This is a genomic window from Paenibacillus sp. FSL K6-2859 (assembly GCF_038008265.1).
Lineage (GTDB): Bacteria > Bacillota > Bacilli > Paenibacillales > Paenibacillaceae > Paenibacillus_AQ > Paenibacillus_AQ nitricinens.
In genome coordinates this window covers 5,992,952-6,108,294 of record NZ_JBBOYU010000001.1, presented here as the reverse complement: position 1 = coordinate 6,108,294, position 115,343 = coordinate 5,992,952, and the positions used below count along the sequence as shown (strand labels likewise).

The 115,343-nt window shown below is 44.7% G+C and carries 108 protein-coding genes, 1 riboswitch and 1 other annotated feature (2 of these 110 running past the window's edge); of the genes, 90 read left to right on the top strand and 18 right to left on the bottom strand.

Features of this window, described 5'->3' with window-relative positions; translation table 11 throughout:
• The 11 genes from MHB64_RS27195 to arsC form a co-directional block, all read left to right on the top strand.
• A protein-coding gene (locus tag MHB64_RS27195) for an ATP-binding protein (protein WP_341135782.1) crosses the window boundary here: on the top strand, positions 1 to 2,048 show its 3' portion. It extends 340 nt beyond the left edge of the window; the window shows 2,048 of its 2,388 coding nt (coding positions 341–2,388); the start codon falls outside the window, past its left edge; the stop codon is at positions 2,046 to 2,048.
• The gene (locus tag MHB64_RS27190; protein ID WP_094876917.1) at positions 2,026 to 2,682 is read left to right on the top strand and encodes a response regulator transcription factor; all 657 of its coding nucleotides are present in this window, start codon (positions 2,026 to 2,028) and stop codon (positions 2,680 to 2,682) included. Before MHB64_RS27195 ends, MHB64_RS27190 begins: the two co-directional genes overlap by 23 nt.
• A 63-nt stretch (positions 2,683 to 2,745) precedes the next feature.
• A complete protein-coding gene (locus MHB64_RS27185) occupies positions 2,746 to 3,273 on the top strand; it encodes a DinB family protein (RefSeq protein WP_341135781.1) in 528 nt (175 codons plus the stop codon).
• Positions 3,274 to 3,289: 16 nt separating this feature from the next.
• Positions 3,290 to 3,433: a hypothetical protein gene (locus tag MHB64_RS27180; RefSeq protein WP_179283668.1), complete on the top strand. Its 144-nt coding sequence runs from the start codon at positions 3,290 to 3,292 to the stop codon at positions 3,431 to 3,433.
• A 164-nt stretch (positions 3,434 to 3,597) separates the two neighbouring features.
• Complete coding sequence (locus tag MHB64_RS27175) at positions 3,598 to 5,559, top strand: ABC transporter ATP-binding protein/permease (RefSeq protein ID WP_341135780.1); 1,962 nt, start codon at positions 3,598 to 3,600, stop codon at positions 5,557 to 5,559.
• Positions 5,560 to 5,586: 27 nt separating this feature from the next.
• Positions 5,587 to 6,255 carry a response regulator transcription factor gene (locus MHB64_RS27170; protein WP_094871063.1) on the top strand — a complete coding sequence of 223 codons (669 nt, stop codon included), beginning with the start codon at positions 5,587 to 5,589 and terminating at the stop codon, positions 6,253 to 6,255.
• Positions 6,256 to 7,581, top strand: coding sequence for a sensor histidine kinase (locus MHB64_RS27165; RefSeq protein ID WP_341135779.1), 1,326 nt, complete (start codon positions 6,256 to 6,258; stop codon positions 7,579 to 7,581).
• A gap of 49 nt (positions 7,582 to 7,630) precedes the next feature.
• Positions 7,631 to 8,185, top strand: a complete 555-nt coding sequence (locus MHB64_RS27160) for a GNAT family N-acetyltransferase (protein ID WP_306440468.1) — start codon at positions 7,631 to 7,633, stop codon at positions 8,183 to 8,185.
• A gap of 77 nt (positions 8,186 to 8,262) precedes the next feature.
• Positions 8,263 to 8,589, top strand: coding sequence for an ArsR/SmtB family transcription factor (locus MHB64_RS27155; RefSeq protein WP_094871057.1), 327 nt, complete (start codon positions 8,263 to 8,265; stop codon positions 8,587 to 8,589).
• 96 nt (positions 8,590 to 8,685) lie between these two features.
• Entirely contained in the window at positions 8,686 to 9,969 is a 1,284-nt protein-coding gene (locus tag MHB64_RS27150) for an arsenic transporter (RefSeq protein ID WP_179281633.1), read from the top strand.
• 21 nt (positions 9,970 to 9,990) lie between these two features.
• Positions 9,991 to 10,410, top strand: a complete 420-nt coding sequence (gene arsC, locus MHB64_RS27145) for an arsenate reductase (thioredoxin) (protein ID WP_094871053.1) — start codon at positions 9,991 to 9,993, stop codon at positions 10,408 to 10,410.
• Positions 10,411 to 10,470: 60 nt separating this feature from the next.
• On the opposite strand, the gene MHB64_RS27140 is transcribed toward arsC, so the two are convergent.
• On the bottom strand, positions 10,471 to 11,682 hold the full coding sequence (locus MHB64_RS27140; protein WP_341135778.1) for an oxalate decarboxylase family bicupin: 1,212 nt from the start codon (positions 11,680 to 11,682) through the stop codon (positions 10,471 to 10,473).
• A 169-nt stretch (positions 11,683 to 11,851) separates the two neighbouring features.
• On the opposite strand from MHB64_RS27140, the gene MHB64_RS27135 reads away from it, so the two are divergent.
• The 8 genes from MHB64_RS27135 to MHB64_RS27100 all read left to right on the top strand — a co-directional run bounded on the left by MHB64_RS27135 (position 11,852) and on the right by MHB64_RS27100 (position 21,631).
• On the top strand, positions 11,852 to 12,706 hold the full coding sequence (locus tag MHB64_RS27135) for a copper amine oxidase N-terminal domain-containing protein (protein ID WP_341135777.1): 855 nt from the start codon (positions 11,852 to 11,854) through the stop codon (positions 12,704 to 12,706).
• A 49-nt stretch (positions 12,707 to 12,755) separates the two neighbouring features.
• On the top strand, positions 12,756 to 14,312 hold the full coding sequence (locus MHB64_RS27130; RefSeq protein ID WP_341135776.1) for a tetratricopeptide repeat protein: 1,557 nt from the start codon (positions 12,756 to 12,758) through the stop codon (positions 14,310 to 14,312).
• A gap of 70 nt (positions 14,313 to 14,382) precedes the next feature.
• Positions 14,383 to 14,643, top strand: a binding site (T-box leader).
• Positions 14,644 to 14,724: 81 nt separating this feature from the next.
• Complete coding sequence (locus tag MHB64_RS27125) at positions 14,725 to 16,404, top strand: glutamine--tRNA ligase/YqeY domain fusion protein (RefSeq protein WP_341135775.1); 1,680 nt, start codon at positions 14,725 to 14,727, stop codon at positions 16,402 to 16,404.
• Between the two features lie 306 nt (positions 16,405 to 16,710).
• Positions 16,711 to 17,970 carry an Nramp family divalent metal transporter gene (locus tag MHB64_RS27120; protein ID WP_094871093.1) on the top strand — a complete coding sequence of 420 codons (1,260 nt, stop codon included), beginning with the start codon at positions 16,711 to 16,713 and terminating at the stop codon, positions 17,968 to 17,970.
• An 81-nt stretch (positions 17,971 to 18,051) separates the two neighbouring features.
• A complete protein-coding gene (locus MHB64_RS27115) occupies positions 18,052 to 18,687 on the top strand; it encodes a TrkA C-terminal domain-containing protein (RefSeq protein ID WP_280787943.1) in 636 nt (211 codons plus the stop codon).
• A 192-nt stretch (positions 18,688 to 18,879) separates the two neighbouring features.
• Entirely contained in the window at positions 18,880 to 20,019 is a 1,140-nt protein-coding gene (locus MHB64_RS27110; protein ID WP_094871044.1) for an ABC transporter ATP-binding protein, read from the top strand.
• Entirely contained in the window at positions 20,016 to 20,672 is a 657-nt protein-coding gene (locus tag MHB64_RS27105; protein ID WP_094871042.1) for an ABC transporter permease, read from the top strand. The genes MHB64_RS27110 and MHB64_RS27105 overlap by 4 nt, the downstream gene beginning before the upstream one ends.
• Positions 20,673 to 20,716: 44 nt before the next feature.
• A complete protein-coding gene (locus MHB64_RS27100) occupies positions 20,717 to 21,631 on the top strand; it encodes a glycine betaine ABC transporter substrate-binding protein (protein ID WP_341135774.1) in 915 nt (304 codons plus the stop codon).
• Positions 21,632 to 21,704: 73 nt separating this feature from the next.
• Here MHB64_RS27100 and MHB64_RS27095 read toward each other — a convergent pair whose 3' ends face one another.
• Entirely contained in the window at positions 21,705 to 22,856 is a 1,152-nt protein-coding gene (locus MHB64_RS27095; protein WP_094876910.1) for an N-acetylmuramoyl-L-alanine amidase, read from the bottom strand.
• A 157-nt stretch (positions 22,857 to 23,013) separates the two neighbouring features.
• Here MHB64_RS27095 and MHB64_RS27090 point away from each other — a divergent pair, with 157 nt between their 5' ends.
• Together MHB64_RS27090 and MHB64_RS27085 are read left to right on the top strand one after the other, a co-directional pair.
• Positions 23,014 to 24,021, top strand: coding sequence for a TIR domain-containing protein (locus tag MHB64_RS27090; protein ID WP_042191948.1), 1,008 nt, complete (start codon positions 23,014 to 23,016; stop codon positions 24,019 to 24,021).
• Complete coding sequence (locus MHB64_RS27085) at positions 24,018 to 24,254, top strand: hypothetical protein (protein WP_076285512.1); 237 nt, start codon at positions 24,018 to 24,020, stop codon at positions 24,252 to 24,254. Before MHB64_RS27090 ends, MHB64_RS27085 begins: the two co-directional genes overlap by 4 nt.
• A 605-nt stretch (positions 24,255 to 24,859) precedes the next feature.
• Here the strand turns inward: MHB64_RS27085 and MHB64_RS27080 are convergent.
• Positions 24,860 to 25,945 (bottom strand): LLM class flavin-dependent oxidoreductase, encoded by a 1,086-nt coding sequence (locus MHB64_RS27080; RefSeq protein WP_341135773.1) that lies wholly within the window; start codon positions 25,943 to 25,945, stop codon positions 24,860 to 24,862.
• 283 nt (positions 25,946 to 26,228) lie between these two features.
• Between MHB64_RS27080 and MHB64_RS27075 the strand changes: the two genes are divergently transcribed.
• The 10 genes from MHB64_RS27075 to MHB64_RS27030 all read left to right on the top strand — a co-directional run bounded on the left by MHB64_RS27075 (position 26,229) and on the right by MHB64_RS27030 (position 36,930).
• On the top strand, positions 26,229 to 27,566 hold the full coding sequence (locus MHB64_RS27075) for a PQQ-binding-like beta-propeller repeat protein (protein ID WP_341135772.1): 1,338 nt from the start codon (positions 26,229 to 26,231) through the stop codon (positions 27,564 to 27,566).
• 163 nt (positions 27,567 to 27,729) lie between these two features.
• On the top strand, positions 27,730 to 29,013 hold the full coding sequence (locus tag MHB64_RS27070) for an ArsB/NhaD family transporter (protein WP_094871030.1): 1,284 nt from the start codon (positions 27,730 to 27,732) through the stop codon (positions 29,011 to 29,013).
• Between the two features lie 180 nt (positions 29,014 to 29,193).
• Positions 29,194 to 29,970, top strand: a complete 777-nt coding sequence (locus MHB64_RS27065; RefSeq protein WP_094871028.1) for an ABC transporter ATP-binding protein — start codon at positions 29,194 to 29,196, stop codon at positions 29,968 to 29,970.
• 138 nt (positions 29,971 to 30,108) lie between these two features.
• Positions 30,109 to 30,912, top strand: coding sequence for an ABC transporter permease (locus MHB64_RS27060; protein ID WP_341135771.1), 804 nt, complete (start codon positions 30,109 to 30,111; stop codon positions 30,910 to 30,912).
• Between the two features lie 36 nt (positions 30,913 to 30,948).
• On the top strand, positions 30,949 to 31,836 hold the full coding sequence (locus MHB64_RS27055; protein ID WP_341135770.1) for an ABC transporter permease: 888 nt from the start codon (positions 30,949 to 30,951) through the stop codon (positions 31,834 to 31,836).
• Between the two features lie 23 nt (positions 31,837 to 31,859).
• The gene (locus MHB64_RS27050; protein WP_341135769.1) at positions 31,860 to 33,467 is read left to right on the top strand and encodes an FAD-binding protein; all 1,608 of its coding nucleotides are present in this window, start codon (positions 31,860 to 31,862) and stop codon (positions 33,465 to 33,467) included.
• On the top strand, positions 33,464 to 33,796 hold the full coding sequence (locus MHB64_RS27045) for a 4Fe-4S dicluster domain-containing protein (RefSeq protein ID WP_094871020.1): 333 nt from the start codon (positions 33,464 to 33,466) through the stop codon (positions 33,794 to 33,796). Before MHB64_RS27050 ends, MHB64_RS27045 begins: the two co-directional genes overlap by 4 nt.
• A gap of 48 nt (positions 33,797 to 33,844) precedes the next feature.
• Entirely contained in the window at positions 33,845 to 34,903 is a 1,059-nt protein-coding gene (locus MHB64_RS27040) for an ABC transporter substrate-binding protein (protein WP_341135768.1), read from the top strand.
• Between the two features lie 78 nt (positions 34,904 to 34,981).
• Entirely contained in the window at positions 34,982 to 36,592 is a 1,611-nt protein-coding gene (locus MHB64_RS27035; RefSeq protein ID WP_341135767.1) for an FAD-binding protein, read from the top strand.
• On the top strand, positions 36,589 to 36,930 hold the full coding sequence (locus MHB64_RS27030) for a 4Fe-4S binding protein (protein WP_280787932.1): 342 nt from the start codon (positions 36,589 to 36,591) through the stop codon (positions 36,928 to 36,930). Before MHB64_RS27035 ends, MHB64_RS27030 begins: the two co-directional genes overlap by 4 nt.
• Positions 36,931 to 36,994: 64 nt before the next feature.
• On the opposite strand, the gene MHB64_RS27025 is transcribed toward MHB64_RS27030, so the two are convergent.
• The gene (locus MHB64_RS27025; protein WP_341135766.1) at positions 36,995 to 37,540 is read right to left on the bottom strand and encodes a glutathione peroxidase; all 546 of its coding nucleotides are present in this window, start codon (positions 37,538 to 37,540) and stop codon (positions 36,995 to 36,997) included.
• A gap of 679 nt (positions 37,541 to 38,219) precedes the next feature.
• Between MHB64_RS27025 and MHB64_RS27020 the strand changes: the two genes are divergently transcribed.
• From MHB64_RS27020 to MHB64_RS26995, 6 genes are all read left to right on the top strand, one after another.
• Complete coding sequence (locus tag MHB64_RS27020) at positions 38,220 to 39,296, top strand: bifunctional 3-deoxy-7-phosphoheptulonate synthase/chorismate mutase (protein WP_094871014.1); 1,077 nt, start codon at positions 38,220 to 38,222, stop codon at positions 39,294 to 39,296.
• 193 nt (positions 39,297 to 39,489) lie between these two features.
• The gene (locus MHB64_RS27015; RefSeq protein ID WP_094871012.1) at positions 39,490 to 40,935 is read left to right on the top strand and encodes a SulP family inorganic anion transporter; all 1,446 of its coding nucleotides are present in this window, start codon (positions 39,490 to 39,492) and stop codon (positions 40,933 to 40,935) included.
• 217 nt (positions 40,936 to 41,152) lie between these two features.
• Complete coding sequence (locus MHB64_RS27010; protein WP_341135765.1) at positions 41,153 to 41,635, top strand: Rrf2 family transcriptional regulator; 483 nt, start codon at positions 41,153 to 41,155, stop codon at positions 41,633 to 41,635.
• A 21-nt stretch (positions 41,636 to 41,656) separates the two neighbouring features.
• Complete coding sequence (locus MHB64_RS27005) at positions 41,657 to 42,655, top strand: LLM class flavin-dependent oxidoreductase (RefSeq protein WP_341135764.1); 999 nt, start codon at positions 41,657 to 41,659, stop codon at positions 42,653 to 42,655.
• A 188-nt stretch (positions 42,656 to 42,843) separates the two neighbouring features.
• Entirely contained in the window at positions 42,844 to 43,617 is a 774-nt protein-coding gene (locus tag MHB64_RS27000) for a hypothetical protein (RefSeq protein ID WP_341135763.1), read from the top strand.
• A gap of 105 nt (positions 43,618 to 43,722) precedes the next feature.
• Complete coding sequence (locus tag MHB64_RS26995) at positions 43,723 to 44,556, top strand: prohibitin family protein (RefSeq protein WP_256989860.1); 834 nt, start codon at positions 43,723 to 43,725, stop codon at positions 44,554 to 44,556.
• Positions 44,557 to 44,622: 66 nt separating this feature from the next.
• Here the strand turns inward: MHB64_RS26995 and MHB64_RS26990 are convergent, their stop codons facing one another.
• Together MHB64_RS26990 and MHB64_RS26985 are read right to left on the bottom strand one after the other, a co-directional pair.
• Positions 44,623 to 45,615, bottom strand: a complete 993-nt coding sequence (locus tag MHB64_RS26990; RefSeq protein ID WP_256989859.1) for a ketoacyl-ACP synthase III — start codon at positions 45,613 to 45,615, stop codon at positions 44,623 to 44,625.
• A gap of 10 nt (positions 45,616 to 45,625) precedes the next feature.
• Positions 45,626 to 45,967: a hypothetical protein gene (locus MHB64_RS26985; protein WP_094871005.1), complete on the bottom strand. Its 342-nt coding sequence runs from the start codon at positions 45,965 to 45,967 to the stop codon at positions 45,626 to 45,628.
• Between the two features lie 321 nt (positions 45,968 to 46,288).
• Between MHB64_RS26985 and deoC the strand changes: the two genes are divergently transcribed.
• The 7 genes from deoC to MHB64_RS26950 all read left to right on the top strand — a co-directional run bounded on the left by deoC (position 46,289) and on the right by MHB64_RS26950 (position 54,300).
• On the top strand, positions 46,289 to 46,966 hold the full coding sequence (deoC, locus tag MHB64_RS26980) for a deoxyribose-phosphate aldolase (protein ID WP_283909115.1): 678 nt from the start codon (positions 46,289 to 46,291) through the stop codon (positions 46,964 to 46,966).
• A gap of 318 nt (positions 46,967 to 47,284) precedes the next feature.
• A complete protein-coding gene (locus tag MHB64_RS26975; protein ID WP_094871001.1) occupies positions 47,285 to 48,577 on the top strand; it encodes a homocysteine synthase in 1,293 nt (430 codons plus the stop codon).
• 211 nt (positions 48,578 to 48,788) lie between these two features.
• Positions 48,789 to 49,865: a hypothetical protein gene (locus MHB64_RS26970; RefSeq protein WP_341135762.1), complete on the top strand. Its 1,077-nt coding sequence runs from the start codon at positions 48,789 to 48,791 to the stop codon at positions 49,863 to 49,865.
• Between the two features lie 323 nt (positions 49,866 to 50,188).
• Complete coding sequence (locus MHB64_RS26965; RefSeq protein WP_341135761.1) at positions 50,189 to 50,494, top strand: hypothetical protein; 306 nt, start codon at positions 50,189 to 50,191, stop codon at positions 50,492 to 50,494.
• A gap of 441 nt (positions 50,495 to 50,935) precedes the next feature.
• On the top strand, positions 50,936 to 52,900 hold the full coding sequence (locus MHB64_RS26960) for a heavy metal translocating P-type ATPase (RefSeq protein WP_341135760.1): 1,965 nt from the start codon (positions 50,936 to 50,938) through the stop codon (positions 52,898 to 52,900).
• Between the two features lie 156 nt (positions 52,901 to 53,056).
• Positions 53,057 to 53,998 (top strand): thioredoxin-disulfide reductase, encoded by a 942-nt coding sequence (gene trxB, locus MHB64_RS26955; protein WP_042191901.1) that lies wholly within the window; start codon positions 53,057 to 53,059, stop codon positions 53,996 to 53,998.
• 68 nt (positions 53,999 to 54,066) lie between these two features.
• Positions 54,067 to 54,300 (top strand): glutaredoxin family protein, encoded by a 234-nt coding sequence (locus tag MHB64_RS26950; RefSeq protein WP_094870993.1) that lies wholly within the window; start codon positions 54,067 to 54,069, stop codon positions 54,298 to 54,300.
• 146 nt (positions 54,301 to 54,446) lie between these two features.
• Here the strand turns inward: MHB64_RS26950 and MHB64_RS26945 are convergent, their stop codons facing one another.
• Positions 54,447 to 54,647 carry a hypothetical protein gene (locus tag MHB64_RS26945; protein ID WP_094870992.1) on the bottom strand — a complete coding sequence of 67 codons (201 nt, stop codon included), beginning with the start codon at positions 54,645 to 54,647 and terminating at the stop codon, positions 54,447 to 54,449.
• A gap of 211 nt (positions 54,648 to 54,858) precedes the next feature.
• Positions 54,859 to 56,019: an ROK family transcriptional regulator gene (locus MHB64_RS26940; RefSeq protein WP_341135759.1), complete on the bottom strand. Its 1,161-nt coding sequence runs from the start codon at positions 56,017 to 56,019 to the stop codon at positions 54,859 to 54,861.
• Between the two features lie 375 nt (positions 56,020 to 56,394).
• Here MHB64_RS26940 and xylA point away from each other — a divergent pair, with 375 nt between their 5' ends.
• From xylA to MHB64_RS26895, 9 genes are all read left to right on the top strand, one after another.
• Positions 56,395 to 57,711: a xylose isomerase gene (gene xylA, locus MHB64_RS26935; protein ID WP_094870989.1), complete on the top strand. Its 1,317-nt coding sequence runs from the start codon at positions 56,395 to 56,397 to the stop codon at positions 57,709 to 57,711.
• A 401-nt stretch (positions 57,712 to 58,112) separates the two neighbouring features.
• Positions 58,113 to 59,609: a xylulokinase gene (xylB, locus tag MHB64_RS26930; RefSeq protein WP_280787926.1), complete on the top strand. Its 1,497-nt coding sequence runs from the start codon at positions 58,113 to 58,115 to the stop codon at positions 59,607 to 59,609.
• A gap of 182 nt (positions 59,610 to 59,791) precedes the next feature.
• Positions 59,792 to 61,579, top strand: a complete 1,788-nt coding sequence (locus tag MHB64_RS26925; RefSeq protein WP_094870985.1) for a sensor histidine kinase — start codon at positions 59,792 to 59,794, stop codon at positions 61,577 to 61,579.
• On the top strand, positions 61,576 to 63,117 hold the full coding sequence (locus MHB64_RS26920; protein WP_341135758.1) for a response regulator transcription factor: 1,542 nt from the start codon (positions 61,576 to 61,578) through the stop codon (positions 63,115 to 63,117). The genes MHB64_RS26925 and MHB64_RS26920 overlap by 4 nt, the downstream gene beginning before the upstream one ends.
• 601 nt (positions 63,118 to 63,718) lie before the next feature.
• Positions 63,719 to 64,654, top strand: coding sequence for an ABC transporter permease (locus tag MHB64_RS26915; RefSeq protein ID WP_256989940.1), 936 nt, complete (start codon positions 63,719 to 63,721; stop codon positions 64,652 to 64,654).
• Between the two features lie 64 nt (positions 64,655 to 64,718).
• Positions 64,719 to 65,624: a carbohydrate ABC transporter permease gene (locus MHB64_RS26910; RefSeq protein WP_094872458.1), complete on the top strand. Its 906-nt coding sequence runs from the start codon at positions 64,719 to 64,721 to the stop codon at positions 65,622 to 65,624.
• Positions 65,625 to 65,769: 145 nt separating this feature from the next.
• Positions 65,770 to 67,527 (top strand): ABC transporter substrate-binding protein, encoded by a 1,758-nt coding sequence (locus tag MHB64_RS26905; protein WP_341135757.1) that lies wholly within the window; start codon positions 65,770 to 65,772, stop codon positions 67,525 to 67,527.
• Positions 67,528 to 67,642: 115 nt separating this feature from the next.
• Positions 67,643 to 70,015, top strand: a complete 2,373-nt coding sequence (locus MHB64_RS26900; RefSeq protein ID WP_341135756.1) for a glycoside hydrolase family 95 protein — start codon at positions 67,643 to 67,645, stop codon at positions 70,013 to 70,015.
• A gap of 140 nt (positions 70,016 to 70,155) precedes the next feature.
• Entirely contained in the window at positions 70,156 to 71,295 is a 1,140-nt protein-coding gene (locus MHB64_RS26895) for a transglutaminase domain-containing protein (RefSeq protein ID WP_341135755.1), read from the top strand.
• 76 nt (positions 71,296 to 71,371) lie between these two features.
• Here MHB64_RS26895 and MHB64_RS26890 read toward each other — a convergent pair whose 3' ends face one another.
• Both MHB64_RS26890 and MHB64_RS26885 read right to left on the bottom strand, forming a co-directional pair.
• Positions 71,372 to 72,850 carry an amino acid permease gene (locus tag MHB64_RS26890; protein ID WP_373455899.1) on the bottom strand — a complete coding sequence of 493 codons (1,479 nt, stop codon included), beginning with the start codon at positions 72,848 to 72,850 and terminating at the stop codon, positions 71,372 to 71,374.
• A 180-nt stretch (positions 72,851 to 73,030) separates the two neighbouring features.
• A riboswitch (Lysine riboswitch) is annotated at positions 73,031 to 73,236 on the bottom strand.
• A gap of 103 nt (positions 73,237 to 73,339) precedes the next feature.
• Complete coding sequence (locus tag MHB64_RS26885) at positions 73,340 to 74,476, bottom strand: virulence factor (protein ID WP_094877867.1); 1,137 nt, start codon at positions 74,474 to 74,476, stop codon at positions 73,340 to 73,342.
• A 243-nt stretch (positions 74,477 to 74,719) separates the two neighbouring features.
• Between MHB64_RS26885 and MHB64_RS26880 the strand changes: the two genes are divergently transcribed.
• From MHB64_RS26880 to MHB64_RS26870, 3 genes are all read left to right on the top strand, one after another.
• Positions 74,720 to 75,685 carry an MBL fold metallo-hydrolase gene (locus MHB64_RS26880; protein ID WP_094877866.1) on the top strand — a complete coding sequence of 322 codons (966 nt, stop codon included), beginning with the start codon at positions 74,720 to 74,722 and terminating at the stop codon, positions 75,683 to 75,685.
• Between the two features lie 156 nt (positions 75,686 to 75,841).
• On the top strand, positions 75,842 to 77,467 hold the full coding sequence (locus MHB64_RS26875; RefSeq protein WP_094872450.1) for an ABC-F family ATP-binding cassette domain-containing protein: 1,626 nt from the start codon (positions 75,842 to 75,844) through the stop codon (positions 77,465 to 77,467).
• 118 nt (positions 77,468 to 77,585) lie between these two features.
• Positions 77,586 to 78,194 carry a histidine phosphatase family protein gene (locus MHB64_RS26870; RefSeq protein WP_341135754.1) on the top strand — a complete coding sequence of 203 codons (609 nt, stop codon included), beginning with the start codon at positions 77,586 to 77,588 and terminating at the stop codon, positions 78,192 to 78,194.
• Between the two features lie 82 nt (positions 78,195 to 78,276).
• On the opposite strand, the gene MHB64_RS26865 is transcribed toward MHB64_RS26870, so the two are convergent.
• On the bottom strand, positions 78,277 to 78,462 hold the full coding sequence (locus tag MHB64_RS26865) for a hypothetical protein (RefSeq protein ID WP_094872449.1): 186 nt from the start codon (positions 78,460 to 78,462) through the stop codon (positions 78,277 to 78,279).
• A gap of 124 nt (positions 78,463 to 78,586) precedes the next feature.
• Between MHB64_RS26865 and MHB64_RS26860 the strand changes: the two genes are divergently transcribed.
• The gene (locus MHB64_RS26860; protein WP_042191865.1) at positions 78,587 to 79,456 is read left to right on the top strand and encodes a cation diffusion facilitator family transporter; all 870 of its coding nucleotides are present in this window, start codon (positions 78,587 to 78,589) and stop codon (positions 79,454 to 79,456) included.
• Between the two features lie 200 nt (positions 79,457 to 79,656).
• Positions 79,657 to 80,733 (top strand): C40 family peptidase, encoded by a 1,077-nt coding sequence (locus MHB64_RS26855; RefSeq protein ID WP_341135753.1) that lies wholly within the window; start codon positions 79,657 to 79,659, stop codon positions 80,731 to 80,733.
• A gap of 236 nt (positions 80,734 to 80,969) precedes the next feature.
• Here the strand turns inward: MHB64_RS26855 and MHB64_RS26850 are convergent, their stop codons facing one another.
• Entirely contained in the window at positions 80,970 to 81,344 is a 375-nt protein-coding gene (locus MHB64_RS26850) for a hypothetical protein (protein ID WP_341135752.1), read from the bottom strand.
• A gap of 126 nt (positions 81,345 to 81,470) precedes the next feature.
• A complete protein-coding gene (locus MHB64_RS26845) occupies positions 81,471 to 81,638 on the bottom strand; it encodes a DUF1328 family protein (protein WP_042131050.1) in 168 nt (55 codons plus the stop codon).
• A gap of 188 nt (positions 81,639 to 81,826) precedes the next feature.
• On the opposite strand from MHB64_RS26845, the gene MHB64_RS26840 reads away from it, so the two are divergent.
• The 9 genes from MHB64_RS26840 (at position 81,827) to MHB64_RS26800 (ending at position 92,313) form a co-directional block, all read left to right on the top strand.
• Complete coding sequence (locus MHB64_RS26840) at positions 81,827 to 82,333, top strand: DUF948 domain-containing protein (RefSeq protein WP_094872444.1); 507 nt, start codon at positions 81,827 to 81,829, stop codon at positions 82,331 to 82,333.
• A gap of 60 nt (positions 82,334 to 82,393) precedes the next feature.
• On the top strand, positions 82,394 to 82,918 hold the full coding sequence (locus tag MHB64_RS26835; RefSeq protein ID WP_094872443.1) for a hypothetical protein: 525 nt from the start codon (positions 82,394 to 82,396) through the stop codon (positions 82,916 to 82,918).
• A 235-nt stretch (positions 82,919 to 83,153) separates the two neighbouring features.
• Positions 83,154 to 84,326, top strand: a complete 1,173-nt coding sequence (locus tag MHB64_RS26830; protein WP_094872441.1) for a SpoIIE family protein phosphatase — start codon at positions 83,154 to 83,156, stop codon at positions 84,324 to 84,326.
• On the top strand, positions 84,323 to 87,991 hold the full coding sequence (locus MHB64_RS26825) for a response regulator (RefSeq protein WP_094872440.1): 3,669 nt from the start codon (positions 84,323 to 84,325) through the stop codon (positions 87,989 to 87,991). The genes MHB64_RS26830 and MHB64_RS26825 overlap by 4 nt, the downstream gene beginning before the upstream one ends.
• A gap of 87 nt (positions 87,992 to 88,078) precedes the next feature.
• Positions 88,079 to 88,945 (top strand): CheR family methyltransferase, encoded by an 867-nt coding sequence (locus tag MHB64_RS26820; RefSeq protein ID WP_076300661.1) that lies wholly within the window; start codon positions 88,079 to 88,081, stop codon positions 88,943 to 88,945.
• A gap of 21 nt (positions 88,946 to 88,966) precedes the next feature.
• A complete protein-coding gene (locus MHB64_RS26815; RefSeq protein ID WP_341135751.1) occupies positions 88,967 to 90,637 on the top strand; it encodes a response regulator in 1,671 nt (556 codons plus the stop codon).
• Positions 90,638 to 90,736: 99 nt separating this feature from the next.
• Positions 90,737 to 91,075 carry an STAS domain-containing protein gene (locus MHB64_RS26810; RefSeq protein WP_341135750.1) on the top strand — a complete coding sequence of 113 codons (339 nt, stop codon included), beginning with the start codon at positions 90,737 to 90,739 and terminating at the stop codon, positions 91,073 to 91,075.
• Between the two features lie 18 nt (positions 91,076 to 91,093).
• Complete coding sequence (gene rsbW, locus MHB64_RS26805) at positions 91,094 to 91,546, top strand: anti-sigma B factor RsbW (protein ID WP_042191848.1); 453 nt, start codon at positions 91,094 to 91,096, stop codon at positions 91,544 to 91,546.
• Positions 91,543 to 92,313, top strand: coding sequence for a sigma-70 family RNA polymerase sigma factor (locus MHB64_RS26800; RefSeq protein WP_042131042.1), 771 nt, complete (start codon positions 91,543 to 91,545; stop codon positions 92,311 to 92,313). Before rsbW ends, MHB64_RS26800 begins: the two co-directional genes overlap by 4 nt.
• 208 nt (positions 92,314 to 92,521) lie before the next feature.
• On the opposite strand, the gene MHB64_RS26795 is transcribed toward MHB64_RS26800, so the two are convergent.
• On the bottom strand, positions 92,522 to 92,854 hold the full coding sequence (locus MHB64_RS26795) for a DUF5665 domain-containing protein (protein WP_094872436.1): 333 nt from the start codon (positions 92,852 to 92,854) through the stop codon (positions 92,522 to 92,524).
• A gap of 149 nt (positions 92,855 to 93,003) precedes the next feature.
• The gene (locus MHB64_RS26790) at positions 93,004 to 93,513 is read right to left on the bottom strand and encodes a YtxH domain-containing protein (protein ID WP_076285477.1); all 510 of its coding nucleotides are present in this window, start codon (positions 93,511 to 93,513) and stop codon (positions 93,004 to 93,006) included.
• A 440-nt stretch (positions 93,514 to 93,953) separates the two neighbouring features.
• Here MHB64_RS26790 and MHB64_RS26785 point away from each other — a divergent pair, with 440 nt between their 5' ends.
• Complete coding sequence (locus MHB64_RS26785; protein ID WP_341135749.1) at positions 93,954 to 94,958, top strand: asparaginase; 1,005 nt, start codon at positions 93,954 to 93,956, stop codon at positions 94,956 to 94,958.
• 77 nt (positions 94,959 to 95,035) lie between these two features.
• Here MHB64_RS26785 and MHB64_RS26780 read toward each other — a convergent pair whose 3' ends face one another.
• On the bottom strand, positions 95,036 to 95,260 hold the full coding sequence (locus tag MHB64_RS26780) for a DUF1128 domain-containing protein (RefSeq protein ID WP_042131036.1): 225 nt from the start codon (positions 95,258 to 95,260) through the stop codon (positions 95,036 to 95,038).
• Between the two features lie 144 nt (positions 95,261 to 95,404).
• Between MHB64_RS26780 and yyaC the strand changes: the two genes are divergently transcribed.
• The 6 genes from yyaC to MHB64_RS26750 all read left to right on the top strand — a co-directional run bounded on the left by yyaC (position 95,405) and on the right by MHB64_RS26750 (position 102,511).
• Positions 95,405 to 95,932 (top strand): spore protease YyaC, encoded by a 528-nt coding sequence (gene yyaC / locus MHB64_RS26775; RefSeq protein ID WP_341135748.1) that lies wholly within the window; start codon positions 95,405 to 95,407, stop codon positions 95,930 to 95,932.
• Between the two features lie 90 nt (positions 95,933 to 96,022).
• Positions 96,023 to 96,829, top strand: coding sequence for an alpha/beta fold hydrolase (locus MHB64_RS26770; RefSeq protein ID WP_094872433.1), 807 nt, complete (start codon positions 96,023 to 96,025; stop codon positions 96,827 to 96,829).
• A gap of 229 nt (positions 96,830 to 97,058) precedes the next feature.
• Positions 97,059 to 97,730 carry a DUF6483 family protein gene (locus MHB64_RS26765; RefSeq protein ID WP_094872432.1) on the top strand — a complete coding sequence of 224 codons (672 nt, stop codon included), beginning with the start codon at positions 97,059 to 97,061 and terminating at the stop codon, positions 97,728 to 97,730.
• A complete protein-coding gene (locus tag MHB64_RS26760; protein ID WP_341135747.1) occupies positions 97,730 to 98,536 on the top strand; it encodes a PhzF family phenazine biosynthesis protein in 807 nt (268 codons plus the stop codon). The genes MHB64_RS26765 and MHB64_RS26760 overlap by 1 nt, the downstream gene beginning before the upstream one ends.
• A gap of 85 nt (positions 98,537 to 98,621) precedes the next feature.
• Complete coding sequence (locus MHB64_RS26755) at positions 98,622 to 99,812, top strand: class I SAM-dependent methyltransferase (RefSeq protein WP_341136127.1); 1,191 nt, start codon at positions 98,622 to 98,624, stop codon at positions 99,810 to 99,812.
• A 347-nt stretch (positions 99,813 to 100,159) separates the two neighbouring features.
• Complete coding sequence (locus MHB64_RS26750) at positions 100,160 to 102,511, top strand: O-antigen ligase family protein (RefSeq protein ID WP_341135746.1); 2,352 nt, start codon at positions 100,160 to 100,162, stop codon at positions 102,509 to 102,511.
• On the opposite strand, the gene MHB64_RS26745 is transcribed toward MHB64_RS26750, so the two are convergent.
• Complete coding sequence (locus MHB64_RS26745) at positions 102,500 to 103,153, bottom strand: SdpI family protein (protein WP_094877855.1); 654 nt, start codon at positions 103,151 to 103,153, stop codon at positions 102,500 to 102,502. The two genes, MHB64_RS26750 and MHB64_RS26745, sit on opposite strands and share 12 nt — an antisense overlap.
• Positions 103,154 to 103,155: 2 nt before the next feature.
• Positions 103,156 to 103,494, bottom strand: coding sequence for an autorepressor SdpR family transcription factor (locus MHB64_RS26740; protein WP_094872426.1), 339 nt, complete (start codon positions 103,492 to 103,494; stop codon positions 103,156 to 103,158).
• A gap of 376 nt (positions 103,495 to 103,870) precedes the next feature.
• Here MHB64_RS26740 and MHB64_RS26735 point away from each other — a divergent pair, with 376 nt between their 5' ends.
• From MHB64_RS26735 to MHB64_RS26660, 16 genes are all read left to right on the top strand, one after another.
• Complete coding sequence (locus MHB64_RS26735) at positions 103,871 to 104,485, top strand: DedA family protein (RefSeq protein ID WP_094872424.1); 615 nt, start codon at positions 103,871 to 103,873, stop codon at positions 104,483 to 104,485.
• Complete coding sequence (locus tag MHB64_RS26730; protein ID WP_341135745.1) at positions 104,482 to 105,048, top strand: thioredoxin family protein; 567 nt, start codon at positions 104,482 to 104,484, stop codon at positions 105,046 to 105,048. The genes MHB64_RS26735 and MHB64_RS26730 overlap by 4 nt, the downstream gene beginning before the upstream one ends.
• Before the next feature lie 5 nt (positions 105,049 to 105,053).
• Entirely contained in the window at positions 105,054 to 105,683 is a 630-nt protein-coding gene (locus tag MHB64_RS26725; RefSeq protein WP_094872421.1) for an MBL fold metallo-hydrolase, read from the top strand.
• A 186-nt stretch (positions 105,684 to 105,869) separates the two neighbouring features.
• Positions 105,870 to 106,193 (top strand): hypothetical protein, encoded by a 324-nt coding sequence (locus tag MHB64_RS26720; protein WP_341135744.1) that lies wholly within the window; start codon positions 105,870 to 105,872, stop codon positions 106,191 to 106,193.
• Positions 106,194 to 106,268: 75 nt separating this feature from the next.
• Complete coding sequence (gene sigY, locus MHB64_RS26715; protein ID WP_094872418.1) at positions 106,269 to 106,814, top strand: RNA polymerase sigma factor SigY; 546 nt, start codon at positions 106,269 to 106,271, stop codon at positions 106,812 to 106,814.
• Positions 106,801 to 107,136, top strand: coding sequence for a YxlC family protein (locus MHB64_RS26710; protein ID WP_094872416.1), 336 nt, complete (start codon positions 106,801 to 106,803; stop codon positions 107,134 to 107,136). Before sigY ends, MHB64_RS26710 begins: the two co-directional genes overlap by 14 nt.
• Positions 107,133 to 107,345 carry a hypothetical protein gene (locus MHB64_RS26705; protein WP_094872414.1) on the top strand — a complete coding sequence of 71 codons (213 nt, stop codon included), beginning with the start codon at positions 107,133 to 107,135 and terminating at the stop codon, positions 107,343 to 107,345. The genes MHB64_RS26710 and MHB64_RS26705 overlap by 4 nt, the downstream gene beginning before the upstream one ends.
• A 52-nt stretch (positions 107,346 to 107,397) precedes the next feature.
• On the top strand, positions 107,398 to 107,589 hold the full coding sequence (locus MHB64_RS26700; RefSeq protein ID WP_094872413.1) for a PLD nuclease N-terminal domain-containing protein: 192 nt from the start codon (positions 107,398 to 107,400) through the stop codon (positions 107,587 to 107,589).
• On the top strand, positions 107,589 to 108,503 hold the full coding sequence (locus MHB64_RS26695; protein ID WP_094872411.1) for an ABC transporter ATP-binding protein: 915 nt from the start codon (positions 107,589 to 107,591) through the stop codon (positions 108,501 to 108,503). The genes MHB64_RS26700 and MHB64_RS26695 overlap by 1 nt, the downstream gene beginning before the upstream one ends.
• Positions 108,500 to 109,270 carry an ABC transporter permease subunit gene (locus MHB64_RS26690; protein ID WP_341135743.1) on the top strand — a complete coding sequence of 257 codons (771 nt, stop codon included), beginning with the start codon at positions 108,500 to 108,502 and terminating at the stop codon, positions 109,268 to 109,270. The genes MHB64_RS26695 and MHB64_RS26690 overlap by 4 nt, the downstream gene beginning before the upstream one ends.
• Positions 109,271 to 109,514: 244 nt before the next feature.
• Positions 109,515 to 109,898, top strand: coding sequence for an ATPase (locus MHB64_RS26685; protein WP_094872408.1), 384 nt, complete (start codon positions 109,515 to 109,517; stop codon positions 109,896 to 109,898).
• Positions 109,899 to 110,020: 122 nt separating this feature from the next.
• The gene (gatC, locus tag MHB64_RS26680; RefSeq protein ID WP_094878640.1) at positions 110,021 to 110,308 is read left to right on the top strand and encodes an Asp-tRNA(Asn)/Glu-tRNA(Gln) amidotransferase subunit GatC; all 288 of its coding nucleotides are present in this window, start codon (positions 110,021 to 110,023) and stop codon (positions 110,306 to 110,308) included.
• A gap of 27 nt (positions 110,309 to 110,335) precedes the next feature.
• Positions 110,336 to 111,793, top strand: a complete 1,458-nt coding sequence (gene gatA, locus MHB64_RS26675) for an Asp-tRNA(Asn)/Glu-tRNA(Gln) amidotransferase subunit GatA (protein ID WP_094872405.1) — start codon at positions 110,336 to 110,338, stop codon at positions 111,791 to 111,793.
• Between the two features lie 11 nt (positions 111,794 to 111,804).
• The gene (gatB, locus tag MHB64_RS26670) at positions 111,805 to 113,250 is read left to right on the top strand and encodes an Asp-tRNA(Asn)/Glu-tRNA(Gln) amidotransferase subunit GatB (RefSeq protein ID WP_094878638.1); all 1,446 of its coding nucleotides are present in this window, start codon (positions 111,805 to 111,807) and stop codon (positions 113,248 to 113,250) included.
• Positions 113,251 to 113,392: 142 nt separating this feature from the next.
• Positions 113,393 to 113,863: a GNAT family N-acetyltransferase gene (locus MHB64_RS26665; protein ID WP_094872402.1), complete on the top strand. Its 471-nt coding sequence runs from the start codon at positions 113,393 to 113,395 to the stop codon at positions 113,861 to 113,863.
• Between the two features lie 46 nt (positions 113,864 to 113,909).
• Positions 113,910 to 115,343: the 5' portion of a DUF4097 family beta strand repeat-containing protein gene (locus tag MHB64_RS26660; protein ID WP_341135742.1), read on the top strand. The gene runs 477 nt beyond the window's last position; 1,434 of the gene's 1,911 nt are visible here — the first part of the coding sequence; it begins with the start codon at positions 113,910 to 113,912; its stop codon lies beyond the right edge, outside the window.

The window sequence follows — 115,343 nt, the reverse complement described above, 5'->3', positions numbered from 1 at the left end:
ATAAATTGTCGGTATATCATACGTTCACACAGCTTGTAGTACCTGGAGCAACCTTTGTTTTTTTGATGGTGTTAAGTCTTCTTTTATACCGTAGAAAAAATGGAGAACGCGCAGCTGAACTGCTGATTTTGTTCTTTTTATTGGTGGGAGTGACTTACTTCGCCGGATATGCCTCAAGCAGATCAGATCTCATCGGTAGAATTACTATGAGTGGCTTACTACCTTTAATCCCGCTGGTGTTTATCCACTTTGTCCAAGTACATCTGAAAGGATTTAATGTTCTATTTCTTTCTAATTTTCTTATCAAGACATCCTACGGATTCGTCATTTTACTTGGTATGGTTTCAAGCTTTAGTTTAGTTATTTACTCCTGGGATAGAGCCTTATATTCCTTTATGCGTCTAATTATTATTGGTTTTTTTGTTGTAGGCATCCTATACAGCATATTTAAGCTGCTCTATGTATACATCAATTATCGGAGCACAGCACTTAAATCGATGCTTAAAATTATGCTAACCGGACAAATCCTTGCGTTTACACCATTTATTTTTCTTTCAGCTGTGCCGATAGCTTTTGGGATCGACTTGATTCCTTACGAAATCACTACGATTTTCTTGTTTTTAATGCCAGTTACCTATTTTTATCTGCTCACTGCTAAACAGCTATTTGATATTGATTTCGCTTTTAGTCGATTCAAATATGATCTGTTCATTGCTTTCATTCCGGCGCTAATCATTGTGGTAGTACTGGCGATCATTCAGAGTAGGCCGGAATATGATTGGATCAAATGGGTTCAGATGTTTTTGGTGGTGTATTTATCGATTACGACTTTCTTATTTTTTAAGGAGAAAATAGATCATTATTTCCGGCCTAAGCTGGTCCATGAACTTCATCATTATCAAGGGAGTTTGGAACGATTCTCTAAGCAAATCTCAAAGGTTATGAAGGTATCTGATTTGGAAGCTGCACTCAACAAGGAGATCAATGAGATTTTACCGGTTAATCGGTTGGCTTTTTTTGAGATAGATGAGGATGAGAATTTGCATAGTCTCGAGCCAATCGTGGATGATTCTGGCCAAGACATCTATATACAATTTGTATCACAATACCCTGTTCTTAAAGTAGGGGAGGTCATTCAACTTCAGCAAGGGATCATACTAGTGATAGGTCGCCATAAAAAGAGTGTTCATCTCCTATGGATCGATCATAAGAAGAATCATATCAAGACGAATAGGGATGAGCTAAATTGGTTAAACACCATCGCAAACTATGCAAGCATCGTCTATGAGAATTTATATCTGATTGAAGGTCTGATTGAAGACCTTGAAGTTGAAATGAAAAAAGAGCAACATGGGTCACCCTGGGTTCTGCGCCTGATTTTTAACTTGTCAGAGAATGAGCGAAGAAAGCTGGCGGCAGATTTACACGATTCTGCCCTTCAAGATCAACTTATTTGGCTTCGTAGGCTAGAAACGCTGATCTCCGATCACGACATTTCAAAAGAAATCTTACCGGAGCTGCTTCAGATCAAAGAGGGGCTGTTGGATGTTATCTATCAGATCCGGGAGACTTGCAATGAACTGCGTCCTCCGCTTCTTAGGGAAGCTGGGATTGTGAAGGCGCTGGAAATTTTATTTGAGTATGCTCAGCTGCAGTCCAATTATTTTATTAGCTTTACATCAAATCCGATAGGCGAGTTAAGTGATGAATTGGTGATAGCTCTTTATCGAATTGTGCAGGAACTTCTGAGAAATGCCGGGAAGCACGCCAAGGCAAATCAGATTGAGATTGAACTGGAACAGAAAGAGCAGCTCTATTTCCGTTACAAGGATGATGGAGTAGGAATGAATATCGGAGATATTAAAGAATCATTTCATCATATGGGCTTGTCCGGTATCAAAGAGCGTGTAGCGAGTTTAGAAGGAGAATGTAAGTTTTACTCGGAGAAGGGTAAAGGGTTGGAGGTTACTATTTATTTACCGACAATGACACTTGTAGAGGAGAAAAATAGAGGAGGCGATGACGATGATACGTATCTTGTTGGTTGACGATCATCCTTCAGTTGGAGAAGGAACCAAAAACATGATTGAGCAGGATGCTGATATGGAGGTAACCTTTGTTTTGTCAGCAATGGAAGCTTTCGATAGGCTGGAGCAGCAAGGATTTGATGTGATATTATGCGATCTTAATATGCCTACCATTAGCGGACTCGAATTCACCAAAAGAGCCGTTCAGCGTGATCCCGAATCTAAAGTAGTGATATATACCGGATATGAAATCAGTGCGCATTATAACCTGTTGATAGAGTCAGGGGTTACAGGATTTATCTCTAAGACAGCTTCCAGAGAACAGTTGTTAAATATCATTCGTTGTGCACTAAGAAATGAGGCTGTCATTCCAGTATCTTTACTAAAGCAGCTGCGCAGAAGTGATATCAAGATATCCAGTAACCGGGATAATCAGTTCATTGAAGAAGTATCTATTAATCAAAAAGAACAAGAGATACTCCAAGAAGTTGCCAGTGGAAAAAGCAACAAAGACATAGCCAGCAAACTTTTAATGTCACAAAGAACTGTGGAGTATAACTTGACGAGAATCTTTGAGAAGCTGAGTGTACACTCCAGATCCGAAGCTATCGTGGAGGGAAAACGGCTGGGACTTGTTAGAACGGAGCAATTTTGAACTGGACAAATACATAGTCTTGTTAAATTTACAATTTCGAAGATATGAAGGAGAGATCACACTATGATCGACATGGACAAAATATATCTGATTACAGATATCCCCGGTTATTCACCGCAAATTAGTCGTCTTTTATCCATGATGAACTATGCCAGACACACAACACTACAAGCCGTTGCCAGTCTAACAGTGGAACAACTGGACTACTTATTGGACTCAGAAAGCAACTCCATTGGAGCGTTATTATCACACTACGCTGCGGTAGAATATGCGTATCAAGTGGCAACGTTTGAGGGAAGAGATTTGTCTGAGGAAGAATTAACCATATGGGGGCCAGCGTTAAGCTTAGGTGACGAAGGGCGAGCAATGATTAAAGGGAATGATCTTAACTATTATTTAGACCGTTTAAATGAAGTAAGAGAAAGAACATATGCATTGTTCGCAAACGTTGATGATGACTGGTTATATACAGAAGAGGAATTCTGGCATAACAAACAGGCGAACTACTATTTCATGTGGTTTCATGTATTCGAAGATGAAATTAATCACAGAGGCCAAATTAGATTGTTACGAAAAAGAGCGCTAGCTTAAAGAAAGGGGAACATGAATGGAGTTCATAGAGAAGAGTATTAAGCCTTTATTTAACAAGTATCCGTTGTTCTCTAAATTTATCTTAGCAGTGCTAATCTTTGATATCGTTTATTACGCAGGTAAAGAAATTGGGCGAATTGCCTATTATATGACTCACTAATTTCTTATAGATCAGGACAAGACAACCTCAGTTATTGAAGGTTGTCTTTTTTCGCTGCAAATCATGAAAGTCTCCAGTTCATTATCAGTTCACATAAATTTGTTAGGATAGGCAACATCAAAGACAGAGAAAAAGAGCGTGACCCAGGAGAGGAAGAGATCGGAATGAACATATTAGAGGTTAAGAATGTTAAAAAATCGTATACTTTGTATGGTAAGGAAAAGGTTCCAGTACTCCATGATGTGAATTTAAGCTTTGAGACAGGTGAATTTGTTTCCATCCTCGGTGAGTCTGGTTGCGGAAAGTCCACACTAATGAATATCATTGGTGGAATGGACTCTGATTATGAAGGCGATGTCCTTGTTCGCGGGAAGAACCTAAGCAAGATGACCGAAAAGGAAATGGATGACTATCGCAAAAACAACATCGGCTTCGTATTTCAAAACTTTAATCTGATTCCACACTTATCCGTCTTGGAAAATGTTACGGTTGCGATGCAGATGACGAATACAAGCGAAAAGGAACGTAATAAGCGTGCTATAGAGATTTTGACGGAGGTAGGATTAAAGGATCATCTGAAAAAACGTCCGAATCAACTGTCCGGTGGACAGAAGCAACGGGTATCCATTGCACGCGCATTGTCGAACAATCCAGATATTATACTGGCAGATGAACCTACGGGTGCGCTGGATAAGGATACAGGGGATCAAATATTAGTCTTGTTGGACAGCATAGCGAAAAGAGGGATTTTGGTCATTACCGTGACCCACTCGCAGAAAGTAGCTGATTACGGTAGCCGTATCGTTAAGCTTGAAGAGGGATTGGTTAAAGACGATATTCATTTGAAGGAACGTTCCATGGCTACCTACAATGGTGGAGATGGTTCGGCTCGAAACCTCAGCTTAATGGCTTCTTTCAAAATGGCTCTTCAAAATATGAAGCTTAATGCCAAACGTAATGTATTGGTAGCATTGGGTGGTTCGATAGGTATTTTAAGTGTACTTTTGATGCTTTCCTTAGGAAATGGGATCACGAGCTATATTAATAATGAAATAAATTCAAATATGGACCCTTTGCTGGTGGATATCACTAAGCCAAATCCAGAAGCCAAGGACATGAAGGGCCCAGAAGCGATGATGTTACCCGGCGTTACGTTTACAAAGGCCGATGTTGAAACGATTCGTAACCTTCCAAATGTAGATCATGTAGAGTCCATAACAACCATTACAGGCAAATCTACTACGGTTTTTGGGGAACAAACGAGTAGTCTTACACAATTAACCACCTTAAACGATACGTTTGATAAAGCGACGATTAAAGCAGGGGCTTTACCGAAAGAAAATGAAGTATTATTACCAACGAAAATAGCGAGTCAATTAAGTGGAAATGACCAACCGAATGCTATGGTAGGGAAGTCTATTCATCTGTATATTAATGAAATGGATGCTAAACATAAACCGATCACATTGGAAAAAGAAATCACGGTCTCTGGTGTTTATGAAGCCACTGATCCAAGAGCGCAAATGTCACCAACAGGATATATTCCAACACAGACACTGGAGCAAATGTATATTGATAAAGGGATTACCATTGGCCCGATTCAGGTTAATGCTTTTGCAACGGATATGAAATATGTGAATGATATTAATAAAGCGGCTGTTGATGCGGGCTTCTCGGGCTCCCAAACGGCAAAAATCATGGAGCGTATCACAACTTATGTGGATATGGCTACGATCGTTCTATCTGGTATTGCGGGGATTTCGCTCATCGTATCAGGGATTATGATATTGGTTGTACTTTATATTAGTGTAGTGGAACGGACTAAAGAAATTGGGATCCTTCGTGCGATTGGGGCAAGAAAGAAAGATATCAAGCGAATATTCTTTTCCGAATCCGCATTATTGGGAATATTTAGCGGTGTCTTCGCCATAATCTTTGCAGCTATCATTAGCTTTGGCTTAAATATACTTCTGGAAAATGCATTTGGCGTAAAGCTTATTAACTTATCTGGATCTTATATCGTATTCGGATTAGTTGTAAGTACAGGGATTAGTATTATCGCTGGTTTGATGCCTTCATCGAAGGCTGCCAAGCTCGATCCGATGGAATCTCTACGATACGAATAAATACAATGTTGGAAAGGAAATTGATGTATGAGCACAATTCTAGTGGTTGATGATGATTCCCATATCCGCAAGCTAATCCGATTATATCTTGAAAAAAATCAGTTTTCCGTAGTGGAAGCGGAAGATGGTCAAATAGCATTAGACATTCTAGCTCATACAAAAATTGACTTAGTGATTGTGGATGTGATGATGCCGAATATCGATGGTATTGAACTGACAGAAGATATTCGATCTTATATCGATATGCCAATCCTGATGGTTACAGCCAAGGGAGAGTCTAAAGATAAAGTCAGGGGATTTAATGCCGGGTCAGACGATTATTTAGTAAAGCCGTTTGATCCCATAGAGTTGATTCTTCGTGTCAAATCATTATTGAAGAGATATCATGTAACACCTTCGAATGTTATTCAATTAGGGGAAGTAACGATTGATCTAGGGAATTTAATAGTCTCTAATGCCGATCAAATGGTTGAATTGAAAAAGAAAGAATGTGAATTGTTATTTGCTTTGGCGGGTTCGCCAAAGCAAATTTTCACACGGACTCAGCTTATAGAAAATGTATGGGGAATGGACTATGAAGGTGATGATCGTACGGTTGATGTGCATATTAAACGCTTAAGGGAACGTCTTGAGCCTATTCCTCAGGTCATTATTTCTACGGTAAGAGGACTTGGTTATCGACTGGAGCTAGCCTAGATGGTGAGAAAAAGTTTGCGTCTTCGAATCGTCGTTACGTTCATTGGTATTGTTTTAGTCAGTTTAATTATTTCCTTTTTTCTTTTTATGCAGTTTTCAGAAAAAAATAATACCCCAAACCATATGTTCATTAATATTGCTAAAGATATAGCTAAGGTGACAAATCTAATAGATGATCCGGAAAAAGTAAACGCATTTGCAGATCTGCTTAATCGATTTGGTATTGATATAGCAGTTGTTAATGAGCCAAGTGAATCTGTTTTTTCATTAGCCAAGGAGAAGGTTGCTACCTTATTCAAATCCAACACAACCGATGCGGTCTTTTTATCGGGTAGGGGCGGACTTGCTATCGTAGGGATTCCTAAGATAGATGATGGGAAAGGTGCTTTCATTATCAAGATTGATTTTTCATCGATTGTAAGAGGCTTGAGAATTACGCTTCTGTTTACACTATTAGCTGTACTAGTCATCGGAAGCTTGCTTATTTTGTTTATGTCCAGGTATATTGTGAAGCCTATTAAGAAGCTGACTGTTGCAGCTAAGGAAATGGCGTCAGGTAATTTATCTGTCCGATTGACCTATCGTAATAAGGATGAATTTGGTGAACTGATGGAGAGCTTTAATCGTATGGCAAGTGAGCTGCAGAAAATGGACTCAGTTCGTGATGATTTTGTCAGCAATGTTTCTCATGAAATGCAGTCACCACTTACATCGATTAGAGGATTTACAAGAGCGCTACAAGACGGTGTCATTCCATTAGAAGAGCAAAAAGAGCATCTGGATATTATCTATGAGGAAACCTTGCGATTATCTAGGCTTAGTGATAATCTGCTCCGATTAGCCTCACTCGATTCAGAACACCATCCGGTTAATCCCACCACATTCCAATTAGATGAACAATTAAGAAGAACGATCGTATTAGCGGAACCACAATGGGCACGGAAAGATATTATGATTGAATTGGATTTATTGCCTTGCGAGATCACGGTGGATAAAGATTTATTTGATCAGGTCTGGCAGAACTTAATAAACAATGCTATAAAATATACGGGGCAAGAAGGTACCATTCATGTTGAAATTGAGATGAACGCGCAATTTGTGAAGGTATATATTAAAGATTCTGGAAAAGGCATTCCTGAGGAAGCACTTCCGCTTATCTTTGATCGATTTTATATGGTGGAGAAGGCGCGTAGCAGCGCTCTTAAAGGGAATGGACTTGGACTTTCCATTGTAACGAAGATTCTGAAAATACATGATTGTAGAATTGAAGTGGAGAGTAAAGTTGGAGAAGGAACACAGTTTGTTGTAACGATTCCTAGAACCTAAACCACATGAATAGCTAATGGGATAAAGCTAAAGGGAAACTTTGAGGGGGATGATGATGCAAGATCTAAATCCAATCTATTTACGCGAATTGAAGCAAACGGACTGGAGAGATGTTCATGCGTATTGTTCACAGGATCGTGTGTGTCGTTTTCAAGCCTGGGGCCCAAATACTCCTGATCAAACCCTTTCCTTTGTGAGTCAGGCACTAGATGACTCTCGAAAAGTTCCCAGAACTAGGTTCGCACAAGCCATAGTTGCAGTAGGAACTGAAAATTTGATCGGCATGGTTGAACTAAATATAAGAAGCCATACGGACAGAAGCGGTGAAATCGGCTATATTGTCCATCCTGATGTCTGGGGACAGGGAGTCGCTACAGCAGCAGCCGGACTAATGTTGAAGTTTGGTTTTGAAGAGCTGCATCTACATCGAATATACGCGACCTGTGACCCTCGAAATAGTGGATCATCCAAGGTGCTCACCAAGATTGGCATGACCTATGAAGGCAGATTAAGAGATGCTTTACTCATAAAAGATGGCTGGCGTGATTCTTTGATGTTCAGTATGCTGGAGCACGAGTGGTGTAAGCAAGACAATTTAAAATAAATTCTTGCTTCTCAATGTCTAGTTCATTACAATATAAGTATTCGCTTATATATATATTGGAAGGAGGAGAAGTAGGGATGCAATCACTGACGGATATTGCAGATGATTTGAAGCTCTTAGGAGATAAGACGCGACTGGCCATGCTATCACTTTTGAAAGAACGGGAATGGTGCGTGTGTGAATTCCTTGATATTTTTGATATATCCCAGCCGGCGATTAGTCAGCATTTACGGAAATTGAAGAGTCGAGGGATCGTGAAAGAAAGCAAACGAGGACAGTGGGTGCATTATTCATTAAATGTCGAGGATAAACCGCATCTTAGGGCTGTTCTTCAACAAATGCCCAGTTCAGCCGCGATATTGGCTAGTTTGAATAAAGAAGTTAAAGCACCGTGCTGTGACTAAAATATAGTTGTAGTTTTTTTAGAGTGTATATAACTATATAGTTATATGGTGATATAGGATTCATTCGCAGATTATAGGAGTGTTGAGAAAGTGGTCATGCTAGCCATACTTATTTTTATAGTCACTTTAATTTTTGTAATCTGGCAGCCTCGAAATTTATCGATTGGATGGTCAGCCTGCGGCGGAGCGATCATTGCTTTACTAGCTGGGGTAGTTAGCTTTAATGATGTTCTGGATGTAACACAGATGGTATGGAATGCTACGTTGGCGTTTGTTGCAATCATCTTAATTTCCTTGATTTTAGACAGTATCGGATTTTTTGAATGGGCTGCTTTACATATGGCGCGAGCGGCACGGGGGAACGGAACACGAATGTTTGTGTATGTCATCGTTCTTGGTGCATTGGTTTCTGCCTTTTTTGCAAATGATGGAGCGGCTCTAATACTTACCCCTATTGTACTTGCTATGGTAAGAGCGCTGAATTTTGATGAGAAAAAAGTATTTCCATTCATTATTGCTAGCGGCTTTATTGCGGATACCACCTCATTACCGCTTGTGGTTAGCAATCTTGTGAATATCGTATCGGCTGACTTTTTTGGAATTACCTTTATGGAGTATGCGGGGAAAATGATAGTACCTACACTATTCTCGTTGATGGCGAGTATCGTAGTGCTTTATTTCTTTTTTCGTAAAAGTATTCCGAAGCGATTTAATGATTCCCAGCTAAAAGATCCGCAAGAGGCTATCAAAGATAAGAAGATGTTCCGTCTATCATGGATTGTACTGGCTATTCTTTTAATAGGGTATTTCGTTAGTGGATTCTTGAAGATTCCGGTATCAGTGGTTGTGGGAATCATTGCAATTGTGTTCATGCTCCTCGCGAGAAGAAGCCCTTCCGTCAAGGTGAAAGAAGTGCTTACAGGAGCACCTTGGGCGATTGTGTTCTTCTCCATTGGAATGTATGTCGTGGTATATGGACTTCGGAATGCGGGTCTAACTGATCTGCTCGCTAAGGCGATAGGAATGATTGCTGATGAGGGTCTATTCGCTGCAACTATGGGTATGGGGTTCATTGCTGCATTGATCTCATCATTGATGAATAATCTGCCTACTGTAATGATTGACGCACTCGCAATTGATGCAACGCATACAACCGGAGTTATTAAAGAGGCGTTAATATATGCGAATGTTATAGGTTCAGACTTAGGGCCTAAAATCACCCCGATTGGCTCACTAGCAACGCTGCTGTGGCTCCATGTGCTTTCGGCCAAAGGGGTGAAGATATCCTGGGGAACGTATTTTAAGACGGGTATTATATTAACTATTCCAACGTTGTTTATTACACTTTTAGGTCTTTATCTGTGGTTGTTGATTACTTAATTTGAAAAGGGGAAGATCAAGATGAACAAGAAAACGATTTATTTTTTATGTACAGGAAACTCTTGCCGGAGTCAGATGGCTGAGGGCTGGGCGAAGCGGTATCTAGGGGAAGCATGGAACGTGTATAGCGCTGGAATTGAAGCCCATGGTCTAAATCCAAAAGCTGTACAAGCCATGAGCGAAGTAGGCATAGATATCACCGGACAGACCTCGGATATGATTGATTCTAATCTGCTGAATAATGCTGATCTAGTCGTTACGTTATGTGGGGACGCTGCGGATAAATGTCCAATGACGCCTCCGAAGGTCAAACGGGAACACTGGGGCTTCGATGATCCGGCAAAAGCGCAAGGGACCGATGAAGAGAAGTGGGCAGTGTTCCAGCGTGTGCGTGACCAGATTGAGGAAAGAATCAAACGATTTGCGGAGACCGGTGAATAGTTACCAGGTGAAGCATCCTTTTCTTTTTATACCTTATCCTTATATTTCCCGCATAAATACTTACCGTCCTTTAGGAAAGCCGGAGGTGTTTTTACTTGGCTCAGGGTATTTCACAACGGGCCATTTCACTTTCCTTAAGGCGTTTATAACCTCTGGTCCAACGTTCAGATTACTTTGAACCAATTCTTGGGGAGTGAGAGCCATCCATTGATTCAGAGAAACGTCGGCAAAACGATCGCTTTTGAACATTTCAAGGAACCATAAGGAGTCATCGCCTGTATTCTGAATATAATGTCCAAACGCAAAAGGAACATATCCTACATCACCTGCTCTATAATTAAAGGTTCGTGCTACACCATTTCCAGCGAATACGGTCATGCGTCCTTTTCCGGTAAGATAATACTGCCATTCATCGTTATTTGGATGCCAGTGCAGCTCTCTCATCCCTCCGGGTTCAATTTCTACCAATGCGGCAGCGACGGTTTTGGAGATCGGAAAGTTACTGGAATCGACAATTCTGACGCTCCCGCCGGGAGTCTTCAGCGGAGGCTGAGCCAATAAGGAATATTTAAAGGTTTGTGGAATCTCACCGTATGGAGATTCTACTTTTTGACTTTGCAATGAGCCCGGAACCCGATCCTGATAAATATAGACCTGTTCGGTGGGAATAGAGTCAAATGCAGCGGCAGGCACCCCAAAGTTAGCCGAAAGAACTTCTTTCGGAGTATGGGCAAACCAATCGGAAATGGACAAGGTGTTTAGATCAGAGAAACTTCCATCGTCGAATACTAGCAGAAACTCACAGCCTTCTTCAAGACCTTGTATAGAGTGGGGAATACCTGGCGGAAAATACCATAGATCACCTGGCCCCACATCTGCGATGAAGTTTCGACCGTTTTGATCTACGGAAGTAATTCGAGCTCGACCTAGCAGCATATAAGACCATTCCGCTTGCTGATGCCAATGGAGTTCACGTACTCCACCGGGGGTTAGGCTCATGTTGACGCCAGCTAGTGTAGTGGCGATGGGGAGGTCTCTGACCGTCACCTCTCTCGACCAGCCACCATGATTAAGCTGCATATGTGCATCGGAGAAAGAAAATTTTAAATTGGGGACGAGACCGGCATCGGTCACGGGAGGGACAAACATGTCCGGATTCTCCAAATCCCGCATGATATCACGCGGTCCTTTATCTAATCCCCCTGCGCCATCACTTCGAATGGGCTGGGGGATATTTGTCTTTCTTGGCGAATCCTGTCCATCTGCAGTCATCCATCGCACTCCTTTCATGATTCTAAATAACTCAATGAAAATATATGCGGAATCCTGTCTTTTATGATGAATAGCAGAAGTGGAACAAGTTGACATGCGGAAGGGGATCATTGATTATTACTAATAGAGGCTTTGTTCTAGACGGAGTAGAGAGGGAGAGGGGTTTGAGATGAATCACATTAAGGAGTCCTTGCAACGATTAGGGAGAATAAGAGCTTATGTCATAGGTCTATTGGTAATCATGTTCGCCGCGGGTTCCGCGGTTACACCTACATCGGTGTCGGCAGCTGTTCAGTTAGGGACTCAGGTAATGCCACTATCATACGGGGGGTATTACGTCCTTTTTCCAGGTAAACTCGCTCCTTATTTTAAATCAGGTAAATTAATGGTGCCGATTCGGGCTTTCTCGAGTGCGATTGGTGCAGATTTGCTCTATGACGCGTTAACGAATAGTGTTACGGTTTCACTATTGGATCGATCGGTTGGAAAGATTAAAGCAGGGCAACTTGAGGCAGAATTTAATGGGGAGACAGAAGATTCATTAGGGATCGCCCCAGAGATCAAGGATGGAATCCTATTTGTTCCAGCATCCCCTATTCTAGAGGGGTTAAAGACATTTCGCTGGGAAACTCAGTTCAATAATGTGAATAAATTAACCCTTGGTATTGGCGCCAGAAAAGGCGAGGAATGGGCAAAGCCTGAGGCGGATCGAGCGCTTGCCCCTTACCCAGTGGAAACGACAGCCCATCCATATCCGTTATATCCATTTAAGCTAACACAGACTCCATCTGGGAAAGAATTCAGACTAACCTTAGGCGTGCAAAATACCTCTGGCTTTGTTATCCCTAAAGGGAATGCGGAACTGGAGCTGGTGAGTGTGGACAGTAAAGGGAACTCTTACTACCAAACGTTAAAAGGGCCTGATTCGTTAACCTCCAAAGCGGCATTATTGTCATTTTCCGTTTCCATTCCGGCAGAGGCCGAATATGTCATTTTCAGATCACGTACCTTGAGAGCGGAGTAAGGATCATTGCATGTTCAACAAGATATATAGAGAGCAGGTTAAGAAATAGATGACAGGTAAAGAAGGGCAGCGCTATCGCTTCAGTGAAGCGCCAATTTGGGAATTGCAACGAGCTTATTATGAGGAACAGGGATTAAAGGCTTGGAATAATGATCAGGTCCCACAGTATATTACGAGTAATCCTATGATAGCGACTGCCTATGCGGAAATGATCTTCGGATTTCTGCAAGATCGGGCTGGACAAGGACATTTCTCTGAAACAGTTACCATACTGGAATTAGGGGCAGGGGCGGGACGATTAGCGTTTCATATCCTTGAGAAGCTTTGCGAAATCATAGATTACGCAGGGACTCCACTTCCTCCTTTTCGTTATGTGATGAGTGATTTGCCTGCTAAAAATATAACCAGCTGGCAGCAGCACCCAAGCTTACTTCCATTCGTAGAGCAGGGTATTCTTGATTTCGCACGTTTTGATGCAGTACAGGATACTGAACTGTATTTAGTACGTGCGAAGCTCAGTATCAGGCCCGGTGATTTACAGCAGCCGCTGCTGCTTGTTGCGAATTATTTTTTTGATAGTATCCCGCAGGAATTGATTTATGTGGATGAAGGTAAAATATTTGAATGTGAGGTATCTATTCAGTATTCAAAGGATGCAGATTCGGATAACCCCTCAGATGTTCTGGGCACAATCATTCCACAGTATCATTATCGTCGTGGGGCTAGTTACGAAGCGGAGACTTACCCTTATCACGATGTTATAAAACTTTATCAGCAGAAGCTGGAGGATTCACATATTCTGTTTCCTGTGGTGGGGCTTACTTGTCTGGAGCGGCTGGCTAGGTTGTCTACAGAAGGGTTCGTACTCCTTACAGCGGATAAGGGGGATCACCGAATAGAGAATTGGGAATTTGCGGAACCGCCTATGCTAATTCATCACGGTAGTTTCTCCTTAACGGCGAATTATCATGCGATCCAGCATATGTTGGAACAAAAAGGGGCACACTCTTTATTTACTACACATCACTATAAGAACCTGAACATTGGATGTATTCTTATGGTGGAAGCCCCTCAAAGTTATACGAACACTCGGCTGGGTTACAAGCGGTTTATAGAGCGTTTTGGTCCGGATGATTTCTTCAGTATGAAGGAATGGATGGATCTGCAATTAGATACGATGGGACTGCAGGAAATTTTGGCCTTTTGGCGTTTGGGTGGGTACGAAGCGGAATGGTTTATCCATAGTGCTGAGAAGATTTCGGAGCTGTTACCCGACGCTAGTGATGAAGAAATGCTGGATCTCCAGCAAGGCATACAGCTCATGTGGACAGGTTATTATCCGATGGAACAGAGCTATGACCTCTCATTGGACGCTGGATTACTGCTGTATGAAATGGATAAGTTCGAGGAGGCATTAGTCTACTTAGAGCGTTCTAAGCATATCAACACGGAAGAACCGTTAGCATCAGTGCTTTATAGCATGGCCATTTGTAACTATGAGCTTGGAGCTGAAGGGGCTGCACTGGAATACACGCGTAGAGCTTTGGCTGTAGAGCCGGATAATGAAGTGGTATTGGAACTGATAACGGCTTTGAGCGAGGAATAGAGCGTAAGCTAAATAGAAGTGAAAGCACCATTTACATAGGACCCTCTATTTGGTATCTTATACAAAATAATTAAACGCGATGACGAGAAGAGTAAATACATTCATTCCTTCACAGAGAGCCCTGGATGATGAGAATAGGGTAAGGACGATTGTATCGAAACAAGCCTCTGAGCGGCATATCGGAACCGATCGACGGGGATGGTATGACGGGAGCTCCTGTTATAGAGCTAGAGTATAAGCACTGCGTAAGATGCATTGCCGTACTTGATGAGATTAATATGGCGACATATTAATGAACCTGGGGTGGTACCGCGAGAATTTCGTCCCCAAGACCATAAGTCTTGGAGGTGAGGTTCTTTTTATTTTGCAGATGAACAAAGCGGATATCACTCATAAACAGGAGGTAATAACAATGAACAAGGAACCGGAAGTATTAGCAGAGAGTTACATCGACAGATTGATTCAAGAAGAGCTGGAAGCTGGGACTTACAGTAGAGATATTTGCACGAGATTCCCACCGGAGCCTAATGGGTATCTGCATATTGGCAGCGCGTATGCTATTCACACGAACTATACGACGGCGAAGAAGTATGGCGGAAAGTTCCATTTGCGGTTCGATGACACCAATCCTTTAAAAGAGGATCTGGAGTATGTAAATGCTATTTGCGAAGATATGCTATGGATGGGCTACCCGCCAGACCATACTTTCTACGGATCAGACTATTCAGATAAAATATATAATAGCGCGGTAAAGTTAATCCGAAAAGGGAAAGCCTACGTCTGCGATTTATCACCTGAAGAGGTGTCAGCTTATAGAGGAACGCTTACGGAGCCGGGAACGAACAGTCCTTATCGGGAGCGTTCTGTGGAAGAGAATTTGAAGTTATTCACGGAGATGAGGAATGGAGCCTATCCGACGGGAGCCAGAGTATTACGGGTCAAAATAGATATGAGCTCACCTAATATCAACTTGCGTGATCCAGTGATTTACAGAATCATTCATGCGGAGCATTATAGAACCGGCAACGATTGGTGTATCTATCCGATGTATGATTTTGCCCATCCTATACAAGATGCGATCGAAGGGATTACGCATTCCCTATGTTCCATTGAGTTTAAGGATCATCGACCACTGTATGAGTGGGTGCTGAATGAACTGGATACCCCTGAGGCTCCAAAGCAAAGGGAGTTCGGACGCGTAAATATCACCGGTGTCGTTACTAGCAAGCGGTATATTAGACAATTGGTTACAGGACATTATGTGGATGGCTGGGATGATCCAAGACTCCCAACGCTTCGCGGACTGCGGAGAAGAGGTTTTACGCCGGAGAGTATTCGGAATTTTGTGAAGGAAATTGGTTTTGTTAGAAATAGCACCATTGTAGATATTGCCATGTTAGAACATTCGCTTAGACAAGATTTGAAGGCGAAGGCAACTAGCGTGATGGCTGTTCTAAAGCCTCTAAAGGTGGTTATTACTAACTACCCTGAGAATCAAAGCGAATGGCTGAAGATTGAGAATAACAGTGAGGATAAGACGCTAGGGGAAAGGGAAGTTCCTTTTTCACGGACGCTTTATATTGAACAAGAGGATTTCATGGAGGAGCCACCCAAAGGTTATCACAGGCTGACTATAGGGAATGAGGTTAGGTTAAAGGGCGCCTACTTCATTAAGTGCAATGAGGTGCTCAAGGACGAAGCAACTGGAGAAGTTATAGAGCTTCGCTGCACCTATGATCCGAGAACGAAGAGTGGAAGCGGATTTAATGAACGGAAGGTTAAGGCGACCATCCACTGGGTATCGGCTGAGCACGCGATCAAGGCGGAAGTTCATCAATATGAGAGGTTGCTAAAAGATAACGAGGGTCCTAAAGAAGAGGATGAACGCTGGGACGCGTATCTTAATCCAGATTCTCTAACCATTCTGAAAGATTGTTTGTTGGAGCCTTCCATGGCGAGTGCACTTCCAGAAGATAAATTTCAATTCATCCGGCATGGATTCTTCTGTGTGGATAAGAAATATACCACAGCAGATAAGCTGGTACTGAACCGAATTGTACCGCTGAAGGATACATGGAAGAAAAATTCGTAATTCACAGCACATAGAGATATTCAAAGTCTCACACCATAAGCATTTCGGAGTAATTGGCTTAAGCTGGGCGAAGATCGGGTAATTTCTGATCATCGTCCAGCTTTTTTTGTTCTTGGTCGTAGGTGGACAAGCATATGAAAATTTCTTATGAAACATATTTACATTTTTCAGGAATGAGCATATACTTTAAATATAAGTTGCACATAGGAAACTTTCGTGTATATAGACAACTTTTTTTGGGCAAGAGGAGGAATTGACATGTTGGAACAAACTTTAATAGAAAAACCACATATAGAACAACCGCAAATGAGACAACATAAAAACTCCATTTCGGCGCAGGCCGTACTTAATGGGGAGACCAAAGGCATTAAAAGATTACTGCCTTTCTTAGGTCCAGCGTTTATCGCTGCGGTTGCTTATCTGGATCCGGGTAATTTTGCCACCAACATTACGGCAGGCTCAAAATACGGCTATCTTTTATTGTGGGTGATTGTAGCCTCGAATTTAATGGCCGTTCTTATTCAGGCGTTATCCGCCAAGCTAGGTATTGCTACAGGAAAGAACCTGCCGGAGATCGCTCATGATCGTTTTCCGAAGAGTGTTTCGATCTTCTTATGGATTCAAAGTGAACTGGTGATTATAGCTACGGATCTGGCGGAGTTTATCGGGGCGGCATTGGGGCTTTATCTATTATTTGATATTCCCATGCTGCCGGCAGCACTTATCACTGCGGTGGGTTCATTTGCTATCCTAGAGCTTCAGCGCCGGGGTTACCGTTCCCTTGAGGCAGGAATTGCTGCAATGATTCTTATAGTTGTATTAGCCTTTGCTTTTCAAGTTATTGTAGCTAAGCCGGATATGGGGGCAGTTGCTGTAGGCATGTTCACACCTAAGTTTGAAGGGGTGGATAGCATCCTTTTAGCCGCAGGAATTCTAGGCGCGACCGTGATGCCACATGCCATTTATCTACATTCATCCCTTACACAGAACCGAATTGTCGGAGTAAATGAAGCGGAGAAGAAACAGATCTTTAAACTGGAATTCATAGATATTATTATTGCAATGATTATTGCAGGGGCAGTGAATCTGGCAATGGTTATTGTCTCAGCCGCATTATTTTTCAAAAATGGTATCGTGGTTGAGGATTTGGATGTTGCGTTTCAGCAATTTAGTCATTTAGCTGGACCTGTAACGGCCATCTCCTTTGGTTTAGGACTACTCATCGCAGGACTATCGAGCTCTTCTGTAGGAACTATGGCTGGTGATGTAGTGATGCAAGGCTTCATCAACAAAAGAATTAACCTGTACTTACGCCGTGCGATTACAATTATTCCACCTTTGGCGATCATCGGCTTTGGTGTAAATCCAACGAAGGCGCTCGTGATCAGCCAGGTGATCTTGTCCTTTGGGATTGCCTTTGCACTGGTGCCACTGGTTGTGTTTACAAGCAATCGTCAGATTATGGGCGGGTTAGTGAACCGTAAGATGACAGCTGCGCTCGGCTGGGTTATCTCGGGTCTGGTTGTATCGTTAAATTTATTTTTGGTATATCAAATGTTTGTATAAGGCAGGACATCTTTATTTGGTGAGTGAAAAAAGGTATACTTGAGCATGTTTATAATTCACGCCAGAGTAAGGAGATCGACAATGTCCATGCAAGAAATATCCGGTTATAAGTCTATAGCCCTTGATATTGCACAAAGAATTGTAAGCGGGGAATTTCCCGTACAGAGTAAGCTTTCCGGGCGTTCTCTATTGGCAGGGCAATATCATGTTTCTCCCGAGACGATTCGTAAGGCTATGGGATTATTGAAGGATGAGAATATAGTGTTTGTTTCACAGGGGAAAGAGATTATTGTCATCTCTGATCAAAAGGCGTATGAGTATATTACCAGGAATAACTATCTGAAATCAGCTTATTCGTTGAAACAGGACCTAGAGCAATTGTTGCTTGAAAAAAAGAAGCTCGACGGTAAGTTCGAAAGGGTACTCACTGGAATTATCGAAGCATCAGACCGGATGAAGAATTTAAAGCCGTACCATCCGGAAGAAATCACAATCCATGAAGAATCACATGTGGTTGGCAAAACCATTGGAGCATTACAATTTTGGCAGAATACAGGTGCTACGATTATAGCGCTTCGCCGAGGTGCTAATATAACGATCTCCCCAGGTCCTCATGTCATCCTCAGAGAACATGATGTACTTGTAGCAGTTGGTGATGAGAAAATGTACCAAAGAACGGAACAATTTATCAATAAAAATTCAGAGAATCATTTATAAAAATAGATTGAAAAAGGCTATCCAGCAGGGTTTATCACTGGATAGTTTTTTTTATAATTATATTATTACAATTATTTACAAACAACTTATAGCTAGTATATAGGTTGTCAGTTTGGGAGTTGTTTGTTATAGTTTAACTTACAGAGTCGCCGGAGAGATGATCTGACGATAGTTATTAGAAGGAGGAAACCCATGCTGAAATTTGAAGGAGTAGGTAAGAAGTATGCAAATGGTTATGAAGCAGTTAAGAATATTAGTTTTGAAATCGCAGCTGGAGAAATACTAGTATTGATCGGCCCGAGCGGTTGCGGAAAGACAACAACGATGAAAATGATAAATCGTCTTGTTCCGCATACTTCAGGCCATATTTATATCCACGGCAAAGATATCACCAAGGAGAACCCCGTAACTCTCCGCAAGAACATCGGTTATGTTATACAACAAGCTGGTTTATTCCCGCATTACACCATAGAAGACAATGTAGGCCTGATTCCCGACCTAAAGGGGTGGGATGTGAATAAGAAAAAAGAACGGGTGCTCGAAATGCTCCGTCTAGTCGGACTTGATCCGGTCTTATATGCTAAACGTTATCCGAAACAATTATCAGGTGGACAGCAGCAGCGTGTAGGTGTAGCTCGTGCATTGGCAGCTGATCCCGAGATTATATTGATGGATGAACCATTTGGTGCTTTGGACCCTATTACCCGTGAGCAGCTGCAGGATGAACTGCTACGCATGCAACAAGAAGTGAAGAAGACAATAGTATTTGTAACACATGATATGGATGAAGCACTGAAGCTTGGAGATAAAATCGCTATCCTAAAAGATGGTGAAATCGTTCAACTAGATACACCGTATGAGCTACTCAGCCGGCCTGCTAATGATTTTGTAGAGTCATTTATCGGCAAAAACCGTATTTACCAAAACCCTGAGTATATCCCCGTAACAGAAGTCATGCGTGACAATCCATCTACATCCCTTCCAAGCCGCACACTGGGTAAGGCTCTTACCTTTATGCGTCAACGCAAAATGGATACCTTACTGGTTGGAAACGAAAAAGGTAAGCTGCTTGGCATCGTCTCCGCTTATGATGTTACCGCTAAAATGGAACAAAGTCTTACTATCGAAGAAATTATGACACCACCTGGGGTGGTGCTGCAGGATACAGCAACAGCAAGAGACGCATTATCATTAATTACGGAAGCTCCTTACGGCATTATTCCGATCGTAACCGCTGAGGGGAACATTGCCGGGATTGTTACAAGAGGCAGTCTTCTGACGGCGTTTGCTGCACAATGGGGAGGCGTGAAGGAGGAGGAAGTGTCTGTATGAGAGATCAATCGTTATGGCAACAACTCATCTATCAATTAGATATACGTAGAGATGATTTGATTCATTCTATGGGAGTGCATATGCAACTTGTGCTCTTGTCCATGTTATTTGCAATTATTGTTGGCATTGCGCTTGGAATTATGATTACCCGGGTTAAACCTCTGAAAGGCATTACGCTTGGCGCGGCAGGGATTCTTCAGACGATACCTAGTCTGGCGATGCTCGGATTTATGATTCCTCTATTTGGCATAGGAATGAAGACGGCGGTTGTTGCATTATTTCTGTATTCACTACTGCCAATTATCCGCAACACCTACACGGGAATTACGGATGTGGATCAGTCTATCGTGGAAGCGGCCCGGGGAATGGGGATGAAGAACTGGCAGATTCTATTCAGGGTTCAACTCCCTTTAGCTTTAAGTGTAATTATGGCGGGGATCCGCACTGCTGCAGTTATTAATGTTGGGACAGCAACCTTGGCAGCCTTTATCGGTGCTGGAGGATTGGGTGAATTTATTTTCCTCGGTATTCAACGGAACATCGAAGCTCTAACTTTGCTTGGCGCTATTCCAGCCGCGATTCTTGCACTCATACTGGATTATCTACTCGGCTTACTTGAACGGGTAACGACTCCAAAGGGATTAAAAGTATAACTAAAACTCTGGTCTCGAAAGAATATAAAAAGGGGAGATATTATATGAAAATTCCAAAATTAATGACAGGCGTTTTAACTACAGTATTAATAGGGGCGTTACTTACTGGATGTGGTAGCGTGAATAATAAAGCTGCTGCCGGTAACGGTGGAGAAATTACGATTGGCTCCAAAAACTTCACGGAGAATGTTCTACTCGCTCATATGATGGCAGATCTAATAGAAGATAAAACCGATATTAAAGTGAAGCGCCAGATGAACTTAGGCGGCTCTAATGTAGCTTGGAGTGCACTTGAGAATAATAACATCCAGCTATATCCGGATTATACCGGTACCATTGTAGCCAATTACTATCAGCAGGAGACGGGAAACTCTGAGGAGTCGTTGACAAAAACCAGAGAGCTGCTCGAAAAAGATGGATTGGCATTTCTGGATCCATTCGGCATAAATAATACCTATACTTTAGCGGTTAGTCGTGAAACGGCTGAGAAGTACAATCTAAAGACTTTTAGTGATTTGGCGAAAGTATCTGGAGAAATGGTTCTTGGCGTAGAGTTCGAGTTCTTGGATCGTGAGGACGGATACCCTGGTATCCAAAAACTTTACGGTATGGATTTCAAGCAGAGCAAAGGAATGGACCATGGTATCATGTATCGTTCGATCGACGATGGGGAAACCGATGTAACCAATGCCTATGCGACGGATGCGCAAATTAAAGTACATGATCTGGTGATTTTGCAAGATGATAAAGAGTTCTTCCCACCGTATGATGCAGGACCGATTATTCGTCAGGATACGCTAGATAAATACCCTGAATTGGAAGGCATCTTAAATCAATTGAACGGACAGATCAGTGACCAAGAAATGCAGCAGTTGAACGCAGAGGTTGATGTGGATGCGCTCAAGGAAGAGGATGTAGCTCGTAACTTCCTGATCAAGAAGGGATTAATCGAAGGCTAAATACGAAATATAAACTTAAAGCAGGCTAGGGAATTTCCTAGCCTGCTTCTTTACTGATTATTTGTACGTCTGATTAGTTTTTGAAATAGTCTGCCAATCCTTCAGCGATCGCTTTGGCTGCTTTTTTCTGATAGGAGGATTTACGGACAATAGACTCGTCTGTAGGATTGGTAAGAAATCCGAGTTCAACTAAGGTAGCTGGTATGCGATTCTCCCTAAGGATATGATAATCACCAAAGGACAACCCGTTGCTCTTTAGACCAATGCCTTGCCCAAGTCTGGTTTCAATCGCCCGAGCGAGCTTCAGATCATCCGATTCGGAGTAAAAGAAGGTTAGTGTCCCGGACACCTTTTTCGGAGAAGAATTATAATGAATGCTTACAAATGCATCTGCACGCAGAGCCTCACTCATCTGAACACGCCGAGCGAGTGTAGGCTTCTGATCCTCCCGGGTACGCGTCATTTCTACCCGTGCACCTTTAGCTACAAGGGCATCACGAACATAAATTGCAGTTTGCAGATTCAAATCCTTTTCCATGGTGTTATATGTAGTGCCAAGCATTCCCGGATCACTGCCGCCATGACCAGGATCTACGACGATTAATTTACCTCGCAAATTCCCTGTGCGTGAAATACTGCTTGTAGTGCTTGTGCTTTTTGGCGTGGTTCCAGATCGGATATATTGCGCTGCGACCCAACCGATGTCACCGCTGGCTGTTCGAATTCGTGCCCAATCGTTCTGATGAAGGAGGAGGGTAGCTGTATCCTTAGCTTTTAAAGAACCGAGCACCTTATATTGTGTGCCTGGACCGCTTCGTACGCGTAGTGAATCTGCCGTAACTGTAACCTTTGTGGTACTACTCAAGGCGCTGGTTGAGGTGGAAGAAATAGTGCTGGGTTTGGAAGCTACCGATGATCCAGAAGCGCCAGATGGCTTGGAGCTATTGTTCACCTTTTTAAGGTAATAGCCGGCTACCCAGCCAGAGGTGTTCCCCGTCTTAACCTTTAACCACCCGTGCTGTTCATCGGTCACAGTTACTTTTGCTCCGTTCTTAATAGATCCTACAACAGTTGCATTCTTTGCCGGCTCATTGCGTACATTTAAAGAGTTCGCGTATACCTGAGCGGTATAACTAACGGCTGCCGTTTTAGCTTCAGCAGGCTGTGACGCTGTTATACCCATAAGGCTTGCTGCAAGCCATGTGACACCTATCATTTTTTTCATAGTATCCTCGCTTTTTCAAAGTAGTCGTAATTTTTTACCCATTTTACGAGGTTTAGAATAATATTTTTTGAGATATTTATGAGAACTTGGCCTCTTTTCCGGTGGTCTAAAGACTTGTATAATTATTACATATCGGGAAGGATGAAGGAGCACTGCCGTGACTAAACCAAAGCTATTCATTGGATCTTCCAGGGAATCCATACGTTATGCAAGAGCGATTCATGAGCAGCTGAAGAGGGATGCTGAAGTACATCCTTGGTATGCCAATGCCTTTCGAGCGAATGAATACACGATGGAGGCATTGGAGAGAAATTTGGATGAGAGTGATTTTGCCGTATTTGTGTTCTCGCCAGATGATGTTGCCAAAATACGCGGTAAATTTTATTATGTGACTCGTGATAATACGGGGTTTGAAATGGGATTGTTTTGGGCCAGATTACGGCGTAACCGCGTCTTTTGCTTAGTGCCGGATCAGGTGACTGCCCGCGATGATTTAATCCCTGGACAGAATGTTGAAGAATATCATCTGTTGTCCGATTTGTCGGGAATTACAGCTTTAGAGTATGAGATGCACCATGATAATCCTACGGCTGCTGTGGATGTGAGCTGTGGTAAGATTATTGATAGTGTCCAGGGGTTTGGGAAATTCCGTGACCCGGTGAAAGATTTAGAGCAGCTAAAGATGGAATTAAGGCGCAAAGAAAGTATCCTTCATTTTTTTTGGCAATATAATAGTAATGTGACCATCTCTGAGGATGGAGAGAAGTATCACGCACTCAGTGAGGCGATCCGCAATTCTTTCTTACCTCCGAAGCATTGTCGTGTGATCGGTGCTGCGATCTGGCAGGCTCAAGAGAAAGAACAGCTTGTTCAGGTGGGAGGGAATGTCGGACGTGGGCACTCCTATTCCTTGACTGTAACGAAAGGGAATGAGAAGCAGCCTAGTGTGGTAGATGCATTTTTATCGAGCAAATGGACTTTTTTTCAACGCACGGAAGTTGCGGAGGTATATATCCTATGCTATCCTCTAGGTAAGAAGTATGTTCTTTCCGTACACTTTTCAGGGAGTGATGGATTATCTGCGGATGATCTTAAGGCGGTAGTTGCGAATAATCAGGATTTATTCCGTACCATCAATCATTTAGTAGGGGAGGATTCAGCATGAAGCGAATAAAGGGTATTAACAACTTATCGGGTGCTGTTCTCCGCTCTGCAAGTGGTGGAAGCAGGAGTGCAGAAGATAATAAGAATACCACAAGCAAAACAGGGTCGAGCCATTCCGCTCAGCAACCAGCTTCAGCTCAAATTTATACTGCGCCTTCTTTAGATGGTGGAGACGATGAATATAAGAAGCTTATTAGCGGGAAGGTAGACAACAATAAACCATCCTTTGCGTAAAGAGCATAAGTGCTGTCTCGAAAGTAGTGAATCTACTTAGGGGGCAGCTTTTTTTTGCGTAAATGTAAGGATCGATTAATGAAGAGAATATTTGCACAAAAAGCAGCGCATTTGCAGGCTTTCTCTAGTTTAGCGATAGGTATGGATAAATAGAGGAAATAATATTTCCATTGTGGGATGTGATGTGAGACGAGGACTAATGAAAGATTTTTTTAGAGTAATTAGGGAAAAACTCCCTGAAAATAGTTGGTAATTACCCTAAATGAACGGAATCAGGGAATTCCTCCCTAAAAATAAGAGCAATATCTATATTTAACACCGAATCAGGTCAATTATAGGGAGATATTCCCTAATTGTTAGTTTAATGAGCAGAAACCTTCGATTATTAGGGAGATATTCCCTAATTCCTAAGATGAGCTTCCGTTTCAATTCTTCAGCCTTGTTTTTTGAGTAGGATCAACTCAGCCGTTGTGAGGGCGCTCTACATAACGTGTTGCAGCAAGTCATAGTGCAACCAAGCCACAAACAATGTTGCAGCAGCACATAGAAGCGCTTCTCCATTAACAGGAGAAGCGCTACTGTGCTTACTGAGACAGCCTCCAGCTCTATCGGCTATTCTTCTTGGCAATCTCGCGTCGTACAACAGGGGCGACCTCAGTTGCCAATAGTTCAATAGCTTTGGCTACCTTGGCGTAAGGAAGGCCGCCGATGTCGAGCTGAGTCATAAAGCGGCTATGGCCGAACAGCTCATGCTGATAGAGGATTTTTTCAATAATTTGCTGCGGGCTGCCCACAGCCATTGTGTTATCAGCAGATACATATCGTCCAAAGTCGTCACGAGAGACGTTGTATTCTTGTCCAGGTTTTGGGCTGATGGAATTACGATAGCTATAGTAGTACGGGTAATATTCATCGAGTGCCTGCTGTGAGGTTTCAGCAATGTAGCCGTGGCTAGTAATCGCAATCTTTAAAGCTTCAGGTGCATGCCCCGCCTGAATTCCAGCGCGTCGATAAGTGGCGGCAAGCTCTTGAAAAGGTTCTGGACTACCGCTAAGAATGGCGATGGCCATTCCAGTTCCGAGTGCTCCAGCTTTCTCCGCGCTTTCAGGAGAACCACCTACACCAATCCATATAGGAAGGCTTTGCTGAAGAGGGCGTGGTGCAATCTCAGAATCCTTCAAGGATGAGCGGAAGGAACCCTCCCAATTCATAATTTCATGCTTATTCAGCTCCAAGAGCAGATTAATGTTCTCGGCGAATAGCTTATGATAGTCTTCAAGTTCATATCCAAAGAGCGGAAAAGATTCCACAAAAGCACCACGTCCGGCAATAATCTCTGCGCGGCCATTTGACAGTAAATCAAGTGTGGCGAAATCCTCGAACACGCGCACAGGATCAATGGTGCTTAATACAGTAGTGGCGCTCGTCAGCTTGATTCTACGGGTAACCTGAGAGATGGCTGCCAGAACGACTGGAACCGAAGAAATTGCAAAATCAAGTCGGTGATGTTCACCTACACCAAATACATCAAGCCCTGCTTCATCTGCCAGCTTGGCCGCAGCTATCACTTCGTCGAGTCGTTGTTTCGGGCTGATCTTATTACCGGTATGACAATCCGCTACAATGTCTCCTAAAGTGTAGATACCGAATTCAAAATCGGATGCTGATGCTGTGGTTACCTCGTTACTCATGTTAACAAACCCCTTGTTATTCATATATTTGTTGGATCTTGTTCGTTTTATGAAAGAATGTGATTATTATAACACAATTACTTACAAAATGTAAGTTTATGAGTAAATGTTTTGATTTCTTCTTTTGTTAATGGCGAAATGAGGAATAATAATCCATGTTTTTACATTCGCATCTTCATTAGTATTATATTTGATTTTGAGAATCTATCCTAATGAGGGGAATCACGTACACACAGCTTTTTTGAAATGGGGAAATGAGGTACATATGAGGAGGAGTTGGGCCGTGAGAGGAACATTATTGAAATCATGTCTTCGTGCTACAGTTATTGGTTTAGGAGTATTGTTTATGGTAAATCCTGTACAAGCTGCTGCGGTTGATTCACATACCTCGTATATAGGCTCAAATTTTGATGACTATTATGCAAACCTGCCTGCTGCAAAGGTTGAGTGGTCAACCACTATGGATTTACCAACTTTAGGAGATATATCGACAGACTACCTCATGGGTAAGGGCGTTGTTGCAGCCGGCACAGGTAAAGCTTTTATCCTACAAAAGGGCCAGCTTTTAGCCATTAACGCCCAGACGGGAAAAGTAATGTGGAAATACGGCTCCAAATTAAAGGCTCCGATACTTTATCAAGATGGCGTGGCCTATGTGACTTCAGAAGCGGGCACGATCTACGCAGTCAACGCGGCTACTGGAAAAAATAAATGGAGTTCATCAGCAAACAGTAAAGGCATCAGCCAATTAGTTATTGATAAAGATCAGCTTTTTGCCGCCAATGGGGATATTCATGCCTTCAATCTAAAGGATGGAAAATTGCAGTGGCGTGATAATTTCGGTGAAAAGCTGTATGAACCGTTCATGGTTGAGGGAAACCTGATATTAGCTCAAAACTCAGAATCCGGAGCGTATACGTATGACATTCTACATGCCTTTGATCGAAATACGGGTAAAGAACTTTGGAATAACAGAGATTATTATTTTCCGATTACTGAGATTAACGGAACGCTTATCACACAACGAAAGGCTACCTTATTCGATGCTCTTCCTCTTACTACACTCGATAGTTTGGATGTTAAGACAGGTAAAGTAGTGAAGACAGTCGTTTATAACCCTGCTAATATAGACCCAAATGATCCCGAGGCACCAAAGGGGGGCAGTGCCTGGAGCGATGGTGACAGGATTTTTATAACAGGACAAAAAGGAGTCTACAGCTACCCAGTCAATGCTGACCCTTCTACCGTAATACGCGATAATTATTCCTACGAATCCATTGGAGATAAGCTGTCCTACGCGGCGGGTCCCTATGATGGAAGAATCCTCTTCAGCAACGGACAAAGCATTTATGGTGTTAAAATGGCGAATAAGTCAGCGGTTCAGTATAGTGGAATCAGCAATCCGATTGCCCGCTTCGATCTACTGGGACATGGTATGTATGTCGCCCAGACCGACGGCAAATTAATCGCAATAGATTTGATTTCCGCAAAACCGATGGTGCAGCTCAAAACTTCGGATAGAGTATTTGGACCAACCCTGCTGGAAAGCGGTATGATCATTGTGCAGAGCAAAGGGAAGTTAACTGCTTTTAAGGAGCCGCAGGCTCTCAAGATGAAATAGTAGAACATCTAAGCGGCTCGCCGAAGAATTTCGGTGGGGTCGTTTTTTTTATGGAATATCCACAATTCCAGTGTGAAAAAAACAAATCTATTTTATGATAAATAGGTTATATAATGAGTAGGTTATACATTAACGAAATTAAAGAGAAGGACCGGGGGATAACATGGAACAGCAAGCGATTTGGGCAATAGGTATTTTTCTACTGATTTATGGACTGATTATTTCCGAAAAAATTCACCGTACAATCTTAGCGATGTTAGGCGCTATTGTTATGGTAGCGATGGGCATTGTGGATCAGGAGACGGCACTGCATCATATTGATTTTAATACCCTTGGACTACTTGTGGGGATGATGATGATTGTAGGGATTACTGCAGAGACAGGACTCTTTAAATATGCGGCTGTGAAATCAGCTAAGTTAGCAAAAGGAAAGCCGAGACGGATACTGATTGCCTTGTTTGTTATTACTGCACTCGCTTCAGCTTTCTTGGACAATGTGACAACAGTACTGCTAATGGTACCCGTTACCTTCAGTATTACAAGGCAATTGCGCATAAATCCGCTGCCTTTTTTGATGTCACAAATTATCGCATCAAATGTCGGTGGAACAGCAACATTGATTGGAGATCCGCCGAATATTATGATTGGCAGTGCTGTGAAAGAGCTAACGTTTATGTCTTTTATCAACAATCTGGCACCCGTGATTATCATCATTATGTTGGCGTATATCCCGCTCCTATTACTGATGTTTGGGAAGCAAATTAAATCCACACCAGAATTGCAGCAGAGTATCATGGACATGGATGAGAAAGCAATGATTACGGATCATAAGCTGCTGCGAAAATGCCTGGTTGTACTCGGAATTACGATTACCGGGTTCTTTTTACATCAGGCATTACATTTGGAGTCCGCTACAGTTGCTTTAGCGGGGGCTTTTTTATTGCTCTTATTAACTGGAGGAGAACACATGCTGGAAAAAGCTTTTCACAGCGTGGAATGGATTACGATCTTCTTTTTTATCGGACTGTTTGTGTTGGTATCAGGACTCGTCGAAACAGGTGTCATCGCGGAGCTGGCTGCCAAAGCAATTGATTTAACGGGTGGGGATGTGCTCATGAGCTCGATGATGATCTTATGGGTCAGTGCAATAGCTTCTGCGTTTCTTGATAACATTCCTTTTGTAGCAACGATGATTCCTTTAATACAGGAGATGGGGCAGATGGGGATCACCAATCTGGAGCCCCTCTGGTGGAGTCTAGCCTTGGGTGCCTGCTTGGGTGGCAATGGTACATTGATCGGTGCCAGTGCTAATCTGATTGTTGCGGGTCTAGCTGGAAAAGAGGGCTATCCGATTACATTTATGAAGTATTTGAAGGTGGGTTTCCCTTTAATGCTGCTGTCCATTGTGATCTCAAGTGTATATTTATATTTAAGATATCTGATGTGAACAAGTGTGTCTGAAAAAGTTTTATTGTTGACAGCTTTTCAAATGGATGATATTTTAAATATTATAATTCCAATTGATTTACTTTGAATAATAATTACCGACTGTTCCTACAGAGGTATTGCGAATGTAAAAGCGCAATACCTCTGTTTTTTTGTATACAGAATTGAAGGAGGGGTCACGATGGGAGAAGCGTTGCTGTCGATTTCAAATCTAAATAAACGTTTTGAGTCTGCCGGAGGGCATGTTCAGGCACTGTATAATGTTGATCTCCATGTGCAAGAGGGAGAATTCATTACGGTCATCGGGCCCAGTGGCTGCGGAAAAAGCACGCTGCTGCGCATCGTGGCCGGTTTGGACAGTGGATATACGGGGAGTGTTACCTTAGGAGGGACGGAAATTGGAGGTCCCGGCATCGATAAGGGGTTTATTTTTCAAGAGCATCGTCTATTTCCTTGGCTCACCGTAGAGAAGAATATTGCTTCCGATTTGACGCTAGGCAACAAGGAAATTAGACGCAAGGTCGATGAGTTGATTGATCTCGTCAAGCTAAATGGGTTTGAGAAATCCTATCCCCGGGAGTTATCGGGAGGGATGGCCCAACGGGTAGCGATAGCCCGTGCGCTGCTGCGAAATCCAAAAATTCTGTTGCTGGATGAACCGTTTGGTGCACTGGATGCATTCACTAGAGCGCATATGCAGACGGTCTTGCTGGACATTTGGAGGGCCAACAAAACAACCATGATTTTTGTAACGCATGATATTGATGAGGCTGTATTTCTAGGTAATCGGGTAGTGATTCTAGAACCTCGTCCAGGGAAAATACGTAAGATTGTACCGGTAGATTTACCGTATCCACGTAAAAAAACAACGTCTTCCTTTCAAGAGCTACGCCTGAAGGTATTGAATTATTTTGAAAAAGTCGATGAGCTTGAGCTTATTGATGGGGCAGGAATATAGAATTCACAAATTTAAGTAGCTTAATGACTATAAAGATGTCGACCATACCGATGGAGACTTTCGAAATGAACTAACATTCGAGGGTCTCTTTTTGTTATTTAAAGTGAAGGTAAAGCTTAAAAAAGGTGGGTGCAGAGTATGACAAATCGGGCGTTGGCCGTAAGAACTTCCGGACGCCCCGGAAAGGTAACAACTTTGGGACTGGGTCTCCTGCTGCCGGGCAGTGTACTGATTCTGTGGCAGACTCTTGGACACTACGGAATGATCTCAGATATGTTGTTCCCGACGCCGTATACCATTGCTGAATCTTTTGTAGCCTTGGCCGCTTCAGGAGATTTATGGCCAAACTTTAGGATCAGCTTGGTCAGAGCCCTTTCCGGATTCCTACTCGGTGGTGGACTTGGTCTGCTATTAGGCATTCTCGTAGGTCTGTTCCGCAGATCAGAGAAATTGCTAGATCCATCCCTGCAAATGATTCGTATGATCCCGAGTCTGGCGGTAGTCCCGCTGTTCATCTTATGGTTCGGGATCGGTGAGGAGTCGAAGGTGTTACTGATTGCTAAGGGGGCATTTTTCCCACTGTATATTAATACGTTCATGGGCATCCGCGGCGTGGATAACAAGCTGTTCGAAGTATCTCGAGTGCTTGGATTTAGCCCTATAAAGCAAATTGCAAGATTAGTACTTCCAGCGGCGCTGCCGAATATTATTCTCGGAGTGCGCCTTTCCTTGGGGCTCTCTTGGTTAGGTCTGGTAGTCGCAGAGCTGATTGCTTCCACTTCAGGCATTGGGTATATGATGTCGGACGCGCGTCAATTCGCGGATACACCTGTGGTGTTCGTGGGAATTATTATTTTTGCCATTGCAGGACTGGTGAGTGATTCTCTTGTTCGCTACATTGAACGACGGCTGCTGAGATGGCAGGACAACTATCGCGGATAAACAGAAAACGCGCATGAAACGAAAGGGGGATACACCATGAGCGATGGAGTAGAAGCTATTTTGAAAAATACTACAAGAGCAAGAGAATCGCTAGATAGCAGTGATATTGCTCCTTTATCGACTAAGAAATTGGAGAAATCGGCGGTATCTATAGCATGGAAATCTCTACTGTCAGATTGGGGAACGGGCGCTATCATTCCGGTGGTGACGCTCATTCTTTGGCAGCTGGCAGGAAGCACCGGAATGATCTCTGCGCAGTTTCTGCCGACTCCATTGTCGATCGCCAGAGCTTTTACAGACCTATTGGTGACTGGAGAGTTAACTCATCACCTAGGTGTCAGTATGGGGAGGGCGGGAATTGGATTTCTTATCGGAGGCGTTCTAGGCCTTTTATTTGGAGTACTGACTGGCTTGTTTCGCAGTGTGGAGTATGTGCTCGATCCCAGTGTACAGGTACTTAGGCTTGTTCCTCATCTAGCTATAGCACCGCTGATCATTTTATGGTTCGGCTTTGGGGAAATGTCCAAAATAGTGATCATTCTGACAGGGTCATTCTTTCCGCTCTATATTAATACCTTTATGGGCATACGCAATGTGGACAATAAGCTATTCGAGGTATCTCGGGTGTTAGGTTTTAGCCCTTATCAAAAGCTGCGCAGGCTGATTTTGCCAGCAGCATTGCCCGGAATTTTGTTAGGATTACGGCTGTCTTTGGCTGTAGCATGGATCGGTCTTGTTGTAGCTGAACTCATTGGATCACAGTCAGGGATCGGATTCCTGATCAATGAGGCGAAGCAGAATTCCAATACAGAGGTTGTGTTTGTAGGCATTATTATATTCGCTATCGTCGGTAAGCTGATCGATTCATTGTTCCGAATCATTGAACGTAAGTTCCTGTTCTGGCGCGATAGTTACGAAGGGTAAATCATTTGAGGAGGTCTTGAGCTATGCGTGGATCGATACAAAAAGGATCCGTACATTTGATGGCGGATGTGCTCGTGATCGGCGGAGGCCCAGCAGGAACATGGGCAGCCCTTACGGCTTCAGCGAAGGGGGCAAAGGTTGTCCTCGCAGATAAAGGTTACTGCGGTTCGAGCGGTGCAACGGCCCCCTCAGGAACAGGGGTCTGGTATGTGAAGCCGGATGAAAAGCTCCGGGAGGAAGCTAAAGCAAGTCGATATCTATTGGGCGGTCAGCTGGCTGAATCCCGCTGGATGGACCGAGTGCTAGACCGTACCTATGCCAATATGAACAAGCTGGGCGTTTCAGGATATCCATTCCCTGTAGATGAGCAGGGTAACCAGTATCGTAAAAGTCTTCAGGGACCGGAATATATGAAATTAATGCGTAAGCTGGTGAAAAAGGCGGGCGTTAAAATTTTAGATCATAGCCCAGCCATGGAGCTCCTTGCGGATGAGCATGGCGTAGCTGGAGCGGCTGGAGTCCATACCCAGAGTGGTGATACCTGGACGGTTCAAGCAGGGGCAGTCGTTATTGCTACTGGGGGTTGTGCCTTCCTAAGTAAGGCGCTTGGTTGCAACGTGCTTACTGGTGATGGCTATCTATTTGCAGCTGAGGCTGGGGCGAACTTGTCCGGCATGGAATTCTCTAATGCCTACGCGATCTGCCCTACGTTCTCCTCTGTAACCAAGACAGCATATTACAACTATGCCAGCTTTTATTATGAGGATGGAAGCATTGTGGAAGGGGCGGGTTCCAAGAAAGGGCGTTCAGTAATCGCTCGGAATTTGCTAGCAGGCAATCAGGTATACGCCAAGTTGGATGGAGCACCAGAAGATTTAAGACCTCTTCTGCGGGTGGCGCAGACGAACTTTTTTCTACCCTTTGATCGACAAGGGATCGATCCTTTCAAGGATGCTTTTCCGGTTACGCTTCGTCTCGAAGGAACGGTTCGTGGGACGGGTGGTATTCATATCACAGACGAAAGCTGTGGCACAGGTGTTCCCGGACTTTATGCGGCAGGAGATGCAGCTACTCGTGAGCTAATTTGCGGGGGATTTACTGGTGGTGGCAGCCATAATGCGGCTTGGGCTATGTCATCCGGCAGTTTTGCAGGAGAAGGGGCTGCTATCTATGCGCAGAGCCTTGGCTCGAATGCAGCGTACCGTAATCCAGTCGGCTTATCATCTTCTCCACTGGTTCATCAAGAAGTGAAGCCTGGAGTATCAGCTCATACGTCAGAGGTTGTGTCTGCTGTGCAGGCTGAAGTGAAGCCGTATGACATTAATTTATTCCGTACGGACAAAGGGCTGACCTCTTCATTAGGCCGTCTGAATGAATTGTGGAAAGAACAGCGTAGCCGTGAGATTCAGCGTACCCCTGAAGGGGTTAAAGCGCGTGAAGCAGAAGCCATGACTGCAACTGCCCGTTGGATGTACAATTCCGCGCTTGCCCGTACGGAGACGAGGGGCATGCATAAGCGTGAAGATTTTAAGGGAACGGATCAAGAACAGCATCATCGCTTAATTAGCGGTGGATTGGATCAGGTTTGGGTGAAGACAGAAGCCGTGGCCAAGGAGGGGGTTCTATCGTGATTGAGGTGATCAGCGCTGCCAGATGTGTAGAGTGCAACCAATGTGTATCGGTCTGCCCGACCAATGTCTTCGAACGGGTAGAGGATGGCATTCCTGTTATTGCCCGGCAGAGCGATTGCCAGACTTGCTTTATGTGTGAGCTGTATTGTCCTGTGGATGCTCTCTACGTTGCGCCAGATTCAGAGAAAGTGATTGGGGTGACAGAGGCAGGGCTAGAGGAGCAGGGATTACTTGGTGGTTATCGTGAAAAGGTAGGCTGGGGCAAAGGCAGACAACCGGTAGCAAGTCATGACTTTATGTACCAATTGGCGTCGAGGGCAGGGTTCTGACCTTGATTAAGATTAAGATAAATAACATAAATCTAGGGGGAGAAAGAAATGAAACCAGCGTACAGAGAGATTCAAGGGAAACGTTCTAAAAGGATACGATTTGCACTTTTAACTACGATTATGATGGTTATGCTGGTACTTCAGGCTTGCGGAAATAACGCTGGAGGTAATGGAGCATCTGCATCCGGCGGCTCTAGTACAGAGAAATCTGGAGGCAAATCCGAAAGTAACGTTTCAGCGGTACTGAACTTTGGTTTTATAGGCTCTAATAAGTTGAATGTGCCAGGTGGCGCGGAGGGCTGGGGATTTTATAAAGGGATCATTCAAGAAGAGCTGAAGAAATATGGCATTACTGAAGTGAAGCTTACGGGCTTTCCAAACGGTCCCGATCAGACAGAATCCTTAATTAGTGGTCGATTAGATATCGGCAGCCTTGGGGATACACCTGCTATTATTGCTTATGCTTCTGGTGCCAAGACACGTCTGATTTCACAATCCTCAGCCAACACTATCGGTTATCTAATCGGTAAGAAAGATGGACCAAAGACGGTGAAAGATCTGCAAGGGAAGACTATTGCCATTCAAAAAGGCTCTTTTATGCACCGTTATGTCGTTGGATTACTTCAGGAGGAAGGCGTAACTGACTACAAACTCGTGCATATGCTCATTCCGGATGCTACCGCAGCTTTAGCCCGTGGAGATGTAGAGGCTACAACGAATCTTGGTGTTCCTGCGCTGAAGTTAATTGACCAAGGCTACACTCATTTAGATGATGCCTCGAAGCATCCGAATCTGCTTGGCACCAGTGCAACTGTTGTGTCTGAGGACTATCTGGCGAAATTCCCTGATTTTCCGAAGGTGTGGAACGAGGCTCGTGAGAAAGCTTTAGCAGATCTTAAGCAGCATGAGGATGAGTATTATCAATTTCTGGCTGAAATCGGAGATACAACGCCAGAGCTGGCGAAGCAAGTAAATCCAATCAGTGATATCAAAGATACCGCGTTTACTAACGAAGGAACCAAGCTACTAGAGGGTACCAAGAACTTCCTTGTCGAAGAAAAACTAGCGAAAAAAGACTTTAATATTAGCGATTGGCAGCTGAAATAACTATGGCTGGAAAGCGAAAACTGAATTTGAAGCTGTCTAGAATAACATGTACTAGCGAGTTTTTGGGGAGGAAGTCAAATGTCGCAGCTTAAGAATGAACTGACAGTGGATGTCCTCGTGCTTGGCGGAGGTCCTGCAGGAGCTTGGGCGGCATGGAGTGCAGCGTCACAAGGTGCAAAGGTAGTCCTTGCAGATAAGGGCTACTTGGGCACAAGCGGCGCAACTGCGCCTGGAGGGACGACGCTGCTCGTTATCCCTCCAATTGCTGAGCTGCGGGAGCAGGCGGTACAATCCAGGCTAAAATCCGGTGGATATTTGTCGGAGAATGCTTGGATTCACCGTGTGCTGGATCAGGTAGAACAGAATCTGGCTTTAATCGAGCAGTGGGGTTATCCTTTTCCAAAAGATGAGGCAGGAAACTCATTGCGCACACATCTGCACGGACCAGAATACATGCGGATTATGCGAAGAGTTGTCCGCAAAGCGGGGGTCACGATCCTCGATCAGTCGCCAGCGCTGGAACTTCTTCATGATGAACATGGGGTTGGCGGGGCTCGCGGGATCAATCGTTTGACAGGAGAGACCTGGGAAGTGAAGGCTAACGCCGTTGTGATGGCAACCGGAGGCTGTGCTTTTCTCAGCAAAGGTCTTGGCTGCAATGTTCTGACAGGCGAAGGGCTGCTGATGTCCGCTGAAGTGGGAGCCGATTTGTCAGGTATGGAATTCAGCCGCCAATACGCGCCGAGCTTTGCAGACGGAACCGTAACACGTGGACGTATGCTGGCCTGGGCCACCCTTTATGACGCGGACGGTCATCCGCTGCATAAAGGGGATCGGACTTTTGGCAGCATTCCTGAAATGCTGCTCAAGGGGCCGGTTTATGCTTCGCTTGATCTGGCAGATACAGCGGAGAAACAGGATTTTCTGCGAAAAGCGCATCCGATTTTCTTTATGCCGCTGGAGCGGTCGGGAATTGATGCGTTTAAGCAGAAATTCCCGCTCACCCTGCGCTATGAGGGCACGATGCGCGGCACTGGGGGTCTGCGCCTTACGGGCACGGACTGCCGGACGACCGTGCCCGGACTTTATGCGGCCGGAGATGCCGCATCACGCGAGAAAGTGACCGGCGCCATCTCCGGCGGCGGGGCTTATAACGCTTCCTGGGCCATATGCAGCGGAAGCTGGGCAGGCCAGGGAGCCGCGCAGCATGCGCGGTCCAGCCGAGGGCAGGCGAACAGCCGCAACCTCACCGCAGCGGGACGCTACGGTCTGGCGGCTGGCGCCAACACCTCGGACACGCTGGAGGTGAAGCCGCTAGTCGCGGCGATCCAGCGTGAAATCTTGCCGCTGCAGATCAATTATTTCCGTAGCGAGCCGGGCATTTCTTCAGCCTTGAAGCGGCTGAATGCCTTGATGCCCTTCTTGAACGGGCGGGTTCCCTCCACCGTACAGGGCATCGTGCAATCGCGTGAAGCCGCGGCAATGCTCGCGGTCGGCAGGTGGATGTACACCGCCGCGCTCGCCCGCAAGGAGACGCGCGGCCTGCAAAAGCTCGCGGAATATCCAGCGCTTGATCCGCGTCAAACCTACCGGCTAATTGTATCCGGTATAGAGCAAATAAGCATCAGTACCGAGGCTGTGCCCCATGCTCATGAACTGAATCCACTAAAGGAGGGGCAAGCGATATGATCGAACTAATTAGCTTGGAACGCTGTGTGGGCTGCAAACTGTGTACGAAGGTTTGCCCAACGAACGTATTCGAGATGAAGGGGAAGATTCCGGTCATTGCGCGTCAGGAAGATTGCCAGACTTGTTTCATGTGTGAAGCTTATTGTCCTGTAGATGCACTTTATGTAGCGCCGCAGGCAGATCGGTTGATCGGTGTAAATGAGGAGGCGTTAATTCGGACGGGAGTGCTAGGAAGCTGGAGGGCTGAGATCGGCTGGGGGCCAGAGGCTAACGGCTCGATGGCTGAAAGGGATACCACCCCTTATTTTGAAGTGTTTACGGAGCAGTACCGTACGTGAAAGTGCTAGTGTACAAAAACTAAAAAAGCCACCCGAAAGGGGGGGCTTTTTTATACGTTAAAATCTATAGCAGTGCTTCAATAGCTGGCTCAATATCCAACGGGTCTACTGTAGATTCGAATCTAATGATAACATTGCCTTCGCGATCAATCAGGAATTTAGTGAAATTCCATTTGATTTCATCATTGTTCAATGCTTCCGGATCTTTGCTCTCAAGCATGCTTTGAAGCAGCTTTCCTGAAGAATGGTTCATGTCGAAACCTTCAAATCCAGCCTGCTCAGTAAGGTGAGTGAAGAGGGGATGTTTATTTTCGCCCTTTACTTCAACCTTCTCAAAGAGAGGGAACGTAACGCCGTAATTGATTTGGCAAAATACATTCACTTCTTCATTGCTGCCAGGTTCCTGCTCCCCAAATTGATTGGATGGGAATCCGAGAATTTGGAAGCCGCGATCTTCGTATCTCTCATAGAGCTTTTGCAGGTCGGAATATTGGTGGGTAAATCCGCACTTACTTGCTGTATTCACAATCAGAAGGACTTTACCTTTGTATTGCTCTAGTTCGATATCTTTTCCCCGAATACTGCGTGCTGTATATGGATAAATGCTCATGCTGTTACATCCCTTCAGTTGTGTATTCAAAACGTTAAAGCTGTCAGTGAATAAGAAAAGGAAATATTTTCAATGATTTAATTGTAAACAATCAAAATATCGCTGTCAACATCATACATAGAAAGGGATAGGAACCTTTAAGGCATTGCTATCATAGTATGCATATGGGTTATTTCATCTTCAAAGCCTATTTAAACAAGTTGTTATAGGAAAAACTTTACTTCAAATGATTTTAATGCATTAAAGCTACTCAGCGTTACATTATTATCTTGCGTCGGCAACATTTTTTGATTAAGATAGCAGAAACCAGCGCAAAAGACGCGCTGACATAATCAAAGACTATGACGAAGAGAGTAAGCATTATAGCGGATCTTAACAGGGAAGGCGTGCCGGAGACTGAGAGCACCCTCATGAGACGATGAATGCCGAAGTTCACTTCCGAGTCGGCCCCTGAAGTAATTGTCACAGGTCGTGACAGGTATGAGTAGGGAGGCCCGCGCTCCGCGTTACCGGGTGAAAGACAGAGTTAATCTTTAGTCCAGGGAATCGGATTGTCTATTCCTTTGTGCTAGTATTCAGGTTAATTCTAAATAAGGGTGGTACCACGGCTCCTCGTCCCTTGCGACGGGGGGCCTTTTTGCGTTTCAAATTATAAATAACAAGAGGGAGTGGAAGGGTAATGAGTAACGTGGAATTGGATGTGCTTAGAGGTCGTCTGGATGAAATCAATGGTCAATTGCTGGAGCTGATCTCCGAGCGGGCTAAGATTGTGCAGGAGATTGGAGTAGTTAAAGAAAAGCAAGGTGTGCCTAAATTTGATCCAGAACGTGAAAAGAAAATGCTCGATCAGCTCGTAGCGAGCAATCAAGGACCTTTCACTAACGGGACCATCCGCAGCCTCTTCAAACAAATTTTTTCAGCATCTCTGGACTTACAATCCGATGAACATAAAAAAACTTTGCTAGTCGCACGTAAGAGTCACAAAGAAGACACAGTAATTGTTCTGCCGGGAGATGTGACCGTTGGCGGTTCTTCTTCCCTGATGGTAGCCGGTCCTTGCTCTGTGGAGAGCGAACTACAGACCCGCACCGTAGCTGCAGCCCTGCAAAAAGCTGGCGTACGTGTAATGCGTGGAGGTGCCTTCAAGCCGCGGACTTCCCCTTATGACTTCCAAGGTCTAGGCATGGATGGCCTAAGAATACTACGTGAAGCAGCAAATGATTATGGCCTGCTGACCATCAGTGAGATTGTAGATCCAAGACATATTGAAGAGTCCTTGGACTATGTAGATATCATCCAGATCGGTGCACGGAACATGCATAATTTCGAGCTGCTAAAAGCGGTCGGAGAAGTTAATAAGCCAGTGCTGTTGAAACGCGGATTGGCTGCCACGCTCGATGAATTCATCCATGCAGCGGAATACATTATGTCTCGTGGCAACACACAAATTATGTTGATTGAACGCGGAATTCGTACGTATGAAAAAGCGACCCGCAACACGCTCGATATCTCAGCGGTGCCTATTCTCAAGCAGGAGTGCCATTTACCAGTATTGGTCGATGTTACTCACTCCACAGGACGCAAAGATATTCTTATCCCATGTGCGAAAGCCGCACTCGCAGCCGGAGCCGATGGTATTATGGTCGAGGTGCATCCTGATCCTGCAACCGCGTTGTCCGATGCCGCGCAGCAGCTGAATATTGATGAGTTCAACACCTTCTTTAATGAAGTGAAAGCTTCCGGACTATACCGGTAATCTAGAAATATAGAATTTAAATGATATTTCAAGGATTGGCTAGAAAATGAGGTGAATAAGCGCTTACAAGTCTATCTAATCTTTTTGTGAAGGTGAAGGCGGGTCGAGTACAATAAGGAACATAAGCGTTGCACCGGCCCCGGGTCTTTTTGAAAAAGGCCCTTATACCTTATTAGTCACAGGAGGAAATTAGATTTTGAAGCAGCTTACCTTAAATAATGGGTGGTTTTCTAACACTCGGACCGATATTTTATCGGGGATGACCGTAGCCGTTGCACTCATTCCTGAAGCGATTGCCTTTTCGATCCTGGCAGGAGTAAGTCCGATGGTTGGTTTATATGCCTCTTTCTGTATTGCAATTGTAACCGCACTTGCCGGGGGCAGACCCGGAATGATCTCGGCAGCTACGGGGGCTATGGCTCTATTAGTCGGAAGTCTTGTACTAGAACACGGAATTGAGTATCTGTTCGCGGCAACGGTATTGGCTGGTGTGTTTCAGATATTGATGGGGATGCTAAAGCTGGGGCGATTTATTACGTTTTTGCCACAGCCGGTCATGACGGGTTTTGTTAACGCGCTGGCGATACTGATTTTCATGGCGCAGCTTACCCATTTTAAGGGACAAGGTTGGGTAATGTACGGCCTGGTAGCTCTGACCTTACTTATTATCTACACGGTTCCTCGGTTTACCAAAGCCGTACCTTCAGCACTTGTAGCGATTGTTATCGTTTCTGTTCTTAGTATCGCTCTTCATCTGGACGTAAGAACCGTAGGCGATATGGGGAATATTACAGCAACTTTGCCCCTATTCCATCTCCCTGAGATCCCGTTCACGCTGGATACGCTGCTTATTATTTTGCCATATTCACTCTCACTGGCCGTAGTTGGGCTATTGGAATCCCTGATGACTGCCACCTTAATAGACGATATTACGGGCACAGGTAGTGATAAGAACAGAGAGGCGAAGGGACAGGGGCTGGCGAATGTAGTCACTGGTTTTTTCGGAGGGATGGCAGGCTGTGCGATGATTGGCCAGTCGATGGTTAACATGAAGTCAGGAGGACGCACGCGTCTGTCCACGTTTGTGTCAGGGATCTTTTTATTGTTTCTAATTATTGTACTTGGCGATGTGGTGAAGCAGATCCCGATGGGCGCTCTCGTCGGCGTAATGATAATGGTCTGTATCAGCACCTTTGAATGGGGCTCACTCAAAACTTTAACGCGTGTCCCGCTAAGCGATGCACTCGTTATGATTGTAACGGTGGTTACTGTGGTGGCTACGGACAACCTTTCTATTGGAGTTTTGTTTGGGGTTCTGTTAAGTGCTTTAACGTTTGCTTGGAAAATAGCTTCGATCCGCCTAACGGTTCAGGAAGCAACCTCTTCCAAAACATATGCGGTGTCCGGCCAGCTGTTCTTCGGCACGACAAGCCACTTCATTCATGAATTCGCCTACGATAGCGATCCGGATCATATTATTATCGATTTTTCACACTCCCATGTGTGGGACCAATCTGCAGTTCATGCCATAGCGAAGACAATGAGCAAATATGCTGAGCATGGCAAAAAAGTCACCATTACCGGACTTAATGATCAGAGCTCACAGCTGGTTCAGCGGGTGGGGTTATCTATACAGTAGGACATACAAGAAAATAACGGATACCCTGATAAAAGATTGCGCTATATGCGTGATCTTTTTTTATAGCAGATATTAACGGTAAGAGAAGACGAGCAAGGTTTTACTTTTGGTACAATCTAATATAAAATATAAAGTGGATAATGTTTATCCGCTTTATACGCGGACGGTACTATCTACATTTTTAATCAAGCTATTTACGTAAATCGAGGTGCTATACATGCATATGAAAACAGGGGTAGAACAGTCGGTGTACGCACTGGTTCTGCTTAACATGCTGCCGGACAAGGCGGTGCTGCCTGGAGAAGCGATTAGCCAACAGCTCGGAGCATCGGCGACCTATTTTCAAAAACTGTTAAGAAAGCTGGTAACCGCAGACATCATCACGTCTGTTCCCGGCATTAAAGGTGGCTTTAAATTAAAGAAAAGACCTGAAGATATTCGTGTATATGACGTTTACCTTGCAGTGGAAGGCCAGCAGTCGCTGTACTCATCCAATGGTATTTTGGTAGACATGTTGGATTTAGAAAAAGAAGATAGCTGCTGCCTGTTAACGAATCTGATGGAGGAAGCTGAATCCTCTTGGAAAGCTGTATTAAAGCGGGAGACCATTGCTTCGTTGTCGGAGGAAATGCGTGGTGAACGCTTTAAAGATAAGATTGCAGCCTTAGAGGAATGGGTCAGCAATAAAATAGTCATCTAACCAAAGAAGGGATGTATTCGCATGAGATTAAGCATATTGGATCAGGCACCCGTGACAAGCGGTAACACTGCGGAAGGTGCCTTGAATAAAGCAGAAGAACTGGCTATTTTAGCAGATGAGCTGGGATATAGCAGAATGTGGATGGCAGAGCACCATGGCGGAAATACATTTGCTAGCTCAGCTCCGGAAGTAACGGCTGCCCGTTTAGCCGCCAAAACCAACCGTATTCGAATCGGCACCGGCGGTGTAATGATGATGCATTATTCTCCGCTTAAGCTGGCGGAAGTATTTAAAACGTTAAGTGCTTTTTCCCCGGGAAGAATTGATTTTGGTGTAGGGCGAGCTCCGGGTGGCGATACAAGCGCCATGTACGCTTTGTCTGAAGGCCGCGAGTTAATGCTGCATAATATGTATGACAAGCTTGGCATTACTATGCAGCTGCTTAGTGATCAGATTCCGGAAGATGAGCTATATGCCAAAAATCTCGCTGCTCCAACGAAGGTGGCGCTTCCTGAAGTATGGTTGTTAGGCTCAAGTGGCAATAGTGCGCGAAAAGCTGCACAAATGGGAGTCGGATACTCCTTCGCACAATTTTTTAATGGTGCGATGAGTAATGAGATCTTGGACCATTATCGGAATAACTACCAGCCTTCTATCTTTATGGACAAACCAGAGATCAGTGTATCCTATATGGTGACCACAGCAGAAACGAAGGAAGAAGCTGAGTATGAAGCATTACCGCAGGATATTTTTCGGTTGATGATGAGTAAGGGCCGGATTACTCAGGTGCTGACACCAGAAGAAGCTCAGAACATTTCGTTATCGGAAATTGACCGGATGTCAATCAAAGAAGGGCGCAAGATTCATTTGGTTGGTGCGGTTAAAGACATCGCTGTACGTTTGCAAGAAGAACAAGCACACTATGGATTCCAAGAAGCAATGATATGCAGCATTCCGCATTCGCAGGTGAAACGTCTAGAGGTTTATCGACTGTTGGCGCGTGAACTGCTAGGCTCTTGATTCTTTCCTCTCAAACCCGCATTTGATGCGGGTTTTTTGTATGCCAATTTAGCTTTTTGATCGATACATACCCTCAAAAGACAATAAATTAACCCTACCGCCTCCTAAAAGTAACATTTGAAATTCTAACTTCATCTTTGATTAATGAAAGATTAAATTTAAAAAAGAGGATAGGAAGTGACCAAGAGATGTTTCCTTTACATAAATCCGTTACGCTGACAGCCTTGCTTCTAATTAATTTGCTGGCAGGCTGCCAACATCAGGTTGACCCATCCCCCCTTCAACCGGCTAAGGGCTACCACACCTCAAGACCGAAGCCAACAGACACCGCTGCTAACCTCATAAAGCTGGAGTGGAAGCTGGTGGATATAATCCCCGTAGTCTCTCAACTTAGTGCTCCACCCACAGGCGCTACTTTGATTACAGAGAAGAAGCTGGATGATTTCGGAGGAATCCAAGTGAGTGTGTATACGATGGCTAGTGACGAAGACTATGTGTATGCCGGAATTTCTACATCCCAAGGACAATACAGTCTAGGGGCGATAGGAACTTATAATTATCGTCAACCGGAGGATATCATGGTAGAAGTGGTGCGGCTGTTTAACGAAAAGGTGTTGAAAATCACCGGAGGACTAGGAGCAAATAACTCGCTCAGTAACTATTATTTAATCGACGAGAGCGGTAACCCCTTGGGTTTGCTGCAAATAGATACCGGACATTCCAAAGAGCTGGATGTTGATGGGGATGGCTCTATAGAGAGTGTAGCTGCACATGGAAATCCGATGAGTGCCTACATTTACCGCTGGAATGTTGATCACGCTGAGGTAACTTACGTTAATGATGCTTTGAAGGCGGACTCCGTGGTGCTAACAGATGAAGGAATATATGAAGCTTCTGATATCGGGGACAAGCAGAGCAAAAGATTCCGATTGACCCTAGAAGGACTGATCCCAGAGCGGTAACGCCATGACTACTGCTGCTGAAATATTTCCTGCGACCAATTCCCTCAAAACTCCGTATAGACGATTAAGCTTAAATGATTATCCATAATCTAGGAGGGGTATTGGATGAATATGCAAATGAATCCGAAATTGAAACAGCTGCGTCCGGGAAAAATAGTTAGCGGTGTTGCAGCAGTGCTCATTGTATTGTTGATTGGCGCGAACTCTTTTGTATCTGTGGAATATGGGCATGTAGGTTTGTACAAAACCTTTGGTAAATTAAATGACAATACGTTGTCACCTGGCATTCATTTTAAAGTTCCGTTTATTCAGACGGTGATTCAAGTCAATACGCAGGTAACGAAAGCGGAGACCGATACATCCGCCTCTTCAAAAGATCTTCAGCCCGTATCCACACATGTGGCGGTGAACTATTCCGTAAATAAGGCTTCCGCCTTTAATCTGATGAACAATATCGGAGGTAATTTTGATAATGTAATTATTAATCCGGCTATTCAGGAAATCGTCAAGGAAGTGACGGCAAAATATCCAGCAGAGGACCTGATTACACGTCGTGATGTAGTGTCGAGTGAGATCAGTGAGCATTTAACTGCTAGGCTGGCAAAATATGACCTGATCGTCAACGATATTAACATTGTTAACTTTAAATTCTCGGAGGCGTTCAATCAGTCGATTGAAGCGAAGCAGGTCGCTCAGCAGCAGGCGCTGAAGGCTGAAAATGATCTCCGGCGGATCGAGATTGAAGCGAAGCAAAAAATCGCCCAGGCGCAAGCAGAGGCTGAATCCTTAAGACTTAAGAAGCAAGAGGTTACTCCTGAGCTGGTGCAGCTGAAGCAAATAGAGGTCCAAGAGAAAGCGTTAGAAAAATGGAATGGCGTGCTGCCGTCTGTAACAGGGGGAGCCACTCCATTTGTAGATATTCAATCCCTGACTAAATAAATTTTGATTGAAATTATGAAAATATAGAAGAGCCCTCCTTCAATAGAAGAAGAGCTCTTTTTACTATTAATATTGATAAAGCATTGTAGGAATTTGCCAACCCGCGCCAACCGACCAGAAGAAGACATAATCGCCACGTTTGATTCGTCCGTCTTCGATGCCGCGTTGAAAGGCGATAAAAGGACTGCTTGTAGCTGTATACCCGAACTCGTCACCTACATAGATGAATTTCTCATTAGTTAGTCCTAGACCCTCTTGGATAAGTTCGATATTTTTGAGAGAGAATTGTGAAAGGCAGAAGGCAGAGATATCATCTGTAGTCAGGCCGTTTCTTGAGAGAAGCTCCTTCATGTCTGCAACCGCCGCATTTACACAAACTGTACCGTCAAAGGGTGTCCAGCGTATCCGGATTTGCTCCGGTGTAATGTCCTCATGATAAATATTCGATAAACCGCAAGCAGGGAACATAATATTCTCAGATCCCTCAGAATCAGTGTAATAAAGGGAGTCAATGAAGCCTGATTGCTCGCTACTTCGCTCCAGAATGACAGCTGCTGCGGCATCCCCGAAGTTAGGGTAAGTAATTTCATCATCCGTATTGCAGTTCACCGAGCTATAGTCGCTTCCCACGACGAGCGCATACCGGATGCTAGGATTAGCCTGCATATAACGACTTGTCTGCTCCACGGCAGACACCATTCCTGCACAGTTGGCATTGGAATCTTGCGTAATGGTCCGATGTTTACCTTGAAGCATACGGTGCAGCAGGAGTGCATTGGTAGGGTAGGTATATTCCGGTGTCTGTGAAGCGAACATGATCATATCCATATCTTCACCTTGTAAATTGGCTTCTTGTAGCGCTTTTTGGGCGGCCTTTAGTCCCATCGTTAGGGCATTTTCATCCTTTTCCTTTACGATGTACCTCCGGTCACGACCCATGACTTCTAGGAATCGCTTGATGTCCTTGCCCATACTCTGGAAATGCTCCAGATAATAATCATTAGATACGACATGCTCCGGATGGTAATAAGCGGCTTGGCGGATGGTTATATGTCCCAAATGAAACCTCCTATGCTTCAATAATTTCGTAATTTTCTAATTTCGTTGCCCGTGCTACTCGGCTTAGCTGCATTTTTAAGACAGGGCTTTTGGCAATAATAAAGGTTACTTTTTTAAATCCTGATTCTTTATACAGTATGTAGCATTGCTCAAGCATAGGAAGAGTGTCCGGCGAGGATACGTTTAATGTCTTGCAATCTAAAATGATCTCGTATTGTGCCGGGTCAAATGTACTTACAATTTGATTGTACTCCTGAATGAAGCGCCCGGCGTCCTCAGTGGACATAGAACCTTCCACTTGTACATTCAGTTTTTGGGCTGTAGCGTTTGAGGTGAAATTAAAGTTTCCCATTTTAAATCAATCTCCTCCTAAGTAGATAAAAGAAAAAATTCAATAAATAGGCTAAAAAACCTATTTATATAGGTATTATCGTATTTTTTAATGGGAAAGTTTAGGGGGATCATCCTTTATATTTTAAAAAATACAAGAAGGTATAAAATTAACTTGAAAAGATAATTGAGTTAATAATGACCTGCTTTAAATATATTTATATGAGTTAACCAAGGTTAGAGTGGTTCTGATCACCCTGTCGACTTTGCAAAGCAGAGTTCTATTGGTATGATTACAGAGATGAAAAAAATTCACTATCCAAATCATGGAGGAATGACAAAAATGAGCGAAATTACACTATCGCGGATCATTGATCATACACTGCTTAAAGCAGATGCACGGAAAGAAGATATCGTTAAATTGGCAGAGGAAGCAAAAGCCTATAAGTTTGCTTCGGTCTGTGTAAACCCTGCTTGGGTAGCTACTGCCCATGAAGTGCTGAAGGATACGCCTGAGGTTAAAGTATGTACAGTTATCGGCTTCCCACTTGGATCCTCGACAACAGAGACCAAAGCATTCGAGACCACCAATGCAATCGCTAATGGTGCGGGTGAGGTGGATATGGTCATCAACATCGGAGCACTGAAAGATGGTAACGATGAGCTCGTTAAACGTGATATTGCAGCAGTTGTAGACGCAGCTCGCGGTAAAGCACTGACTAAGGTCATCATCGAGACCTGTTTATTAACGGAGGAAGAAAAAGTCCGTGCCTGCAAGCTTTCTGTTGAAGCTGGAGCAGACTTCGTAAAAACATCCACAGGATTCTCTACAGGTGGAGCTACGAAGGAAGATATCGCGCTGATGCGTGCAACGGTTGGACCTAATGTGGGTGTGAAGGCTTCTGGTGGTGTTCGTAGTGCAGAAGATGCCCATGTAATGGTACAAGCAGGCGCAAGCCGTATTGGTACTAGCGGTGGTGTAGCGATTGCTAAGGGAGAAACAAGCCAAAGCAATTACTAATAGAAGATAAAAAGATAAGTGAATCGGTAGCGGTGAGATGAGGTGGACAAGCTTTATTCGCCGCTATTCTTTTTAATTACATAGACATTCTGTACTAGCTACATAGGTTTTCATAAGTTTTTTTAGTTTAAAGACTTTTATTGAAAGCGTTATCTGATATTTGTCGGACAGGGTTCCCTTCGAATGAATCAAAATATAATAATTCACACCGGAATAATAAGTTTTTTTTCTTTTCAAATGATGCTGTTTATGAGAGAATGGGTACAATTATTATTTGTTAAAGATTTCTATTCTTATTTATAAAGGGAGGAAATACCAATGTCAGAAGACCGTAAGCTGTCATTTGAAACTTTGACTGTTCATGCAGGCCAGGAAATTGATCCAACTACTTTCGCACGTGCTGTACCGCTTTATCAAACCACGTCTTATGGGTTCCGTGATGCTGATCATGCAGCAGATCTGTTTGCACTCAAGGAATTTGGGAATATTTATACTCGGCTGATGAATCCGACCACAGATGTATTTGAACAGCGCTTGGCAGCACTAGAAGGTGGAGCAGGTGCACTTGCTACAGCTTCCGGGGCAGCGGCTATTTCTTTTTCCATTCTAAATATTGCGGGCGCTGGAGATGAAATTGTATCTGCGGCAAGCCTATACGGTGGAACTTATAATCTTTTTTCTACAACACTGCCTAAGCTTGGCATTAAGGTGCATTTTGTGGATTCAGATAATCCAGAAAATTTCCGTGCTGCGATCAATGACAAAACCAAAGCTTTGTATGCAGAAACCATTGGTAACCCACAGGGGAATGTCTTAGATATTGAAGCCATTGCAGCGATTGCACATGAACATGGAATTCCTCTCATTGTGGATAATACGTTCCCAAGTCCATATTTACTGCGTCCGATTGAGCATGGAGCTGACATCGTTGTTCATTCGGCAACCAAATTCATCGGAGGACATGGTACATCCATCGGTGGAATTATTGTGGACGGTGGTAAGTTCGACTGGAAGGCAAGCGGTAAGTTCCCAGGACTTACAGAGCCTGACCCAAGTTATCATGGCGTTGTTTATACGGAAGCTGTTGGACCGATTGCTTATATTATCAAAGCCCGCGTTCAATTACTTCGCGATTTAGGTGCTGCTATTTCACCATTTAACTCTTGGATGCTGTTGCAAGGGCTAGAAACACTCCATTTGCGAATGGAGCGTCACAGCCAGAATGCGCTGAAGGTTGCGCAATATTTGGAGGCACATGCAGATGTAGAATGGGTAAGTTATTCTGGACTTCCTACTCATCCATCTCATGAATTAGCGCAAAAGTATTTACCTAAAGGTCAAGGAGCGATCCTTACCTTCGGTATTAAAGGTGGAAGTGCTGCGGGACGCAAGCTGATTGAAAATGTGAAGCTGTTCTCGCATTTGGCGAATGTCGGTGACTCCAAGTCATTGATTATTCACCCTGCAAGTACAACACATGCACAGCTGTCCGAAGAAGAGCAAACCACAGCGGGAGTAACCCCGGAATTGCTCCGCTTATCGATTGGTACGGAATCTATTGATGATATTATTTATGATCTGGAACAGGCCATTGCCGCTAGTCAACAATAGAACAATGAAGTTCAAGGAAGGCATCTGCTGCTATGCGGCGATGCCTTTTTTTTGTGATTTAATAAGGCTAAATCTTCATATGATTTGGCAACGCTTGCATATTTCATGTGAGGTTCCCGTATTTATAAGTGTGGTAATAAGATGTCGGTGGCATGATGTTTATGTACTAGGCGTACCGGCAGCAATCCAAAGATAAAGGGTGGGTGCGAAGATGAAGGGTGAACGTCAGCAGGATGGTTTTCGGAGTAGTGAAGAGCGCCCGTTCAAGTTCATGTATAAGGCCAGTGATCGGGCTGTTGGGATGGAGATGAGCCAAGCCGGATCTGTAGCCTCCGCTGCCGCAGAATTTATCAACGGAGTAGAGCAGAAGGATGTCGTAGAACCTTTGAACCGTTCTTATTTTAAGCGGCCTGGGGAACCGTCGGCCTTCTTAGTGCTGCGTGAAGGACGAGAAGAACGTGAAGAGCGCCCTGCAACAAGGGAAGGAATAAGATCCGTTCAAGCTGGCCCTTGTCTGATACGAAGTGAGGAATGGCTGCTCGAACCTGAATTGTTCTGTCTTTATGAGAACTGGTTATCCAGTGAAGATGAGCTGCGGGCCAATCGAATGCTGCAGCGGATTTATTATCGATTGCAGGCAGCGACGACAGCGCTGCTGGAATCACCGGATGGTGGATGGGCAGCAGTTACGCTGCTGCATCCAGAGGAGCTTGCGACGCAGCCCGCAAAGCTCACCGCGCTTCAGGACGCGCAGCTCGAAGCGCTTTTTACTGCAGTGGCGGAGAGCCAGCGGCAAGGCGGCGATTGCCGCCTGGACCTGCTGGCCGCCTACACCGCAAGCGGAGCCGAATTCGCGGCAAAGCGCGAATTCATCGAGGTCGTGGCCGATCAGACCCTCGGCCACGCTTATGCGGCGGCGTGCCGCATCGGGGCGCTGATCGCGCCCGATGTGGCGCCCTCCGCCGCCGCGGAAATCGCGCGCATCGCCGATTTCCTAGTGCTCGACGGCGCAGCAAGCGAGCTCGCGCCGGAGGGGGCCGCCGCAGAGGGCTTTGCCCTGGCGGCGGGGGAGATCCTTGCCGCCGTGCGGAGCGTGAAGCCGGCGGCGGTAGTTCTCGCCGCGGGGACTCCGGCGGCGTCGGCTTTGGCCGATCTGTATCAGATCGGCTTCAGCGGGATCTTTTGCAGCGCCGGCCAGCGGACCGAAGCGCTGCTTAGAGCAGCCTGTCTGATCTGGATCGCCAGGCAGCAGGAAACACTGGACACTGCCGCCGGTGGAAGGCAGTAGGACAACAACGAAGCGGCTGTCACATAAGCCGCTTCTTCTTCTAAATAAGATAAAAAGACAAGAGAGCAGGGATTCTGCCGTTATTGGAGAATCACTGCTCTTTATGATTAGAGGATCACTGCTCTTCGTTATTGAATGCTCACTGTAATTTATTGTTGGGGGATCTTCTTCATGTTGAGCGTTTCATTTATAAATCCTGTCTTCAGGGTCAAATCGTCTTGCTCCAGACGATTTGCCTTCAGGCCCTTATTAATTTACATAAAAAGTATAATGGAAGAGGCGGATCGAATCTATTAGCACCCTGCTGAAAAGAGGCGCTGCGCATGTCCGCAAATTTTAGAGTTGCCCTGAAGAAGATTGTTGACCATTCTTACGACATTGAGATCGGAGAAGCTTTATTTAACTCATTAATAGAGGACTTAAAACAAGGAATCGTAGAGAATGTGAGCAAATTTGCGATAATTACGGATTCCAAAGTTGAAGTGCTGTATGGACAAGCCTTACTGGAACAGCTGATTCAGAACGGTTTTCATGCGGAGCTTTTTTCTTTCCCCGCCGGAGAAAAGTCCAAAACCCGTGAAACGAAGGCACAGCTTGAGGATCAGCTATTAAGAAAAATACGCCACTAGCGGGTAGCTGAAATTGATTTCCGGCGTGTGGTGCTTGGCCCATAACGGCGGTCAGACCTCTTGGGTTAGTTGAATAGATAGGCTTTACTTTTTCATTTCTGATGGTATGATTAAAATATAAGTTGCACTAAGGAAATATAGTTGTACTATTGCAACAATGATTATCATTCTCACTACCCATAGTTATCAATCATGCTGTCCCGGCTAAGCCGGGGCAGCATGTGTCATTTTAGGGGTCTTAATAATGGCTCTCATTCTCATTTGGCAGAAGCAAAACTCCATAAAACAAAGCGTATGCTCACGAAGCAAGTTTTGTTACGAAGAAAAGTCACATGAAGCTAAGCTACACAAAACAAAGCGTAAGCTTACGAAGAGAGTTTTGTTTCGAAGAGAAATCAAATGAAGTTAAGCTTCACAAAACTTTAAAGGACGGCGATTATTATGCAAGCAACATCAAAACATTTACCCAAGCAGTCATCTATCTCTGGCAGTATGAAGAAGCCAGGCGCTCCAAAGCGTCGGTTCGATCCGCGTGCCATGCTCAGCAATTCTGAAATGCAGGCTGCTCTGGGCAGCGGACTGCTTATGCTTTTTGCTTGGTCAGTTGGTGGTTGGTCAGAAATTCTTTCCATAGCGCTCTATGTCATTTCTTATACGATTGGTGGCTGGAACAAGGCAAAGGAAGGCGTAGAAACGCTCGTCAAAGAGCGAGATCTTGATGTGAACCTATTAATGATTGCAGCCGCATTGGGCGCAGCCTCTATTGGGTACTGGAATGAAGGGGCTATGCTTATTTTCATTTTTGCTCTCAGTGGAGCATTAGAGAGCTATACGATGGAACGTAGTAAAAAGGATATTTCCTCGCTGATGGCACTCAAGCCGGCCACGGCTATGCGTATTGAAAAAGGAAGTATGAATGAGGTCAATATCGACCAGCTGGTGATCGGAGATCTGTTGCTTGTGCGCCCGGGAGATTTGATTCCTGCAGACGGTAAAGTATATGGGGGAGAATCGGCAGTAGATCAAGCTTCCATTACGGGAGAATCGGTTCCTGTAGAGAAACGTGCTGGTAGCGAAGTTTTTGCAGGCACTGTGAATGGAGAAGGTCCCCTTTATATTGAGGTAACGAAAGCAGCTGAGAATACCCTTTTTGCTAAAATCATCAAAATGGTAGAAGAGGCAGAAACGGAAGTTCCAAACTCGCAGCGTTTTATTAAAAGACTAGAAGCCATCTATGCACGGGTTGTCGTTGCCTCGACAGTGGCACTGATTATACTTCCACCGTTTTTGCTGGACTGGAGCTGGAGCGCAACTTTCTATAAAGCGATGGTCTTTCTAGTAGTAGCATCACCTTGCGCTTTGGTCTCTTCCATAATGCCGGCGATGCTGTCAGCCATCTCCAAAAGTGCGCGAAAAGGGGTTCTGTTTAAAGGCGGGGTCCATTTGGAAAATATGGCACGTACAACGGTTGTGGCATTCGATAAGACAGGGACGCTTACAGAGGGAACTCCTCAGGTAACTGATTTTATTGCAGGTGAAGGCTACAGTCGGCACGAGTTGCTAACGGTTAGCGCATCCATTGAGCATATGTCTCGTCATCCACTGGCGGAAGCGATTGTACGTAAAGCGCAAGAGGAAGGGCTGGAGTTACGGGGAGTGGAGGACAGTAAGACCATCACAGGCTGGGGGATCGAAGGCCAAATCGATGGACATCTCTGGAGAATCGGGAAGTCTAATTTGCTTGATGAGCTGGCTCCATCTGCTATGAATCCTGAAGTAGAACATTGGAAACTTAAGCGGCAGCAGTTGGCTGAAGAAGGAAAGACGGTCTCCATCATGCTGGATGGTGAGCAAATTGCAGGAATGATTGCCTTGCAGGATACGGTTCGTCCACAAGCAGAAGCCGCAGTGCGGAAGCTGCAGGAGCTTGGGATTAAAGTAGCAATGCTTACCGGAGATCGTGAGGCTACGGCTCAGGTTATTGCAGGTACAACTGGCGTAGATATGGTATTTGCCGATCTATTGCCGGAGGATAAAGTGAAGCATATCAAGGCATTGCGTGAAAAGTATGGTCACGTCGTTATGGTAGGTGATGGTGTAAATGATGCACCGGCTTTGGCGACAGCCACCGTAGGCATGGGGATGGGGATGAAAGGGAGCGGAGCAGCGCTCGAAATAGCCGATGTAGTGCTGATGAATGATAATATAGAAGAGATTGCTTCCACGATATCATTGGCACGTCGTTCGCAGCGTATTGTGAAACAAAATATGATCTTTGCTGTGACTGTGATTGCAGTGCTTATGATTAGTAACTTTGTGCAGGGGATCGCCCTTCCTTTTGGCGTGATAGGTCATGAAGGCAGTACAATATTAGTGATTCTAAATGGACTAAGGTTATTGAGATAATATTTCTTAAAATTAAATTGTTCACAAAATAGTTTTGAAACGAGGGAGTCTGGCATATTGACATATTTGCTTTCAGTTATCATAATTAACACTACATTATAATTATTTTAAATAAGAAGCGACGTCATTGCCGTTTAGCTCAAGGAGGACATAGATATGTATAAATCAATAATTGTTGGTACTGGACCGGCAGGATTAACCGCCGCTATCTATTTGGCTCGTGCCAATTTGAACCCACTAGTAATCGAAGGACCCCAACCCGGTGGACAATTAACCACAACTACAGAAGTGGAGAATTTCCCTGGATTTCCTGAAGGAATCATGGGCCCTGACTTGATGGATAATATGCGTAAACAAGCTGAACGTTTTGGTGCGGAATTCCGTACGGGCTGGGTGAACAGTGTAGAACTTGGAGAGCGTCCTTTTAAGCTGAATGTTGAAGGAATGGGTGTTCTTACTACAGATACATTGATCATTTCCACAGGCGCTACAGCAAAATACCTCGGTATCCCAGGGGAGCAAGATAACGTGGGACGTGGTGTTAGCACTTGCGCTACCTGTGATGGATTTTTCTTCCGTAATAAAGAAATCGTGGTTGTTGGCGGTGGAGATTCGGCACTTGAGGAAGCGGGTTTCTTGACTCGTTTTGCTTCCAAAGTGACTTTGGTACACCGTCGTGGAGAATTGCGTGCTTCGAAGATCATGCAGGATCGTGTACGCGCAAATGTTAAAGTAGACTGGAACTTGAACCGTACTCCTTTGGAAGTGACTTCGAGCGAAAGAGGCGTCAATGGACTAAAAGTGCTTAACAATGAGACTGGAGAAGAAGAAATCATCGAAGCAAGCGGTGTGTTTGTTGCGATTGGTCACCATCCTAATACCTCTTTCTTAGGTGGACAAATCACAACCAATGCGGATGGCTATATCATGACGAACCCAGGCACTTCCGAAACTAATATCCCAGGCGTCTTCGCATGTGGTGATGTGCAGGATACTCGTTACAGACAAGCGATTACTGCAGCAGGTAGTGGATGTATGGCAGCTATGGATGCTGAGAAATATATCGAAAGCTTGGAGCACAGTGCAGTCATTCTATAATTGGGTTTGAAAAGCCTTCAATGCTACATTGATATCATCACTGTATATCTTTTATAGGAGGTCATATCATGGAGAAAGTAATTGTATATACCTCAACAAATTGCCCGCATTGCCGTCAGGTGAAGAGCTTTTTAAGCGAAAAAGGCGTGTCCTACGAAGAACGCAATGTCGAGCAGAGCGATGATTTTGCGCAGCAAGTATGGGACATGGGCGTGAGAGCTATTCCTGTAACTGTAATCGGTGAGCATAAAATTGTTGGCATGAACAAAACGCAGTTCGACAAAGCACTTTCAACTGTTTAATTAAATAAGATTTCCGCAAGGGAATTGTAAAAGACCGCTTCCGGTCAGGAGGCGGTCTTTTTTGTTGTGAGCTTTTAGCATATAAAAAATAGTCTGACGCATCTGTGCGCAGACTATTTTTATGAAAGTAGATCTAGAAGTAGAATTTAGGTTTGAGTGAAAGATGTAATGATCTGAAATAGCGCGTATACAGCAACCCCGCTGCCAATAAGAATAAATCCTGATTTCTTTTTAGCTTGAAAAAAACGGAGCACACCGAGGCTGATCAAAGGGGCAATAATGAGCAGAAAAAGCAACACAGTGATGAACATCTGTGCCGAGATATCAGACGTATCAACATAGGTCATGGACTCGCTCTCCATTTCAAAAAAGGGGTTGTAGTGATAAATGTCACACTAGCTTGACCTTTATTATATAGGATTTCTGTTCCTTTTACTGCACTTTTGATTCACTCAAATGCGTCAATTTTACGTCAATTATTTCAAAATATAAGAATGTATATGTTCCACGCTATAAATTATTCTTATATTTCTCACATAAAACACCTACCGTTATGGACTATAGCGTCACTCGAATGTCGCCCAGGAAATGCATAACAGCAGAGAAACCTGCGCCGATCATCGTTCCACGGCTGCCGAGCTTAGAGAATGTAATTTCGAGTTGCTGCTTATGGTAAGGAAGAGTACGCTCAGCTACAACCCGGCGCAGCGGTTCGCCTAGCCATTCTTCAGCCTCAGACAATGCCCCACCAATCACAATAAGCTCGGGATTGAAGCTATTGATTAGATTGGTCACCCCGATACCGAGATATTCGCCCATCGTTGAGAAGTGATGCAGAGCGTCTTCTTGCCCGCTGGCTGCATATCGAACCAGCTCTGGCGTAGTATGTGCAGGGAGGGAGAGATCGGGATTATCATAAGTTCTCTCAGAAGCATATAACTCCCAACAGCCACGACTCCCGCAACTGCAAGGCTTGCCTTGTGCTTCAATCGTCATATGTCCGGTTTCGCCGGCATATCCTCTTGCACCCTTGTATAGCTCTCCACCAATAATAATTCCAGATCCAATCCCTGATCCCGCACTGATGTAAAGGAGATGCCTTACCTCTCGTGCCGCACCAAAGTTGAGTTCACCCTGTGCACCTGCGTTCGCTTCGTTATCAATGGTGACAGGAACGGAAAATTCAGCTTCCAGTATCGCTCGCAGCTCGACCATTTCCCAGCCAAGGTTGGGAGCGAAGAGTACAACACCATTTTCATCCACCATGCCGGGGACACCTACTCCGATACCGACGATGCCGTAAGGGGATTCTGGAGCGTTGATAATCAAGCTTGAGATAAGTTTTTTCATTTGTTCCAGAACGTAAGGGAAATCATGGTTTTCTAAGGGGAAATCGCTTTCGTAAAGAATGCCCCCGCTCAGATCACATAAGACCGCTGTTAGTTGCTTTACCCGCAATTCTATGCCGATTACACTACCAGCCATCGTGTTGAAATGCAGCATTAATGGTTTGCGGCCACCGCTTGATTCCCCAGGTCCGAATTCAGTTACCAATTCTTGCGTGCACAGCTCGGCTACCAGATTGGACACAGTAGCTTTATTCAGTCCGGTCATCTCTGAGACCTTCGCGCGCGAGAGTGGAGAGTGTCTTCGAATGGTATGTAGTACAATCGATTTATTTATTTTTTTGACCAGTGCTTGGTCTCCAGTAACCTTCACAAATCACACATCCTTCTTAAATTATAAGAAAGTATAAGCTTCACGGTATACTTTCTCCTTATAATTCTCGCATAAACGCTTACCGTCCTTAAAAGGACGCTAAAGGCGTTTTAGCTTGGCATTGTTCCCATTTGTTGTATGCCACTTAGTCTAGAGTGATGTGCTGGAAATTGCAATACATAGCGTCTAGAGGGAATTTTCCAACAGGGCTCTCCTATATTTGGGAAGCGGAGAGAGGAGGCTAGATAGGGTCAAAAAAATGGATATAAAAAACTTTTCAAAACTTTGTTTAACCAATATACAAAGTCCAAAAGATGTGTTAAGATGATCCTGTAAACGCTTGCGGGCGAAGCACAAATTGAGGAGGATTACACAATGGCTTATTTTGAGACAGTGAACAAAATCTCTTACGAGGGAAGCCGTTCCACCAACCCTTTCGCATTTAAATTCTACAATCCTAAAGAAGTCGTAGCCGGCAAAACTATGGAAGAGCATCTGAAATTTGCAATGGCTTATTGGCATACATTAACTGCTGGCGGTTCTGATCCGTTTGGCGCTGAAACAGCAATTCGCAGCTGGAACAAATTGAACGGTCTGGACAAAGCTAAGGCTCGCGCTGAAGCATCATTTGAATTTATGGACAAGATGGATCTGCCTTACTTCTGCTTCCATGATGTAGATATCGCACCTGAAGGCGCATCTTTGCGTGAATTCTATAGCAACATCGACACTATCGTTGATATCCTAGAACAAGGCATGAAGACTTCCGGCAAGAAATTGTTGTGGAATACAGCTAATATGTTCACTAACCCACGTTACATGCACGGTGCAGGTTCTACACCTAATGCTGATGTTTTTGCACACGCAGCAGCACAAGTGAAGAAAGGTTTGGAAGTAGGTAAACGTCTGGGCGCTAGCAACTATGTATTCTGGGGCGGTCGTGAAGGTTACGAAGAATTGCTGAATACAGATATGGGTCTTGAACAAGACAACATTGCTCGTCTGTTCAGCATGGCTGTAGATTACGCTAAGGAAATCGGCTTTGACGGTCAATTCCTGATCGAGCCTAAACCAAAAGAGCCTACGAAACATCAATATGATTTTGATGCAGCAACAACGATCTCATTCTTACAAAAATACAACCTCGACAAGCACTTCAAGCTGAACCTAGAAGCTAACCATGCTACACTTGCAGGTCATACCTTTGAACATGAGCTTCGTGTAGCTCGTATCAACGGCATGCTTGGATCGCTTGATGCCAACCAAGGGGATACATTGCTCGGATGGGATACTGATGAATTCCCAGTGAACATCTACGATGCAACACTCACACTGTATGAAGTACTCAAGAATGATGGTCTTGGCAAAGGCGGAATCAACTTTGACTCTAAAGTACGTCGTCCTTCCTTCGAGCCTGAGGATCTGTTCTTAGCACATATCGCGGGTATGGATACTTATGCAAAAGGCTTGAAAGTAGCTGCTAAATTGATCGAAGACCGCGTATTCGAAGATTTCGTCGACAAACGCTACAGCAGCTTCAATGAAGGTGTTGGTGCGGATATCGTGTCCGGCAAAGCAACTCTGGCTTCTTTGGCTGAATATGCTTTGAACAATGAGAACCCACGTCCTAACCAATCCGGACGTCAAGAATACCTGAGAGCTACACTTAACCAATACATCTTGGCTGAGTAGTGCTTATAGGGAGCTTAAGGCATACGCCTTGAGCGCATTATGAACAAATGCAACGGGGGTTGCTGAAGAGAGCATTCTTCGGCAGTCCCCTTTTTGTTCAAAGAAATTCTAGAAACGCTCACAAAACTAAGTGGATGCTTACGAAGCGAGTTTTATTCGATGTAGTTCAACGTAGTAAGCGCTCATAAATCTAAGCGGATGCTTACGAAGCGAGTTTTGTTCGAAGTAATTCAATGAAGCCTATGCTCACAAAACTAAAGCCGATGCTTACGAAGCGAGTTTTGTTCGAAGTAATTCAATGAAGCCTATGCTCACAAAACTAAAGCCGATGCTTACGAAGTGAGTTTTGTTCGAAGTAATTCAATGAAGCCTATGCTCACAAAACTTTTAGGAGGTCAAAAATGAAATACGTTATAGGTGTAGATTTGGGCACTAGCGCAGTGAAGACTGTTTTAGTGGACCCACAAGGCAAGGTGGCTTTTGAGCATTCCGAGTCCTACCCGCTAAGCAGACCACAGCCAAACTGGAGCGAACAAAATCCTGAGGACTGGGTAAAAGGCACGCTAGTCAGTCTTCGTCGCTTGATTGAAGTATCAGGCATAGACCCATCACAAGTTGACGGTCTTAGCTTCTCCGGGCAAATGCACGGATTAGTTCTGGTCGATAAGGACGGACAAGTGCTTCGTCCGGCCATTCTTTGGAATGATACACGTACTACTGCACAGTGCAGAAGAATAGAGAAGACGCTCGGAGCAAAGCTTATTGAGGTTGCTAGAAACCGTGCGCTGGAAGGCTTCACACTCCCTAAAATTCTATGGGTACAAGAGAATGAACCTGAGGTATTATCACAAGCGCACCAGTTCCTGTTGCCCAAAGACTATGTGCGTCTCCGGTTGACCGGTGATTATGCGATGGATTATTCCGATGCTGCAGGAACGCTTCTATTAGATGTAGGTTCTAAAACTTGGAGTGCTGAAATTGCTGAAGCTTTTGAACTGCCGATTTCCCTTTGTCCTAGACTGGTAGAGTCCTTTGAACAGACAGGAACGTTATTGCCGGATATTGCGGAAGCATCAGGTCTTTTATCATCCACAAAGGTATTTGCTGGTGGCGCGGATAATGCATGCGGCGCACTCGGAGCGGGTGTCCTTGGTGAAGGACGGACGATGTGCAGTATTGGTACATCGGGTGTGGTCCTTTCCTATGAGAGCAATAAAGATTTAAACCTCGAAGGCAAAGTCCATTTCTTCAACCATGGTGAAAAGGATGCCTACTATATTATGGGCGTTACTCTAGCGGCTGGGCATAGCCTTACATGGTTCAAAGAAACCTTTGCGGCGGACAAGAGCTTTGATGAATTGCTAAGTGGAGTGTCCTCCATTCCAGCGGGTAGCGGCGGACTGCTCTTTACACCTTATATCGTAGGGGAACGTACACCTCATCCAGATGCGAATATTCGTGGAAGCTTTATTGGTATGGATTCAGGGCATACTTTGACTCATTTTACACGTTCCGTATTAGAAGGCATTACCTTTTCGCTACGTGAATCTATCGAGATTGTACGTGATTCAGGCAAAGAGATTACAGAAATCATTGCGATCGGTGGCGGGGCTAAGAATGAGGCCTGGCTCCAGATGCAAGCAGATATTTTCAATGCATCCATCGTGAAGCTTGAAAGTGAGCAAGGTCCGGCTATGGGAGCAGCGATGTTGGCAGCTTACGGTAGCGGCTGGTTCACTTCTCTTAGTGCATGTGCAGAAGCTTTCATCCGTCCTGCGGATGTATATAAACCAGATCCGAAGCAAGCGGCAATCTATGACGGCTTATTTAACCTCTATCAGGAAGTCTACGGTCAGACCCGTGAACTGAATAACAAGCTGGCAGCATACCGCCAATAAATAAGGACGCCGAAGGTTTATGCTTGATATGTCTGATAAAAAAGGTCTTTCGCATATGGCGGAGGACCTTTTTATGAACATGAAGTTGTTGCCGTACTTATTTTTCTTCTGTAAAGTATGGGTATCTCTAGGCAGAGATAAGCTCTGCATGAGGTAGTGAAGGTTTCGGGGGGCGGAAGGCCATGTTCCAATGGATGGTTAGGCTGTTGAATGACATCAAAATCCGCAATAAGCTGTTGCTTGCTTTTTTACTCACCACGTTACTTCCGGTATTACTGGTAGGCGGGTATCTTACGTTTGAGATGAGAACCATGGCGTTTCAGAGCGCACTGGAACAAGCTTCAATCAACGTAGATCGGGTAAAAAAAAGAACGGAGGAAGTCATCGGTGTATCTCAAGATATTGCATATCGATTGAGTAATGATGCACGGTTAAAAAGACTTGCCATTCGTCAGTATGTTAGCACTTATGATGTGGTGGAAGCTTACCGCGATTACTCGGATATGCGTGAGTACCTTAGGTTGTATAAAGATATATCTAACATTCGTTTATACACTGACAATGCGACGCTGCTTAACAACTGGGAGCTGATCAATCCTTCTCCTGCAATTAAGGAGAGTGAGTGGTATCAGAGAGCACAGCGGTACGATAGCTTTGTCGGTTGGGAATATATCGAAGATGAGCGTGATAAGCGGAATTATTTAAGTCTTGTTCGCAAAATCGAGCTGGAGGGCTCCAGCAAAATCGGTGTTCTCGTTATTAATGTGAACAGTCAGCAGCTTGCATCCATACTAAGCCAGGAGTCTTTCGATACGATGATCGTCGATGATCAGGACAATATCATTGCAGCGAACCGGAAAGATCGAACAGGTAAAAAGCTAGCGGATGTTTCTTTTGACACCAAGCTCTTGGGCCAGGGGAGTGGAAGCTATGAAGCAGTAGTAGATGGTGAAGCCTCCAAAATTGTGATCGAGGAGCTTAAACCACAATCTAGCCGAAATGCACTACGAATTATATCTGTCTTTTCCATTGAAAGTATTGTGAAAGAACCCAATCAAGTGATTAAGCTTTCGATTACTGTAGTTGCGATAAGTGTTCTTCTAGCCTTTTTAATTATATATAGCTTCTCTTCGTTGTTCTCACGACGATTGCTGCATTTAAGCAGACATATTAACCGAGTCAGTACCGGAGATTTTGATACGACATTAAAAATTGATGGCAAGGATGAAATCGCCCTGTTAGCTCGTCAATTCAATTCCATGGTGCGTAGCGTTAATGATTTGATGTATGAGGTACAGGAATCCAATGCTCAGAACCGTCTTTTAGAACAGAAACAGAATGATATACGATTCAAAATGCTGGCAAGCCAGATTAACCCGCATTTCTTGTTCAATGCACTAGAAGCAATTCGAATGGAAGCTCACATGAAAGGGCAAGTGGAAATTGCTCGCGTAGTACGTCTTTTGGGTAAAATGATGCGCAGTAGCCTGGAGGTAGGACGAAGTAAAGTTTTGCTTAGTCAGGAATTAGAAGTGGTACGCTGTTACTTGGATATTCAGCAATTCCGTTATGAGGAGAGGTTGAAATATCAATTTACCGTAGACCCTGCCGTTGAAACCCTTTACATGCCTCCACTCCTTATTCAGCCGCTTGTCGAGAACGCAGTAATCCATGGACTGGATAATACGATGGAGGGAGCATTTGTGACGGTGGAAGTTATACAAGTTGGAGATCATGCTAAATTTACGATTACAGATAATGGAGTGGGGATATCTCCAATTAAGCTGGAGGAATTACAGAATACCCTTGAGCGCCAGGAAGAGCGTGAAGGTGAGCGAATTGGCCTTCGTAATGTCCATGACCGGCTAAAACTATCTTATGGCGCAGAGTATGGGCTAACGATTGAGAGTAAACCTAATGTAGGAACGGTTATTTTCTTCTGCATACCAATGGAGGACAACAATCTATGATAAAAGTGATGATTGTCGATGATGAGCCGAAGCTGCGGGAAGGACTACGGAGTCTAATCCCATGGGAGAGACTCGGTTATACGGTGGTAGCTACAGCAGCTAATGGCTTGCAAGCACTTGAAAAGTATCATACCTTCTACCCGGAGCTGATCGTTGCTGATATTCGTATGCCTGGAATGGATGGTCTAGAAATGATTAGTGAGCTTCGAAAAGAAGGCTCAGAAAGTCATGTGCTTATTCTAAGTGGTCATGCGGATTTTGAATATGCTAAGCGGGCGATTGGTTATCGGATTGACGGTTATTTGCTGAAGCCAGTGGATGAGGATGAGATGATCGTATGTCTGGAACAGCTACATGAAACGATCGAGCAGGAGCAGCGGTTCAGTGACTGGAATGAGGAGGAGCCCGCTCGCAATAGGGAAACTTTACTTCGTGCGCTTCTGCAGCCAACTTCAGAGGAAGAACTGGAGGAGGACCTTAGCAGACATGCGGATGCGCTAGGACTCGATCAGGGGAATTATGAAGTCATTCTCATTGCGTTAAGAAAAACAGCTGGTGCAAATGATGAGGATCTCCGGGGAATCAAAATAGTAATGGAACAGTATTTTAGTAATCATCCTAATGCTTCTTTCTTTACGCTATCCCAGTATTTGGGTATTCTCATGAAGGATCCGGACCAGAGCACAAGCAAACGGGAAGAATTATATGAGGGGTTATCTGCAGTGATAGAACCAAAGGGTTACGACTTCATTGCAGTAACGGGGGGAGTAGTACCTCGGCCTGAAATGGCGGGAGAATCGTTTAATTCAGCACGTGAACTAATAAGACGCGCCTTCTTCTTCAAGAAAGGGATCATCATCAGTGCAGATCCTTCAGGGTTTCTGGTGGAGATGAAAGAGGAGAGTGAAGACGCGCAAGAGACAGAGAGTCGTCTGCTGCTTGCGGTAGAGACAGGAAGTCTTGGTGCGATCCGACCGATCGTGCAGACCATCTGTGCTGAGCTTGTATCTGCAGGCAGCGACGAATTGCGAATTAAAGAGACCTTTGTGAGACTCCTTAGTACTGTGCTGGCCCGTCTGGAGCCTACGTATCCGGAAATACGTAGCTATGCAGCAGAGCATTCCCCTCCAATAGGGGAGTTATATCAAAGTTATTATATATCTGATCTTCAGGATCAAGCTGTCTCATTTCTCGAAGAAATTGCGGGTCAGATGACCAGTGGGCGTGGAAATGAAATAAAGAAGATCATAGAAATAATCAACCGCCGCTACAATGAAAACCTAAAGCTAGAGACCTTGTCCGAGTTGTTTTGTTACAACAGCGCTTATCTAGGCAAAATGTTCAAGAACACGACGGGGGAATACTTTAATACGTACGTGGACAAAGTGCGGATTGAGAAGGCTAAGGAATTTCTGACGCAAGGGATGAAAGTATACGAGGTGGCCGAGAAGGTAGGGTATATGAACCCTGATTATTTCAACGCTAAGTTCCGTAAATATGTAGGAATCTCACCAACTTCTTATCGAAAAAGTATCTAAGGATGGTGTGGTGTTCTTGTCTTGTCTGTTATACCCGTGGCTGAGTTCAGTTGGTTTTCTGAACTTCAGTCCACGGGTCTTTTTTTGTTTTCCCTACTCCCACCAATTGTACGTGGTGAAGTATTAATGCAGTTAAATAGATACCTGGTTAAGCTTATGCAGGCGGAGATATAATGCATTTTCTTTTGATTTCGGTTCAATGAAATCTGCTGGAAAAGGAGTGAAGAGGAATATTTGGAACTGTAGAAGCGGAGCGCTCGCCTTTATCCTCGGATTTCTACCGCGAGAAGCGGTTCATATCAGGAAATCTGAGGATAACAGCGATCGGAAGTCCAAATATTCCGCGTAGCGACTAACATCCAGCTGAGTGTTTCCAGAAGTCCAATCCAAAGAATAATGCAAACGCCAGCAGCATTAGCCCCCCTGTGTCGATGAGCGAAAAGAGAATTCACCCCGGACAAAAATCTCTAATTTTCACCTGATTTTAAGTCGAATTTATAGGGTACTGCAATCGCTTACAAAGTTTTAGAATTATGACATAGAGAGGAGGGGCTTTATGAAAGCGGACACAGTAACTGCTCAAATCCCGCCGGACACCCGAATGCGCAACAAAAAGCCTGCTTCAGGAGGACGGTTTTGGAGAAGCTTTAAGAATCAAAAGTATTTGTGGATGATGTCGATACCTTTTGTCATCTGGGCATTCGTTTTCAGTTATCTCCCCTTATGGGGCTGGACGATGGCTTTTCAAAAGTACAAGCCCGCACGTGGCTTTTTTGAACAAGAATGGGTAGGTTTTGAACACTTTAAGACACTGTTCAGTGACTCGCAATTCCTTCTGGCGCTGCGTAATACGCTGGCGATGAGTGGAATGGGTCTCATCGCAGGCTTTATCTTTCCGATAACGTTTGCAATATTGCTAAACGAAGTTCGCCTCGGATTTTTTAAACGATTTGCTCAGACGGTCTCGTATTTGCCCCACTTTGTATCTTGGGTGGTTGCAGCGGGAATTGTAACTAAAATGTTATCTAGTGAAAATGGTCTTGTAAACGATCTCTTGTTAACAATTGGATTTATAGACTCACCTATTCAGTTCATGGCTCAGGGCCATCTCTTCTGGGGAATCGTTACTTTATCAGATGTGTGGAAAGAAACCGGGTGGAATGCGATTATCTACCTTGCAGCTATCTCGGGTATCGGACCTGAACTGTACGAAGCGGCCCGGGTAGACGGAGCCAGCAGGCTTCGCCAAGTATGGCATATTACCCTTCCAGGTATCCGGCCGACCATTACAGTGCTACTCATTATGTCGATTGGTAATTTGCTGAATATCGGCTTTGAGAAGCAATTCTTGCTTGGAAACAACCTCGTTACCGATTATTCTCAGGTGCTGGATCTGTACTCTCTGAAATACGGACTAGGCATGGCGAGATATTCCTACGGTACCGCGATCAATATATTCAACTCAGTGATCAGTGTAATCCTACTGTTTACGATTAATGGAATCTTCAAGCGTACAACTAAAGAGAGCCTTCTGTAACACAGAAGACCTTCTACCAATCGTGGCTGCAATATTGCCCTTTTCATGAAAGGAGAGCGTTACAGTGGGGAACACAGCTATTACCGGAAAGTCGTGGTCAGACCGGATCTTTGACTTCATAGTGTACTTCGTAGTACTGTTCGTGGTTGTAATCACGATCTATCCGTTTCTGAATGTGCTTGCGATCTCGCTGAATGATTCAGTGGATAGTGTGCGCGGCGGTATCACCATTTATCCCCGGGAATTTACCTGGGACAATTACTTGAAAATCTTCAGTTTCGCAGGGCTGATGACCGGGTTCAAAATATCCGCTTTGCGGACAGTCATCGGTACTTTGTTCGGACTGATCAGTGCCTCGATGCTAGCATTTACGATCAGTCGTCCTGACTTTGCAGGCCGCAAGTTCGTCTCCACATTCTTGGCGATGACCATGTATATCTCTGGAGGGATGATTCCAATATACATGCTGATCAAGGATCTGCACATGATGAACAGCTTTGCAGTCTACGTATTGCCTGGATTAGTTAGTGCTTTTAATGTCTTCGTTATCCGCTCCTTTATTGACGGTCTGCCGTATGCACTGCAGGAATCGGCGAAACTGGATGGAGCGAATGATTTTACCATTTACTGGCGTGTCATCCTGCCGCTGATGAAGCCGGCTCTAGCAACAATCGCGCTGTTCCTGGCGGTAGGTCAATGGAATGCATGGTTTGATACGTATTTGTATAATGGTTCAAGCCCTCAGCTGACGACATTGCAATATGAACTGATGAAGGTTCTGCAGAGTACAACCAGTGGTAATGGTGGCGATTACCGCTCCAACATTGCTTCTCTAGCTTCGAATCAGGTCTCGCCAGAGTCTATCAAGATGGCGATTACGATTGTCGTAACCGTACCAATTTTGTTGGTGTATCCGTTCATTCAGAAGTACTTTGTTCAAGGTATGACACTTGGCGCTGTGAAGAGCTAATCACAGCTACAGGGGAGCTTAGTCTCCCCTGCACTTTAATTGTGTTTTGTATCCGTTTTCTTTTCCTGTGGGAAGTTTTGGGATAAGTATTAACAGGATTTATCTGTGATACGATAGATAAACAATTTTAAGGAGGGTTTATGTAATGGGGAATAATAGAAAAATAAAAGCTAAAGCAACTGCACTTACACTCACTTCTATTATGATGCTCGGCATGCTCGCAGGTTGTGGTGGAAATAACGGCAATAACGCAGCTGGAGATGTAGCTAAAAATGCAACAAATAAGGGTAATGCGGCTAATTCGGCCAATGCGGTTGAGGATACTTCTCCGCTCACGATGACTTTCTTCAGTGCTGACCCTAACCCGAACTGGACAGGCATGCAAGACGAAGTTGGTAAAGTGATTACGGAAAAAACAGGAGTTACCTTGAATGCTGAATACGCGGTTGGTGACCCTGCTCAAAAAGTAGCGTTGATCGCAGCGAGCGGTGATTATCCGGATCTGATCAGTGCCAAGACCGACGTAAGCAAGCTGGTGGATGCAGGCGCAATGCTTGATCTGACAGATCTGATTGAAAAATATGCTCCGAACATCAAAAAAGTATTAGGCGAAGAAGGCATGAAACGCTCACGCTACAGTGATGATGACCACGCGATTTATGCTATTCCTACGTATGCAGGTGTGGATAACAAATACTTTGATGCTGGTGGCGGATTTGAACTACAGCATCGTGCTGTTAAAGAAGCGGGATATCCTGTAATTAAAACGGTCCAAGATTATGAGAACGTAATCAAGGCTTATCTGGAAAAACATCCCACCGATGAAAATGGTAACAAAAACATCGGTCTGACCCTAAATGCAGATGATTGGTACATGTACATTACAGTAACTAACCCAGCATTCACTACTACAGGCTCTCCTGATGATGGTGAATATGCAATCGATATCGACACACAAGAGGTAACTTATCACTTCCGTCGTCCTGCTGAGAAAGAATATTTCCGCTGGCTCAACCATATGAATGATATCGGATTGCTTGACCCGGAAAGCTTCGTTCAAAAGTATGATCAGTACAAAGCTAAAATCGCTACCGGCCGTGTTATTGGTTTGATTGACCAAGACTGGGGTTATGGCGATGGAGAAAGAGCATTGAAAGCTGAAGGTAAGCTGGATCAAGGATACGGGCACTATCCAGTAACCCTGTCTGAAGAGTACAAAGAAACTTCCTTCTGGCCTACAGGCTTTATGGGTGGTAACGGTATTGGGATCAGTGTAGATGCTAAAGATCCAGTACGTGCAATTAAATTCTTGGACTACTTAGCTTCCGATGAAGGTCAAGTATTGGTTAACTGGGGTATTGAAGGTAAGCATTATAACGTAGTTGACGGCAAACGTGTCATTCCTGAAGATGTGAACAACCGCAAATATAATGACACTACCAATTTCCAAAAAGAAACAGGACTTGGCAATGTCGGATCAAACTATGCTCTGCTTAGCGCTCACTATGGTGACGGCGTATTGGACCCAACTGGAAATTACTATACAACTCGTTTCCCTGAGCAAGTAACTGTAGGCTACAATGCAGTTGAAAAAGAAACACTTGCTGCTTATAAAGCAACAACTTGGAAAGACCTCTTCCCAAATGAAGATGAATTCAAAGTTAAACCTTGGGGCGCGGCATGGAACATCACGATTCCTGGGGATAGTGAAATTGTCGTTCTCGACAACAAGCTGAAGGATATCAGTTGGAAACGGATTCCTGAAGCCATCTTGTCCAAACCAGCTGATTTCGACAAAGTTTGGGATGCTTATATGGCTGAACTGGATAAAGCTGACGTGACGAAAGCTGAAGATTTACGTGAAGAGCTGGTTAAACAACGCGTGAAACTTTGGAATGAGTAATTACTGAATCGCGGCTAATAAAATAAAAGCATGAAGATGGCGGGAAGTCCGAACGAAAGTCCGGGCTTCCCGCCGATTTCTTTTCATCTGTAATTACAGGATAGGAGGAATATACGTGGGAGAAGGTAAGAACACTGGGCGGCATGATCTCTGGTATAAGCAGCCTGCGGCTGTATGGGAAGAGGCAATGCCAGTCGGTAACGGCCGTCTGGGCGGCATGGTCTTTGGCGGAACGGAAGAAGAACTGATTCAACTAAATGAAGACACCTTATGGTCGGGCTTTCCACGGGATACAGCTAATTATGAGGCGCTGCGTCATTTGGCTCCGGCCAAACATTTAGTGGCAGAGGGGGAATACAAGAAAGCGGAAGCACTGGTAGATTCCAAGATGTTAGGCAGACGGACTGAATCCTATCAACCGCTCGGAGACTTGCGAATGAAGTTCAATCTTGGTAGTCCTATAGAGGATTATCAGAGAGAGCTTGATTTGAATCAAGCGCTTGCTACGGTATCCTATACTGCTGGGGATGTAAGGATTGTGCGCGAAGTTTTGGCCAGCAGACCAGATGAACTTATAGTCATTCATATCCATGCAGAGGGGAGAAAGGGTGTGGGCATTCTACCGGATTTCTCGGTGGCTCTAACTTCGCCGCATCCTTCTCGACCAGAGATTACTCCTGACGGTATGCTGATAATGACCGGTCGTGCCCCGTCGCATGTTGCTGATAATTATGTAGGAGATCATCCGCGTGCTGTATTATACGAAGAGGGTCTCGGCATAAGTTTTGCCGCTGCAATGGAGATCCGTACAGATGGCGGTAATTGTAGAGCTGAGAACGGTATATTGTCGGTTTCAGGTGCGCGCTCCATTACGATCCGTCTAGCTGCAGCAACCGATTTTGCCGGGTATGACCGGATGCCAGGAAGCGGCGGTAAGCTACCTTCGGAGTTGTGCCTAGAGCAATTGGCTTTATCTTCTACTGGATATGCGAAGCTGAAGCAGCGCCATCTAGAGGATCATCAGTCCTTGTTCCGCCGCGTGGAGTTGACGCTTGCATCTTCGTCCTCCCGGATAGAGCTTCCCACGGATGAGCGACTAAAACGGTACCAGGAGGGGCAGGCAGATTCTGCGCTAGAAGCGCTGCTGTTCCAGTATGGCCGGTACCTGATGATTGCTGGCTCACGGCCGGGTACACAAGCTCTGAATCTGCAAGGGATCTGGAATCCCTATCTCCAGCCGCCATGGAACAGTAATTATACGACCAATATAAACACTGAAATGAATTATTGGCCAGCCGAGTTATGCGGGTTGGGTGAATGCCATGAACCTTTAATCGATTTTATTACTGAACTTAGTGTGGCTGGCAGTCGTACAGCTAATATTCATTATGGCGCACGTGGCTGGACGGTGCATCATAATACAGATTTGTGGCGTATGACATCTCCGTCAGACGGCAAGGCGATGTGGGCATTTTGGCCAATGGGAGGCGTTTGGCTCTCTCGCCATTTATGGGAACGTTACGCTTTCCGTCCAGACGAGGAATATTTGCGCAACACAGCTTTTCCTTTGTTAAAGGGAGCCGCATTATTTTGTCTGGATTGGCTGGTAGAGCTGCCTGATGGAAGATGGACAACGGGTCTGTCTACGTCACCGGAGAATGTATTCTTGACTGCTGATGGCACGCCATGCAGTGTTTCAGCTGGCTCAGCTATGGATTTATCGCTGATCGATGAGCTGTTCAAGCATTGCATTCGGGCTGCTGAGATTTTGAATACCGATGCCCAGCTGAGGCAGGAGCTGAGTCAGAAACAGGAACGACTCGCTCATCCTGGGATTGCACCGGACGGACGTATTCGTGAATGGAGTGAGGATTTTGCTGAACAAGAGCCTGGGCACCGCCATGTCTCTCATTTGTATGATTTATATCCCGGAAATGTAATTAGTCCTTCTTCCACACCAGAGCTAGCGGAGGCAGCAGCGTTAACGCTTAAGAAGCGCTTGGAAGGCGGGGGTGGACACACGGGCTGGAGTGCAGCCTGGCTGCTTAATCTATATGCACGTTTGAAGGATGGAGGGAGTGCGTATAGCTGTTTACGTCGTATTTTGCAAGATTCAAGTCTGCCGAATTTATTCGGTAATCACCCTCCATTTCAGATTGACGGTAACTTCGGAACTACGGCCGGAATTGCTGAAATGCTCTTGCAGAGTCATCAGGAAGGGCTTGAATTATTACCGGCTCTTCCAGAAGAATGGTCTGAAGGTAGTGTGAAAGGCTTAGTAGCACGTGGCGGCTTTATCACAAATATAGAATGGCGTGAAGGACGCTTAATGAAGGCGGAGCTGACCTCGACTCATGGTCAAATCTGCAGAATTTATAGTCACCAGCCTTTGCTCATTCAAAGTTCTGATGGTTCACGAATAGGGCTAGAGATGGAATTTGAAACCGTAATAGGAGAGACCTATATCATTACACCACAAAGCGAATAAAACACATCGTTCTAGCATATAGGCTGTTCTCAGAGTAGAATTATTCTACAGGGAGCAGTCTTTTTTTGCCTAAACGCTCATTATCTATTAAATGATAGGGTTCGTTATAAGACTATAGGAGCCGGAGGAACGGAATATATATGTGGAAAAAACGCTTCACATTAGTAAAGATCATTCTGGGAGGAGTGATTATATTCGCTGCTATTCCACCGATGATTTATTGGGGCTGGGGTCATGCTTATGCGGCTTCGAGTTCACCCACACTTCATTCTGTAAATGAAGTAGCGCAGAAGCTAACGGGTGCAATGAACAACCGAAGGGAGACCATTACTTTTACTTATGAGAGCAAAGGTTCAAATTTGAAAACGAAAATACAAGCGGCCCTGGATCAAGCGATGGCTAGTGACCCTTATTTGTATTACATTATAGACAGCTACGGATATACTTATCGAGGAAGCGCAAGCTCTGTAAAAGTTACGGTGGAAGTGAAATATTTGGAGACGCTGGAGCAGACGGCTTTTGTGAACAAAGAAGTGAATGCAGCGCTGAAGAAGATCATAACGCCGGGCATGAACAATCATCAGAAGGTCAAGGCGATCCACGATTGGGTTGTGCTTCATCTGAAATATGATACTTCGTATCGTAAATATACGGCTTATGAAGGATTGAAGAGTGGCAGCGCCGTTTGCCAAGGGTATTCGCTGTTGACCTATAAGCTGTTAAAGGAAGCTGGATTCACGAATAAAATCGTTGAGGGTACAGCAAAGCAGCCGGGAGGACGTAGTCAGTTGCATGCTTGGAATCTAGTGTTATTAGATGGACGGTGGTATCATCTCGACACGACTTGGGATGACCCGACACCGGATAAGGCTGGCGTTATTAGTACGGCGTACTACATGAGGACAGATGCACAGATGCGTCAGGATCATAGCTGGACGAAATCCTATCCGGCAGCGTCGGTAGGCTATCATAAGACCTTGTCTGCACTTGTGGAGCGTGGAGGACAGAGTGCAGCTGTGTATAAAAAGCTTCAGAAGGATCTCAATTATGAGCTATATGCCGAGGAGCTAATTGTACGTTCGGTAGGAGATCTGACTCGGCTAGCGAATAAGGCAATGGCCTCCGGTGAGGTGTCTATATTATTCCGCTATCATGGGAGTGGAACTCAGCTTAAGAATGACCTGCAGGAGCTATATAAGCTTGGACTAGAGGATGTATCTTACTCCAGTTCTGCTTTTGACAATACGGGCGATCTCAAAGTGTTTGTGACTTGGGAATAGAAGGATATAAGAAAGGGACATCCCATAAGCCTGAATGGCTGCGGGACATCCCTTTTTGTTTTTTTACGGGTCCATTTTATTCTGGGTGAGTACTAAGATCGCATTTATCCAAAGGAATAATACTGCTCTTTCGGAACCAGCGATAGCCGAACCAGATTAAGAGAAACAGCGGTAAGCTGATATAAGAAACGGCGATACCATACCAGTCGATCGTTCCACCTGTGAAGGCGCCCATATTCTGACCGAGTATAGCTACAATACAAAGTGCTAAGGCAAAAATAGGTCCGAATGGGAACCATCTGGCCCGGTAAGGTAGTTCATCTAGGGAATGGCCTTGTGCTATAAAGGCACGTCTGAAGCGGTAGTGGCAGACTGCAATGCCTAGCCAGTTAATAAATCCGCACATCCCAGAGGCGTTCAGTAGCCAGTTATATACGGCACCATCACCAAAGAATGAAGCAAGAAAGGCAAGCATTCCGACAGCCGTAGTTACTAGCAAAGCGCCAACAGGGACACCACGGCGATTAAGCTTGCCCAGTGCGCGTGGAGCCATTCCATCCTTAGCCATTGCATACAGGACACGGGTGGAAGCATACATTCCAGAGTTCCCTGCCGACAGTACAGAGCTGAGAATGACGGCATTCATTACGGATGCAGCAATGGCAAGCCCGGCTTTATTGAACACGATCGTAAACGGACTGACTCCGATGTCATCGATGCCACCGCGCAGCAGATCTGGATTCGTATAAGGAATCAACATTCCGATTACAAATATAGCAAGGATATAAAAGATTAATATACGCCAGAATACTTGGCGGATCGCAATGGGGACGTTGCGGCGTGGATTCTCGCTCTCACCCGCAGCAACGCCGATTAGCTCGGTACCCTGGAAGGAGAATCCGGCTGCCATAAATACCCCGACGAAGGCAAAGAAGCCACCGTTGAAGGAACTGCCCCCCATTTGGAAGTTACTGAAGCCTACAGCTTTTCCACCCATAATGCCGAATATCATGAGCACCCCGACAATAAGGAAGGCGATAACGGTAATGATTTTGATAATAGCAAACCAATATTCTGATTCCCCATAGCCACGAGCAGATAGGAAATTCAGACCGAACATCAGTAGAAGGAACACCAGACTCCAGAGGAAGGAAGGACTGTCCGGGAACCAATATTTGATGATGAGGGTAGCCGCTGATAGCTCTGCTGCAATCGTAACCGCCCAGTTATACCAGAAGTTCCAACCGATGGCGAAACCAAAGCCGGGGCTGACAAAACGAGTGCCGTAGGTACTGAAGGACCCCGAGTCAGGTAAATAGGTGGCGAGCTCTCCAAGACTAGTCATGAGAAAATAAACCATTACCCCCACAGCGGTATAAGCCAGAAGGGCTCCACCAGGTCCTGCTGAAGCGATCGCGCCGCCACTGGCTAGAAACAGACCCGTCCCAATAGATCCGCCTAGTGCGATCATGGTCAAATGTCTTGCTTTGAACGATTTTTTAAGCGCAGGCTGATTCATGTTGCCTTGCGCTGGGTTGTGCTGATTGCCCTGCATGAATATGACACTCCTTATGATCTAATCTTACTGTTCATGAACGGGGAGCGCTGAGCTGCTTACTCCCGCAAGGCGGGAGGTATACTTCGATGATGTACGAAACATACAAATTCTGTAAACGCAAAGAAGCCGCAAACTATGTCTGCGGCTTCCATCTATACAGCTCCGCATCATACTCCCTGTGAAGATAGCGCAACACACTGCAGTCTGCTACTTACGCAGGCTGTACAATGTGACAGTTCCGTGCCTTTCGGCAACGGCCCCAGCCTGCACCGCTGTAAGAGCTACAGCACAAGCTTCGGCGGATATTCCTTTCGGCGTGATTCATAGACGGCTCTAACGTCTCCACACGCGTACTTTTTATATCCGCGACCTCTACCTCATCTTAGTATGACGAGGCTATCTTTACTTCATTCATTTATAAACAACAGGAATTAGTATAAAGCAAGTTTACTTCTCAAAGCAATGACAAAATCAGGTACTTCCGTGTTAATTACGGCGGCGCTCTGACATCTGTTGCCATACAGTACCTGCTGCGGCTTCACCTGAGGCGATACGCTCCAACGCCATCTTGGCTTGAAGGCCAACCTCGAACTCTGGATCATCCGCTGCAAGTGTAAGCGCATCTTGAGCTTCAGATGTGCCAACTTCGTAAAGAAAACGAGCTGCGCGCCAGCGGACAAGCTTGCTCTTATCCGTTAGTGCTGCCGTCATCACTGGCGTGGCGGCAGGATCGCCGATGTCGGATAGCGTATCGCCAGCCGTACGTCTTACGGCTGGGGCGCTGTCAGCCATCGCCTCATAGAGCAGCTCCATCGCCTCAGGTGTGCGAAGGTCACCTAGATACACGACAGCAAGCCTGCGAATATGCAGCTTGGGATCGTGTAGCGCTGCCTTAAGCTCCGGCAGGAGCTCCGCCGTCGGCGTAAGATCCTCGAGCGCGGCGTACCGCACGCGCCAATCCTCATGCTTCAGGTCTCGCAGCAGCTCATCCTGCGTGCGAGTTCGTCTCTGCTCGACGAACTCACCTTCGGCTCCGTGCGCAATAGCTTGCTGCACGAGGGAGTCGAGGCGTTCCTGCGGATACGCTGCCTCGATTTCTTGCTCGACCTCGCGCGCAATGTCCGCGGGCTCGCCATAACGCACGCCGTAATCGGTGAGCTTGCGCTCTTTGATCATTACGGCGCTAGCCACATCCATAACCGCTTTAGTAAAGCGGTTAGCTAAGGATATGCGCTCTTCATTCGCGCCTGTTTTTACGCGGATTTGCATCGGAATTCCGCGGAACAATTGGACGAAGACTTGCGCTTCCCCAAAATGCGCACCGGCATTCTCGTCAGCCAGACTCCAATCTCCAGTTAATCCTTCGTTGCTCCCGAAGCGGCTTTGAACTTCCCTTAGAATGGCCGCCCAATCGGCGTTGCCTTTGCGCTCAAGTGCTGCAAAGTCAGCGGCATGATAAATGCTAGTAACGCCCGGTATCGTTAACATTTCACGTGCCCAAGCAGGTGCGGAACGCTCACTTTCTGGCGTATAGGTTTTGCGAATTCCGGGTTCTAAACTTTCGTCCAAATGTAGCTTCATCGTATTTGGACTTGGAGTCGGTTCAATAAAAGTAATCTTCATACGTAGCTCCCCCTTGAACGGTATATGCACCGCCATACTTTATACACATATTATCTCATTTCTGGCGTGAAACCAAAAGAACTCTTCTATTATTTCGCTAAAGTCTGCCATTGTGAGGAATAAAAGGGCGAACCTTTATCATGCTATTTGTATATTTTGCAAAATACGCTGCTGTTCAATATAGTTGTAGTATATTCGCAAAAGCTAGGATTGCCCGGTAAACTTCTGAAGAAGAGGTGTTGTATGCCTAAAACTCGTTACCATAACGTCGATAATGTAAGTACCGATAAATCATTAAAGGAATTTCGCCAGTGGCGTGAGGAGCGTCGTCGCAAGAAGAAGGACTATTCTTATGTTGTACCGAATACGCCGCCCAAAGTATCTTATCTGTCTGAGAATCGATTGGAGAATACCATTACGTGGATTGGGCATTCAACATTTTTCCTTCAATATGAAGGGATGAATATCATTACAGATCCCATCTGGGCGAGAAGGCTAGGCTTTGAAAAAAGACTGGGACAACCTGGGATTCCACTTAGCGAAGTGCCACCGATTGACCTGATTCTGATTTCGCACTCTCATTATGACCATTTGCATATCGCCTCTATCCGTAAATTATATCGGGCAGGGACAACGCTTGTAGTTCCTGTTGGTCTGAAGCGTAAAATGCTTCGCAAAGGGTTCCACAACTGTGTGGAAATGGAATGGTGGCAGGAGATTAAGCTAGGTAAGATCAAGCTTAGTTTTGTTCCTACTCAGCACTGGACGCGGAGAACGCCATGGGATACGAATACTTCTCATTGGGGTGGGTACATCTTGGAGCCCGCTGACTCCGGAAATCAGAAGTCTTCTCCAAATCTTTATTTCGCTGGGGACAGCGGTTATTTCCCAGGCTTTAAGGAGATCGGAAACCGTTATAAGATCGATATCGCGCTTATGCCGATTGGGGCCTATGAACCGGAATGGTTCATGACCTCTCAGCATGTAAATCCTGAGGAAGCCATACAAGCTTTCCTAGATGTAGGGGCGGAGACCATGATTCCGATGCATTACGGTACCTTCAGACTTGCTGATGATACCGCCCGGGAAGCACTGGATCGTATGGAGAATGCCCGAGTTAAACACGCGATTTCGGAGGAAAGAATTCGTATACTCGGTTATGGAGAAACACTGGTCGTACAAAAGGAGAATCGCACATCTGGGGAATAATTGAAAAAATTCCTCCTTAAAAGTTGTCGCTGTAAAACAGCTGGAATAAGTTTCGCAGGAGAGAGATCAGCTTAAATGCCTATTTCACGGGATTTTTGCACTGATTTTATGCTATAATGAGCCGAAACCCTAAAGTGAAAAGGATGGTAATGCGTAATGATTAGCACAAGCGGCGTAACACTCCGCTACGGAAAACGCGCTCTCTTCGAAGATGTAAACATAAAATTCACCCCTGGTAACTGCTATGGTTTGATTGGTGCCAATGGTGCTGGTAAATCAACCTTTCTGAAAATTCTGTCTGGGGAGATTGAAGCGAACACGGGTGATGTTCATATAACACCAGGTGAACGCCTTGCAGTTCTGAAGCAGAATCATTTCGAGTACGATGAATTCCCGGTACTTGAAACAGTAATTATGGGTCACACTCGTCTTTATGAAATCATGAAAGAAAAGGACGCGCTTTATGCGAAGTCAGATTTCACGGAAGCAGATGGCCTACGTGCCGGTGAGCTTGAAGGCGAATTTGCAGAACTTAATGGCTGGGATGCAGAGCCGGATGCGGCAGCTATGCTGATCGGTCTTGGTATTATGCGTGAACTGCATGATAAGAAAATGGCCGAACTGAGCGGCAATGAGAAGGTACGGGTACTCTTGGCACAAGCCTTGTTTGGCCGTCCAAATAACCTCCTGCTCGATGAGCCTACCAACCACTTGGATCTAGAATCGATTGGCTGGTTAGAGAACTTTCTCATGGATTATGAAGGTACTGTTATCGTCGTATCCCATGACCGTCACTTCTTGAACAAAGTATGTACGCATATTGCGGATATTGATTTTGGCAAAATCCAGATGTACGTTGGTAACTACGACTTCTGGTATGAGTCCAGTCAGCTTGCTCAAGCTTTGCAGCGTGATTCGAACAAGAAGAAGGAAGACAAGATCAAGGAACTGCAAGCCTTTATTCAGCGTTTCTCGGCCAATGCTTCCAAGTCTAAGCAGGCGACTTCTCGTAAGAAACAACTCGAGAAAATTACGTTGGATGACATTCGTCCATCTAACCGTAAATATCCGTTCCTCAACTTCAAACCTGAACGTGAAGCAGGTAAGCAGCTTCTGACAATCAGTGGATTGACCAAATCGGTTGAAGGTGAGAAGGTTCTTGATGAAATCAGCTTTGTAGTTAACAAAGGTGATAAGATTGCTTTCGTGGGTCCTTACTCCCAGCCTAAATCACTGCTGTTTGATGTGATCATGGGTGAGCAGGAAGCGGATGCAGGTGAATATGCATGGGGAGTCACTACAACTCAAGCTTATTTCCCGAAAGACAACTCCAGCTATTTCGATGGCGTGGACATGAATCTCGTAGAATGGCTGCGTCAGTATTCTAAAGATCAAGATGAGACGTTCCTACGTGGATTCCTTGGACGGATGCTGTTCGCCGGAGAAGAAGCACTGAAGAAAGCAAGCGTATTGTCCGGGGGCGAGAAGGTTCGCTGTATGCTGGCGAAGATGATGCTGAACGGTGCGAACGTGCTTGTATTCGATGAACCTACCAATCACTTGGATTTGGAATCCATTACGGCACTGAATAACGGACTGATCGATTTCGACGGGACTATTCTATTCACTTCCCATGACCATCAGTTCATCCAAACGATTGCTAACCGTATCATTGAGATCACACCTACAGGTGTAATTGATCGCACGATGACATACGATGAGTATTTAGAGAATCCAGAAATTAAGGAAATGCGCCAACGCATGTATCCTGTAGAAGTATAATATTTACTTTCCGCCGTTATGCGGAAGGAACCCGTTAAGCAGCTACTCTAATCCTAATAGGATTGGAGTAGCTGTCTTTATAATTTCTATTTTGAAAAGATAACGGCAGGTGATGCTTGTGGACAGAACTATTTTTATTATGAGGCATGGGGAGACCGAATTTAATACGGAAGGTCGTTACCAAGGCCAATTGGATTCACCTCTGACTGAGCATGGAATGGATCAAGTCAGACAAATGGGCAGGCTGCTTCGTTATTCGGTGGATCATCCCTCCGAATGGAAGGTGATTTCAAGTCCACTTGGGAGAGCGCTGCAAAGCACACAAATTTTGTGTGATATCTTAGGTTATGATTTCAATAAAGTAGAAACGGATTCTAGGTTAAGTGAGGTTTCCGTTGGTTCTTGGTCAGGGTTAACGCTTAAGGAAATTGAGCAGGGCTGGCCGAATAGTCTTGAAGATACGACTATGTATGATTGGTATTTTCGTTCACCAGATGGAGAGAGCTATGAAGCGGTTCAGGAGCGTGTCACAGACTGGCTTGATAGCTTGTCCTCCACTCCGCGGGTCATTGCGGTTACACATGGATTAACAAGTAGAATTCTACGGGGAGTATACGCGGGGCTTGCAAGACAGGACGCCTTATCACTTGAGGTTTCCCAAAGCGCATGTTTTCAGTTGGCTAATTATACAATAAAGAGAATCAGTTATGAATTTGATGAGTTCTAGCCCATCCATTAAGGCAGACGAACGCATAAAAGGCTGCGTTGTCCCTGAGGGATACGCAGCCTTTTATGTTTATAAAATAGTGCTAGGATCCGCCGGTACGACGGCGTTGGTTGCTAGGCTTTTTGTTATTCTGACTTTTTAGGGGTTTAGCGGATCCGGCCTGGAAAGTTGATCCAGGTTTAGAGGAAGATTGTTGTTTCTTCTGCTCCAGCTTTTGCCGGATAGCTTCAGCTAAATTGATTTTTCCTTTTTCATTGTTTTCGCTCATTATGATAACCTCCTTTGAAGCAAGTCCTTCACTTTATTCTAATTGTTTTTAAATGCTGCTACAAGGGCAAGAATAATTGAAAGAATTCTTTTCTAACAAAACAGAAAACGAGGAGATAGCCAAAATGGTTGATATTTACGAAGATATACGTAAAGGCGAGCGTGGCGCTTGGGTTAGTATAGCCGCTTACCTCATTTTATCGACATTCAAGCTGGTTAGCGGTTATCTATTCGCCTCTAGTGCATTGGTCGCGGACGGTGTCAATAATTTAACTGACATCGTAGCATCTGCAGCCGTGTTGGTTGGTCTAAAGATTTCGCGGAAGCCACCTGACTCTGACCATGCTTATGGACATTTTCGGGCAGAGACAGTAGCTGCATTGTTGGCTTCATTTATTATGGCGGTAGTAGGTATTCAAGTGATTGTGGAGGCGGTGCGGTCCTTTTTCGATCGTGCAAAGGAAACCCCGCAGCTATGGTCTGCTGGTGTGGCCCTAGTGTGTGCAGTAGCAATGATGGGAGTATACATATACAACAAAAGGCTGGCTAAGCAGATAAATAGTAGTGCACTCATGGCAGCGGCGAAAGATAATTTTTCGGATGCTATGGTTAGTATAGGTGCTGCTGTTGGGATTGTAGGTGCGCAGTTCGGACTGCCGTGGATTGATTCTGCGGCGGCAGTAGTTGTCGGACTAATTATCTCTAAGACGGCATGGGATATTTTTCGTGACTCGACCTACCGGCTTACGGATGGCTTTGATGAAGATAGATTGATGGATCTACGTAGTACGATTGCTCGAACACCGGGAGTAGAGGGGATTAAAGATGTGAAGGCACGGGTGCACGGGAACCATGTACACGTGGATGTTGTAGTGGAGGTAGACGCGAATATTACAGTGGTGGAAGGTCATAGGATTAGTGATTCCATTGAAGAGAGAATGAGCAAGCTACACAATATTATGAATGTACAGGTGCATGTGGAACCTAAAGATTAAATTGAAAAATTCTATTTTAAGGAAAAAACAAACATATTCAAGGAGGATTCAAGACTTTAGTCCTGTGTTTTACCATAAAGTGGCATGATTATATGTGCAATTTGGAGCATGTTCCAAATCCCGGGCAAGCCTATAATGAGGGCATAAAGGAATGTAGTACACACCTTTGTTGAAATCTCATCATGGTATTGGGGGAACGTATGATTAAATCACATAAGCAATTAACAGCATCCTTATTGGTTTCAGCTGCAATTGTTGCAGGTTTAGGAGTATCTGCTCCTGGAAATGCAGCAGCAGCCTCAAGTCCATCAAATTCAGTTATGGCAGCAGCAGCCGGTCAAACAGCGGTCATCGAGGCAAGTGTTCGCCTTCGCAGTACACCTTCTACAAGTGGAGAAGTAGTGAAGTATTTGCAAAAGGGAGATCAAGTGCAGATTGTGGCACAACCGAATAGCTATTGGTATCAGGTGAAAGCAGCGGATGGATCCGTAGGCTATACAAGTGCAGATGATAAGTATATCAGCGTAAATTCATCATCAGTAGGTACACCAACAACACCATCAGCACAAACGGGAACCATAAAGTACGGAGTGAATCTTCGAACTACACCTTCTACAAGCGGAAAAGTACTGAGACTTCTGAAGAAGGGAGAACAAGTACAGCTTCTGGCACAGCCGAACAGCTCCTGGTATCAAATTCAAACCTCTGATGGTAGCATTGGATATATAAGTTCAAATGATCAATATACTTCGTTCGCTAATAATGGGGGGACTGGGACGGTAACGCCGACACCGACGCCGCCAGCACCAGTACCACCTATTTCTACACCTGGGGCTTCTGCCCAAATCGAGAGTGTAATCTCAGCAGGTATGGGCTATCTTGGGACACCTTATGAGTTTGGTTCCAGCAGATATGATACAAGTACCTTCGATTGTTCTGATTTTATCCGGCAAATTTTCATGGATGGTGTGAATCTGAAACTGCCTGCTGATTCCCGTCAACAGGGAGATTGGGTGAAATCGAATAGTACGGTAGTTACGTCTATTTCCGGTTTGAAACGCGGCGATCTAATGTTCTTTATGGATTATAAAGGGAACTCCGCTTCAGCGTATGAAGGGGTCGACAAATCTAAGGCAAGAATATCGCATGTTGCTATGTATCTAGGAGATGGACAAGTTCTCCATACGTATTCCGTAGCTTCAGGCGGGGTGAAAGTAGATAAATTAAGCGCTTCTTGGACGAATCGTTTCCTCTTCGGGGGATCGGTCATCCGATAATTATATAGGTATACAGAAGCGGCAGCATCGCATGTTTGTGACGGGTGAACAAAGGCGGCGTAAGCGCAAAAGCTACCCCCTCAGTAGAATGATCTACTGAGGGGGTAGCTTTTTGTATATATAAGAGTTTATATGTTCCGTTCTATAAATTATCCTTATATTTCTCGCTTAAACACTTGCCGTCCTTATAGGGACGCCGAAGGCATTTATGCTTGTTATCATCTTTTTTGTACTAATTACATAATTACATTGGCAGCAACAGGAACCTTTACCCACGCTTTTCCTAGCCAAGTGTAGATTTCTCTCCATTCATTGCCCCAAGTATCCGTAATCACTTCACCTGTGGTATCAAGCGTTTGAGCGCTAAGCCAGCCTGCGGGAATCATAGTGCCAACTGAAAAGTGGAAAGCTGTTTTTTCGGTTAGAACAATTTGTGGTGTGGCTGGAGTAATATCCGATGGGGTAATGATCGTTTCAAAAGATGTTGTGTAAGTGCTTCCATTTGCGGTCGTAGAATCTGTAGTTGTCCCTGTTACCTCTGCGGCTGATGCTGTAGCTGCTATTGAAGCCATAAGTCCTAAGGCAACTGTTATGCTGGCGAATTTTTTCATGTTAAGTTCCTCCTCATTATGATCTAATTTCAAAACTTTTTCTTATTTTCTCAAGTGACATCTGTGTGGGAATGACCTATACTTTCTGCATGATGAATAAGATATATGGATAGATATGGGAGGAGGCTACATCGATCTACCTCTGCGTCCCGTGAAGAGGGAAACAACAAACAGAACCAAGAATACGAAGAATAGTATCTTTGCAAGACCAGCAGCGGCTGCTACAAGATTGAAGAAACCAAAGATACCAGCGATTACAGCTACAACTAGCAGAATTGCGGACCATTTTAACATTACATATCACCTATCCTTTTTTTGATTTGTAGTCATTGTATAAACGGGGACTTTGATTCTGAAACAAAGGGGAGCAGGGAGTTTTGACAACGCTCGACAGATTGTTTCGGCATATGGTAGTAGGGGTAACTATGCAGTATACAAGGCTGATTAGCCACTATTTATGAGATTTGGAAGGGGTTATGAATATGATCATTGAACTTAGTGTAGCTCTCGTTGCCATCGCATTCGCAATACTTGTTTTCTTTCTAATTAAGACATTGCAGTCAGCGAAGCAATCTCTTGACAAAGTAAGCCAGACCTTGGTGGAAGTGCAGAAGACGATGGATGAACTGACTTATGAAGTGAAGACTACAGTCAGACATGCAAATGAAATTACCGCTGATGTACAGAATAAAATTCAGAAGATTGATCCTGTCATAGATTCTGTGAAGAATTTGGGAGAAGTTATGAATGAGTTGACCTTAACCGTTAAGCAAGTTTCAGTAACTGTGATTGAAAGATATCGTAAATCACATGAATTGAGGGAGAAGCGTAAGGGGGTATCCTTAAAAGAAGCTCCGCTGACTCCAGCTGAGGAACGTACGGTAAACTCTTATGATGCTGTTAATAACGAGAAAGCACCGGGGAAAATAGCTACTGTGTTAAAAAGTGTAGATGTAGCTGCAACTCTTTGGAAAAAATTCCGTCATTAAAGTTAAGGCAGCAAGTCCTCTGTAAATGGCGGCTGCAGATAAGAAAGGTGGGATAACAACATGAACATTATCATTCTTTTGTTTAGTCTACTTTCCCCATACTTTGATGCGTCTCCACAGTTGACGCCTATCTCAACTTTTAGTGATCAGCCTAAGACAGTTCTCACATTTGAATATTCCTCAGAAACGAGCCCTTCTATAAACCGGTTTGATTCACTGCAAGGTGTTGCTTTATATGCTACGAAGGAAGAATTGCTTCTGGCCAAGGGTGATCCGCTTGCGGTAACAAATGATCCATTGCAAGGGACAGAGGAGTACCAATATGCAGATGTGACAGTGGGTGTTGGTGAGGGGTTTGTGCTGTATGTGCATGTCTCACCATCTCAAGCACAGCAGTTTGGTCTACAGGTAAATGGGGTGGGAATTGATCCCATGAAGGATAATGTGCAATCTACCTTGGGTAAACCGTATTTTATAGCCGAAGATGGAGACGTGTATATGAGAGGAAATAATGCGCTCAAAATATATCGAAATTTAGCAGGTGAATTTGAAGGTATTGATTTATTTGATAGTATTTCTTCTTAATATGTTTCACTTTTGATCATTTTGGTTAATAAATAGGGGCTGTCTTTACCATAGAGTAACCTCCCGAACCACTACATGTAGTGGCTCGGGAGGTTACTTTGCTGAAGGCGTAAATGAACCTATTACTATATTTACATATATTAAAAATAGAAATAACACATTTAAATAGCGTATGATATAGGTAATGAGTCGCAGAATTTTTCGTTCGTAATACTATTCGTGTGAGGTGAAGATGATGAGAATCTTAATCGTAGATGACAATCCGACTAATGTTATCATTATCCGTGAAATCCTGAAAAAAGAAGATTACCGAAATTTCGTAACCGCATCCTCAGCAAAAGAGATGCTTACGCGGTTGGGTATCGGTTCTGTGAGTGAAGATGGACGTCCTCGGATGTCAGATATCGATCTGATTTTACTGGATATGATGATGCCGGAAATGGATGGAATCGAGGCATGTCGTGTTGTGCAGCAATACGAACACCTGAAGGATATTCCAATAATAATGGTTACAGCTGTTGGAGATTCCAAGAAGCTGGCAGAAGCACTGGATGCAGGTGCAGTAGATTATGTTACGAAACCCATTAACAAAGTGGAACTGATGGCCCGAATTAGGCTCGCGCTGCGGTTGAAGCGAGAGAAAGATTGGCATAAGGAACGAGATCAGCGAATTCAAGAAGAATTGAGACTGGCCGCACTTGTTCAGAATGCTGTGTTGAGCTCGCCTCTTCAGGAAGAGAATTTTGAGGTCAATGCCATCTATCAGCCATCCTCTGAGCTTGCCGGTGATTTATACGCGTGGTACCCCCTTGGTGATGGCCGATATGGCGTGATCCTGCTGGACATTATGGGACACGGAATATCGTCATCTCTTTTTTGTATGTTTCTTGCTTCTGTATTAAAGGACACGGTAACTACGTATGTAGAGCCGGAAAAGGTAATTCAGGAGCTCAATCGAAGGTTTAATCAGCTCTATATTGAGAAAAAGTTGATCCAATACTACTTTACGACCATTTATCTTGTGATAGATACCCGTATGAAACGTATTGACTACGTTAACGCCGGGCATCCACCAGCGCTGTTTTTTGAAGGCGAGGCTAAGACTCCAGTCATGCTGGAGAGTAACTGTCACCCAGTAGGTCTGTTTGAACGGATCGATATTCAGCCACAGAGCTTAACCTATGAAGATGAAGGGCATTTAGTTCTTTATACAGATGGTCTATTGGAACTGGTTGAGGGTGAACAAGAAGAGCAGCTTAAATTTATGATTCAACATTTAAATGTTGAACATAAGTGGAACGAAGAAGCTATTCGGGCTGCATTTTTCAATGTAGAGGTTCCTAAAGAGCGTGATGATGATAAATGTATTGTGTGGATCTCACTGAAGAAGGGAACAGATAGAGAATGAAGATAAAGGCTAAACTCTTAATTGGCTTCAGTGCCATGTTAGCGATTATGCTTGCACTTACGATGATAGGATACGACCGCTTAAATTATATGAATGACCAACTGGAAGGTTATCAGGACAGATATATGAAGGGGCGGTCTTCTTCGGGGATGCGTGGAGAAGTCAATGATATGGCGCGAATATTGACCACGACCATGCTAAGTGCAGATGCATCATCGGTAGAATCTCAAAAGAATGAGATTGATAAAAAGATTAATAAAGCGAATGAGCACTACGAGAAAATAAAAGCGTCGATGACCAGCGCTGAAGAGATGCAAATGGTTAGTCAAATAGATGATGCGTACACCTCTTATTTAAATTATCAGGAAAAGGTATTGAAACTGCTATCGGCTGGTTATTTTCAAAATGCCAGCACATATTCCAACACAGAGGGACAAGCGATTCAGAATGCCGTGTTAAACGCTCTGAACAGTCTCTCTGATTATAATGCGTTTATTATGAACGAAGAGAGTACGAAGGCCAACGAAGCTTATAAAAGTTCGACTCAGATGGTAGTTCTTATGATGATTCTGGGCTTACTTCTCGGACTTGGAGTAGTTCTTTGGATCATCCCTAGCATCACACGGGGGCTTAATGTCGTTTCGATGATGATTACCAGCTTTGGCAACGGTAAAGTGAGAGCCATACGGCGTATAAAGGTTACTACTAAAGATGAAATTGGTGAGGTTGCTCTCGTCTTTAAGAAGATGGCTTTAGATCTTGAACAGAAGCAGCAAATGGAACAGGCCTATGCGCAAGCGCAGAATGACCAATCCTGGCTGAATGCGAATGTTGCTCAGGTGACGGAACTATTGCGAGGTGTTAGCTCCTTGGATCAGGTCTCACAGACCTTCATCAATGAGTTTACCCCTGTGCTGGGAGCACAGTTCGGAGCTGTATATTTAAAAGATGCCAATCGTCCTGATTTTTTACGAAGCAGTGGATATTATGCAGTAGATAACGATAAGAAACCTAAGGACGGGTTTATGATTGGAGAAGGGCTAGTAGGACAAAGTGCGCTCGATATGCACCCAATTAGACTGGAGAAGGCTCCTGAAGACTATTCATCCGTCAAGTCCGGATTTGTGGATGCGCAACCTAGATATATTTCTATCCATCCGCTTATTTTTGAAGACGAACTGCTGGGTGTAGTAGAATTTGCTTCATTCCAACCTTTTAGCAGTTTGAAAAATGATTTGCTGCAACAACTTGCGAATAATTTAAGTATTATTTTTAATAATATTAGCCGTCGTTTGATCGTGGAGAAATTATTGCGTGATTCACAAGCTCTTACGGAAGAGCTGCAGTGTCAGTCGGAGGAATTACAGACTCAGCAAGAGGAATTGCGTCGTTCCAATGAGAACTTGGAAGAGCAGACGGATGCGCTTAAACGTTCGGAAGAACTGCTCCAGCGTCAGCAGGAAGAACTGGAGCATTATAATACGGAACTTATTGCCAAGACCCGCGCTTTAGAGGAACAAGTGCAAGAGGTTGAAGAGAAGAAAGATGAAATTGAGCATGCAAAAATTCAATTAGAGAAACAGGCCAAACAATTATCTGTGACAAGTAAATATAAATCAGAGTTCTTGGCGAATATGTCTCATGAATTGCGGACTCCACTTAACAGTCTCTTGATTTTATCTCAGCTTCTTACGGAGAATAAGGATGGCAACTTGTCAGAGAAACAGGTTGAATTTGCACATACGATTTATATGTCAGGTGCAGACTTGCTTAAGATGATTGATGAGATTTTGGACTTATCCAAGGTTGACGCTGGCAAGATGGAACTGAACCAAGAAGAAATTAAATTAACGGAGCTGAAGAGCTTTGTGAAGCAGAATTTTGCTCCGCAAGCGCTCAAAAAGGGACTTTCTTTAAAAATCACCTTTAACGAGCCATTACCAGATAGCGTCATTGCCGATGGTCATCGGTTGAAGCAGGTGCTAAGAAATCTACTTTCTAATGCTTTTAAGTTTACGATGGAAGGGTTTATTGAGTTCTCGGTTAGCCAAGCAGATGACAATCTTATTCCGCTGGATCTGCCGAGTGAAGTTGAATATATTGCTATTGCTGTGAAGGACAGTGGAATTGGTATACCGGCGGACAAGACCGATATTGTGTTTGAAGCTTTCCAACAGGTGGATGGGACAACCAGCCGTAAATTTGGGGGGACAGGCTTAGGTTTATCCATTAGCCGTGAGTTAGCGCGTTTAATGGGTGGAGCTATTGTGCTGGAATCCCGTGAGGGTCAAGGCAGTACCTTTACTATGTATTTGCCGGTTATAGGGAATTATAATAAACAACCCGCAGTAATAGAAGCTGCTGCTTCTAGAGAGGATCGGGCCTTCGAAGAATATATCGGAGATATGCTTCCAACCCTTGTACCAACGCCAGTCCATGAACCTATTCCACAATTGATGATCGATGATGACCGTGATCATTTGACTGCAAATGATAAGGTTCTGCTTATTATTGAAGACGATGAGAGCTTTGCGAAAATATTACTGGATATGGCTCATGGCCGCAATTTCAAAGGGCTTGTAGCCCTTCAAGGCGATACTGGACTGCAGATGGCGAAGACTTATCTACCTGATGCAATTATTCTAGACATTCAGCTGCCTGTAATGGACGGTTGGACCATCCTTAGAGAGTTAAAAAGCGCATCTCAGACCCGCCACATTCCTGTCCATGTCATCTCTGTAAATGATGAAGTGAAGCAGGGGCTTATGATGGGGGCTATGGCTTATTTAAGAAAACCATCTTCTAGAGAAGCTCTAGAGCGGGCGTTCTCGCAAATCGAGAACTACACCTCCAGTACGTTGAAATACTTGCTGATTGTTGAGGATGATGAGATTCAGCGTCGTTCTATCATGGAATTGATCGGTCACGACGATGTGGCTATAACCGCAGTTTCAACTGGCGGGGAGGCACTGAGTGAGCTACGGAAGCAGAGATATGATTGTATGGTTCTGGATCTGATGCTTGAGGATATGACTGGTTTCGATCTGCTGGATCAAATTCGTGATGATGAGGAATTAAATGATCTACCTATTATTATTTATACGGGTAAGGATTTGGATGGCAAAGAAGAGACACAGCTACGCAAATATGCGGAATCAATTATTATCAAGGATGTACGTTCTCCAGAACGGTTATTAGATGAGACTACGCTGTTCTTGCACCGGGTAGAAGCCAATCTTCCGGAAGATAAACGTAAGATACTGCAGAAGCTTCATAATAAAGAAGAATTGTTCGAAGGAAAGAAAATACTGCTCGTCGATGATGATATTCGCAATGTGTTTGCGCTCTCCAGTGTACTCGAAGAGTATCATATGGAAGTGAAGTTTGCGGAGAATGGACGCGAGGCGCTGGAAATGCTGGTAGAGCAAGAAGATTTCGATCTTGTACTAATGGATATGATGATGCCGGAGATGGACGGATATGAGGCTATGCGCCGGATTCGCGAGATGCCGCAGTACAAGAAACTGCCTATTATTGCGCTTACCGCCAAAGCTATGAAAGAGGATCGTGCCAAATGCATTGAAGCGGGGGCCTCTGACTATATGAAGAAGCCAATCGCAACGGGTCAACTTCTATCTTTAATGCGAGTCTGGCTGTATTCGTAACCTCAATATTGGGGTAATACTTTAAAAGAACTAACAAAAAGCCATTCTTCAAAAGTACGGCGTGTTGATAAGGGAGTCGGGATAACAATGAAAGCAATAGAACACGGATATGAAGAGCAACCCGTTCTGGCGGGAAGTGACGAACTGGAGCAAATTGAGATTGAGCTGCTTCTTGATGGGGTACACCGTTTATATGGCTATGATTTCCGGAATTATGCGTTGCCTTCATTAAAACGACGCATCTGGCATCATGTTCATGCGGAGAATGTACTCACCATATCCGCGCTGCAAGAGAAGGTTCTGCATGATCGGGCTTGTTTTGAACGATTTGTCTACAGTCTCTCTATTCCTGTTACTGAAATGTTCAGGGATCCGGGATTATTTCTAACTTTTCGCCAGAAGGTAGTTCCATTGTTAAGAACCTATCCCTATATTCGTATCTGGCATGCTGGATGTTCCACTGGGGAGGAAGTTTATTCCATGGCCATCCTGCTTCATGAAGAAGGGCTTTATGATAAGGCTCGAATTTATGCCACAGATATGAATGAGCGTTCTTTACAGCAGGCTAAGGAAGGCGTTTATGATATTAGCAGAATGAAGCAATACACAAAGAATTATTTGGAGGCAGGAGGTACTCGGGCATTTTCCGAATACTATACTGCGAAGTATAATTCAGTTATTTTACAACCTTATTTACGCAAAAATATTATTTTTGCTGAGCATAATTTAGCTACTGACACTTCATTTAATGAATTTAATGTTATTTTCTGCCGAAATGTAATGATCTATTTCAATGATGAGCTTCGTGATCATGTTCACGGGTTGTTTCATGAAAGTCTAAGTCGCTTTGGAATCCTTGTTCTGGGCTCTAAGGAGTCCATTCACTTTACGAAATATAGCGATTGCTATGAATCTTTAGACAGAGTGGAGAAAATATACCGTAACATAAAATAACGCATGTGGGAGGGTGGTCCTATGGGGTTTCAAGAACCAATTCATATACTACTAGTAGACGACCGTCCTGAAAATTTGCTGGCGCTGGAGGCAGTGCTTGAGAGCCAGCATTACGAGCTAATTAAAGCTACCTCCGGTGAAGAAGCGTTGCGCTGTTTGTTAAGGTATGATTTTGCTGTCATTGTACTAGATGTACAGATGCCGGGTATGGATGGAATTGAAACTGCAAAATTGATCAAGGCCAGAGAGAAAACGAAGGAAATTCCGATTATTTTTATCTCTGCCAATAGCAAAGAAGCGGAGCATTTATTCGCTGGCTATTCGGCAGGGGCTATTGATTATATGGTCAAGCCGTTCATTCCACAAATTTTGAACTCTAAGATACAAGGCTTTGTCGAAATGTACATCACGAGCAAGAAGCATCAGACTCAAACCATGCTGCTGCAGCAAAAGACGAAAGAACTGGAAATCATTAATAGTGAGCTTATCAAGGCAAAAGAAGAGGCGGAGATCGCCTCGAAAGCAAAGTCGGAATTTCTAGCCATGATGAGTCATGAAATTCGTACACCTATGAACGGCGTAGTTGGTATGATCGATCTATTAATGGAGACGGATCTTACTTCTGAGCAAAAGGAATATTCAGAGATCATTCGGAAAAGTGCAGACACGTTGATTACGGTAATTAACGACATTCTTGATTTTACTAAAATGGAATCCGGAAAAATGGAAGTTGAAGAGCACTTATTTGAACTCCGAAATTGTATTCAAGAGGTGTTCAGTCTCTTTTCGATAGAAGCGGGAAAGAAGAACCTGGAGCTCGCTTATTTTATTGATCAGAAATTGCCTCGGCTTTTATATGGGGATATGGCTCGTTTACGCCAAGTTCTAATTAATCTGATCGCTAACGCAGTGAAGTTCACAAATCAAGGTGGGGTTTATCTAGTCGCCTCGATCAAGAGCGTTGCGGATCATAAGATGGAAGTTGAATTCACAATTATGGATACGGGGATTGGTATTTCTCCGGAGAAATGTGACCGATTATTTGAGCCCTTCTCGCAGCTTGATTCTTCCATGACACGGAAATATGGGGGAACAGGTCTGGGATTAGCTATATGTAAATCTCTTGTCGGAATGATGGGCGGAGAAATCCGGGTAGAATCGATGGAGCAAAAAGGAGCCACTTTTATATTTACGATTCAGGCATCCATGCCAGGAGAAGATTTGATAGGTGGATATCAAGAAGAGGAATCCACGTATCCTGTTCCCAATCAAGAGGGGAGAAGTAGAATCCTTGTTGTGGATGACCATCCGATTAATCAGCGTCTAATGGTCAGCATGCTGGATAAGCTGGGCTATGCGGCCGATATGGCTGAAGATGGTCAACAGGCTGTGGAGATGGCGATTAAACGTCCTTATGATTTTATCTTTATGGACCTTCAAATGCCAGTGATGGATGGCTTGGAGGCAACCGCTCAAATTCGTCGAGAGGGCGGTCCTGCTGCCGAGAAGACCGTTATCATTGCAATGACGGCGAACGTCATGGAAGGGATTCAGAATCGCTGTAAGGCCTCTGGAATGGATGATTACATCAGCAAACCGCTGAAGATGAGTAGTATAAAACAAATTATTTCTCGATATTCTAGTAGCGACAATGTATTAGTAGAACCTGATATATCTATTTTTCAAGCGTAATCTAGTATTTACCAATTCATTTTTTTAACGTTATCTGATTCAAAGGTATATCATTAAGGTTATTAATATAGAAAATATTTGTTCAGGAGAGATCGTCTAATGAATACGCATAAAAGTAACAAGTTCCATGCTAAGACAGAAACCAAAGGGAATGTATGCACAGTTTTCCTGAGTGGTGAACTTGATTTATCAGTGGCTTCCGATTTCCGCCTGGTTATGGAGCCACTTGTGGGAGATACCAAACTAGATTTAGTTATTAATCTAAAAGAATTAAAATACATTGATAGCACAGGGATTGGTATTCTACTTTCGATCCTGAAATCAAGACAAGGAATGGACGTTAAGTTTATGGTTGAGGATGTTCCTCCACAAATTCAGAAGCTGTTTGACATGACTGGTATTTCCAAGTTTTTTACCTCCCAAGAGAATTCCCACTAGGAAAGGATAGAACAAAGAATGAGTGATGATGTGCAAAAAGTAATTCTTCAGTTGCCTGCTAGCGCAGAGTATGTGGATATTGTTAGGTTGAATTTATACGGCATTGCCTCGAAAATGGGTTTCACCTATGAGGATATAGAAGACATGAAAGTGGCAGTATCAGAGGCGTGTAACAATTCAGTATTATATGCTTATGGCCAAAAAGACGGAGTAGTAGATGTTATTTTTGAGGTAGAGGAAAGCTCCTTATCCATTACAGTCAAAGACGAAGGGGAGAGCTTTGACGGCTTGGACAAGTCTAATGAACGTATGACACTGCACGATAAGGAGTTAAGTGACGTTCAGGTTGGCGGGTTAGGGTTCTACTTAATGCAAGCGTTGATGGATGACGTTAGTGTTGTAAGTGAAGCCGGAAAAGGGACGGTGGTAACTTTGAAGAAGCACCTTAATTTTAGCGAGGAGAAAGTATGAGTGACAAAGTGACTCCCCCCGAGTCCATGAATGAAGCAGTCACCCAAATTTGGGAGTATCAGCAGACCAAGGATAACGATCAGGCGACGTTGCTGATACAGAAATATGAGCCTATGGTAAAAATGGCTGCTGGGAAAATTTCCCGTAATCGCCCCGACTTGTATGAGGATTTATATCAGGTCGGGCAAATGGCGCTCATCCGGTTACTGCAGCAATATGATATCAGTCTCGGAATCCCTTTTGAGCCCTATGCGATGAAAAGCATGATTGGACATATGAAGAATTATTTACGTGATAAATCTTGGTACATACAGGTTCCTAGACGGATTAAAGAAAAAGGAGCGCTTGTTCAACACGCGATTGATGAACTTACAGTGAAGCTTGAGCGTTCTCCTGCGGTCGATGAGATCGCTCATTATCTTGATCTGTCTGTTGAAGAAACTGTAGAAGTACTGGCAGGCAGAGAATGTTACCATTACGTATCTCTGGATTCACCGCTTTCCCAAGAGGAGACTGGAGCTACGCTAGGGGAGCTTATCAGCTCTGATGCGAACGATTACGAGACTGTAGAGAAACGAATGGATCTGCAGCAAGCACTAGGACAATTGAAGGAGCAAGAGCAGCAGGTATTATTGCTAGCCTTCCAAGATGGTCAATCCCAGCGGGCAATCGCTCAGAAGCTGGGGGTTTCACAGATGAGCGTTTCACGGATACAGAAGCGGGCCACTGAGAAGTTAAAGCAGATTATGGCCAACTCATCCTATTGAGCTCCTTTATGTGTAATATACATTACCTGGATTTGAATTTTACTGTTCGACGATAAGGACATGCCTCTCTCCGTGCCTGGAGAATAGCATGTCCTTTATTTGTGTTCTACAAAGCTCTTACCCCGCTTGTCCGGCTAACCTTGAAGGATTAGACGGACAAGCGGGGTAAGGGGGAGCGGTGATAGATGGGTGATAGATAGCCCAGTTGTTAGCTGTTCGCATCGATGTATTTTTTGATCTCACCAAGGTACTCACCGATCACGGGAACATCAAGAAATAGGCTGAGAATGTAACCCAGGACACCAAGGACTACGAACGTTCCGAGAGATAGGCCAAGACCTCGGGATATACCGGCCATTAAGTTTGTGATAATTCTTTTTTTTGGATCTGAGTAGTTATCGAGGATGTCCTTAAATTCTGATTTTTCGAGTGAGTCAGCAATCTTATCCAGACGATTGTTTAAGCGTTTGACCTCATGCCGTAATTCGAAAGGATGTTCATCAATTTCATATGCTTTTGTTTGGCTATTTGTTTCTCCCATGGAGCACCCCTGCTTTCTGTAGCCCGAACGGGCATTTATTAAGGATCTATTCAGTCAGATGAATCTTTATTGAGGGTATAACTAAACAACAGCCAGCTGCGGACAGCTGGCTGTTGTCGGATGAAATGATAGCTGTATTATGCCGCAGATTAGTAACTGGATTTATAGGAGGATTTAACATCCTCTTTTGCATCTTTAGCCTCATCGGCGACTTCTTTAGAGGATGCTTTGGCTTCGTCAGCGACTTCTTTAGAAGCGTCTTTCACATCAGAGGCTACATTATTTGAGGCTTCACTTACAGTGTCACCAATTTTGCTGCCTGCGTCTTGAAGGGTAGCGGCAATTTGCTGCTTGCTGTCACTGACAGTTGTGTAGATATCAGAGGCTTTGACTGAAACCGTACTAGCCAGATCGGTTGCTTTTTCACCTACCGTTGTGGCAATGGCTTTGGTTTTGTCAGTTACGACGCCAGCCACTTCTTTGGTTTTGTCAGTAGCAAGCGTAAGTTTATCAGACAGATCACTACGCATTTCACGGCCAGGCTTTGGTGCAAATAACAGGGCTGCGGCAGCACCTATTAAGCTACCAATAAAGATGCCTTTGAAAAAGTTGCTTCCGTTTTCTACTTCATGCTCTACTTTATGTTCTACGTTACTCATCACCAATCACTCCTTATAAGTTATCTTACTTCGTATTTAAACTTTGGCGTATAGGCTGAAACAATTGATGAATAAGGGGACGATGGCGAGAGTCACTTGTTCTAGACTATTTATTAACAGCTTGGAATACCACATAGAACGAATTCGGGCAGATTGAGATGTAGTAATTTTTCAGAAAAGCAATAATCTGAGGAGGTGTCACTCTGGATTTATTGCTGATGGCATTGTTTTTGTGTGGTTTCTAAAATCTTCTTGGTGTGGAGAGGATTGAAGAATGATGAAAATAGGAGTAGAATTCCTCATGGAACTAACACTTAAGGGAGTTTGTGATGTACAAAAAATCCCCGGAGCACGGGGTTATTTTCTAGCATTTATTAAATGTAGAATTCTAATAAATCCTTGTGGGTTATAGAGCAGGAAGAGAAAAGAGGAGAGTTACCATGGAAACAGTATTAGTACGAGAATATCGGTCGGATTTGCTGGAATGTGTTCATAGTGGACATATTGCTATCGTAGGAGAAAATGGGAACGTAAAGGGCTATGCAGGTGATCCTGAATTTGTATCCTTTACCCGTTCTGCAGCCAAGCCACTTCAGGCTATCCCAGGCATTCGTGGAGGAATCGTGGAGCATTATGGTTTTACACCTGCTGAGGTTGCCCTAATGACTGCTTCTCACCGAGGAGAAAGCTATCATGTTGCCGCGTTAGAGAGTATTTCCTCCAAGATTGGCATCGATGAGCAACAAATGATATGTGCCACTAGCTATCCACTGGATTATACGAGTAGAGAGAATGCCATTCGCGGCGCGGGCAAAAGAAAGTTCTATCATAACTGTGCGGGCAAGCATATGGGGATTTTATCGTATAGTAAGCTCAAAGGACTGCCACTTGAAGAATACGCTCAGCCGGAGCAAACGGTTCAGCGTGAGATTATAGATACGATTGCTTATATGGCTGGTGTGGCTCCAGAAAATATTGGCCTAGGTACGGACGGATGCGGTCTGCCGGTATTTGCCATGCCTTTGACCGCCTTGGCGACTGCATATTTGAAATTAGCGAATCCTGATTTAATTGCTGACGAGGCAACTCGCAAAGCGGTCACTACGATCACTGCGGCCATGAATGCTCATCCGGAGATGGTTTCTGGGTCTGGACGCCTTGATTCAATCCTTTTGGAAGATGAAAATATTATTGCTAAGGGTGGATTTAAGGGTGTATACTGCTTCGGGTTACGCCGCGAGCGACTGGGCATTGCCTTCAAGATTCTGGATGGATCAGAAGAAGAGTGGGGACTTATTGTACAGGGGATTTTAAATCAGATTGGATACAGTCAGAAAAATACTTTGGAAAAGCTGCGTAATGCATTTTCAGGTGTGATCTACAATGATGGTGGTACACGGGTAGGTCATGCAGATACAGATTTTCAGCTTCATTTCATGAAATAGGTACTTAAAGAGGAGCCCCTTACTGCGCATCCATCTCGGATGCGCAGTAAGGGGCTCTTTTTGTAAACGAAGAACAGTTATTTCTGACGCAGACGGCCGAGTTCGGAGACTAGCGCTTCCACCTGAGAAATACTGAGTCTATCGCTGCTCATGGCTACCTCATAAACATCGAAGATATCTTCATATTTATCTACTGAAAAAGCGGAGGCCTGCATTGCAGCAGCACTTGCCATCTTTAGTTTGTTCTTGATGGCCTCGATCATATATTCAACATTTTCCTGACTAGGTTGTGTTAAATCCATAGGGTTATTAACATCCTCTCTGTACACTGATTCATGTATTTTACCATGATTGTGAGCTTGATCACCATTTTTTTGTCGGACTCACAGAAATCATGTTAAATTAAAGGCATGAAATCAAGAATATGATCGAAGGGAGGGAAGGTATTGGCAATTAGAGAACAGGGAAGCGGTAAACGAAGCAAAATGGACGAAGTAGGATTGGTATCTTTTTTTATGGAAATTGCAGCGCTGCATTCAGCGAAGAAAGTTACATTTCTGTGTATCGGAACGGATCGATCTACAGGTGATGCTCTCGGTCCATTAACAGGCAGTAAACTTCTGCAATATGGTTTTCCGCACGTAATCGGGACGTTGCCATCTCCTTGCGATGCAGATAATTTGGTGGCCAGAGTCGCTGAGATTCCATCTGAGCATATCATTATTGCTGTGGATGCTTGCCTAGGACCACCAATAGCTCTTGGATACTACTTCGTTTCGAATGAGCCGCTTCAGCCAGCACAATCGGTGGGGGTATGCCTTCCAGCAGTGGGGCATTATAGCTTGGCGGCGATTGTAGATATCAACGGTCCAAAGCCCTATCGGACGCTGCAGACGACTCCACTACATAGAGTTATGGTTATGGCTGAACAAATTGCCGCCGCAGCAGCAAAAGGGTTTGGAATTGAGCGTTAAGAATAGGATGCCAGTTTCAAGAAGAGCTGTTTTGCTTAATAATAGATATTAGTTAATATATCTTAGTATTTTGGAAAGAGGGAAGCAGCCATGGAAAGAGTACGTTGTGACGGAAGCAATATTTGCTACAGTGATCAGGGAAAAGGCGAGGTTATTGTATTATTGCATGGCTTTTGTGGAAGTGCTGAATACTGGGAACAAGTCATTCCCATCTTAAGCAGCGACTACCGAGTGATTGCTCCCGATTTACGTGGTCATGGAGCTTCAGAGGCTCCACTAGGCCCCTATACGATTGAACAAATGGCAGACGATGTTCTGGGCTTGTTAGATATACTAGAAATTTCTGAATGCACCATGCTGGGACATTCACTTGGTGGATATATTACACTTTCGTTCGCGCAGCGGTATGCCTCTCGATTGAAGGGCTTCGGATTAATCCATTCTACTGCATATCCGGATAGTGAAGAAGCACGGGAGAATCGATTGAAAAGTGTCAGCAGAATTCAAAATGAAGGCATTACTCCTTTTGTGGACAGCTTCGTCCCAGGAATTTTTGCTAAAGCAACTGCTTCTGCATCACCGCATCTGCTGGAGCGAGCCAAAGAAATTGGTTACAAAACTCCTCCACAAGGAGCAGCGGGAGCTGCACTGGCAATGCGCGAGCGTCCGGATCGACGTGATGTGATCACAGCTACCACGTTGCCGGTACTACTTGTGGCTGGCGAGCAGGATGGACTGATTCCTGCGGAACGCACCTTTACTTCGGATAAACCAAATATAACGCAAGCTATGATTTCTGGAGCGGGCCACATGAGCCTCTTTGAAGCTCCTGAACGGTTAGCTGAGGTTATCAGGGAATTCACCCAAGCTACGGTTAATATTAACAGTCATTCATGATCGCTGAAAAATAATTCAAAAAGAGGCAGCTCCGCGTCAAAGTAACTGGCGTGGGCTGCCTCTTTTACATGGAGACTACTGAAATTTGCAGATGGATGGAACAATCTTCTTTCTCTACAAGCTCATAAGTGGCATAGCGAAGTGCAATGGTTTAAGATAAATGAATAGCACACATGAAATGGCTAGATACAAAAGATTTACAGTTCCAGAATGGAAAAGGGGGAAGTTCATGTTCCGAAGAGACTATATTGTCCGAATGATCGAAGATATGACGGCGATGGTTGCCAAGGTTCTAACGCTAAAGCAAGAGCGGAAGACAACGGAAGCCTTATGGGAAATTGATGAGCTATTGAACCGTCATTTTCCGCTGAACTCACGTCTTTTAAATTCACTATCAGTAGAAGATATTATAGATATGTTCCGGTTTAACGGTGTGTTGGAGTCAGATAAGCTTCAAGGTGTAGCCAAGCTGCTTAAGGAAGAGGGCAGCATTTATGCTGCAAATGGCGATCATGATGCGGCACTATTTAGAAGTATGAGAGCACTGCACTTATATTTGTACGCAGATTTGCACGGAGCTGATCGAGAAATACTGCAGATGACAGAGGATATTGATGAACTTTTGGAGGAAGTCAAAGCGTATCGTCTTCCAGCCAAGACGGAACGGCTGCTTCTAGTTTATATGGAGTCTATCGGACATTATAGTAAAGCGGAGGACGGTCTTTACCGACTATGGGAGCAGGGGGAAGATGTCTCACTGGAAGGTGATGAGCTGTACAGACGGCTGCTGCTTAAATCACCGGAAGAATTGGAACAAGGCTTGCTCCCTATCCATGAAGTGGAACAAGGATGGAAAGAGTGGCACCGGATCACAGAAGTTCGGAGGGAGTCGGAAGCCTAATGAATACCCCTTTATTTATTATCGATGCCTTTGCAGGAAAAGCATATTCAGGAAACCCGGCAGCAGTATGCTTGCTGAGGCATCCAGTCGACGAGGCATTTATGCTGAAGACAGCAGCAGAAATGAACTTGTCAGAGACGGCATTTCTCTGGCCGGAGACTGATGGATATCGCCTGCGCTGGTTCACGCCCAAGGTTGAGGTTGATTTATGTGGCCATGCTACTCTAGCAAGTGCACATATATTATGGGAGTTGGGATTGCTGGATCCAGATGTGGAAGCTAGATTTTATACACGCAGTGGGTTGCTTAGAGCTTCTCGTGCGGATGATCTGATCTCACTGTACTTCCCGCCTTATCAGCTTAAGTCTTCTCCTACAATTCCGGCTCTTATAGAAGCACTTGGTATTTCAGAAGCAAATGTGGTAGAAACTATGCTATATGCTGACAATGTACTTGTACGGCTCGATCAGGAATCCCTAGTTCGCGAACTTAGCCCAGACTTCGGGGCTTTATCCCGGCTTGAAGAGAGAGCCTTTGCGGTTACTGCAGAAAGCTCCACCGAAGGCATAGATTGTGTGTCACGGTTTTTTGCACCGAAGATGGGGGTAAATGAGGATCCTGTCACGGGCTCAGCGCATACTGCGCTAGCACCTTTCTGGGCTAGTCGACTTAACCGTACGCAGCTGACTGCTTATCAAGCTTCCGAACGAGGAGGCTTGCTTCAACTTGAGGTAAGCAAAGATCAGATTAAGATGTCTGGCCGAGCAATAACTATTGTTAGTGGAGAGCTGCAGGTGAAGCCCTGATAGGATAACTCTTGTAGAGCCGTGATATAATGGAACGATGTTGGTTAGGAGACATAGAATCTCCATTTTTAATCCCGAAAGTGAGATGTGCGTTGTGGAATCTTTAAAAGCTCTTATTGAACAACTGATTAATGACCGTACCTTGATTATGGCTACCTTAAGCCAAGTGCGTAACAAAGGGGAGACCTGTACGAAGGTACAGATTAAACCTGTCGAACTAAAAGGTAAGTTGCATTATCAGTTTGCGTCCTATATTGGTACAAAGGTTGAACATCGCAACGTACCGGCAGAATTAGCAGCGGAGGAGATGACCCTTTTATTTAGAGAATCATATCGCCAAGGCTTGTTATGCACGGTGGAAGCGGATTATCAGGTACTGATTAGCAAGAAATTCAAAGTATCTATCCTTACCAAGTCTCCAAGTAAAAAAGAAGAGCCGGATCTAGCACACAACCGGCGCAAGCGCTATGTGCTGGAGGATGGAGAACCTGTGCCATTTCTTGTGGAGCTTGGCATAATGAACAGAGAAGGAAAAGTGCTGGCCAAGCGATACGATAAGTTCCGGCAGATCAACCGTTTCTTGGAGATGGTTGAGGATGTGCTTGCCGATCTGCCAACTGGACGGCCATTAACGATTGTTGATTTTGGCTGTGGTAAATCGTATTTGACCTTTGCTCTTTATCACTACCTGACCGTCCGCAAGAAGCGGGAGCTTAATATTATTGGACTTGATTTAAAAGCAGATGTAATTGAGCATTGTAATGAGCTTGCTACGAAAATCGGTTATGATCACCTGAAGTTCCTTGTGGGTGACATTGCCGAGTACGATGAGCTGGATCAGGTAGATATGGTTATAACGCTTCATGCTTGTGACACAGCTACAGATGCTGCACTCGAAAAAGCAGTACGTTGGGGCGCCTCCGTTATTTTGTCTGTGCCTTGCTGTCAGCATGAATTGTTCGCGCAGATTGAGAATGAAGTAATGAGTCCGATGCTTTCACATGGGATACTTAAGGAGCGTTTCTCTGCCTTGGCTACGGATGCTATCCGTGCCAAATTGCTCGATATGATGGGTTATAGCAGCCAGCTGCTGGAATTCATCGACCTGGAGAATACACCCAAGAATATTTTAATCCGTGCCGTTAAAAGCTCGGGTGGTGATAACTCCGTCAAATGGCGTGAATACACCGCCTTCCGTGATTTTATAGGGGCGAAACCTTACCTTGAGCGCGTATGTGCGGACCTGCTTCCGAGTGGAAGTTCGGTGGAGGGGTAGCGCGACGTTTGAGGAGCGGTATATTGGTTTAGTTGTATTTTGTGCAGCTAAATATGCTCTGAAGTTGCTTTACTGTGAATTAGTTGCACTCTGTACAATTAATAACGATCAATTCTCTCCATCTGGCGGGATTTTCGAAAAATAGTTGTATATTATGCAATTACATTAGGACGCAGTAGCGAAGATCAGAGGTTAGTTGTACTTTTTGCAACTATAAACCTTTTTTGATGAGAATTGGGACGGTACAGCTCCTTCGTGGAGAGGTATTGTCCTTTTTTGCATTCTAGTTTTGCGAAGGGGAAATGTGGAAAGGATAGAGATAACTTAACGAATATAGGGGTATCTAAATGGGGAGCGTTAACAGAGAGCGGAATCCGGATTCAATAATCGTATATTTTAGTGCAGCCTTAGTCATCGCAGCCGGAGTAGGAGCTTGTTTGCTGCGTGGATTTTTTTTTACAGAGGAGATGTACCTCTTTCTGACCCTATGGTTTGTGATGTGTTCTGCTGTTTTGCTTTATTTGTACATTGGCGTAAGCAATAGGAGAAGTAGCTTAGGGGGAGCAAGTGGAGTAAGTAGAGCTTTGAAAATAATGTTGGCTGCACCCTTAATAGTTCTATCACTCTATCTGATTCATTCGCTAAGAGAACCCCTTACGGCACAGGGAACAATGAATGAAATATTACGGTGGGGCTTGTATGCTAGCTTTGTATTTTTGGTTTGTTTTTGTGCGTTGAATCGGGTGGGGCGTCAGCTTATCATTGCCGCATGGACTATATTGGGCATGTTCTTAAGCATAAGTGCTTTGCTGGCAGTGTGCGGGGTACTAGAGTTACCTTTCGCTGTAGCCTACAGCAATTCACCGGAAGTAAGCATCACTGGGGCCAGATTAGCAGGAGTGATGGAATATCCTAATGCTTTTGGTGCTGTGATGGCTGTTTTTCTATTGGAGCGGTTGTTTGCTGTCGCTGCTTATTATGAAAGACCTCAGAAGAGTGTGAGGATGTCGCCAGCAGGAGGTTGCGGTGTTGGGCGAGAGTCTGAAAAGACAGGGATAGAGTATACCGGGTTGGGATATGGGAGTGAGTGCGTAGAAGAGGAGCGTGGGAGTGAAAAGGTAAGCGTAAATGTAGGAGTGGAGCGGCGAGAAGCGGGAAGCACGGCCGCCGCGCTGCTGCGCTTGCTGCCGCTGTTCCCGTACGCCGCCGCGCTGCTCCTCAGCGAGTCGCGCGGCGCGTGGCTGACGGCGGCTTGTGCCTGCACCGCCGTCTTGCTCTGGAAGCGGCAGCTCATCGCGCCGCTTCTTACCGCTGGCGCCGCGCCTGTCGCCGCTGCGGCGCTGCTCTACCGCCAACTGGCCCGTGCCGGGTTGGCGGTAGAGCCTCTGTCCGGCCTGCTGTGGCTGGCCGGGCTTTGGGCCGGCGCGTGGCTAGCCGGCCTATGGCTGTGCCGCAGCCAGCGCAGCGCGGCGGGCAGTGCCCGAGCCGCCATGCTGGCATTGGCGGCGGCAGGTTGGACGGCGGCGGGCACCGCCGTCCTCCTGCACGTGCGCGAGCGGATCACCGGACCGTCAACGACGGTATCCGCGCGTGGTCTGTTCTACCGCGACGCCTGGCGGCTGGCGGTAGAGGCACCTTGGCTGGGGCGCGGGGGCGAGACTTGGCGGAGTTCATATCTCGCCGCCCAATCCCGCCCTTATGTTGGCAGCCAAGTGCATAGCGGTTATCTCGACATCCTGTTGAACCTAGGATTTGTCGGCCTCGCAGCCATACTGTTAATGCTGCTGGCAGCAGGCTGGTTGCTGGCTAAGAGATCGCTGCGTCTCTTGCCGCCATTTTTGGTTATCGTTTTGCATAGCGCAGTCGATTTTGACTGGAGCTACGGATTAATCTGGCTGCTGCTTTTTTGGCTGCCAGCACTTGCCCTGTCTGAATATGAGCAGAAACATCAATCTGTGAATACCCGCTTTACGTCCATAAGTTTGTTCACCACTCATTTCGGACCCGTGACTCCACCGCCAACTCAATCGACGTCCGCGAGCCCACAGTCAACTCACCTCGAGTCCGCGACCTCGCCTAAACTCGCCCATCCATATCCCCGCCGACTATTCATCACTGCCGCCTGCTCCCTTTATCTCATGCTATCTGTATTGTCCCTTCATGCCGCACAAGGAGAGAGGTACTACAGGCAAGCAGTTCAGACAGTTGATTCCTCGGTGAAGATAGATATGCTACAGCAATCGCTAACGTGGAATCCCCGGTCTCCTAGAACAGCGGTAGAATTATCCAGGCTGCTTACGGGTGAACAAAGCGTGAGTATACTCCAGCAGAGTTTGCAATATTCTCCGGAGAATGCAAGTTTAAACTGGGAAATGGCTGGGCGATGGATGTACAGTGATGATACGGGAGCTGCATTATATTGGATACGTCGAAGTATTCAGCTTGATAAATACAAATCTGTGAAGTGGGTCAAAGGGATTGAAGGCATGCTTATGATGGGCCGAAAAAAGTTAGCGGAAGGGAATCGAGTGGAGGCTATAAACTGTTTTGCCTCAGGAAATGAGCTTTTGCGGCAGTATAGAGTGTTGGCAGACTACGAGGCTGGAAAAGGTGAGCAGCATAATGATCGAAAGTTCCAAATGACAGCACAAGCCGACGACCTGAGTCGGCGGCTTAGGGGATTAGCTTCACGATTTTAACTGACGCGAAATGATCCAAGAGTACAGAACGGGAACGATAATAGCAAGCACAAGTGCCGTAATAATAAGGACCTGAGACAAGATTCCGCTCCAAAAGGCTCCTCCAAAAATGAGCAACCCACCGATCATCCACATTCTTCCCGAGAGACGATGTGTTTTTCGCCACACCTCTGGGCTGGAAAGTGTCCATGCTGTACGAACACCGAACAAATAATTATCTTTTATCTGTGGCATGAAGTTGCCGAGCGCAATAAACATCACTCCGACGGCTCCTATAGCAATTTTGCCCACGTTAATATCTTTTCCCAATCCGTAAGCAACTGTGAGCACAAGCATGAGATTAAAAAGCACCCCAATAGTGAGTCTGCTCATGGCATAAGCATTTTCGAACTTCTTGTAATTTTCTCGCTTAGGGTCGATGCTGCGTGTGAACTGCAATATCAGGGGGAGCACAATGCCCAGAATACCCCACATGGGAATAGCTATGTTTTTATCCCAATAGCGGTTGACCTTGCCGGTAATTCCGAACTGGGCAGGCAACTCTTGCGGCAGCTTACCGTAATTGATTAAAGCATAAGCTAGTGAAGCTAAACCTAATATTACAATTAGTGTATCTTGCCATCTCCATTTAAAATCCTTCATCGTCAATCAGCCTCCTTCTCAGAATCAATATTCTGACGGCTTTGCTTTCCGTCCAAAGCTTTACTTTCCGTCTCCGTTTGCTTTCCTGTACCTGTTAGCTCGAGCAGCCAGCCAAGAACCTCTTCCAGAACCGTCGTATTTAAGGAATACACAATGAATTGACCTTTTCGTTCATCCTGTACGAGATCGGCATGCTTCAGAGCATTCAGATGGTGAGAAATACTTGGTTTAGACATGTTGAAGAAATCGGCGATTTCACCTGCGGTGCGGTCTTTTTCCCTTAGTAACCGAATGATTTGGCGACGGGTAGGGTCAGCTAGTGCTTTGAAAGACTCATTCATATGCCACCAGCCTTTCGATATTTAGGTAATTATCTAAATATATAATAATCCTTCGTATTCTTATCTGTCAATGTGTACCTTCCTCATTTTGGGGTTAATCAGATGGTTCCAACTCTTTTTAAGAGAGGATCGAAATAGGGTGACGGCCTTGTTCCTGTAAGTAGAAGTGGTAAGGTTGCTTGTGCTAGAATAGGCTAAGAGAAACTGGAAAAAAAGCAGAGCGGCAAAGCTTCTATAAATATAAGAAAATAAAAGTTTAGTATCTATACTTTATTTCTTATATTTCTCGCTTAAACGTCTAGCGTCTTTATAGTCGTCAAAGATGTTTATGTTTGATACATAGCCATATTCTGCAGAAAATGGAGGAGGAGCACGGTTGCATATTATTTCTGATCTGATCTCAACATTGTTTGAATGGATTCAAAGTCTTGGTTATTTTGGGATTATGATCGGACTTATGATTGAAGTCATCCCGAGTGAAATCGTACTGGCTTTCGGTGGCTTTTTAGTATGGAATGGAGATATTAATTTTTTTGGTGCCGTATTATTCGGTACGATCGGCGGAGTCATTGCACAGATTTTTGTATATTGGATTGGTCGTTACGGTGGCAGACCTTTTCTCGAGAAATACGGCAAATATATTTTTATTCAAAAGAAGCATATTGACCATTCGGAAGAGTGGTTCAATAAATACGGGACGGGCGTAATCTTTACAGCACGTTTTATTCCCATTGTTCGCCATGCCATTTCTGTTCCAGCGGGTATTTCTCGTATGCCTTTAGGTAAGTTTACTTTGTTGACTACGCTTGCTGTTATTCCATGGAGTGCATTGTTTGTATATCTGGGGATGACCTTGGGGAATAAATGGGAAGATATTGACCAAGTAGCCGCTAAGTATACCAACGAAATTATTCTTGTAGCGATCGCTCTGATCATCATTTACTTTGTGTTTAAATGGTACAAATCCAAGAAAAAGGGGACTACAAAATGAAGCAGAATGTAGCTCAAAAGTTTGGAAAAGGCCTAACACCGCGCCAATTCGTAGAAAGTATGACGAAGAACCAACAGGCCTTTGAATCCTGGTATGAGAAGTTTACTTGGGAAGATGAGAACGATAAGGAATATTTCGAAAGTCTGAACCACCGAGACGATTTGCGGGTACTAATCCTGGCAGCGGATTGGTGTGGAGACGTAGTACGCAACATTCCTGCTGTATTCCGTATTCTGGAGACGGCGGGTATGAAGACAGAGGTATTCATTTTGGAAGAGAATCTGGATCTTATGGATAATTTCTTGACCATGGGTGGAAGATCTGTACCCGTCGTGATTTTTGCGGACACTGGCGGATATGTGCTCGGACATTGGGGTCCTAGACCAGAGCATGTGCAGCGTATAATGAGAGAGTTCAAACGTGAGAATCCTGATCGTGAGGCCGCTGATTACGACAGCAAAATCGCAGAAGCACGTACAGCAATGGGGCAAGCTTATGGGGAAGGAACGGAATATCAGACAATGATTGCCAAAGAACTGCGTAGTCTGATTTCCGGATTCTAGGGCAGATGCTAAATATTCGTTCATTTAATCTGGGTCCGCTTCAGACGAATGCCTACTTACTGACAGGTGCGGATCCTGCGAAGGGTATCATCATAGATCCCGGTATGAATCCTGCTGCGTTAGTGCGGAGTATCGAAGGAATGGAAATCGAAGCTATTTTGTTAACACATGCACATTTTGATCATATGGGCGGTGTGGATGAAATTCGTAAAGCTAAGAAATGTCCTGTTTATTTACATCCACTTGAAAGTGAATGGCTAAGCAGCCCCAAGCTGAACGGTTCACTAATGTGGTCGGAGGTGTCACCTCCTCTAGCTACAGATCCTGCGGAATATGATCTGGCAGAAGGGCAAGTTCTGCAGTTCATTGGACACACTTTCCGTGTATACCATACACCTGGTCACTCTCCAGGCAGTGTAAGTTTCCTTTGTGGAAATGATCTATTCTCCGGAGATGTACTCTTTAAAATGGGAGTTGGACGCACAGATTTGCCTGGTGGTAGGGAACGAGATCTGTTTGATTCTATTCGTGGCAAGCTATACAAAATGGATGATGAAGTGAAGGTTTATCCAGGACATGGTCCACGTACAACCATTGGATTTGAAAAGATTCGCAACCCTTATGTTCCTCAATAAACGTTGGTTCTAGTAGAACCGACAAAAACCGAGGAAGTTTTAATAGACAAAAGACTACAAAAGGACTAGAATGAGGTTAATTAAATGTAACTTTTACCTCGCGAAGCACGCAGACTGCGGAATTAATCCCGGTTTGCGTTCTTTTTTTTGTCTTCATATAGGCTTGAAAGCATGGAGGGAAGTAGAATGGAGAAGAATATATACTACCCGCTGGACTATGGTTGGTATGACTCCAAGGAGAAATGGAACCATTTTTGCAGCAGTAATTGCCGATTTTTTTCGGAGTGTCCAGGAAAGGCTGGCTTTTGTGCATCCGAAGAACTTAGAGACATACAATTTGAAAATAAGGATCTTCGTAATGGCTTGCTTCAGGAGACCAGTGGGGTTTACGGGGGATTATCAGTGGTTTCAGGAGACGAGATCAGAAGGACGTCTCTTTTTTGGCATTTTCCGGGAAGGGAAGGGATCATTCAGCCCTGGCGGCGCAAGTTGTGGGATCTCAAAAAATAATTATTAAGTAGAATGAACGATTCATAATACATATTCGTACTACAAATAGAAACGAAATCTTGAATGGAGGGGCAGATGAGCGATCAGTCGCTGGAGAGAATCAGACGGGCACAGCAGGGAGATACTTCAGCATTGTCTTCACTGCTGCGAGAACACTATACTTTTTTATTCAAATATTTAATCAAGGTGACCATGGACCCGTTGCTGGCAGAGGATCTTGTACAGGACACCATGGTCAGATGTATGGAGAAGATCAGCACCTATAACGGAACTTCTTCCTTTTCCTCTTGGTTAATCACAATTGCCACCAGAATATTTATTGATCGCAAGCGGCGCTGGAAGCGTGAAGCGGAATGGAAACAGCGGGAGCAGCAGGAACAGGGGATCCGTTCGATTCGTTGGCGATTTGAGAGCAGAGGGGAAGAGTGGAGTGAAGTGCTGGATTCCCTCTCCAGATTACCCTCTGCACAAAGAGTGGCTGTGCTATTGAAGCATTACTATGGCTATAGTTATGACGAAATTGGCGAGATCATGCGAGTTCCTTCAGGTACAGTCAAGTCGCGTGTATCCCTTGGTCTTAACCAACTACGAAAGGAGCTGAATGAGGATGGAGAAGGATAAAGATAAGGAGCCTGAGATGTATTTGCACAAGCTTTCAAATGAGCTTGACCGGTTAGATGCACAATATAATGACATCACACCACCTTCATTACAGGAACTGGAGAGGTTAATGGTTGATGCCTCTGTGCATAGAAAGAGCATGGAACGTAAAGAGCTGCTGTTATTCTGGGGCATATCTTTGATCCTGGTCAGCGTATTTCTATCCATTCTCGGTTCTGCACCGATAATCTATTGGATTATTCAAGCGATTATTCCTATTGCGGGACTCAGTGCTCTAGGAATAGCGAGGATTAGGAGAAACAGAGAAGGTGCGCAAGAATGAATGAGCTGCAGGATGTGCCCCTATGGTTATGGTTTTGCATAGCTATAGCATTAATGCTGCAAGGGACATGGCTATTCCGGGATGCAAGACGACGCGGAAGAAAAGCCTGGTTCTGGGGTCTATGGGCTATAACTACAGTTCCTTCACCTGCTTTGGTCTATTTACTTGTTGTCATTCTACCGGAAAGACGTAGGCGAAAGAAGTTGTAAAGGTCCGGGATATGAGCTCGTTCCTTTCATAACACAAAAGGAGTGGTAATTCATGGAAGATGTAAAATGGGGATTAATTATGCCGTTGATCATTTTGCAGGCTTTACTGGCTATTATCGGTTTGATTTCTTTAGCCAAAGCAGATAAAGTGCGCGGTCCAAAATGGTTGTGGATTATAGTCATTATTTTCGGAAATATATTAGGCAGCGTAGCTTATTTCACGATAGGAAGGAAAGATGTCTAATGTCACTCCTTCAAGTTACAAATATACGCAAAAGCTATGGGGCGCATATTTCCGTACATGATATAAGCTTTGATATTGAAAAAGGAAGATGTGTTGCCTTACTAGGGCCCAATGGTGCAGGCAAGACGACCACACTACGTATGCTGGCAGGTCTTCTAGAACCTACCTCTGGAATGATTTCGTTTGAGGGGAGCCGTCCTGGATCAGAATATCGCAGAGGACTAGGATATGTACCGCAATCCCCAGCCTTTTACGGTTGGATGACTGGACAGGAGTATGTTGTGTTTGCTGCAAAGCTTAGTGGAATGGGAGCTAAAGAAGCAACAAGCAGCGCTTTGGAATCGCTTATGCGTGTAGGCCTCAAAGACGATGCACGCCGCAAGATTGGTGGGTATTCCGGGGGGATGAAGCAGCGGTTGGGTCTCGCACAGGCACTTGTGCATCGCCCTCGACTGCTTTTACTGGATGAGCCCGTATCTGCACTTGATCCGATCGGCCGCAGGGAAGTGATGGAATTGCTGCGAGAAATACGTGAAGAGACAACGGTAGTTTTCTCCACGCATGTGCTGCATGATGCGGAAGAGATTTGTGACGATATTATTTTAATGAATCATGGACACATTGCTGAGCAGGGGTCTTTGTCGCAGCTTCGTTCACAATACAGCCTTCCTGTTATTCGTTTACGTACCGAGAAGCACAAAGAAGCCATTCAGTGGCTGGAATCTCTTGCCTCCAAGCCGTTTGTACTGGAGTCGGAGTTGTTTGGAGATCATGCGGTTTTTAATGTGAATAATGTGGAAAAGGCCCGCCAGACGATTTTGCAAGAAGCAGCGCAGCTCGAAATTCCATTGCTGCAATTTGAAGCAGGCTCTTCCACATTAGAGGATTTATTTATGAAGGTGGTGGGCGTATGAGCAGCACCTGGGTCCTTTATCGAAAAGAAATGCTCGAGATGGCTCGCAGTTATAAGCTAATCTGGATACCTGTCGTGTTCATCATTTTAGGCATTATGCAGCCTTTAACCACTTATTATTTGCCGGAAATATTAAAAGCCTCCGGGGATGTGCCCCCAGGTCTGCTGGAAGGGTATGAAATACCGAGTGCCGCAGTTGTGATGGCGCAAGCACTGGGACAGTATGGAACAATTGGAATGCTGGTATTGGCGCTAGGCTCGATGAATACTTTAGCTGGAGAACGCTATAGCGGAACTATGGAGTTAATTCTAGTAAGACCGGTTTCTCCCGCGGCCATAGTGATCGCTAAATGGACAGCTCAACTGACCCTGCTTGTTGTTGCGCTTGGATTGGGTGCAGCGGGTGCAGCTTATTACACGGAGCAGCTAATTGGATCGCTATCATGGGGCGAGGTTATCACAGCTTCAGGGGTATATGGTTTGTGGTTAATATGTGTTGTCTCGGCTACGTTGTTGTTTAGTGCCTTTTTAAGACCTCCAGTAGCCGCTTTTTTAGCACTGGCGTTAATGGCTGGATTGTCATTAGGCTTAAGCTTATTGCCTTCATGGTTTGACTGGACACCCGCAGGACTTTCCGGGCTGTCAGCAGGTATTCTTACAGATGGAGAGGGCTTTAGAGCAGGTCCATATCTTTCTGCCGGTGTATTGATCCTAATTTGCCTTGTTGGGGCCGCGCTTTTGACAAGAAAGAACAACCTTCCCAATTGATTATTAAGCTGTGCTGTATCGAATATAGTATATTTTAAAATATAAGAAAGTATAAGTTTCACGCTATACATTATCCTTCTATTTCTCGCATAAACGCGTATCTTCCTTAGGGGACGCCGAAGGCGTTATTGCTTGGTACAATTTTCAGGATCGTCTGGCCTGCCGCTAGACAGTTCTATCTTTTTTTAGTAGACTGTTGAAACAAGCAAAATCATGATAGATTTTGGGGTCAGGAGGTAGGGCGATGCTGCGTTTAGGAGAAAAGATTGTCATTGTTGCGGACGCTTTTGAGCAGAGTCTTCCTATCGGGGAATACGGCTACCTAATTGCTTACGACCGCAATCCCGATAATGCGTTTGACTATGTTATACGTGTACCGGAAGCCAATAGGAACTTTTATGTTCCGGCTGAAGACATTGAGGCGGAAGAACATTTATTAGTAGCTGAGGCTGAAAGAGCAACGCATGAAGCGTTAATTGATTATGCTTTGTCCACGTACAATGAGAAGCTGTTCCATCATTTGATGAACGGTGAAGATATGGATACAGAAGAGACGGAAACAACGTCAAGCGAAAGCATGTCCCAAGCAGATTTCATTAAACAAGTGAATCTTAGAGCTTGGATTTAAGGAAGGCCGGCGAAAGCCGGCTTTTTTGTTATAACCCCATCATTGAATTGTCTAAGCTTCTACAATATAATTAAAAACGTTATCCGGGCACTTTAGCCCTTTAATTAGGAGGGATTTATCTTATGAGCATTACCGTTAAAGATGTGCAGCATGTGGCCAAGCTGGCTCGTCTGCAATTGAGCCCGGAAGAAGAGGCAACCTTTACAGAACAAATGAATGCTATTTTACAATATGCTGAGAAGTTGAATGAGCTAGATACGGAGAATGTGAAGCCGACCACGCATGTACTGCAGGTCAGTAATGTGATGCGTGAGGATGTTGTGAAGGAAAGCCTAACGCAAGCGGAAGCACTTCTTAACGCACCTGATGATGAAGACGGACATTTCAAGGTTCCGGCTGTTTTGGAATAACTACATAATTAGAAAGGGGGAAGAATCTTGAGCCTGTTTCAAAATCGATTGCCTGAAGTACATCGCATGTTAACTGCTAAAGAGGTATCGGTCAGTGAACTGACTGAAGAATCGCTGGCGGTTATCGCTGAGCGGGATAAGAAAGTAAATGCATTTTTGACCTTGAACGAGGAGGGCGCTCGTAGCACCGCACGCGCTTTGGACGACAAACTGGCATCCGGAGCAGCACGTGGGTTGCTTTTTGGTCTTCCTGCGGGAATTAAGGATAATATTGTAACGAAAGGACTGCGTACGACCTGTGCCAGCCAATTTCTAAACAATTTCCAACCGATTTACAACGCTACTGTTGCTTCAAAACTGCAGCAAGCAGATGCCGTAACCATTGGTAAGTTGAATATGGATGAATTCGCGATGGGCGGTTCTAACGAGAACTCAAGCTTTGGTCCCGTACGCAATCCTTGGGATCTAGAGCGTGTGCCTGGCGGTTCCAGCGGTGGATCTGCTGCAGCCGTAGCTGCGGGTGAAGTGTTCTTCTCATTAGGTTCTGATACTGGGGGTTCCATCCGCCAGCCAGCCTCCTATTGCGGCGTTGTAGGTCTCAAACCTACCTACGGCCTTGTGTCACGTTACGGTTTGGTAGCCTTTGCTTCCTCTCTGGATCAGATTGGCCCGCTTACGCGTAATGTAGAAGATTCTGCATATGTTCTTCAAGCGATTGCTGGTTATGATGCACAGGACTCTACTTCAGCTAAGGTAGACATTCCTGATTATTTGAGTTCGCTGACTGGTGATGTTTCCGGTCTTCGTATCGCTGTACCTAAGGAATACCTGGGAGCGGGTGTCGATGCTTCTGTTCGTGAGACGGTCTTGTCCGCACTTAAGGTGCTGGAAGGAATGGGCGCTGTCTGGGAGGAAGTTTCATTACCACATACGGAATATGCAGTAGCGGCTTATTATTTGCTGTCTTCATCGGAAGCTTCATCGAACCTTGCCCGGTTTGACGGTGTACGTTATGGCGTACGTGTAGATGAAGGTGGAGGATTGCTCGATCTGTATCAAAATTCCCGCAGTCGCGGCTTTGGTCCTGAGGTAAAACGTCGTATTATGCTGGGGACTTATGCACTAAGCTCTGGATATTATGATGCTTATTATTTAAAAGCGCAAAAGGTGCGCACTTTGATTAAACAGGATTTTGATGACATCTTTAAAAAATATGATGTGGTCATCGGCCCAACAGCGCCTACTACAGCATTCAAATTAGGTTCACAAACGGAAGATCCGCTGACTATGTATCTGAACGATATTCTTACGATTCCTGTGAGCTTGGCGGGTATTCCTGCCGTTAGCGTTCCTTGTGGCTTTGCGGAAGGCATGCCAGTAGGCCTGCAAATAATCGGTAAAGAGTTTGACGAGAGTACGATTCTGCGTGTTGCTCACGCTTTTGAACAAAATACTGATCATCATAAGCAGCGTCCACAGCTGTAGTAAAGGAGGGAATGGGATTACTTATGTCTAAATACGAAACGGTCATCGGCTTAGAGGTTCACGTAGAGCTTCATACCAACTCCAAAATCTTTTGCGGATGCTCCACTGAATTTGGAGCCCCGCCTAACACGCATACCTGTCCTGTCTGCCTGGGTCACCCTGGCGTATTGCCAGTGCTCAACAAACAAGCGGTAAATTACGCTATGAAAGCAGCGATGGCGCTGAACTGCACCATCGGTGATGTTAGTAAATTTGACCGCAAGAACTATTTTTACCCCGATTCTCCGAAAGCCTATCAGATCTCACAATTTGATCAACCTATCGGTTTGAACGGCTGGATTGACATTGAAGTCAATGGAGAGACCAAACGGATCGGCATTACTCGTCTACATTTGGAAGAGGATGCGGGTAAGCTGACGCACGTAGATGGCGGTTTTGCTTCGCTTGTCGATTTTAACCGGGTGGGAACTCCACTTATCGAAATCGTATCTGAGCCAGACTTGCGCTCCCCAGAGGAAGCTCGTGCTTATCTGGAAAAAATCCGTGCCATTATGCAATACTGCGACGTATCGGATGTGAAGATGGAAGAAGGATCGATGCGCTGTGACGCGAACATCAGTCTACGCCCAGAAGGCCAAGAGGAATTCGGTATTAGAGCAGAGCTTAAGAACATGAACTCCTTCCGCGGTGTGCTGCGTGGACTGGAGTATGAACAATATCGTCAGGCTGAGATCCTGGATGATGGTGGAGTAGTTGTACAAGAGACTCGCCGCTGGGATGAAGCCCAAGGGAAAACTTTATCTATGCGTGGGAAAGAGGAAGCGCACGATTATCGTTACTTCCCAGATCCGGATCTGATCGTGCTGCATATTGACGATGCCTGGAAAGAATCCATTCGTTCGACGATCCCGGAATTACCGGATGCAAGACAAGCTCGCTACAGTGAAGAACTGGGTCTTACAGCTTATGATGCTGGTGTGATCACTTCCTCTAAACCTTTAGCGGACTTTTTCGAAGAATGTCTTACTTATACGCAGGATGCCAAGGCTGTAGCTAACTGGATCATGGGTGAACTGCTTGCTTATTTGAATAGTAATAACCTGGAATTGTCTCAGGTCAAAATTACGCCACAAGGGCTCGGGGAAATGATTGGCCTCATTGCAGGCGGAACAATCAGCAACAAGATCGCTAAAACGGTATTTAAAGAAATGCTAGAAAGCGGTAAATTGCCTGCTGCAATCGTTGAGGAAAAAGGTCTGGTACAAATCAGTGATGAAGGTGCCATTAAAGGAATTGTGGAAGCTGTCGTAGCTGCTAATCCACAATCAGTGGAAGATTATAAAGCAGGTAAACAGAAAGCAATCGGTTTCCTCGTAGGACAAGTTATGAAAGAAAGTAAAGGTAAGGCAAATCCAGGTCTTGCGAATAAACTTCTGATCGAGGTATTGAGCAGCTAAACCTTGTATTTCTCGTATAAACGCTTGCCGTCCATAAAAGGACGCCAAAGGTGTTTAGACTTGGGGTAAAATACTTATGTAATAAGCTAAGGGCTTGTCGGCAACGGCAGGCCCTTAGCGGCATATAAGGGGACTAGTAGGGATGAATACAATTATTAAGCTAAACCTCCAGGATGATAGTACCATTAATGAACTATGGAGCCTCCAGCATAAGGCCTACCGACTAGAAGCTGAATTAATAGGGTTCCGTGAGATCCCACCACTCATGGAGACGAGAGAGATGCTCAGCCACTCTAAAGAGGGTTTTTACGGCTGCTTTGATGAAGATGAAGAACTGATGGGTGCTATTGCTATAGAAGAAGAATCCCCGGGTAAACTCACGATTACGCGGATGATGGTGGGACCGGACTTTTTCCGTAGAGGGATTGCAAGCAGTCTTTTGGAATATGTATTTGAACATTTTTCAGGGATGGAGCAATATATCGTATCTACGGGGAAGCTAAACTTGCCTGCCGTATCTTTGTACAGCAAGCATGGTTTTGTACCTATGGGATCGCAGGAAGTTGCTCCCGGTGTGGAATTGATTGATTTTTATCGGAGTGGTTCACTTTGAAGAAGCATTTACACAGATCGTTGTTTACGAAAGGAGGAGCCGAGATATGACAAATGACTCTGCAATGCTCTCAGCGCAGGAAGAGCAGCGGGGTTCAGCCGTTCTTGAGACTACGGAGAGTGAGATTCAGAAGAAGATAATCCCTCCACGTCCAAAGCGGCGCCGCCGCAAACGCAAATTTATCGCTGGACTATTGGCAGCTCTCATCCCAGGAACTGGGCACTTATACTTTGGGCTTCTCCGCAAAGGAATTACCTTTATATTCTTGATACTATTGGATATCTCAGCTTTAATATATTTCTCATCCATTGGAATGCAGATTAATGTTCCATTGCTGATTTTACTTGCACTAATTATTCCGGCGATATATTTCTATAATGTGTATGATGTACTGCAATCAGCGGACAAGATTCTTCGTTACCCTGAAGATCAAGAGCTTGATGATCCTATGGCAAATATAAATACACCTCCTAAGCGTCGTAGCATCGTCAGTGAACCTGGCGTATCCTTTGGATTTCTACTTCTTTTAGGGGGAGCAGTTCTCATTTTGTTTCGCCAAAAGCCGGCATGGCTGCAATTTTTTATTGAGCATTACTCCGAAGTGGCCGTGTCTGCCGTTTTATTATGTGGTGGTATATATATAGGAGTAAGAGAAATTGTCAGAGGAATCGTTTCGCGCAAAAAAAATGAGTCTCATAACCGGCGTGTAGGAAGATATACAGCATCGGTCTTGCTTATTGCTATTGCCATCCCGTTGTTTCTGGATTGCAGAGACGGGTCGGATTATATGCTTTTACTCTTGAAGTGGTGGCCGGTCATCCCAGTGTTATGGGGGATTGAGTTCCTGTTCATGTATTTCTTCTCTGGTCGTTCAGGCTTTGTACAAAAGGGAACAAGAATCAGATTGGATTTACGCGGCCTTTTATCTGCTATATTGCTTGCTGCGAGTGTGTTTATCGTTGCCGAACAAGAACATTATTTATATCTGTGGAAAAATGTGAGTCTCAACCTTACAGCAGCTGCAGTCGACTATGGCGAGGCGAAGGGAAGCAAATTTCAGAAAGCTCCGCTTATTGTTCCAGTGAAGTTAAATACAGCTAAAATATCCGTTGATGGTATTAATGGGGATATTTTATTGCATCGGGCACCTGTAGATAATATTCAAATTACTACTACAGTTTGGGTAGATCAATTGGAGGGTCCGATGGCTGAAGCCATTTCGGAGCAGTCCTTTGTGAACGTTGTTGAAGGACCAACCATAAAAATCACTTCAAACAGCAAGGCTTATGGAGAATCAGGTAAGCGTCAGCCGCGAATGGATTTGGACATTTCTTTGCCGGAGGACCGCCGGTTTAACCTCGATGTTCGTACTATGAATGGTGGGATCACCCTGCAGAACATAGAAGCGATCGAAGATATTTCGCTGGAAACGGGGAATGGAGAACTTATTCTTCATCGTATCTTTGGTAATGTGAAAGGC

Bases quoted from the DNA above. Each gene is read 5' to 3' on its own strand.
- MHB64_RS27095 (WP_094876910.1), bottom strand. From the start codon at position 22,856: ATGAAAAAAATGATAGGTGTCACATGGCTTGCAGCAAGCCTTATGGGT.
- MHB64_RS26710 (WP_094872416.1), top strand. From the start codon at position 106,801: ATGGAGAAGGATAAAGATAAGGAGCCTGAGATGTATTTGCACAAGCTT.
- MHB64_RS26905 (WP_341135757.1), top strand. From the start codon at position 65,770: ATGGGGAATAATAGAAAAATAAAAGCTAAAGCAACTGCACTTACACTC.
- MHB64_RS27130 (WP_341135776.1), top strand. From the start codon at position 12,756: ATGACAGGTAAAGAAGGGCAGCGCTATCGCTTCAGTGAAGCGCCAATT.
- MHB64_RS26765 (WP_094872432.1), top strand. From the start codon at position 97,059: ATGTTCCGAAGAGACTATATTGTCCGAATGATCGAAGATATGACGGCG.
- MHB64_RS26950 (WP_094870993.1), top strand. From the start codon at position 54,067: ATGGAGAAAGTAATTGTATATACCTCAACAAATTGCCCGCATTGCCGT.
- MHB64_RS26845 (WP_042131050.1), bottom strand. From the start codon at position 81,638: ATGTTAAAATGGTCCGCAATTCTGCTAGTTGTAGCTGTAATCGCTGGT.
- MHB64_RS26960 (WP_341135760.1), top strand. From the start codon at position 50,936: ATGCAAGCAACATCAAAACATTTACCCAAGCAGTCATCTATCTCTGGC.
- MHB64_RS26665 (WP_094872402.1), top strand. From the start codon at position 113,393: ATGAATACAATTATTAAGCTAAACCTCCAGGATGATAGTACCATTAAT.
- MHB64_RS27165 (WP_341135779.1), top strand. From the start codon at position 6,256: ATGGTGAGAAAAAGTTTGCGTCTTCGAATCGTCGTTACGTTCATTGGT.
- MHB64_RS26695 (WP_094872411.1), top strand. From the start codon at position 107,589: ATGTCACTCCTTCAAGTTACAAATATACGCAAAAGCTATGGGGCGCAT.
- MHB64_RS26850 (WP_341135752.1), bottom strand. From the start codon at position 81,344: ATGAAAAAATTCGCCAGCATAACAGTTGCCTTAGGACTTATGGCTTCA.
- MHB64_RS27085 (WP_076285512.1), top strand. From the start codon at position 24,018: ATGAAGCGAATAAAGGGTATTAACAACTTATCGGGTGCTGTTCTCCGC.
- MHB64_RS27020 (WP_094871014.1), top strand. From the start codon at position 38,220: ATGAGTAACGTGGAATTGGATGTGCTTAGAGGTCGTCTGGATGAAATC.
- MHB64_RS27050 (WP_341135769.1), top strand. From the start codon at position 31,860: ATGCGTGGATCGATACAAAAAGGATCCGTACATTTGATGGCGGATGTG.
- MHB64_RS26705 (WP_094872414.1), top strand. From the start codon at position 107,133: ATGAATGAGCTGCAGGATGTGCCCCTATGGTTATGGTTTTGCATAGCT.
- sigY (WP_094872418.1), top strand. From the start codon at position 106,269: ATGAGCGATCAGTCGCTGGAGAGAATCAGACGGGCACAGCAGGGAGAT.
- MHB64_RS26895 (WP_341135755.1), top strand. From the start codon at position 70,156: ATGTGGAAAAAACGCTTCACATTAGTAAAGATCATTCTGGGAGGAGTG.
- MHB64_RS26920 (WP_341135758.1), top strand. From the start codon at position 61,576: ATGATAAAAGTGATGATTGTCGATGATGAGCCGAAGCTGCGGGAAGGA.
- MHB64_RS27070 (WP_094871030.1), top strand. From the start codon at position 27,730: ATGGAACAGCAAGCGATTTGGGCAATAGGTATTTTTCTACTGATTTAT.
- MHB64_RS26795 (WP_094872436.1), bottom strand. From the start codon at position 92,854: ATGGGAGAAACAAATAGCCAAACAAAAGCATATGAAATTGATGAACAT.
- xylB (WP_280787926.1), top strand. From the start codon at position 58,113: ATGAAATACGTTATAGGTGTAGATTTGGGCACTAGCGCAGTGAAGACT.
- MHB64_RS26975 (WP_094871001.1), top strand. From the start codon at position 47,285: ATGTCAGAAGACCGTAAGCTGTCATTTGAAACTTTGACTGTTCATGCA.
- MHB64_RS26730 (WP_341135745.1), top strand. From the start codon at position 104,482: ATGAAGCAGAATGTAGCTCAAAAGTTTGGAAAAGGCCTAACACCGCGC.
- MHB64_RS26815 (WP_341135751.1), top strand. From the start codon at position 88,967: ATGGGGTTTCAAGAACCAATTCATATACTACTAGTAGACGACCGTCCT.
- MHB64_RS26985 (WP_094871005.1), bottom strand. From the start codon at position 45,967: ATGGGAAACTTTAATTTCACCTCAAACGCTACAGCCCAAAAACTGAAT.
- MHB64_RS27040 (WP_341135768.1), top strand. From the start codon at position 33,845: ATGAAACCAGCGTACAGAGAGATTCAAGGGAAACGTTCTAAAAGGATA.
- MHB64_RS26685 (WP_094872408.1), top strand. From the start codon at position 109,515: ATGCTGCGTTTAGGAGAAAAGATTGTCATTGTTGCGGACGCTTTTGAG.
- MHB64_RS26855 (WP_341135753.1), top strand. From the start codon at position 79,657: ATGATTAAATCACATAAGCAATTAACAGCATCCTTATTGGTTTCAGCT.
- MHB64_RS26830 (WP_094872441.1), top strand. From the start codon at position 83,154: ATGAGAATCTTAATCGTAGATGACAATCCGACTAATGTTATCATTATC.
- MHB64_RS26750 (WP_341135746.1), top strand. From the start codon at position 100,160: ATGGGGAGCGTTAACAGAGAGCGGAATCCGGATTCAATAATCGTATAT.
- MHB64_RS26740 (WP_094872426.1), bottom strand. From the start codon at position 103,494: ATGAATGAGTCTTTCAAAGCACTAGCTGACCCTACCCGTCGCCAAATC.
- MHB64_RS26865 (WP_094872449.1), bottom strand. From the start codon at position 78,462: ATGAGCGAAAACAATGAAAAAGGAAAAATCAATTTAGCTGAAGCTATC.
- MHB64_RS26970 (WP_341135762.1), top strand. From the start codon at position 48,789: ATGAAGGGTGAACGTCAGCAGGATGGTTTTCGGAGTAGTGAAGAGCGC.
- MHB64_RS27150 (WP_179281633.1), top strand. From the start codon at position 8,686: ATGCTAGCCATACTTATTTTTATAGTCACTTTAATTTTTGTAATCTGG.
- MHB64_RS27135 (WP_341135777.1), top strand. From the start codon at position 11,852: ATGAATCACATTAAGGAGTCCTTGCAACGATTAGGGAGAATAAGAGCT.
- MHB64_RS27125 (WP_341135775.1), top strand. From the start codon at position 14,725: ATGAACAAGGAACCGGAAGTATTAGCAGAGAGTTACATCGACAGATTG.
- MHB64_RS26860 (WP_042191865.1), top strand. From the start codon at position 78,587: ATGGTTGATATTTACGAAGATATACGTAAAGGCGAGCGTGGCGCTTGG.
- MHB64_RS26890 (WP_373455899.1), bottom strand. From the start codon at position 72,850: ATGCAGGGCAATCAGCACAACCCAGCGCAAGGCAACATGAATCAGCCT.
- MHB64_RS26840 (WP_094872444.1), top strand. From the start codon at position 81,827: ATGATCATTGAACTTAGTGTAGCTCTCGTTGCCATCGCATTCGCAATA.
- MHB64_RS26915 (WP_256989940.1), top strand. From the start codon at position 63,719: ATGCGCAACAAAAAGCCTGCTTCAGGAGGACGGTTTTGGAGAAGCTTT.
- MHB64_RS27120 (WP_094871093.1), top strand. From the start codon at position 16,711: ATGAGACAACATAAAAACTCCATTTCGGCGCAGGCCGTACTTAATGGG.
- trxB (WP_042191901.1), top strand. From the start codon at position 53,057: ATGTATAAATCAATAATTGTTGGTACTGGACCGGCAGGATTAACCGCC.
- MHB64_RS27140 (WP_341135778.1), bottom strand. From the start codon at position 11,682: ATGACTGCAGATGGACAGGATTCGCCAAGAAAGACAAATATCCCCCAG.
- MHB64_RS26825 (WP_094872440.1), top strand. From the start codon at position 84,323: ATGAAGATAAAGGCTAAACTCTTAATTGGCTTCAGTGCCATGTTAGCG.
- MHB64_RS26885 (WP_094877867.1), bottom strand. From the start codon at position 74,476: ATGAAGATTACTTTTATTGAACCGACTCCAAGTCCAAATACGATGAAG.
- MHB64_RS27030 (WP_280787932.1), top strand. From the start codon at position 36,589: ATGATCGAACTAATTAGCTTGGAACGCTGTGTGGGCTGCAAACTGTGT.
- MHB64_RS27005 (WP_341135764.1), top strand. From the start codon at position 41,657: ATGAGATTAAGCATATTGGATCAGGCACCCGTGACAAGCGGTAACACT.
- MHB64_RS26810 (WP_341135750.1), top strand. From the start codon at position 90,737: ATGAATACGCATAAAAGTAACAAGTTCCATGCTAAGACAGAAACCAAA.
- MHB64_RS27160 (WP_306440468.1), top strand. From the start codon at position 7,631: ATGATGATGCAAGATCTAAATCCAATCTATTTACGCGAATTGAAGCAA.
- MHB64_RS26770 (WP_094872433.1), top strand. From the start codon at position 96,023: ATGGAAAGAGTACGTTGTGACGGAAGCAATATTTGCTACAGTGATCAG.
- MHB64_RS27170 (WP_094871063.1), top strand. From the start codon at position 5,587: ATGAGCACAATTCTAGTGGTTGATGATGATTCCCATATCCGCAAGCTA.
- rsbW (WP_042191848.1), top strand. From the start codon at position 91,094: ATGAGTGATGATGTGCAAAAAGTAATTCTTCAGTTGCCTGCTAGCGCA.
- MHB64_RS27115 (WP_280787943.1), top strand. From the start codon at position 18,052: ATGTCCATGCAAGAAATATCCGGTTATAAGTCTATAGCCCTTGATATT.
- MHB64_RS27035 (WP_341135767.1), top strand. From the start codon at position 34,982: ATGTCGCAGCTTAAGAATGAACTGACAGTGGATGTCCTCGTGCTTGGC.
- MHB64_RS26965 (WP_341135761.1), top strand. From the start codon at position 50,189: ATGTCCGCAAATTTTAGAGTTGCCCTGAAGAAGATTGTTGACCATTCT.
- MHB64_RS26945 (WP_094870992.1), bottom strand. From the start codon at position 54,647: ATGACCTATGTTGATACGTCTGATATCTCGGCACAGATGTTCATCACT.
- MHB64_RS26760 (WP_341135747.1), top strand. From the start codon at position 97,730: ATGAATACCCCTTTATTTATTATCGATGCCTTTGCAGGAAAAGCATAT.
- gatB (WP_094878638.1), top strand. From the start codon at position 111,805: ATGGGATTACTTATGTCTAAATACGAAACGGTCATCGGCTTAGAGGTT.
- MHB64_RS26995 (WP_256989860.1), top strand. From the start codon at position 43,723: ATGAATATGCAAATGAATCCGAAATTGAAACAGCTGCGTCCGGGAAAA.
- MHB64_RS26820 (WP_076300661.1), top strand. From the start codon at position 88,079: ATGAAAGCAATAGAACACGGATATGAAGAGCAACCCGTTCTGGCGGGA.
- MHB64_RS27055 (WP_341135770.1), top strand. From the start codon at position 30,949: ATGAGCGATGGAGTAGAAGCTATTTTGAAAAATACTACAAGAGCAAGA.
- gatC (WP_094878640.1), top strand. From the start codon at position 110,021: ATGAGCATTACCGTTAAAGATGTGCAGCATGTGGCCAAGCTGGCTCGT.
- MHB64_RS26875 (WP_094872450.1), top strand. From the start codon at position 75,842: ATGATTAGCACAAGCGGCGTAACACTCCGCTACGGAAAACGCGCTCTC.
- MHB64_RS26835 (WP_094872443.1), top strand. From the start codon at position 82,394: ATGAACATTATCATTCTTTTGTTTAGTCTACTTTCCCCATACTTTGAT.
- xylA (WP_094870989.1), top strand. From the start codon at position 56,395: ATGGCTTATTTTGAGACAGTGAACAAAATCTCTTACGAGGGAAGCCGT.
- MHB64_RS27185 (WP_341135781.1), top strand. From the start codon at position 2,746: ATGATCGACATGGACAAAATATATCTGATTACAGATATCCCCGGTTAT.
- MHB64_RS26880 (WP_094877866.1), top strand. From the start codon at position 74,720: ATGCCTAAAACTCGTTACCATAACGTCGATAATGTAAGTACCGATAAA.
- MHB64_RS27110 (WP_094871044.1), top strand. From the start codon at position 18,880: ATGCTGAAATTTGAAGGAGTAGGTAAGAAGTATGCAAATGGTTATGAA.
- MHB64_RS26790 (WP_076285477.1), bottom strand. From the start codon at position 93,513: ATGAGTAACGTAGAACATAAAGTAGAGCATGAAGTAGAAAACGGAAGC.
- MHB64_RS26780 (WP_042131036.1), bottom strand. From the start codon at position 95,260: ATGGATTTAACACAACCTAGTCAGGAAAATGTTGAATATATGATCGAG.
- MHB64_RS27180 (WP_179283668.1), top strand. From the start codon at position 3,290: ATGGAGTTCATAGAGAAGAGTATTAAGCCTTTATTTAACAAGTATCCG.
- MHB64_RS26745 (WP_094877855.1), bottom strand. From the start codon at position 103,153: ATGAAGGATTTTAAATGGAGATGGCAAGATACACTAATTGTAATATTA.
- MHB64_RS27025 (WP_341135766.1), bottom strand. From the start codon at position 37,540: ATGAGCATTTATCCATATACAGCACGCAGTATTCGGGGAAAAGATATC.
- MHB64_RS27100 (WP_341135774.1), top strand. From the start codon at position 20,717: ATGAAAATTCCAAAATTAATGACAGGCGTTTTAACTACAGTATTAATA.
- MHB64_RS26720 (WP_341135744.1), top strand. From the start codon at position 105,870: ATGGAGAAGAATATATACTACCCGCTGGACTATGGTTGGTATGACTCC.
- MHB64_RS27000 (WP_341135763.1), top strand. From the start codon at position 42,844: ATGTTTCCTTTACATAAATCCGTTACGCTGACAGCCTTGCTTCTAATT.
- MHB64_RS26725 (WP_094872421.1), top strand. From the start codon at position 105,054: ATGCTAAATATTCGTTCATTTAATCTGGGTCCGCTTCAGACGAATGCC.
- MHB64_RS27080 (WP_341135773.1), bottom strand. From the start codon at position 25,945: ATGAGTAACGAGGTAACCACAGCATCAGCATCCGATTTTGAATTCGGT.
- MHB64_RS27010 (WP_341135765.1), top strand. From the start codon at position 41,153: ATGCATATGAAAACAGGGGTAGAACAGTCGGTGTACGCACTGGTTCTG.
- MHB64_RS27175 (WP_341135780.1), top strand. From the start codon at position 3,598: ATGAACATATTAGAGGTTAAGAATGTTAAAAAATCGTATACTTTGTAT.
- MHB64_RS26700 (WP_094872413.1), top strand. From the start codon at position 107,398: ATGGAAGATGTAAAATGGGGATTAATTATGCCGTTGATCATTTTGCAG.
- MHB64_RS27065 (WP_094871028.1), top strand. From the start codon at position 29,194: ATGGGAGAAGCGTTGCTGTCGATTTCAAATCTAAATAAACGTTTTGAG.
- MHB64_RS27060 (WP_341135771.1), top strand. From the start codon at position 30,109: ATGACAAATCGGGCGTTGGCCGTAAGAACTTCCGGACGCCCCGGAAAG.
- arsC (WP_094871053.1), top strand. From the start codon at position 9,991: ATGAACAAGAAAACGATTTATTTTTTATGTACAGGAAACTCTTGCCGG.
- MHB64_RS27190 (WP_094876917.1), top strand. From the start codon at position 2,026: ATGATACGTATCTTGTTGGTTGACGATCATCCTTCAGTTGGAGAAGGA.
- MHB64_RS26690 (WP_341135743.1), top strand. From the start codon at position 108,500: ATGAGCAGCACCTGGGTCCTTTATCGAAAAGAAATGCTCGAGATGGCT.
- MHB64_RS27155 (WP_094871057.1), top strand. From the start codon at position 8,263: ATGCAATCACTGACGGATATTGCAGATGATTTGAAGCTCTTAGGAGAT.
- MHB64_RS26800 (WP_042131042.1), top strand. From the start codon at position 91,543: ATGAGTGACAAAGTGACTCCCCCCGAGTCCATGAATGAAGCAGTCACC.
- MHB64_RS26785 (WP_341135749.1), top strand. From the start codon at position 93,954: ATGGAAACAGTATTAGTACGAGAATATCGGTCGGATTTGCTGGAATGT.
- MHB64_RS27105 (WP_094871042.1), top strand. From the start codon at position 20,016: ATGAGAGATCAATCGTTATGGCAACAACTCATCTATCAATTAGATATA.
- deoC (WP_283909115.1), top strand. From the start codon at position 46,289: ATGAGCGAAATTACACTATCGCGGATCATTGATCATACACTGCTTAAA.
- MHB64_RS26925 (WP_094870985.1), top strand. From the start codon at position 59,792: ATGTTCCAATGGATGGTTAGGCTGTTGAATGACATCAAAATCCGCAAT.
- MHB64_RS26755 (WP_341136127.1), top strand. From the start codon at position 98,622: ATGTGCGTTGTGGAATCTTTAAAAGCTCTTATTGAACAACTGATTAAT.